Origin of the sequence: Halomonas sp. AOP7-E1-9, assembly GCF_052376035.1 — a bacterium.
GTDB lineage: Bacteria > Pseudomonadota > Gammaproteobacteria > Pseudomonadales > Halomonadaceae > Vreelandella > Vreelandella citrativorans.
The window spans coordinates 1-114,673 of sequence record NZ_JBQSVC010000009.1; the positions used below are offsets into that span (position 1 = coordinate 1).

The following is a 114,673-nucleotide window of genomic DNA, read 5'->3' on the forward strand; positions in this document are numbered from 1 at the left end:
TTATGGCAAAACTGAGACAAGCCGCTGGTATTGAGTAAGACCCAAGGCCCGCGTTTAGTGGGCCTTTCTCTTTGGAGTAAAGTGATGCCAATACAAGAAAAGGAAAAAGACTTTTCCCCTGCGGATGAAAGCCATCAGGTAAGCCAGGTGGCAGAAGTGACTGCCGTGCCAAACTTTCCTGTTAGCCCACTCTATTCAGTTTTTTTAAAGTGTGAAGCCGCTTATGCAATGCTTCTCAAAAGTTCGCTGGCAATATTTAGCATTCTTTTGGGTGGCTTGATGTTTGGTCAAGTGCTAATGCGCTACGTCTTTAACTCCCCATTTCTAGGCATTGAAGAGATTGCGCTGCTGCTAGGAGCATGGATTTATTTTCCGGCTATTGCCTATACCACTAGAGAGGGCGAGCATATACGCGGCGGCATATTAGATCTTATTGTTAAATCTCGTAGCAAGACCCAAATCATCAATCTCTGCATGTCCCTACTGAGCATAGCTGTCTGCGTGGTGTTTGGTTACTTTGCCATTAAGTACGCCATGTTTGATTTCGATCGAGGTCGCTTGAGCTCCTATATGCGCTGGCCTAGGTGGTTGTGGTCTGCCTCATTAGTAGTGGGCTTTTTAGGCACTATATTAGCGTTGCTCATGCAAACGATTAACCAGTTCCTTGACCTTCGTCGCATACAAAAAGAAGAGAGGCAACGATGCTGATTTTTTCCCTAGCTCTCGGGATTATTGTAGCTTTATTACTCTTGGGAATGCCGATAGCCTTCGCCTTTGGTCTTGGTGCTCTTGTCTATTTGCTCAGCACTGGTGCTGATATCTCATTCCTTATTCCTTATGCATTTCAAACGACAACCAGTTTTGCGTTATTAGCGCTACCTCTTTTCGTATTAGCGGGCGTGGTAATGGCCCAAGCGGGGATATCCACACACTTACTCAACTTCATCAATGCCTTCGTAGGAAGAGTTAAGGGCGGCCTGGGAGCTGTTACCGTTATAACGTGTGCTCTTTTTGGAGCCATTTCTGGCTCATCTTCTGCCGCCATCGCAGCGATTGGCCAGATTATGATTCCGCGAATGGTTCGAGAGGGCTATCCTGTTGGCCATGCAACCGCCTTGGTAGCATGCTCTTCGGTACTTGCACTGCTCATCCCACCTTCGGTACCGATGATCATCTTCGCGATAACGGGTGGGCTTTCCGTTAGCGCTGCCTTTCTTTCCACCGTCATTCCCGGCGTATTACTGATGATTATCTACGTCGGGTTGAATTTCTTTTTCCTGCGCAACAACCCCAACATACAAGTTGATGAAAAACTGCCTGTACGACAGGCTGGCATTAAGATCCTGAAAAGCGGTAAAAGCGCAATTTGGGCACTTCTAATGCCTATCATCATCCTGGGCACCATTTATGGAGGCATAGCGACGCCTACTGAGGCAGCAGCCATAGCCTTCGTATACGCCACCTTTGCTGGATTTGTGCTCTACCGCACTCTTAGCGTCAAGGCATTCTGGAATGGCTTGATTCAAGCCACATTGACGATTGGGTCAATCATTGCCGTGCTTTTCTTTCTCTTCATGATGAGCCGCGCCATGATCCTTCAACAGGTGCCGAGCCAAGTGACAGGCTTTCTACTGGGACTATCAGACAGCCCACTCGTCATTCTATTGCTTATAAATCTCGTTCTGCTTTTAATCGGCATGATTGTCGATGACATTTCCGGCAGCATCTTAGCTGCAGTTGTGCTGCTGCCATTAGCCACTGCTATTGGCGTACATCCTATTCATTTTGCCGCTATTGTTGGCGTCAATTTAGGGTTAGGTAATGTCTCACCACCATGCGCACCTATGCTTTATATGGCTGCAGGCGTTAGTAAAATATCTCTCGATAAGTACTTTGGGGTCACAATGAAGTTTTTGCTCTTTGGCCACCTTCCAATGGTACTGATAGTGACCTTCATACCTGAGTTATCACTGGCCCTACCTAGGTTTATTTTGGGCATTACCTAACAGGTATGCCCTATCGAGTGAGATAAGACGTAAGCTTACTTTTAGTAAAATATGATTCACCGAAACTAAACGTTACCGACCCGGGTCGGGGCAGATCAACAAGATGAAAAGTGGTCTTGTTTCGATCCAGTGCCAAATAGGCTGCAAGAAAAGAGCTAATCACTGCCAAGAAGGTTGTCCCAATTGTTGTGCCAGACTATGCCAAAACCGACGCGCGTTTACAAATGGTCATAGACAAAACAAAAGGGCTTACGAATAAACGTAAGCCCTTGATATGTCTGGCGCGCCCGGCAGGATTTGAACCTGCGACCCTCGGCTTCGGAGGACTAAACTCTTTAACTTCAACATATCCCAATAGACAATAAAAACCCCATAAAACAAGGCATCTAGCATTTTTTATTGTTAGCTCTTGTCTATTCACGTCTGTGGTTATAGACTCAAATTGCAGTTACCAGAGTGGTACTGAATAGGAGTTAGCCATGATAACCACAGATCGCCAGCTTCAGGCACTAAAGCCCAAAGGCACCGTTTATTGGGAAAGCGTGAAGTCACCTCATGGTGGCGGCTTGGCTATTCGTGTGCAGCCCACTGGATCAAAGGCGTGGTATTACCGCTACCGCTTCAATGGCAAGCAAGACACCTACAGCCTTGGCCGATACCCAAGCGTAGGCTTGCTGGATGCCAGGGAAAGCCACGGTGAAGCCGTAGCCTTACACGCTCAAGGCATTAACCCAAAGCACGCACAGCGCGATGAAAAGGCACGCAATGAGTCAGCCTGGACAATGGCCGAGCTGTTCGAGCGTTGGCTTCAGAGTTATGCAAAGACGCCTACGGTACGTACTAGGCGTACACCTTCACCGCTTGTTGTAGAGCAAGCGCGCTGGCGCTGGGGCCACTACCTAAAAGGGCGCGTAGGCTCATTGCTAGCTAACCGTATTGATGCCCGCACGGTAAAAAGCACTGTTAAAGAAATAGCCGAAAACCAGAGCCGCAACCAAGCAAGCAAGTGCTTAACTATGCTGCGGGCAATGCTGACTTATGCGGAAGGGCATGGTCAGATCGACGCCAACCCCGCTCAAGGCATCCAGCCAAGCCAACTAGGCGCAACTAAGTCAGCGCCGCGTGACCGTGTGCTAAGCCTTTCAGAGATCAAGCGCTTATGGGATGCGATAGAAAGCGCTCGCCTGGACACTAGCGCCGCCGCTGCACTCAAGCTGCTAATACTGACCGGGCAACGCCGGGGGGAGCTACTGCAAGCCAAGTGGGATCATATCGACCTAGATGGTGCCTGCTGGACACTGCCAGCCATAACCACCAAGTCACGCCGGGAGCATACCGTTTACCTTTCAAGCGCCGCTATTGACTTGTTAAGGGAGCAGCAAGCCGTAACGGGCAACCTGGAATACGTGTTTGAAAGCCAGCGTGCCAGCGGCCAACCGATTGGTGACGCCAGCCTAACCACTGCCATTGCGCGCTTACAGGGGCGCAAGCTGGCAAAGCAGGATATGAAAGCACCGCTTGCCGATATGCCGCGTTTCAGCCCTCACGACCTGAGACGGTCATTTGCTACGGGCTTGCTCAAACACTTCGGCACCGCGCCGCACGTTGTCGAGCAAATGCTGAACCACTCGCCAACGGATCGCTTAATTGAAACCTACCAGCGCCACGACTACGCCAAAGAGCAACGCTTGGCTTGGCAGGCATGGGGGCAGTTAATCACTGATGCAGAGGCAGCCGAGCAAACTAACGTGGTGCTTCTCAAAAAGAAAAAATCTTCATGAAAAATAAACATCTTCATGTATTTATTTGTGAGATTTGTTCATTTATTAGAGCGGAAATAAACAGCAAACAAGAGACAACATGAGACATTGGAAGACACTAGGAAACACTACGCATCACTGTGCAACATTGCCGAACCAGTAAGACAGAATTAAAAAGCTGTGAAACATATTTGTGAAACACATGCTTAGTTTGCATTGTTGTAAAATGCGGTTAGCATTACAGAGGAGATCACTGTTTGCCTATACAGACATAGACATACAGCGATTAAAGAAAAGGCCAGAACCCGGTGAAAGTTTGGCGACCCTACCCGTGGTTCTGGCCCTACACCCAAGCCAGTGAGACTGACAAGGGAAAAGCGGATGCTCAGCAACACGAAAACGCACCACTCCTTAATGCTTGACGCGCTAACGTCATGCGGAGTGGTGCGTGACCGTGTTAAAGAGCGAACCCGTTTAGCGTGGAGCTAAATGAGTGCCCTCATATTAGGACACATGAACCACACGTACAAGTTTTGCTTGTATCTGTGGTTATCGCTCCCCGCCTATTCCTGTTAGTCAAACTGGCCTTACTAAAGGTAAGTCCGTATGACTACTGCAATTCCGAAAAAGCTACTCACCGAACGCGAAGCCGCCGAGTACCTTGGCTATCGCCCCGCCTCGCTTCGCCAATCCCGCTGTATGGGGATATTGGCAGGAGCAAAACCACCCAAATCGACTAAATTAGGCCGTGGCATTCGCTACGACATTGCCGACCTAGACGCCTGGATCGAGCAAGTGACCAAGGGGGCAACGGCATGATAGTTACCCGTGATCAACTCGCCCGCCTAACGGCCATCCTTGCCCCCTACCGTGGGGAAAAACTATCACGCCCGATTGTTGAGCTTGCCCTGACGCTTGCCAAGGAGGCGCGCTCATGAGCAACGCAAAGCACCACATCGACACCCTTGAAAGCCGTATCGGCTTAATGGCCACCCTCGCCAACATGATCAACATCGACAGGATGCGTGATGGCAACGAAGGTGAAGCACCTATCTTCACTGACCACCACTATGGCGCGCTGGTAGAGGCCATCGAGATAGTAGCGGAGAGTTGCTATGGAGAGCTTGGTCAGCTTGATGACGCCTTCAAAAAGGAGGTGCGCAAATGATGCCCATAGCCATTAACTGCGACCTGCGTACCCGGATCATCCGCTTTCACTTCACCAATCCAGACCGCTTCTTAACAGCCGAGCAGGCGCTTGCCAGTGGGTTAGTCAATCACCTTGAGTTCAAGGAGATGCAGCGCGAAGCCCAGGCGTTTAGCAAGGAGACAGGTCTATGACTCCTCAAGATCAAACCTACCTGCTGAAAGCTGCCCTTACTGGAGACGTGCGCCAAATGGAGCAGGCGTCCAAAATCCTTGCAGGCGTGGCGATGCTGCTTAATGACCATGACCTTGATGGCCTGAAGCGTGAGGCACTGATTGAAACGCTGTGGCTGCTATCCAGCACCTTTGAGGAGCGCCGCGACTGGCTGCAAGAGGAGGGCTATGTATGCGAGGAGCAATAAAAACGCCCAGCCTTGGGGGGGCATGGGCGCTATCGAAGGTCGTTACCGAACAGATCGCCATAGAGAACAAACTGGCTGAAAGCATTGTCGCCTATTACGGCCTCAGTGTCAGCCCTATTGCTGATGGCGAGATTCACCGACACGACCATCCCGAAGGCCGCAAGGGCAACAACCGCCTTTGGTACGTGCTACACCATGATTTTGGTGTACATGGCGATTGGTCTACAGGGGAAAAGCACAACGTATTTGCTAGCGATACCCCAGACCCGAAGGTAGCCGAGAAGGCCAGAAAGGAGGCTGAGAAGCGTCGTTTAGAGCGGCAGGCAGAGCGTGAACGTGGTTATGCCCTGGTAGCCAGCCAAACGCGCCAAGAATGGCCGCTGCTAACGCCTGCAAGCCCTACCTATGCCTACCTAGCCGCCAAGGGAGTAAAACCCCACAACCTGCGCCAAATGCGCGGCCTGCTGGTAGTTCCGCTTACCGATGGGCAACGCCTGGTTAACTGGCAGACCATTGCGGCGGATGGGGCCAAATACTTCAAGACAGGCGGCAAGGTTAAAGGCTGCTATTCCCCAATGGGGAGTATTGAGCCGCACCAACCGCTTTTGATCGCTGAAGGATGGGCAACCGCTGCCACGCTACACGAAGCGACAGGCTACGCGGTGGCTGCTGCCATGAATGCAGGCAACCTGCTACCTGTGGCGAAAAGCCTACGCGAACGCTACCCCAGCCAACCCATTATCGTCTGCGCTGATAACGACCACGGCACACCGGGCAACCCTGGCGTAACCAAGGGCAAGGAGGCCGCCTCAGTTATTGGGGGCCGCTGTGTGTGGCCAGAGACTCAAGAGGGCGTCACCGACTTTAACGACCTGGCGCGGCTAGGTGGCGGGGTAACGCTATGACAGCAGCCACCGACCTTAGAAAAGTGACTGAAGCCGTGCAGGAAACGGTAAACGAAATGCGCCTGAACGCCGTTAGCTTAGCTGGTTTGATTGGCATGGAATTGCCAGAAAGAACCATGCTATTAGCCCCCTGGCTGCCATCCAGCGGCTTGGCGATGGTCTATGCGCCACGCGGGCTGGGCAAAACGTGGTTTGCGATGGGTGTTGCCTACGCTAGCGCTTCAGGCGGTGAGTTTCTTGGATGGGAAGCACCCGAGCCAATCCCGGTGCTTTATATCGACGGAGAGATGCCCGCTGTGGCGCTTCAGGAACGCTTTGTCAGTGTCGTGCAAAGCGCGCCCTACCAAGCCCCACCCGACAACCTGCAAATCCTCACGCCTGACCTACAGAAGCGCGGTATGCCTGACTTGGCCAGCATGGAAGGGCAGCTTGCAATAGAACCCTTCACCGATCCCGCCAAGCTGATTGTGGTGGATAACATAGCCACGTTATGCCGAAGCGGAAAAGAAAACGAAGGTGAATCATGGATGGGGGTTCAAGAATGGGCGCTGCGTATGCGTGCCCAGGGCAAAACTGTGCTGTTCGTTCACCATAGCGGCAAGGGAGGCCAGCAACGCGGCACCAGTCGCCGGGAGGACGTGCTCGATACCGTCATAGCCCTACGCTACCCCAAAGGAGAGGAGGATACCCAGGGGGCCAAGTTCGAGCTTCATTTTGAAAAGAACCGGGGCTTCTATGGTGACGATGCTCGAAGCCGTGAAATAGAGCTAGTGAGTGCCCCTGATGGCCGCATTTCTTGGGCTTACCAATCCCTGCAAGACAGCACTTATAAGCGCGTCGTGGCCTTGCTGAATGAAGGGCTTACTCAGGTCGAGATTGCACGCGAATTGGAAATTAACAAATCCAACGTTAACCGCCACGCGAAAAAAGCCGAGCGTGAAGGGCTATACACCAAGCCTAAAGCGCCTAAGCGGGAGGCTAAATAATGATGCCCAGCGAACCAAAGTTGCGCGTTGCACCCCCTAGGCAACGCAACCCGCAACTTTCACAGGATTGCAGCGCAACTTTTGAGGCATCCAGCGCAACCACTAACGCAACCAGTGATTTAAAATCGCTTGCAAACAACTACTTGCAGAGAAAAGAGCGCAACCAGCAACGCAACCACGACGCAACCGAAGCCCCAAAAACAGCGCAACTTTCAGGGGATATTCAAGGGGCAAAAGTTGCGCAAGTTGCGGACGGTTCTACCTACAGCGAGGAAGTACCCGATTGGCTGGAATGGATCGCCCAACGCTGCCCCCTGGTGCCGGAAGACCGCCGCCATGTGGCGACTGGCCTTCTAAGGCTTCACCTAAAAATGCAGCAACGCCTGGCTGAACGCTATGTGGAAACCTGGCAGGCGGCTGCTAACAAAGAGCCGAAGCCACACCGCAAAGATAATGCAGGCCGACGCGCTGCCAACCTGATTATCACACGACTAAAAGGAGACCCCCTCCATGTTTGAAGCAACGACCAACCCCAAAGAAAGGAACCACACCATGAGTAAGCGCACTATCAACGCCGCCTATAACGGCAACAGTAAGATTTTAGGAATTTGGAAAACCGACCACGATGGCTTGGCTTTTCAGATTGCCCAGGCTGCCGCTAACGAGCTAAACGGCATTTGGGTACGGCAAGGCATGATTGCCAGCAATCCGCGCCTCAGCGACCTAGCCAAAAAGGAAGACAGCGCCAAAACGTCAGCCCAGGCACTGCCGAAACTGGCTGGAATGCGCCGCCAGTTACAAATAGAGTCAGACAGGCTAAACGCACGAGCTGCCAGCCTTAAAGCTGTCACCCCATACCGTGATGGCGACCATTCAACCGTAGCGATTGACCTGGCTTTGGCGCAACGACTGCAAAGCATGACGCCCAGCCAGCGCGCCGCCGCCTTGAGCCAAGTAGGAGACTTACGGTTACGTGATGCCGTGTTGCGGCTACCTGCTGATTTAACGGGCGTACCTGTTGAGAAGTACGCCGAACTGGAACGACAAGCCATTGAGCAGAATCACCCGCAAGAAGCGGTAGAAATTGAGGAGCTTCGCCAAGCACTTCACGATGCCACTGAGGTAGTTAGTAACGCATGGGTAGAGGCGAGCGCAGGCGTTGAGCTTGATGACCGAGTGAAGGCGGCTGGCGATGCAGTAACCGCAGGATCACTTGAGAAAGCCATTGCTCCAGAAACAGCCGAGCGTATTCATGATCGTGTTTCCAAGGAGGAAGGCGAGGAGACCGAGGGGGAAAGCGACAATGAGCCGCGATAAGCAGGGACGCTTCGCCAAAGGGGCGTCTGGCAATCCTAATGGTCGGCCAGCCAAGTCAGATGAGCTACGCAGGCTCTTAGAGGGTAGTGCTGAAGAGGTAGCCAGCAAGGTGCTAGAGGCCGCTGCCGCTGGCGATATGGGTGCCGCTCGGTTGGTATTAGAACGCTGCGTTCCTACCCAACGCCCGGTTTACCCCGCCGTGATATTTGAGCTTGATCCAGATGCACCGCTGGCCGATCAAGCAAAGCAAGTGCTGGTTGCCGTCTCAAGGGGGGAGATTCCCCCCGATCAAGGCCGCGCCCTGCTGGATGGAATAGCGAGCCTTACCAGAGTCGTGGAGCTGGACGAAATCGCCCGGCGTCTGGCTGAGCTTGAGGAGAGAAGTAATGAAGCCCCTGCTTAAACGTATCGAGGCGCTGGAGAAGGAAGCCACCACACGCGCCGTTATCTGGATAGACCCGCCCGAGAACGGCCTGGCTGGCTGGCAGATCATCCCAATGTCCAAAGGCGGCAGCGTGGATATATGGAGGGAGGCTGACGAATCAGACGAGGCTTTGGAGGCCAGAGCGTCCGCCGCTGCCAATCAGCACCGGGGCGTGGTCGTTGCCTTCGGGATGGATGCTCAAGGGGGTACGCGATGAAGCGCACAGACAGCCGATTGGAGGCTTTGGAACGGCGGACAATAGAGACCGATAACAACGCCATTGTTGCTCAAATCAGCGCGATTATGGACGAGCTAAGTGCAAAAGCTGCCGGGGATGACTCGCCAAGGCCATCCGAGTCGCTTATTGACGTGCTCGAAGGGGGTGGCAATGCCTAGCCCAATGATGAAGCGCTTGGAAGCTATCGAGCACCGCCTGCGTCCAGATGAGGATATGCCGAGCTGCATACGCATTGCCCGATTAGATGCTGAAGGCAACCCGGCGCCCATCTTGGGATGGCGTGAAAACTCCACCAGAGAGCCTATCGAGGTATTTCGGCAGCCTAACGAAAGCGACGACGATCTAGCAGACCGTGCCTTGGCTGCCATGCAAGCGCGTCCGGGGAGAAGCCCTAGAAGCGTTGTCGTCATGGTGCAGATCACAGACGACTAGCCTGCATACAGGTGTAAAACAGGAACCGAAGCCCTGGCTAACGCTGGGGCTTTTTCATTTGAAACCGAGGTAGTGAAGGACGACCCCTTGGTTTTAAGGCCTCCTCTTATAGCCAGCCTAAAGGCCGGGATTCCGGCTTTTATTCAGTCTGAGGAAAAGCGCGGGAGTTTGTCGGTTTGAAACCGAGAAAAGAGGAGGATTCCCATCTTTTAATTCTGTCTCGGAGACAGGTTTTAATAAGTCAGGGAAAGTCACTTCCAGACGGTCGCGCTGACCTTCCCGGCGATATGCAGAATTGCACAGCGCTAATGGGCTTGGAACCTAGCCGATTGCACAGGCATTAACAGAGTAGTTTAAAGCTACTCACAAATCCCCCTATTACCGGGTACTACAAAAGTTTCGTAGTGCTAGCTTTCCCGCGCTTCCCCCAGCTTAAAAAAGGGGAGCGCAACAGCCAAGGCAACAAAACGCAACACCAAATAATGCCGACTCATAACACTTTGGGATTGCCGTTTGTGGTTACTAGCGTGGTTATAGCTGCTGACTGGCCAAAACAAAAGGGCTTACGCGTTAACGTAAGCCCTTGATATGTTTGGCGCGCCCGGCAGGATTTGAACCTGCGACCCTCGGCTTCGGAGGCCGATACTCTATCCAACTGAGCTACGGGCGCATTGGGTGCGTATCGTACCTGTGCGGGCGTGCTGTGTCTAGCCGCGCGGCGGCTTTACTGCTCGCTTAATTGACCGTTTTGCTTCGTGTGATGCATGCTTTGCAGGCACTTTCCTTTATTACACATCCGGAACCTATAAAAATGAAAACATTCGCACAACATACGCTGGCACTCTCTGTTTCCTTGGCGCTTTGCAGCTCAGCCTACGCGGCTAATTTTGACGATATGGACCCCGTGACTCTGCGCTTGGCGCACGTGGTCAACGAGCAGGATGGCTTTCATATCGCTGCTACCAAGTTTGAGGAGTTGGTGGAAGAGCGCACCGACGGCAAGGTGATCATTGATATCTACCCCAATGCTTCATTAGGCGATGAGCGTACGTTGTTGGAAGGCATGCAGATTGGCACCGTGGATATGGGATTGATTACCAATGGTCCGGTGGCCAACTTTGTCGAAGAGATGGCAGTGTTTGAGCTGCCCTTCCTGTTCCCGTCCCCTGAGGCGGCTTATGGGGTTTTGGACGGCGAAATCGGCCAGGAGCTTTTAGATAAGCTTTCCGACGTTAACCTGAAAGGCCTGGCCTACGCCGAACGCGGCTTTCGCAACCTGACCAATAGCGAGCGCGCAGTGAACACGCCGGCCGATATGGACGGCCTGCGCATTCGTGTGATGGAAAACCCCGTTTACACCGATACCTTCCGCGAGCTGGGCGCCAACGCCATTCCGATGGCCTGGACCGAAGCACTCACGGCGATGCAGCAGGGCACCATCGACGGTCAGGAAAACCCGGTAAACGTGGTCTACTCCTTTAAGCTGGGCGAAACGCAGAACTATATGACGCTCTCGCGCCATACCTATGCCCCGGCTATTTTTGTGATGGGCATGTCGGCCTGGAACCAACTGCCGGAAGAAGCACAGGCCGTTTTGGAAGAGGCGGCCCAGGAAGCCGCTGAGTACGAACGCCAGGTTAATGCCGATATGGAAGCCGAACAGCTAGCCGCTCTGCAGGAAGCCGGTATGGAGATTAATGACTCGCCTGATATTGAGGCCTTCCAAGCCGCGGTGGTGCCGGTGTACGAGAAGTACGGCCAGCAGTTTGGTGACTACCTGCCACGCATTCAAGAAGCACTGGCGGAGTAAGCCACGCCTCACCAATTGATTACTGATTAACCCAACAGGCCACCTCACGGTGGCCTGTTGGCTGCATGCGATGACTCACCAAGTGCTCAGGCCAGAATTTTTCCGGGGTTAAGCAGTCCTTTAGGGTCCATTGCCTGTTTCAGGCGCTTCATCAGGGCGATCTCTTCTGGTGAGCGTGAAAGTGTCAGGTAGTCGCGCTTTTCCAGGCCCACCCCGTGTTCAGCGGAGATCGAGCCGTTGTATTTCACCAGCGAGCCGTACACCAACTCTTCGACCTGACGCCGGGCATCCTGGCTGGCGTCACGCACCGTGACGATGATGTGCAGGTTGCCATCGCCCAAGTGGCCAAACACGACCAGCTCGCAGGTTTCTGGCCATTGCACCTTCAGCTTGCCTTCTAGCGCCGTTACGTACTCATCCATGTGGGTGATCGGCAGGCTAACGTCGTAGGAGAACATCGGGTCAAGCGCGTGCACCAGGGTTTCGATATCCTCGCGCACGGCCCAGATACCTTCGCGCTGGCTGCTGGAGCTGGCCAGCACGGCATCCGTGATCAGCTCTGCTTCGAGGGCTTTTTCCAGTACGTTTGCAAACGCTTCGGCATCTTTCTCATCGTCCGAGCCAAGCGTTTCAATAATGGCGTAGAACGGCGAGTCGTTGGCCAGCAATGCGGCGTGTTTGGTCGTCGCGGAAGTCATCAACGCGTAGTGATTGTTCCATAGCGCTTCGAAGGCACTCAGGCTGTTGGCAAGCTCTTTGGAGGCCATGTTTAACAGCGATGTCAGCGCGTCGAACGAGGGCACCGCGACGAACGCGGTCTGCTCGCTGGGCATATTCGGATGCAGGCGCAGCACGGCCCGGGTAACAATCCCCAGGGTGCCTTCGCTACCAATAAACATCTGCTTTAAATCATAACCGGCGTTGTTTTTCAGCATAGTGTTCATGGAACTGACCACGGTGCCATCGCTGAGAACCACTTCCAGCCCCAACACCTGCTGGCGCATCATGCCGTAGCGAATCACCCGAATGCCGCCCGCGTTAGTGGCGATGTTACCGCCAATGGTGCAGGAACCGCGCGCGCCCAGGTCCAGCGCAAACTGCATGTCGATCTCTTGGGCGGCTTCCTGAACGTGCTGAAGCGTCACGCCCGCCTGTACCTGCATCGTGGAACCCACGGCATCGATATGTTCGATCTGGTTCATTAGCTCCAGCGACACAACGAGTTCGTCAGGGCTGGCAACGGCGCCATGCACGACACCGGTCAAACCACCGTGGGTGACCACTGGCTGATTGGCCTCATAACAAAGCGTCATGACCTGGCTGAGCTGTTCAGTGGATTGCGGTCGAATAATTGCTTTTGCCTGACAAGGCGCTTTGGTGAACCAGTCGACACTGCGCTGGGCAACGTCATCACCCAGCAGTACGCCTGTTTTTCCTACGATGTCGGTAAGACTATTAATCAGCGTGTCCATTCTCTGTTCCTGTCAGGGCCGGTCGGTGCGCGGCGTGAAGCCTGGCTATGTATTTATGCGTAGGCAGAGAGGCTATCGCCAACCGTGTATTTGCTCAAGGCTACGATCTAAAACGTTTTTTATTGCCAGCGTGGTTTTCCGGCAGGCTCCACGACGAATGGCGGGATTACAATCAGTTATTTGTTCGCTAAAACCAATATGGTATAGATGACGCGCTGATTAAGGACACACCCCCTCTTACACTATAAAAAAACAGATCATTCCAAGGAGATAACGTGGATAACGCCCCCTCTTCCCGCACGCCCCGCCATTTACTTAAACGCGCTACACTGGCGATTGCCCACGTAATGAATAGCGACGACAGCTACCCAAGTGCGGCGGCGCACCCTCAAGAGCTACTTGGCGAACAGTTCAGTAACCACCTTCCTCGCATCCAGGAGGCACTGCAGTAACGTGGCCACTTTCTCTCAACCTTTATTGTCACTATTAAGAGGCATAGAGCGCGGCCTGGATACGGTCCTCCAGCCAGTGGTCTTTGCGGGCATGGCGGCCTTGATCGGCGTGATTACGCTGCAAATTGTCTCTCGAGTGTTTTTCACCGCCTTTGGCTGGACCGAAGAGGTCGCCCGTTTTCTGCTCATCTGGATTACCTTTCTAGCCAGTACACTAGCTTTTCAGCGCGGCCATCATATCGCCGTTACCTTTGCCGTCGACGCGCTTCCGGCTCGTTTACGCCAAATAGCGCGAATACTGGCTGTGATGGCGGTTATCGCTTTTATGATCACGCTGGTAGTGATCGGCTATCGCTACATGCAGGTACAGAGCTTTCAGAAATCCGCCTCGCTGCGCGTGCCGATGTCGTACGTGTATGCCGTGATGCCGATCAGTGCGGCCATCATGGCCTGGTATGCGTTGGTCGATCTGCTTGAACTGGTGCTTGAAGGCAAACCCTCGCAGCCCACGGGAGAACAGACACCATGACCATGCTGCTATTTGGCCTGTTTTTCCTGTTTATGCTGATGGGCGTGCCGATTGCCTTTGCGATTGGTGCCAGCACCCTGTATGCCCTGTATCAGTCGGGCGTGCCGCTGATGGTGGTGACCCAGCAGATGTTCCAGGGCATCAACTCCTTCGCGCTGGTGGCGATTCCCATGTTCATTCTGGCCGGTGACTTAATGGCCCAGGGCAAGGTGAGCGAGCGGTTGGTGAGTTTTGCCGATTCGCTGGTGGGCTTTATGCGCGGCGGGCTTTCGGTCGTATCGGTCATGGCGGGCATGTTCTTTGCCGCTATTTCGGGTTCGGGGGCGGCCACTACGGCGGCGGTCGGTTCAAGCCTGGTGCCGGAGCTTAAGCGAAAGGGCTACGACCCCGCCTCGGCGGCCAGCCTGATTGCCGCCAGTGGCACGATCGGCGTGGTCATTCCGCCCTCGGTGCCCATGATCATCTACGCGGTGATTGCCCAGCAGTCGGTATCCAAGCTGTTTTTAAGCGGCTTTTTGCCCGGTTTGGCCATGGGCTTGGGGCTGATGGCCATTGCTATCACCCAAGCCTATAAACGCCAGTACCCCAAGGGCACGCCGCTATCTCTGGCCACTATCTGGCGTACGTTGAAAGCCGCTAGCTGGGGGCTGATGACGCCGGTGATTATTCTGGGCGGCATCTTTTCAGGCATTTTCACGCCTTCCGAGGCGGCAGTGGTAGCCGTCAACTATGCGCTGCTGGTGTCGCTATTCATCTATCGTGATCTAACCCTGCCCCAGGTGTATCGGCTGCTGATCCGCTCAGCCATCACCACTGCAGTGATCATGCTAGTGATTGCCATGTCGGCGGTGCTGAGCTGGACGCTGTCTAGCTGGCAGGTGCCTGGTGCTATCGCGCAATCGGTGTTGTCGCTCTCCACCAACCCGCTGATTATCATGCTGCTGGTGGTCGCCGTCATCCTGCTGACCGGTGTGTTTATCGAAACGGCAAGCGCGCTGATTATCTTAACGCCGGTACTGCTACCGCTGGTGCTGCAGTTGGGGATCGATCCGATCCACTTCGGTCTGATTATTGTGGTAGGGCTCTCGATAGGCATGATCACACCACCCGTGGCGATCAACCTGTACGTTGCATCTTCAGTGACACAGCTACCGCTTGAGCGTATTACACGCGCCATCGTGCCTTATCTGCTGGGGCTAATCGGCGTACTGCTGCTAGTGGTCTATGTCCCCATATTCATGGGGTGGTCGGGAACTTAATATCGTCCAGATATGCTCTTCAAGGGAGCCTGCCCGGTTCCCTTTGAACCCCGTATTTATCAGTACGCCGCCATTCATGCACAAGGTCACAGGAAACGGCCACCCTTTTGAAACGACTTTCTAAACTGGCCAGGGGACACGCCAAACAGTTGATAAAAGCAGTTTCTAAAGTGCGAAACACTCACAAACCCTGTTGCTACGGTCACCTCTGCTATCGGTTTATTTGTTTGCTGCAATAGCTGCCGCGCCCGTGTTAAACGCAACTCCATGTAATACCGAGAAGGGCTAGCGACAATATAGTGACAGAACAATCGCTCTAGCTGGCGCCGTGAAATACCCACCCAATTGGCTATTTCAACAATAGATAACGGCTCTTCAATATTGTTTTTCATCAACTGAAGGGCTGTTTTAAGTGTTTCTGGTAACGTATGGTTTTGATCAACGTTAATCGTTGAAATGTCTGGCAGTTCTATTTCCTTGTCACAGCCGAGCATTTCCTCAACCGCACTGGCTACCTGGTCACCACAATCGGCTCTAACAACTTCTAGCATGAGACTTAGGGAGCTGCTCGCGCCCGCGCAGCTTAATCTCTTTCTATCCACAACGTAGCTTCGAGCAGAGATAGTAACGTCTTGAAACTCCTCAGCCATCATGGCGCGTCCGTCAGGATGGTACGCGCACTGATAGCCACTCAACAGACCTGCGTCTGCAAGAAAGTAGGCGCCATTCCATAAACCACCCAATACAACGCCGTGACTATCTGCCTTTCTTAGCTTATTACGCACAAGCGCTGAGGACTGCGCTTTAACTCTCAAGCCACCACACACTATCAATACATCTACTTTTTCGTTGGAAAGATCAAAATCCGCAAGAGATGCATCAGCGTTAATTTCAATCCCCAAGTCTGATTGCACAGCGGCGCTGCCATTACCGACAACCCTTATGTTGTAAGTGGTCGTTGCGTTCATCAAATTCGTTGTTACCAACGCATCAACAGCACCTGTAAATACCATCATGGAAAAATTTTCCATCAACAAAAAAACGACTGTTTTCACTTTTGCGGGCACTGCCAGCGTTTGTTCTGGTGGTAAATAGGCCATATTTTTATTTTTCAACAAGCTACAAAACTTATCTTTCATATATTCCCTCAACCTGACCACGACGACGGTGCAAAACGGGGCGTTTTCAAGATACCAACATAACCTGAAAGGTAATAAATCGGCATCGCATCACTGCTGGCCGGGATAAGTGTGCGAGGAATTGTTAGCTATCCTATGGTCGCACACCGCCGTTCATGAATATAAAACCGTGCATGAAGCATCAACAAGGGTGCTTTAAACATGCTTCTATCATGTTTGCCGCGATTGGCAGCTGATGATTGTTATCATTTATATCGTACCGGGTTGCTTCTTTGATGGCATAACACTACTGCTAATGACGCTGCCTATTACGTTTCCCATGATCACAAGCCTGGGGTTTGATCCCATCTGGTTTGGCATCATTTTATGGATTACCAGCTACTAAACGTTCCTCCATCCAACGCTCCAGGGTGAGCAAACGGCCCGCTCTTGCGTTGAGGGCGGGCTGTTGAGCTTATTATGCAGGGACTATAGGTTTGGGTTATTGATCGCTGGATAAGCTAAGTTCTGCTTTTCTGTCTCCTGGTGTTTAACAGAGCACTCATTTTTTTGCCGCGAGTACATCCTCGGGCCGCATCACCTCACCACACTGGCTTGGGCTATAACCCGGCAGGCGCTTGACCGCTTCCTGAAAGGGCTCACCCTGCAATGCCTTCAGAAAGGCACATAGCCGTGGTTCTTCTAACGAACGGTGATGGCAGGCCAAAAGATAGTCTTCGATAGCCAGCGGTAAAAAATCAAGCCCAAACTTTTGAGCGGCAGCCTCGACACCAAATCCGCAATCAGCCATGCCGGCGGCGACGTAAGCAGCTACCGCAGAGTGGGTAAACTCCTCTATTTCAAACCCACGAATCTTTTTGCTGGAAACCGCCGCCTCTTTTAACAGGCAGTCCAGCAGCGAGCGCGTGCCTGACGAGGCCTGGCGGTTGACGAACCGCACGGACTTATCCGCCAGCGATGCGACTCCCGTGATACCAAGCGGATTACCCGGCGCCACCATCAGCCCCTGAGTCCTGGCGATAAAGCCAATCACTCGGTGCTGACGCGGCTTTAAAAGCGCCTGGTAGGTATCGCGTACGCGCTCGCCGACCTTGCCACGCGGCAGATGAAAACCCGCCACATCGCAACTGCCCCGGTGAAGAGCCGTCAACGACTCTTGCGGGCTGCAGTACTGTAAGTCCAGGGGTGTTTCGTGCAGGTATTTGGGAAGTAGCTCGACAGCAAAACCATGGCTGGCGTGCAGCCGCAACACCGATAGCGCCCCTTGCTGCTGCTGTTGAATCGCCAGGTTCAGTTCAGACCCCAGGCTTTCCAGCTGCGGCCCCAGGCGGGCAATCGCACGCTGCTCGGCCCATAGCAACTTTTCACCTAGCAGTGAAAGCCGTGCGCCGCGCCCACGCTGCATCTCCACCAGCGGTACGCCAAAGAACTCCCCACCCTGGCGCAAAAGGTTCCAAGCGTGGCGATACGAGATGCCGACATCGCTTGCGGCGAGCGTGAGCTTTCCCCGTCGATAGACCGCTTCAAGCAAGCGAAGTAGGTGTATATCAAGTTGATTCCCCGCCTCATCACGAAAGCACCAAGAGGGGATAACGCTAATTTTTTGCATGGCTTTTTTCATAGGTATAATCTTTCATATTTTGTACTTATAGCGTTGATGCTAGCGTTGCACTGACCGTGGTGCACGCTCTTTTTAATACATCGCTTAAAATAGGCAGAGCTGTGCATGTTTACTAAATAATAAATCAGCACCAGGAGAGACATGATGAATGAGTCTCGAGAATGGTCGTCGCAGTCGATTCAGGCCGAGATCAATGCGCTACGCCACAAACCAGGCGCGTTGCTGCCGATTCTTCATGCCCTCCAGGACCGCTTCGGCTTTATTCCTCCGGATGCCGTGCCTCTCATCGCCGAGTCATTACAGCTGACCAGCGCTGAAGTACACGGGGTCATTAGCTTTTATCACCACTTTCGGACCGCACCGCCGGGTCGCCACGTGGTGCAGATCTGTCGCGCCGAGGCATGCCAGGCCGTCGGCGCGCGCCAGCTTGAGGCTCATGCCAAAGCGCGCCTGGGCATTGATTACCACCAGACCACCAGCGACCGCGACATCACCCTTGAGGCCGTTTACTGTCTGGGCAACTGCGCCTGTGGCCCCTCCGTTCGCGTGGATAATGGCGTGCGCGGTCGGGTAACGCCTGAAGCTTTCGATGCATTATTGGATGAGCTGCAAACCAGGCCGCTGGAGGTAATCGCATGAGCATTCGTGTTTTCGTACCCCGAGATACCACCGCGCTGGCGCTGGGCGCCGATGCCATCGCCAACCGGCTGGCACGAGAAGCCGCTGCCCGTGGTGAATCCATTACGCTGGTGCGCAACGGCTCACGCGGGCTGGCCTGGCTTGAGCCGCTGGTTGAGGTGGAAACACCCACCGGCCGCTTTGCCTATGGCCCGGTGGCACTTGCCGATATCCCCGCGCTGCTGGACAGCGGCATGCTGCAGGGCAGCGTCACCCATTCATTGGCCCTGGGGCCAACCGAAGAGATCGATTACCTCGCTCGCCAGCAGCGCCTGACATTCGCCCGCATCGGCATTACCGACCCACTCTCGATTGAAGATTACCGGTCGCATAGTGGGTTTCGCGGCCTGGAGGCAGCGCTGCAAAGCGCGCCACAGGACATTGTTGAGGAAGTAAAAGCCTCTGGGCTGCGCGGGCGCGGTGGGGCGGCGTTTCCTACGGGCATCAAGTGGCAGACGGTGCTGGATACACCGGCCGATCAAAAATATATCGTCTGCAACGCTGATGAAGGCGACTCCGGCACCTTCGCCGACCGGTTGGTGATGGAGTGCGACCCCTACCTGCTGATTGAAGGCATGACGATTGCCGGGCTTGCAGTAGGCGCAACCCAAGGCTACATCTACCTGCGTTCAGAATACCCGCTGGCCAAGGAGATTCTTGACGAGGCCATCGCCCATGCCGAACAGGCCGGTTATCTGGGTGAGAACCTGTGTGGCAGTGGCCGCGTTTTTCATTTGGAAGTGCGCTTGGGCGCTGGGGCATACATTTGCGGTGAAGAAACCTCGTTGCTCGAAAGTCTGGAAGGCAAGCGCGGCCTGGTACGCTTCAAACCACCGCTGCCCGCTATTGAAGGACTATTCGGCCTTCCTACCGTGGTTAACAACGTGCTCTCGCTGGCCGCCGTGCCGTTTATCCTCGCTGAAGGCGCTGAGGCTTACGCCTCGCATGGCATGGGCCGCTCGCGGGGCACCTTGGCACTTCAGCTGGCGGGTAATGTTCAGCGCGGCGGATTGGTGGAACTTGCCTTCGGCACCACGCTGCGCACCCTGATGGAGGAGTTCGGTGGCGGCACGTTAAGCGACAAACCGCTGCGTGCCGTGCAGGTGGGAGGCCCGCTGGGCGCCTACCTGCCGGAATCCCAATGGGACTTACCGCTGGACTACGAAGCCTTTGCCGCCGAGAGCGCGGTGCTGGGTCACGGCGGTGTGGTGATGTTTGATGAGAGCGTGGATATGGCCGAACAAGCGCGCTTCTCGATGGAATTCTGCAAGGTGGAGTCCTGCGGCAAGTGTACGCCATGCCGTATCGGCTCAACCCGTGGCGTGGAAGTGATTGATCGTATCCGCGCCGACCAAAACCGCGAGGCCAACCTCGCCCTGCTCCATGACCTCTGCGAAACGATGGTGGATGGTTCGCTCTGTGCCATGGGGGGCATGACCCCCTTCCCAGTGCAAAGCGCCCTGAACCACTTCCCTGACGATTTTCAGCGGGCCGCGAACGGAGACAGATCATGATCGGACACTTTGACCCCAAACAGTACGCCAGAAGCGCCGCCCACGATAAAGACCTGGGCACGCCTTTCCCAACGGGTACGGCGCTGGTGAACCTGGAAATTGATGGTATTACCATCACGGTGCCGGAAGGCACTTCGGTACTGCGTGCAGCGGCGCTGGCCGATATCAATATTCCCAAATTATGTGCCACCGACAGCCTGGAGCCGTTCGGCTCTTGCCGGTTATGCGCCGTACAGGTAGAGGGCCGCCGTGGGCTGCCAGCCTCCTGCACCACCCCCGTGGTGGAAGGCATGCAGGTGACCACCCAGAACGAGCGACTCGCCAAACTGCGCCGCAACGTGATGGAGCTGTACATCTCCGACCATCCGCTGGACTGTTTGACCTGCCCGGCCAATGGCGACTGCGAGCTACAAGACATGGCGGGCAGCGTTGGTCTTCGCGAAGTACGCTATGGGTTTGACGGTGAGAACCATCTTCAGGCCACCAAAGATACCTCCAACCCCTACTTCAGCTTCGACCCCAGCAAGTGCATCGTCTGCTCCCGCTGCGTGCGCGCCTGCGAGGAAGTGCAGGGCACCTTCGCCTTGACCATCGACGGTCGCGGGTTTGATTCCAAAGTGGCCGCGGGGCAAGACGAAGCGTTTATGGATTCAGACTGCGTTTCGTGTGGCGCCTGTGTACAGGCCTGCCCGACCGCCACGCTGATGGAAAACAGCGTCATTGATCACGGCGTGCCGGACCGCAGCGTAGTCACGACCTGCGCCTATTGTGGTGTGGGCTGCTCGTTTGAAGCGCAAATGAAAGGTGACAAGCTGGTGCGCATGGTGCCCTACAAGGGCGGCGACGCTAACCACGGCCACTCGTGTGTGAAGGGGCGCTTTGCGTTCGGCTACTCCTCTCACCCCGACCGCCTGACCACGCCGATGATCCGCGACAGCATCGACCAGCCCTGGCGCGAGGCCAGCTGGGAAGAAGCCATTGGGTTTGCCGCTAATCGCCTAAAAGCGATTCAGGCCGAGCATGGCCGCGAGAGCATTGGTGGTATCACCTCATCGCGCTGCACCAACGAAGAGACCTACCTGGTGCAGAAGCTGATTCGCGCAGCGTTTGGCAATAATAATACCGACACCTGTGCACGGGTCTGCCACTCGCCCACCGGCTACGGCCTGAAAACCACGCTGGGCGAATCTGCCGGCACCCAGACCTTTGACTCGGTAATGAAAGCCGACGCGATTATCGTGATTGGCGCCAACCCCACCGATGCCCACCCGGTATTTGGCTCGTTGATGCGCAAGCGCCTGCGACAGGGCGCGAAGCTAATCGTCGCTGACCCACGCTCTATCGATCTGCTCAAAACGCCTCACCTGAGCGACGCCCAGCATTTGCCGCTGCGCCCTGGTACCAACGTCGCGCTGATCAACGCGCTTGGGCATGTGGTGGTCACTGAAGGTCTTGAAGACAAGGCGTTCGTGGCTAGCCGCTGCGACACCGAAGCGTACCAAAGCTGGCGCACGTTTATCGCCGACCCGCGCCACTCTCCGGAAGCCAGCGAAGCGATTACCAGCGTGCCCGCCGAGGCTGTGCGACAGGCAGCGCGCACTTACGCCACTGCTGGCAACGGCGCCATTTACTACGGCTTGGGCGTGACCGAGCACAGCCAAGGCTCCACTATGGTGATGGGAATTGCCAACCTGGCCCTGGCCACCGGCAATATTGGCCGTGAAGGCGTGGGCGTGAACCCGCTGCGCGGCCAGAATAACGTGCAAGGCTCCTGCGATATGGGCTCCTTCCCGCATGAGCTGCCGGGCTACCAGCACGTGGCCGACCCGATTGCCCGTGGCCGCTTTGAAAGCGTCTGGGGCGTCAAGCTCGACGATGAACCGGGGCTGCGCATTCCCAACATGTTCGATGCCGCCATCGAAGGAACTTTCAAGGCGCTTTACGTGCAGGGCGAAGATATCGCCCAGTCTGACCCCAACACGCAGCACGTTGAGGCTGCGCTGCGTTCGCTGGACTGCCTGATTGTTCAGGATATCTTCTTGAACGAGACGGCCAAATTCGCCCATGTACTTCTACCGGGTTCCAGCTTTTTGGAGAAGAACGGCACCTTCACCAACGCCGAACGACGTATCAACCGAGTACGCAAGGTCATGCCACCGCTAGCCGGTAAGCAGGATTGGGAAATCACCCAGGACCTGGCCAACGCGCTGGGCTACCCGATGCGCTACGCGCATCCTTCTGAAATCATGGACGAGATCGCTCAACTAACGCCGAGCTTTGCCGGGGTGAGCTACGAAAAGCTGGAAGTCTATGGCAGCCTACAGTGGCCGTGTAATGCCGAGTATCCTGAGGGAATGCCGACCATGCACGAAATCAACTTCCCCATTGGCCTCGGGCGCTTTGCGATTACCGAATACGTGCCCACCGAGGAGCGCGCCACCCGCCGCTTCCCACTGCTGCTCACCACCGGGCGGATTCTTAGCCAATACAACGTGGGTGCCCAAACCCGTCGCACCGACAACCAACACTGGCACGATGAGGACATATTAGAGTTGCACCCAAGCGACGCCGAGCTACGTGGCGTGCGCGACGGCGACTGGCTCGGCATTACCAGCCGATCAGGCCATACGGTGCTCCGTGCGCGGCTGAGCGAGCGAATGCAGCCGGGGGTGGTCTACACTACGTTCCATCATCCCGGTAGTGGCGCCAACGTGATTACTACCGATAATTCGGACTGGGCCACCAACTGCCCCGAATACAAGGTTACCGCCGTGCAAGTAGAAAAAGTCAGCCAGCCCTCCGCTTGGCAGCAGCGTTTCTCCTCCTTTGACAAGGCCCAGCGTGGCCACTTGGCCAAGGCGCAGCAGGAGGCGTCATGAGTGCAGTGCGTGAACGCGACGCACCCGCGCAACCGGCTGACGCCTTGGCGCGCCAGTCGGTTGAAGTCCACAGTAGCGCGGCCAATTGGCGCGCTACTGTGCAGGAGGACGCGCTAGCGCTAGAAGTGCCGGTAGCGATGGTCTACAACGGCATTTCCCATGCGGTCATGATGGCAAGTCCTTCGCATCTTGAAGATCTGGCCCTGGGGTTCAGTCTTTCTGAAGGCATCCTGGCCCACTCTCACGAGTGCTACGACCTTGAGCTTCATGAAGAGGCTCAAGGCCTGGCGGTTCACCTAAGCATTGCCAGCCAGCGGCTGGCCGAACTTAAGCAGCGCCGCCGTAGCACAACCGGACGCACCGGCTGCGGGCTGTGTGGCACAGAAGCTTTGGAGCAGGCTATTCGGCCCATCCCTGAGGTGAGTGCGCCACACCTTGACGATACGGCCATTCAACTCGCGCTTCGCGAGCTGGACGACCATCAGCCACTAAAGGAAGCCACCGGGGCGGTGCATGGCGCCGCCTGGTGTGATCTGCAGGGGCGTATTCAAAGGCTGCGCGAAGACGTGGGTCGTCATAATGCGCTGGACAAACTGATTGGCTCGCTGGCGCATGATAACGTGCCGCTCCAGCAAGGCTTTGTGATGGTCTCCAGCCGAGCCAGCTATGAAATGGTACACAAGTGTGCAAGCGTTGGCATCGGCGCGCTGGTTGCCGTGTCGGCAGCCACCGCCCTGGCCGTTCAACAGGCGCAGGCAGCAGGCCTTCTGTTAGCAGGTTTTGCACGCCCAGGCCGTCATTTAATCTATCACCGCCCTGTCTCTGCAAAGGACTGAGCCCTTTACCGCGTTGAGGAGAGACCCTATGTCAAACAACAACGATGCCAATTTAGTCCGTATGACAAACCAAATCGCTACCAACCTGGGCAACGGCCGTGATGAAGAGGCAGCAGCAGCGGCTATCTGCCGTCACCTGGAAACCTTTTGGGCACGCTCAATGAAGCAGCGCCTTGTTGCCAGCCTGGCACTTGAGAGCGTGGAGTTTTCCCCCTTGGCACGCCGCGCTGCAACACTGCTGGCTACCCGGCTATCAGAACAGCAAGTCTCTCGTTAGCACATCACAATAAAAGCTCAATAACATTAGCTTTTAGTCTTGCCACAGCGACTTACACGAGAAGCTCAATGGTTTTAGCAAAAGTTAATAAAAATCATTATTTCCGTTAAAAATCGGACATTTCGAGTCTACTAGTTGCTATTTTAGAATATAAACCTGTTTCCATAACCCAAGTTAAGGTGTTTACCGAGCATAAGGTGCACTGTGTGGATGTGGTGGCCAAGGATGGCCCGTTTTTGGCAAAGATGCCGACCTACAGTTTAGCTGCCATGACCTTGTACCGCCTGGTCATGGCAGCTTTTTATTGCACTGCATTTTACTTTTTAACGTCACGTTACTTTGGCAGCCATGTCTCAATAGCGGCTGTCCCGCAGCGGATTTTCAACAGCGAACGTTCAAAGACAGCGTTTCAACCACTACGCCAGCGCTGCCTGAGGGCGCCGCTCATCCAGCATTCCTTTATCAAGAATAAAGCGAACAATCTCTTCAAGCCCTACGCCATCGTAAAGGTTGGTAAATACAAAGGGCCGCTCGCCGCGCATTTTCTTTGAATCACGCTCCATTACCTCTAACGACGCGTGCACCTGCTCGGCGATATCGATCTTGTTGATAATTAGTAGATCCGACTTGGTAATCCCCGGCCCACCCTTACGCGGAATTTTGTCTCCCGCCGAGACATCAATCACATAAAGCGTGAGGTCAGAAAGCTCGGGACTAAACGTCGCAGAAAGGTTATCTCCCCCAGACTCTACCAATACCAGCTCAAGCTTAGGATGGCGCGCCTGTAATTCATCGATAGCCGCCAGGTTCATCGAGGCGTCTTCACGAATCGCCGTATGCGGACACCCCCCGGTTTCGACGCCCAGAATGCGATCAGCGGCCAAGGCGTCATGCTTAAGCAAAAAGTCAGCATCTTCGCGGGTGTAGATATCGTTGGTCACCACAGCAATATCGTAATAGTCGCGCAGCGCCAGGCAGAGTTGCTTGAGTAGCGCCGTTTTCCCGGAGCCGACGGGGCCGCCTACACCAATACGTAAACAGTGAGTCATGGTAAGTATCTCCTAGCTTCTAAACAGTCGTGAATATTGGGTTTCATGCAGGGCACTGGCCAACGCAAGCCCAGGTAATACGGGGCCAAGCGCGTTATCTTCAAGCAGTAACGCTTTATCAACAGCGCTAACCAGTGCTGGTCGCAGCTGCTCTGTTATCCGCTGAGCAGCGGTATGGCCCAAAGGCAGGGCCTTACAGGCAACTGCCAGCTGGTTTTCAAGCCACGCCCAGCCAAATCCAAGTAACGCCTGGCGGCAAGGCACGCGCCGCATGTGCGCGGTAAAGGCAAAGAGCGTGACATAGCCTGCATGGGGCGGTAGTAAGCCATTTGGCAATAGCTCAAGACTTCCCAGCAAGCGCTTTAATGAAGCGCCCAGGCGGCTATCTTCAGCAGACAGCTCAGCGGTTTCTCGCGTAGCGGCCAGCCATTCATCCCACTGAGCTATCGCATCCCGGTCGGCGTGCTCAAAAGCATGGTACAAGCGGGCAATCAGCGGCAACTCACAAAGCGTCAGGCCATCTTCCAGTACGCCAGTGAGCCACTCCGCCAGGCTGGACTCGTCATTTACCCAGCCAAGTTCAAAGGCACTCTCAAGCCCTTGAGAGAATGCGAAGGCACCAATGGGCAGCGCCGGACTAACCAGCTGCAACAAGCCCAACAGCGCCAAGTCTCCCGTTGCAGCCTGCTCAGTGAGCATGATGATGCTCGTGCGGATGGTCGTGATCGTGAGCATGAGAATGCGAGTGGCCATGTCCGCCTATCTGATTATAGGCGCCCGGCTCTGGATCAAACGTGGCTTCGTGGTGTTCAAGCGTCGCGCCCAGCAACACAGCCAGTTCCTCCAATACGTGATCAGGTGGGAAGCGTACCCAACCGCCGCGCTCGTCTTCACCCAGCGCCAGCTGCACATGGCGGTTGCCCAAATGGTAGGCAAGCCGCGCCAAGGGTAAGCCATTCCTTATTCGTGCGGTCACCACCGGCTCAATAGCAGCGCACACGCGAATAACTTCGCCGCTTTCCGCTTTTAAGCCTTCGCCACTTCGCAGTACCGGGCCACGATCCAAAAACAGCCCCAGCGCCTGGCCATTGTCGCTTTCCGCTTTTAGGCGCCCGCGGGTGCGAAGTTCAAAGGGTAACGTAAGCGTATCGCTGGCTGCGCTTTCATCCACCGGGCCTAAACGTTCTATCAGTTTCAGCATAATTAACCTCTTGATCGACCAATGAGTTGAGCCTTTGCAATGAGCCTACGCCCCCGCAGGAGCAGCTCACACACCCCCTGTAGGAGTAGCTCTTGCACCCCCTGTAGGAGCAGCTTCAGCTAGCGATGCCGTGCGCAGCGCTGCCGGGGTTGGTGGCTAACACCATGCACCGCGCTCCGCCACCGAAGGGCGGCTGCGCCGCCATCGCCGAGTGAACTCAGCTCCTACCAGTTAAAGTGCATGCATCCCCCGCCGGAGTAGCTCACGCCCCCCCCCCTGTAGGAGTAGCTTCAGCTAGCGACGCAGTGCGCAGCACTGCCGGGGTTGGTGGCTAACACCATGCACCGCGCCCCGCCACCCAAGGGCGGCTGCGCCGCCATCGCCGAGTGAACTCAGCTCCTACCGGTTAAAGTGCATGCATCCCCTGTAGGAGCAGCTTCAGCTAGCGATGCAGTGCGCAGCGCTGCCGGGGTTGGTGGCTAACACCATGCACCGCGCCCCGCCACCCAAGGGCGGCTACGCCGCCATCGCCGAGTGAACTCAGCTCCTACCGGTTAAAGTGCATGCACCCCCCGCCGGAGTAGCTCACACACCCCCTGTAGGAGTAGCTTCAGCTAGCGATGCAGTGCGCAGCACTGCCGGGGTTGCATCTAAAACAGGTGATAGCGCTGGGCCAGCGGCAGCTCGGTGGCGGGCTCGCAGGTCAAAAGCTCGCCGTCGCAGCGCACTTCATAGGTCTGCGGGTCCACGGTCAGCTCGGGGCAGGCGTCGTTGAGCTTCATATCCTTCTTGCGCACCCCACGGACGTTCTTGCACGCGGCAAGCGCACTCTGAAGTCCCAAGCGCTCCTTGAGGCCTGCATCAATCGCCGCCTGGCTGACAAAATTGAGCCGAGTTTGGCTGGCCGCGCGGCCAAAAGCGCCGAACATGCGCCGATAATGCACCGGCTGGGGCGTGGGGATTGAGGCGTTGGGATCGCCCATGGGGGCAGCAGCAATCATCCCGCCTTTCAATATCAACGAGGGCTTCACACCGAAAAACGCCGGCTTCCAGAGCACTAAATCCGCCAGTTTACCCACTTCAATAGAGCCCACCTCATGAGCGATACCGTGAGTAATTGCCGGGTTGATGGTGTATTTGGCGATATAGCGCTTGGCACGCAGGTTATCGGCACCCAAGGCTTCGTCTTCAGGTAGCAAGCCACGCTGTACTTTCATCTTGTGCGCGGTTTGCCAAGTGCGGCAGACCACTTCGCCTACCCGTCCCATTGCCTGAGAGTCGGAGGCGATCATCGAGATCACGCCCAAATCGTGCAGGATATCTTCGGCGGCAATCGTTTCACGGCGAATGCGTGAGTCGGCAAATGCCACGTCTTCGGGAATGTTGGGGTCCAAGTGGTGGCAGACCATGAGCATATCCAGATGCTCATCAATAGTATTCACCGTGTAGGGCCGCGTGGGGTTAGTGGATGACGGCAGCACGTACTCTTTGGAACACGCAGTGAGGATATCCGGCGCGTGCCCGCCGCCCGCGCCTTCAGTGTGGTAGGTGTGAATGCCGCGCTCTTTAAACGCCGCCAAAGTGTCTTCCACAAAGCCCGATTCGTTAAGCGTGTCGGTGTGAATGGCTATCTGCACGTCATAACGCTCGGCCACGCTCAGGCAGGTATCAATCGAGGCGGGCGTCGTGCCCCAGTCTTCGTGAAGCTTGAGGCCCATGGCGCCTGCTTCCAGCTGGGCTTCCAAAGCTTCCGGCAGGCTGGCATTACCTTTACCCAGCAGGCCGATGTTCATGGGCAGGTCATCCACTGCCTGAAGCATTTTGCCAAGGTGCCACGCGCCCGGCGTACAGGTGGTGGCATTCGACCCGGTGGCCGGACCGGTGCCGCCGCCCAGCATGGTAGTGACACCGCTCATCAGCGCTTCGTCTACCTGCTGGGGACAGATAAAGTGGATATGCGCGTCGATGCCACCTGCGGTCAGGATCTTGCCTTCGCCCGAGATAATTTCAGTGCCGGGGCCAATCACGATATCTACATCGGGCTGCACGTCAGGGTTGCCCGCTTTGCCAATCGCAGCAATACGTCCGTTCTGTAGCCCCACATCGGCTTTGACGATGCCCCACCAGTCGAGAATCAGCGCGTTAGTGATGACGGTGTCCATGACGGTTTCATCGTTACGTTGGCTCTGACCCATGCCATCGCGGATCACCTTGCCGCCGCCGAATTTGACCTCGTCGCCATAGTGGGTGGCATCTTTTTCAACCTCGATCCACAGCTCGGTATCGCCCAGGCGCACCCGGTCGCCTACCGTGGGGCCGTACATATCGGCGTAGGCCTGCCGACTAATCTTGTTACCCGGTTTCATTGTTTATCTCCGTCCAGCGGTCCCATTACCTCGCCACGAAAGCCATAGATTTCCCGCTTACCCACAAACGGAATCAGCGTGACTTCACGGGTCTGGCCAGGTTCAAAGCGGATCGCGGTACCTGCGGCGACATCAAGGCGAAAACCGCGGGTCTTGTCGCGATCAAACACGAGCGCCGGGTTGGCCTCGGCAAAGTGGTAGTGGGAGCCGAGCTGAATCGGTCGGTCGCCGGTGTTCGCCACGTCTACCGTGATGCGCTCGCGGCCTACGCACAGCTCGATATCACCCTCTTTTAACTGATACTGTCCTGGAATCATTGGGCCGGGAATCATGGCAGCCTCCTGATGGCTGATTGCTGGTTGCTGATAACTAGTTGATAGGCGTATGAACAGTCACGAGTTTCGTACCATCCGGGAAAGTGGCTTCGACCTGAACTTCGTCGACCATTTCAGCCACGCCTTCCATCACGTCATCACGGCCAAGAATCTCGCGCCCGTAGCTCATCAAATCAGCCACACTGCGACCATCCCGGGCACCTTCGATAATCTCGAAACTGATCAGCGCGACCGCTTCGGGATAATTGAGCTTTAATCCTCGCGCTTTGCGCCGCTCGGCAAGCTGGGCGGCGGAAAACAGCAACAGCTTGTCTTTATCTCTTGGGGTTAATTCCATAGAGCGTCTCCAACAGAGTCGATTAAGTTAACCAAATACGCGGAATATGGGCCTCACGCTCAATCCAGCGCGGGCGCAGCAATTTCCAGGCCTGTTCGCACAACGCCCAGGCTTCATTTCGCGAGTTACCCAGATAGCGCAGCAATAAAACGCCCTGGCGCACCGTTACCGCCCAGCGTGGATTATCCGGCAGGGCATTACGCAACTCCTCAATCGCCGCTGGCGCATCACTCATTCCCACCGCCCAAAGCGTGGCCTGCACCGTAGCGCCGCCCTGCCCCCAGCGTCCCGTAAAGCGCGGGTGTAACGGGTCTAACGGCTGGCGTTCTAGCCATAGCGGCTTGCCATCCAGCGTCAAACGAAAAAACTGTTCAATGCGCCCTGACAAGTACGGCAACTCGCTCGCGGGGCGACCCAAGGCCATGACTTCCCAGCCTAAACAGCGAGCACTACCATGAAGATCAATATGCGTACGCTGTTCACCTTTAGAGCCATCAAAGGCAATGGTTTCCTGAGGTAGCCACTCAAGCGTTGCGCTATCGGCGACCTCAAGCTCGGTACACTGGCTCCAGGCAACCCCCTGGCTGTCAGCCTTATAAAGCTTATTCGCCGCGGGGGTAGTCAGCAGGGCATGTGCGCCTTGCTCGACGTGCGCCTTGATGGTGAGCGCATCGCCGCTGACCAATCCTCCGGGTGGGTGCAGCACGTAGATATGGCACGCCTCCTGGCGGCCTTCAGGATAAAACGGCCGCTGGACCCGAAGTGGCCCCTGGTGACGTGCCTGGATTAACCGCGTAGCGCCATCGCGCTTGGCAAAACGCAGCGCCAGTGAGGCCGCCCAGTGGCGTTCCTGATCAAAGCGGTGGCCGGACGGTGTAGCGAGTTCGCGCAAGGTCATGGAAGACGATCGCATCCTTTTGAATAGGTCATAGCCTTTCAAATGCAAGGAATGCGCCAAAATGGTGAAAAGTGGACTTTTACTATCGCTGCAAAGTTTTAGCCGTCATAACCCATCAGCACTAACGGCTTTTTGCACCAAAAAAGATCATTAAAAGGGTCGGCCGCACCAAAAAGAACAAGTAGTTAACCGCCCCTTGTGTGTCAAAAGACCACACGCCCAACACTTCTTATTTGGGAACTTTCCGATACTATTGGGCCATCCTCCGTCAACAGCTTGTCTGTTGCCCACCAAGGTAGATGGCTTCGTGCAGTTACAATGCTCAGCAAACAAGCTCTGGTATCGCATTGCGCTTTGTATGGCGTTTGTGGCGATGCAGCTGCTGTTAGTTGGGCCGCTGATTTCACAGTATCAGTCCGATGGGCAACATCACGCACATCACGAAGCTAGTCATCACTCTAACCATCAAGGCGGCGGTCATCATCAACATACTGCCCCTCAAGCAAACCACCACCATGCGGGCCATGCTGATGAAGTAGAACCGATATTTAACTGGTTCCACCAATGTGGTTACTGTGCCATCTGGCAACAGTTCCCAACGGCGCATACCTCTCTCCCTCCGATCAGCTTACAAGCGTTTATTACGCATAATAAGCTGCTGACGCAACCGACGCAGGCTATAAAGTCCTGTGATAACTACCCCCACGCGCTAACGCGCGCTCCGCCCTTTTTTCGGATCGTGTAACGCCACATCGTCAGCCTTTTTAGCCTGAAGTTTGCTTCTGGCTGGCGTCTGTCTACACCCAAAAAAGGGATCATCATGCCGCATCTAACTATTGGGCATGGCGTCGTTACGCCTGCCCGCTTAAAAAAACGTTTTCAACGACACGTACTGACATTAAGCGTCGCTGCCGCATCGAGCGTTGTTGCTCAAGGCGTATGGGCACAGGCGACTGCCGCTCACCACGAGCATCATCATGCGTTAAACACGATGGTCGTGACCGCTGTACCGCTAAGCTCACCGCTCACGGTGGAAACCGACCCGCGTATACCGCGGCAACCGGCCCCTGCCAGCGACGGCGCCGACTATCTTCAGACCATCCCTGGGTTCTCTGCCATTCGCAATGGCGGCACCAACGGTGACCCGGTGTTCCGTGGCATGTTTGGCTCACGTCTTCGCGTGCTGACCAATGGCAGCCAAATGCTAGGCGCCTGCCCGGCAAGAATGGATGCGCCTACGTCTTATATCTCACCTGAAAATTACGACAGCCTCACCGTCACCAAAGGGCCGCAGTCCGTTCTGTGGGGCCCCGGCGCTTCAGCGGCAACGGTGCGCTTTGACCGCGGCCCGGAGGAGTTCGATGAAGCCGGTGTGCGAGTGGATGGCAGCGTCATGCTGGGTACCTATGGGCGCTTTGATCGCCGCATTGATGCCGCTTTAGGCAATAAAGACGGCTACCTGCGCATTACCGGCAATCAATCCGAAGCTAATGACTATCAGGATGGCGATGGCAACGCCGTGCCCTCGTTATGGGATAAGTGGAACGGTGACATAGCGCTTGGATGGACACCCGACAACGATACCTGGCTTGAAGTCACCGCAGGCCGAGGAGACGGCGAAGCGCGCTATGCCGGGCGAGGTATGGATGGCAGCAAATTTCTGCGCGAAACCGTGGGCATCCGTTTTCAGCGCGAGAATTTAGGTGAACACTGGAAACGTCTGGAAATGCAGGCCAACTATGCCTATGCCGACCATATTATGGATAACTTCACGCTGCGCTCACCGGGCAGCATGGACATGGGTGGTGGCATGGACATGGGCAGCGGCATGGACATGGGTGGTGGCATGGACATGGGCGGCGGCATGGACATGGGTGGTGGCATGGACATGGGCAGCGGCATGGATATGGATGGCGGTATGGACATGAGTGACGGCATGGCCATGCGGCTAGACCGTCGCACCCGCAGCGCGCGCGTCGCATCAACGTGGGAGTGGGAAAACACCACGTGGACGGCCGGTGTCGATGTCGAGCATCAGGTACATCGCAATCTGGATGGCGAACACTGGCAGCCCGACTACGAGCAGACCCAGTTTGGCGCCTTCAGCGAAGTCACCCGTTTTATCGATGAACGTGACCGTCTTATTGGCGGCGCCCGCGTAGACCGCTATCGCGTCAGTGACGAAAGCCTGGACACAGCTACCGCAGGCCTCACCCGCCGCGACACTCTGCCCAGCGCTTTTATCCGCTATGAGCAGGATTTAGCCTCAGCACCGGTCACCTGGTATGCCGGGGTCGGGCATGTGGAACGCTTTCCCGATTACTGGGAATTGAGCTCTAGTCAGGCAGGTCCGGCCGGTAGTTTGAATGCCTTTGGCGGTGTTCAACCCGAAAAAACTACCCAGCTGGATATCGGCGCGCAGTACAACGACCAGCGCTTAAGCGCATGGGTGTCCGGGTATGCAGGATACGTTCACGATTTCATCTTGTTTGATTACAACACCGCGGGCATGAGCGGTACTCAAATCGATAACATTGATGCTCAGATTGCGGGTGCCGAAGTGGGCGCTAGCTATCAACTAACCGACAACTGGGTAAGCAATGCCTCGCTGGCCTATGCCTGGGGGCGAAATGCCAACGACGATGAGGCATTACCACAGATCCCACCGCTGGAAGCCAAGGTCGGCCTGTCCTATGCACACGATGACTACTCTGTGGGTGGCCTATGGCGTGGTGTTGCGGCACAAAACCGTATTGCGCTCGAAAAAGGCAATGTCGTCGGCCAGGATCTGGAATCGTCGTCAGGCTTCGGGGTGTTCTCGCTTAACGGCGCCTATCAAGCAAGCAACCACCTAACGCTAAGTGTGGGGGTGGATAACGTTTTCGATACCACCTACACCGAACACTTGAATCTAGCGGGTAATGCGGCCTTTGGCTATCCCGCTGATTTGGATCGCGGCATTAATGAGCCTGGCCGCATGGTGTGGGCACGGGCCGACTTCAGTTTCTGATTCACTCAGGTGCTCAGTAGAGCACCTGTTTACCCTTACCGCTTAAACCACCAGGCTAGATGCTTGGTGGTCTGGAGAGACTTCATGTCGACCACGTCACCCCCACAAGAAGGTCAACGCAAGACCTTCGACCTTTATCGCGCCGTTTGGCGCTGGCACTTTTACGCAGGCTTACTGGTTCTGCCGTTCATGATCACCCTGGCAATTACTGGGGGCCTTTATCTTTTCAAGGACGAACTGGATGCACTCATACACGCTGATGTGAAGCGCGTAGCCGTTCAAGAGGCGACGCTCCCTCCCTCTACGCTGGTAAGCGCAGCCCTTACGGCTCACCCTGGCACTGCCGTAAAATTCACCGACCCCGCCACGCCGAAAAGCTCGGCGGAGATCACAGTGAATACTGCCTCGGGCGAGCGGTTAGCCGTTTACGTCAATCCGTATACTGCCAATGTGCTGGGGGCGCTGGATGACCGCGGCACGGTGATGTGGACCGTTCGCTATCTGCACAGTTTGAAATACTTTGGACCTACAGCGCGCAAACTGATTGAAATAGCCGGCGGCTGGGCAACCCTGCTAGTGCTCACCGGCATTTACCTCTGGTGGCCACGGCGTAAAGGCAAAGGCGGCGTGATTAGCGTGCGCGGCAAGCCAAAAAGCCGCGTGTTCTGGCGTGATCTGCATGCCGTGCTGGGTATTTTTGTCGGTGGGTTTATCGTCTTTCTGGCGATCACCGGAATGCCTTGGTCGGGCGTGTGGGGCGCGCAGGTTAATCAGTGGGCTAACGGTAACAATTTCGGCTACCCCTCTGGTGTGCGCGTTGAAGTGCCCATGTCGGAAGCGCGTTTAAACGCGCAAAGCCCGACAAACTGGTCACTCGAACAGGCACAAATTCCAGAATCCACACAGGGACCAGGCCAGGCAACGAGCATTGGCCTTGACGGCGCTGTCGCCATCTTCGATGAGCTGGGATTGCATCATGGCTATGCGGTCAGCCTGCCCACCACAGAGACCGGCGTGTACACCGGATCAGTCTATCCTAATGACCTTAGCCAACAGCGCGTGGTGCATCTTGATCAGTACAGCGGCGAGCGCTTGATCGACATGAGCTACTCCGATTACGGGCCCCTGGGTCGCTGGTTGGAATTTGGTATCAACGTGCATATGGGCCAGCAGTTTGGTCTGGCCAACCAACTGCTCTTTTTGACCGTGTGCGTGGCGATTATCCTGCTGGCGGTATCGGCCGCAGTAATGTGGTGGAAGCGCCGCCCCTCACGCGCAATGGGCGTACCGCCACTACCGGCAGACAAACGCGTTTTCCGGGGTCTGATTGCCATTCTGGCGATAGGCGGATTGATTTTCCCGCTGGTAGGCGCGTCGTTGATCGTCATGCTGCTGCTTGATTGGCTGATTGTGCGCCCGCTCCAGGAGCGGAGGCTGGTTAACCAGCCAAGGTAACACCTCAGTTTCTATCACTCCCTCTTTCTGGCCCCCTTGGGGCCAGAAGCTCAGGTTTATCTAAATCTCAATTTACGCCTCTCGCTCTATCTTTCCCGCTACTCACACGCGCCACAGAATAGCCACTATCGGTATGCCTTCAAGTATCGAACGATGCCAGCGCAAGACCCGTTGATGCCTTGGCCAACTAAAGCGATACATTAATAGCGCATTTGCGCTTATTGCCTCATAAACTCATGCCTATTTCAGTCTACCTCAGCACGTTTATCCGCTTGACATTAAATTATTTGCGCCACAAACTTAGCCGAGGCTATACTTGTTTCCACAGCGCAAAATGATTACACGGAGTAACACTGCTTCGTCTACTATCTACCTCATGTCGAGTCTGGAGCTTAATAATGGCAACAAAACATGCTGTGATTCTATTGGGAATGCTGCCTTTCAGTACCTTGGCAGCGGCTGATGAAACGCCCCTCAACGTGGTGGCAACCATTGGCATGATTGCCGATGTGGCACAGGAGGTAGGCGGCGAATGCGTTAGCGTCCAGGCCATGATGGGCCCCGGGATCGACCCGCATCTTTTCCAGGCCAGCGCCAGCGATGTTTCGCTGTTGCGCGGCGCCGAACAGATTCTTTACTCGGGCTACGCCCTGGAAGGCCAGCTGGGTTCGGTGCTGGAAAATTTCTCTTCGCGCACCCCGACGCTTGCTGTCGCGCCCTCTTCGATCGACCCTTCATCGCTGATTACCGCGCAGGATATCTACGGCATCGATCCGCACCTGTGGATGGATGTTTCGCTTTGGGCGCAAACGCTGCCGACGCTAAGCGATACCTTTATTGGAGCGCGCCCCGACTGCGCGGATACTATTGAAGCCAACACCGAGCGCTACCAGACCGAACTGTTGGCGCTCCACAAGTGGGTCAAGGAGAGTATCGCGACCATTCCCGAGAGTCAGCGCGTGCTGGTGACCGCCCACGATGCGTTTAGCTACTATGGGCGCGCCTACGATATCGACGTTGAAGGTATTCAAGGCATCAGCACCGAAACCGAAACCGGCATTGCCGATATCCGCAACATGGCGACGAGTGTGGTAGAGCGCGACGTACCGGCGGTGTTCGTTGAAAGCACCATCAATCCGCGCACCGTCCAGGCGGTGATCGACGCGGCCAAGCAGCGTGGCCATGACGTTGTGGTTGGCGGCGAGCTTTATTCCGACGCCATGGGCGATGACGGTACCGTCGACGGCACCTATATGGGTATGATCTACCGCAATACCCAGCATATCGTTAACGCACTCGGCGGCACACTTTCCCCACTGCCCGATGAGCTCAATGACTGGGCAAGCGAGTGGCAGCTCGACCAACAGGGATAGAAGGGCATACTCTCGATGGTAACATCTGCAAGTGCCGAGCCCGCTCTCAGCATCAACAATTTGACCGTGAGCTATCATAATCAGCCCGTGCTTTGGGATATCAATCTCGATATCCCGGCGGGCGTGATGGCGGGAATTGTCGGCCCCAACGGCGCAGGCAAAAGCACGCTGATCAAAAGCCTTTTAGGGCTGGTGCCATCGCTTTCCGGCGAGGTGCTGGTGCACGGCAAGCCTTATGCCGCCCAGCGCAAGCGGGTGGGCTACGTGCCCCAGCGCTCGAGCGTGGATTGGGACTTTCCCACCACCGCGCTCGATGTGGTGACCATGGGCCTTTACGGGCGCCTTGGCTGGTTCAAGCGCCCCGGGCGCCGAGAACGTAAAGAGGCGATGGACGCGCTCGACATGGTCAGCATGAGCGAGCTTGCCCACCGCCAGATCAGCCAGCTTTCCGGCGGCCAGCAACAACGCGTGTTTCTGGCCCGCGCACTGGTGCAACAGGCCGACGTTTACTTTCTGGACGAACCCATGGCCGGGGTCGATGCCACCACCGAACGGGCGATCATCGATATACTGCGCCGCCTGCGTGATGCGGGAAAGACGCTTATCGTCGTCCACCACGATCTGCAAACTGTCGGTACCTACTTCGACTGGCTATTGCTACTGAACGTGCGCGTGATTGCCAGTGGCGACGCCAAAGACGTTTTCAAGATCGACAACCTCCGCCAGGCCTACGGCGGCCAGATCGCGCTGCTGGGTGACCACGAGTCATTAACGTTTCCCGCCTCAAAAGTGACCTGACCCATGCAGTGGCTCGAACTTCTATCGGATTATACCTTTCAAAACGTGGTGATCGGCGCCTCGCTTCTGGGCCTGATCAGCGGCCCCTTGGGCTGCTTTGCGGTGCTGCGCCGTCAAAGCCTGCTGGGCGACGCCATCTCCCACGCGGCTCTTCCGGGAATATGCCTGAGCTTCATCATTACCGGCAGCCGCGATATTGGCGGCATCATGATCGGCTCGCTTGCTACCGGCTCTCTTGCAGCGCTGATCATGCTGCTGCTCACCCGCAAAAGCCGCCTGAAAACCGATGCGGGGCTAGGCGTTTGCCTGAGCCTCTTCTTTGCCGTTGGTATCGTGCTGCTCACCTACATTCAAGGCACCAGCAACGCCGCCCAGGGCGGGCTCGAGGCCTTTTTATTCGGCCAGGCCGCCGCCACGCTGCGCTCGGATCTGTGGGTGATGGGTGGCGTGACGCTGGTAACGCTTTCGCTGCTCGCCGCCTTCTGGAAGCAGGCCAAGCTGGTCACGTTCGACGCCGAGTACGCCCGAACGCTTGGCATGCCCGCCACGGCCATCGAGGCGACACTGACCGCCATGGTCGCACTGGCGGTGGTGGTCGGCTTGCAGATGGTCGGCGTCATTTTGATGGCGGCGATGATCGTTGCCCCGGCGGCGGCCGCGCGCCAGTGGAGCCGCCACCTGGGCACCATGCTTGCCATCGCGGCGGGCGTGGGTATCGTCAGCGGAGTCTCCGGCGCGACGATCAGCACGCTGTCGCGCGGGCTTGCTACCGGCCCGCTGATCGTACTAACCGCCACGGCCATCGTGCTGCTGTCGCTGGCGCTGGCGCCAGGGCGCGGGCTTTTATGGGGCATCATGAAACACTACCGCCAGAAAGCCGAGCTTCAAAAACGCCAGCTTCTCTACACGCTATATAAACACCCGGCCCGGCCTGCATCACGGCGTTTATCGCTGAGCGCACGGCTCACCCTTGCCCTGTTAAAACGCCAAGGCTACCTGACCCGCTCACAAGGTGAAGCGGACTGGGGGCTGACGACAACAGGGCAGGCAAAAGCGCGCCAGGTGGTCGCCACGTTCGAGGAGGTCGCGCCATGATCGCAGAGCTTCTCAACAGTACCGCGCTTCCCATCATTCTGGTCGGCGCCATGGTGGGTATCGCCTCATCAGCGGTGGGCACGTTTTTGGTGCTGCGCGGCAACAGCATGCTGTCGGATGCCATCAGCCATTCGATCGTGTTCGGCATCGTGATCGTCTGGATACTGACCAAGCAGCAGAGCGGGCCGGTGCAGCTCATCGGCGCCGCGCTGACCGGGCTTTTGACAGTATTTCTCACCGAGGCGCTGGCCAATACCAAGCGGGTGAAGCAGGACGCCGCCATCGGACTGGTGTTCCCAGCACTCTTCTCCATTGGCGTGTTACTACTCAATATCTACGCCCACGACGTGCATATCGACACCCACACCGTGCTGTTGGGTGAAATCGGGTTTGTCTGGCTGGATACCGTCGAGCTTTTCGGCCTGCCGATTCCCCAGGCGCTGGTCTCGATGAGCGTAATGACGCTGCTCAACTACGCGTTTATCGGGCTCTTCTATAAAGAGCTGAAGCTCGCCACCTTCGATCCCGCGCTGGCCAAAACCTTTGGCTTCATGCCGACGATCCTGTTCTATGTACTTTTGATGCTGACCAGCTCCACCGCCGTGGCGGCCTTCGACGCCGTGGGGGCGGTGCTGTTCATCGCCTTTGCCATTGTTCCCGCCTCCGCCGCCTATTTGCTGACTGACCGCCTGTGGATGATGTTCATTTTCGGCGCGCTGATCTCGATCGCCTCGAGCATTTCCGGCTATTTCCTCGCGGTGCATTTCAACGTCTCCATCGGTGGCATGATGGCGGTAATGACCGGCGTATTTCTGATACTGGCCTTTTTGGGCGGGCCGCGCTACGGGCTGATTACCCAAATGCTGAAGCGCCGCCGGGCGCGGCAGGCGCCGATGGAGCCGCCTTCATTGTTTTGAAAGGCTAAACGCCAGACCAGGGCGCCACTTGCAACGACGAAGACGCACGCTTTTATAAAGGCCCTATCCACGTGAGCGCTCGTTCAGTATTACTAGCGCACCAGTAATAAGCGCTCGCATACCTTCCTCTAATTCCGCCTCCATTTCGGCCTCCTCCAGGCCGCGGCTCGCCCCCTCGACAGGCTCTTTCCCCACTACCGAATAAATCGTATCGGCGACGGAAAAGCATTGAAAAGCTATGGTCGCCAGAAGCCAGCGAGCTTGCTCCTGGGAGATATCATAAACCTCAGCAATATGGTTTTGATGTGCACGATTTTTTTCAATCATGGGCTGAGTGGCAGCCAAGCGACGGATCACATAGGGCGTTAATCCTGGGTGAGCTTTGACAAACTCGCTTATCGATGCGGCAAAAGTGGATAGATACTCTTTCAATTCCCCGGGCGCATCATTGGAAGCTCGTGGAATATTCCAACGTTGAAATATTTCTTCGGCCACTAAGCATTTCAGCGCCTTTAAATTGGGCACATGCTTATAAAGCGCCATATGGCTGATGCCTAGCGCGCTGGCCACCCCGACAAAGGTGATGTTGGGTAGGCCGATTTCGATACCCGCATTCGCAATACGCTCAAGCGTGATGGTAGGCGGCCGCCCGCGTGCTTTAACTGGCTGTTGCGTGGTCATATTGCATCCTTAATCGCTGACGTTCCTTATCTAGCCACTCACTCACTTTAGGGTCAATTAGTTGATTGGCATGCAATTATATTAATTAGTTTATTGCCATGAAACTAATTATCTATTAGCCTATTTAAACGCGACTAATTCTCGTTACAAACTACTGCTATGCAGGTTCGATAATCCCCTATGGCCGAGTCATAACGCTTCATGAGCACGCACGATACATCGAGATCCCAAGGTAAGAGCCCCATCAGCCAAGTGTTGGCCCCTATACGCACACGGCTTTTTGCCGCGGCAATGCTGGCGGGCATCGGCACGATATTAACGATGGTGCCGCTTGCCGGTATGGCACATATCGCCAAGATTCTTGTGTCTGATCCAGGCGCCGCCTGGGAGTTATCAACCGCCAGCATGCGTGAAATTGGCTGGGTGGTAGCAGCCAGCATCGTGAGCCTCTTTGTCGGCATGGGGTGCATGTTTCTCGGCGAGCTGGTAGCGCACCTGGCGGATAACAAACTCACCTACCAGCTACGCTTGGCTGTTATGCGACGCTTGTCCCAAGCACCGCTTGGCTGGTTTACCAGCCGCGCATCCGGCGACGTAAAACAGGCGATGCAAGACGATATTGCGACGCTGCACAGCCTGACCGCGCACTTTTACACGGCGGTAGGACGCGCGTTTGGCGCCTTACTGATCTCGGTGGTCTACCTGATCATGCTGGATTGGAAAATCGCCGTTATTACGTTACTGCCTCTTCCCGGTTTCTTTCTTTTCCTGCGCCGACTCATGCAAGCCAGCAAAGCCAATATGGGTGAGTTTATTGCCCAGCTTGAGCGCATGAATAACGCCATTAATGAATTTGTCTGCGGCATTCCCGTCGTCAAGGCCTTCGGTACGACCGGACAAGCCTATCGTGGCTACCAAGCAGCAGTGGATAGCTTTGCCCATGCATTTGAGCAATTTACCCGCCCTCTGGTCGCTTCTATGGCACATGTTCATGCGATGGTGACAACGGTGACGATATTGGGACTGGCGCTCACGGTTGGCATATTTTGCGTCGCCAACGGCTGGTCAGAACCGGTCGATCTGTTGCCATTCATTCTAGTAGCCCCCGGTATCTGTGCTCCGTTACTGCTGCTGCATACCTTGCTGCACGACTTAGGCAGTGCCGTTGGCGCCGCCCAACGCGTCATGGCACTGCTTGAAACGCCGGTATTGCCATCAATCCCCTCCAGTGAGTGCCAGCTCCCCAACGATCATGAAGTTCGCTTTGAAAATGTCAGTTACGTCTATAACAATGCCCAAAACGGGCTATCGAACCTGCACTTTACTCTTGCACCTGGCAGCGTTACGGCGATTGTTGGCCCTTCGGGGGCAGGCAAATCCACCCTGGCACGCCTGATGCTGCGCTTTTTTGACCCCACCCATGGGCGCATTACGTTAGGCGGGGTGGATCTGCGCCATCTTGAGATGTCAACGCTCTACCAGCGGATTGGTTTTGTTCTGCAGGACGTGCGTCTGATCCATGCCAGCATTCGAGACAACATTGCGTTGGGCCGCCCTTCGGCCAGCCAACAGGAAATCGAGGATGCCGCTCGCGCGGCGAATATTCACGAACGTATCGCCGCACTCCCTAACGGCTATCGATCGATGGTTGGCGAGGATATTCAACTGTCAGGTGGCGAGCAACAGCGCGTCAGTATTGCCCGCGCCATGTTACTTGATCCGCCTCTATTGGTGCTGGACGAGCCGACAGCAGCGGTTGACGCCAGCAATGAGCTGGCCATCCAGCAGGCTCTGTCGCGTTTAACCCGGGGGCGGACGCTTGTGATTATTTCGCATCACCTAAAGTCGATCATCCACGCCGACCATATTCTGGTACTCGATGGCGGCACGGTTGCTGAGCAAGGCAATCACGACCAGCTACTGGCCAGCAATGACCTTTATGCTCGCCTTTGGGCACTGGAAGAGAAAACAAACTCACTGGAATCGAAGGTGGCAGCGTGCTGAAAATGCTCAATCAACTGCTTGGCGAAGACACCGCGCTCTTGCGTCGCTATCTCGGTCTGGTCACTGTCTATGGTGTGCTAAGCGGTCTGACCATCTTGGCCCTTATCCCTCTTCTCTATTACCTCCTGATTGGCCAACTCAGTGTGGCCACCACATGGCTAGTAGTGCTGCTTTTCGGCATCCTAATCTGTTGGGGAGTGCGATGGCACGTGGAGCAGGCAGGCGTCCGTGTCGGCGTCGCCATCTTGCAGTCGGGCCGCCATCGCCTTGGCGAACACGTGATCCATCTGCCGGTTGGCTGGTTTACCGCGACAAATACCGCGCGCCTTAGCCATGTAACCACGCAGGGTATGATGGCGGTGGCCCAGCTTCCTGCTCACGTCTTTACACCGGTGATCAGCGGGCTTGTCACGCCTATCGTTCTCCTTGCCGCGCTATTGGTGTTGCATGCACCGCTGGGCATTGCGGCGCTGGTCGCGCTGCCGCTACTTTTGGGGGTTTTATTACTCACCGCCAAGCTTGCCCAGCATGCCGACAGGGCCTTCCAGCAACACTTTTCTGATACCAGTCAGCGCATGGTCGAGTTCGCCAGTGCCCAGACAGTCTTACGCGCCTTTAGTGGGAACAACCACAGCACACGCTTCTTAGAACAGGCCATGGAACAACAGCACCGCTCGGGAACAAGGCTGGCTTGCCTATCGGCACTTTCGGCGCTGCTCAATGCCTGGGCAGTGCAGACAGTCTTTGCCGTGCTGCTGATCGTCACAACCCTGTGGATCAATACGCTTTTGGAAGGATCACTGACGGCAGCGAGCATTATAAGCGTCATCATTGCGCTGGTACTGGTAAGCCGGTTCGTCGAACCGCTGCTGGACATCGCTCAACACAGCGACATTTTGCGTAGTGCAAGGGGGCAACTCGAAGAGATCCAGGCGATTTTCGACGCTGCCCCCCTAACCGAGCCAACGGTCCCTCAGCCACCGCGCGATGCCTCCATCGAATTGAGAGCCGTCCGCTTTCGCTATGCGCCGCATGAGCCCGACGTGCTCAACGGGGTTAGCCTATCTATCACGCCCGGTAGCATGACCGCATTGATCGGTGAGTCAGGTTCAGGCAAGACCACTCTGGCGCGCCTGGTCGCGAGATTTTTCGATGCAGATCACGGTAGTGTGCTCGTCGGCGGCGTGGACGTCCGCGATATGTCTAGTACCCAGCTGGCGGATCACGTCAGCCAGATCTTCCAGGAGAGCTACCTGTTTGCCGGCAGCATTGCTGACAATATTCGCTTTGGCCATCCCGACGCCAGCGATGCCGACCTGATGGACGCCGTGCGTCTGGCCGGTGTCATCGAGATCGTCGAACGCCTGCCCCAAGGATTGGACACACCAGTGGGCGAGGGAGGCGCCCGCCTTTCCGGCGGCGAACGGCAGCGTATCGCCATCGCCCGAGCACTCATTAAGAATGCGCCCATTCTGCTGGTGGATGAAGCGACTGCCGCACTGGATGCGGAAAATCAAGCCATCATTACCCAGGCGCTGGTGCGACTGAGAGGCCAACGTACGCTATTGGTGATCGCCCACCAACTCTCTACGGTGAGCATGGCTGATCAGATCATCGTGCTAGATGACGGACGCATCATTGAGCAAGGCGCGCCCGATGAACTGCTCGCTCAGCAGGGGCGATACGCCACGTTTCTTGACCAACGCCAAACCACCAAAGGGTGGCGCATCACCCCGGATAAAACGGGAGAAACCTCACAGTGATGCGCGTGTATCTGCCTCTCCTGTTTGTATTGCTGTGCGGGATGTCATTACTGACAGGCGCGCGGCAGATAAGCGGGTACCAACTTATCACCCTGTCAGATGATGCTTGGTTGACGTTGACGGCCAGCCGACTGCCGCGCCTGATCACGGTGTCCTTGACCGGAGTGGGCCTCGCGATTTGCGGTGTGATTTTGCAGCATATCGTGCGCAATAAGTTCGTGGAGCCCGCCACCTCGGGTGGGCTTGATGCCGCCAAACTGGGCATTCTCGTATCGCTGTCTCTAATGCCTACGGCTGGCGCTGGATCACGAATGCTTGCAGCCCTGCTCTTCTGCTTCGCTGCGAATGTTGTCTTTATCGCTATCGTTCGCCGCATCAAGTTCACCAACACGGTACTGGTTCCCGTCATCGGTTTGATGTACGGCGGCGTGCTAAGCGCCCTAGCCGAGTTCTACGCCTACCGCCATAACATCCTGCAAAGCATGCAGGGCTGGCTGCTGGGAGATTTTTCAAAGATCGTCCAGGGCCATTACGAAATCATCTACCTAATCCTGCCGGTCGTTGTGCTCGCCTACGTCTACGCTCATCGCTTCACGGTGCTGGGCATGGGCGAAGACATGGCGACGAGTTTAGGCGTGAACTATCTCGTCACCTCCGCCATTGGGCTGATGCTGGTGGCCATTACTGTCTCGGTCACGGTCATCGCGGTGGGCGCCATCCCCTTTGTCGGATTAGTGGTTCCCAATCTGGTAGCGCTCTACTACGGCGATAACCTGGCTCGCACCCTACCCGCCGTAGCACTGTCGGGGGCAACACTGCTGCTGGTCTGCGACATTGCGGGACGCCTGCTGATCTATCCCTTTGAAGTGCCCATCGGCTTAACGTCGGCTTGTGTCGGAGGCGTGCTGTTTCTGATCCTGATTGTCAGGAGGGCACAGTGATGACTATCAAAGCTCGCCACACCGTTTGGGCGGCCGTGATCGCTCTTGCGCTCGCTTTTGTCTTTGTACGCTCCGGTTTCGACTTCGAGTATGTGATACCGAAACGACTTGAGCGCTTGGCCACCATGGTGATCGGTGGCATTTGTGTCGCCTGGTCCGCCATTACGTTTCAGAGCCTTACCGGTAACCGGATATTAACGCCTGCCATCATGGGCTATGAGGCCGTCTATCTGCTGTTTCAGGCCCTGTTGATGCTGGTGCTGGGCACCCACAGTCTGATGGTGCTCGGCGAGCATGGCAACGCCGCACTCTCGGTCCTGCTGATGCTTGGCTACTCCTGGACGCTGCATCGATGGCTGTTTAGAGACGGCAGAGACAATGTCTATTTCCTGCTGCTGGTAGGACTGGTACTGACAATGGTCATTACCACTTTCACACAGTTCGTTCAGCTCAAAATGAGTCCAGGCGAGTTTTCCATTCTGATGGGTTACAGCCAAGCCGCTTTCGGTAACGCCAGCACCACACAACTGCTATACGCCACACTGATCGTGGCCGCGATTTGTCTGGTGGGACTGAAAAGCCTCCCAATGCTAGATGTGCTCTTGCTGGGCAGAGAGCAGGCCATGTCACTTGGCATCGATTATCGACGCTGCGTGCAACACCAGCTCTTTCTGATCGCCTCGCTGGTGGCTGTATCGACCAGCCTGCTTGGCCCCACGGCGTTCATGGGCATTTTCGTGGCCAATACGGCCTATGCGCTTGCAGGCACTTACCGTCATCGGGTCACGCTACCGGTGGGTTGTGCCCTCGCCATCGCCCTTTTCATCCTCGCCCAACTGCTGGTCGAACATCTCTTCAACTACACAACCACCGTCGGCATCCTCGTCAACCTCGTATGTGGGGCTTACTTCCTGTCGCTGATGGTGCGTACGCGAGGCGCAGCATGATCACGGTTCAAGACCTTCATAAAACCTACGGCGACCGTTCGGTGCTATCGGCGATCAATCTCTGCTTTCCATCAGGTCAGTTGACGTCCCTGGTGGGCCCCAACGGCGCGGGTAAGACGACGCTTCTGATGATGCTCGCGAGACTACTTAAGCCCTCTCGGGGGGATATTCGACTCGACGGCTCCCAGGTAACGCGCATTCCCATCAGCGAGTATGCCAGGCAGGTGGCCACGCTACGCCAGACGCCTGAGTTCAACCTACGCCTGACCGTCGAGGAGTTGGTCGCCTTTGGCCGCTTTCCCTATAGCCGTGGCACACTCACTCGGCACGACCATCGTGTGATTGACGACGCCCTGTCGTTTCTATCGCTGACGGCACTACGCGGTGCTTATCTGAACGAGCTCAGCGGCGGCCAACGCCAGATGGCGTTCCTGGCCATGACCATTGCACAGCAAACCGATTACCTGCTGCTCGACGAGCCACTGAATAACCTCGATATCAAACATGCCGTTCAGATCATGCAGGCTCTTCGCCGTCTCTGCGACGAGCATGGACGAACGGTCATCCTGGTCGTTCATGACATCAACTTTGCCGCCAACTACTCCGATTACATCGTCGCCATGAAGGATGGGGAAGTGCACTGCGATGGCAACGTCACCGACGTCATCACCGAACGGCGCTTGAGTGAGCTTTACGGACTGAAGTTCGACATCGCCCATAACGAACGCGGTTATCTATGTAATTACTTCAAGCCCTCAGGAAACCTGGAATGAAACGATCTCTAAACAACCGCTTGGCACGCCTTCTCCCACTCGCCTTGGTGGCGTTGCTACAAGGGTGCGATCAGCCCTCAGCCAACAATATGTCCGCACAGGAGGCCATAACACCGATCACGATTCACCACGCGCTGGGAAGCACCGTGATCGATCACCGTCCACACCGGGTAGCGGCATTAGACATGAATGAAGTCGATTTTCTGGATCAGTTGGACGTTCCGGTGGTGGGCATGCCAAAGGACTTTATTCCCCATTTTCTGGAGAAGTATCGAGACGACCCGACGATTGAAGATCTGGGCGCTATCGTACGCCCTAACCTTGAGCGAGTGCATCGCGCTAACCCTGACCTCATTCTTATGACGTCGTTACAGGCCAACGACTATAACGAGCTGACTCAGATCGCACCCACGCTGCACTTTGACGTGGATTACCGCAACAGTCAGACCAACCACATTGACGTTGTCATGGATCATCTCATGGATCTTGGGCAGATCTTTGGCAAACAGAAATTGGCCCGTCAGCGGGCAGCCGAGCTGGTTCATACCGTCGAGGAGGTCCGGCGTGTTACCCAAGGCCGCCCTGAGAAAGCCCTTATCCTGCTGCATAATAATGGGGCCTTCCACTCCTTTGGCGTGCAGTCACGCTACGGCTTCATCTTCACTGAATTCGGCGTTGCCCCCGCCGCTCCCGACATCGATACCGGCCTGCACGGCCAGCCGGTTTCTAGCGAATTCATCCAGCAGGCCGACCCCGACATCATCTATGTCGTGGATCGTACTGCCGTAATGGAGCACCGGCCCACCATGAGTACCGACAGCCTGGCCAACCCCCTATTACGCCAAACTAACGCCTGGCGAAATGACCGGGTGGTCTTTGTCGACCCCGAAGCCTGGTATGTCACCGCCGCCAGCGTCAGCGCTCTGGCGATCATCGCGGATGACATTATCGACGGCTACCGGCACTAGCAGACCATAGCACTAAAGCACTAAAGCACCTAAAAAAACGCTTTCATCGACTGCTTCAATGCGCCTTTTAACAGGCGCTCAATTGAAGCGGTGTAGTTCCTCTGTGTTTAAAAATGGAGATCGACATGCCCTTACATTGCCACCACCGTCCCCTACAGCCGACGAGAGCACTACATTGCGCCTCTTGCTCAAACCCTTTATCGCTCGTCAGGAGCGCATTTCTGCTCGCTCTGAGCGCGAGTGCTGTCATGCTGCTGTCTTCACAAGCTCTCGCACAGGCCCAGGAGACCGAGACCCGCAGTACTACTGCCCTAGCACCCATCACCGTACACGGAGAAGCGACATCCGTTAACGATACGTATGCCGGCGGCCAAGTCACCTACAGCAACCGGGCGGGCTTCCTGGGGAAAAGAGACTTCATGGAGACGCCTTTCAATGCCATCAGCTATACGGATCGCTTTATCCAGGATCAACAAGCTCAGAGTATTACCGATGTAATTGCAGCGACGGATCCGAGTGTCTTCAGCAACGGCGTCACCAGTGCCTGGAGCGAAACCTATTCGATCCGTGGTTTTGACGCCAGCACACGTGACGTCACGTTCGGTGGTCTGGCCGGGATGGCCCCCTACTACCGTACGTCTCCAGAAATGTTCGAGCGTATCGAGGTGCTCAAGGGGCCTTCGGCACTACTCAACGGGATGCCGCCAGGTGGCTCCGTTGGCGGTGCCATTAACCTGGTTCCCAAACGGGCTGGCGATGAACCGTTGACGCGTTTCACCACCACGTATATGTCCGACGCCCAGATTGGCGGGCACCTTGATGTCGGCCGACGCCTGGGTGACGACCAGCAGTTTGGCGTTCGCGTTAACGGCGTATACCGCGACGGCGAGGGGGCTGTGGATAACCAGACACCAAAGGTTCAAATGGGCTCTCTGGGGTTGGACTGGCGCGGTGATCACGCTCGACTATCAGCCGACTTGTACAGTGCGGACGACCATATTGATGGACCCGCTCGAGGTATCAACCTGGCCCCCGGCCTGGCAGTTCCGACGCCTCCCGCCCCCGATACACTGATCAACCCGGACTGGGCCTTTGCCGACACGCGCGACAAGGGGGCCATATTGCGTGGCGAATTCGACTTTACCGACGAGATCATGGGGTACGCGTCAATAGGTCAAAGCGAAACCAATTACACCTACAACGGTGCCATGTCAGCCCAGGTGCTTGATGATCAAGGCAACTATCGCACAAGCGTTGGTCAGCTTGCCTTCGATGTCGAAAAAACATCGGCGGAAGTCGGGGTTCGCGGTCACTTCCAGACCGGCGCTGTCAGTCACGACATCAGCGTCAATGCCACCCATTATGAGCACGAGCAGCACGATTACGGGCGCAGAAGCGTTCCCGATGCGGACTGGATCACCAACCTATACAATCCGCAATGGGGCCCCGCCGCTGATTTCATTACACCGCACATCATGCATACAGAGCTACGCTTGAACAGCTACGGTTTGGCAGACACGCTCTCGTTTGCCGATGATCGCATACAGCTGACGCTCGGCGCCCGACGCCAGGAAGTGGTGAGCGACACCTACAGCGTGATGACCGGCACACGTATCTCCCGCTATGATGAAAGCGCGGTCACACCCGCCGCAGCACTACTTTTCAAAGCGACCGACCAGGTATCGCTCTACGCCAACTATATCGAGGGGCTCAGCCAGGGGGCCACGGCACCTATGACTGCCGCCAACGCTGGTGAGGTGTTCGAGCCTTACAAGACCAAACAGAGCGAGGTTGGCGTGAAACTTGATCTGGGTGATTTTTCACACACGCTTAGCCTGTATGAAATAAAGCGGCCCAGCAGCTACACCGACCTGGCAACCAATATCTTCTCGGTTGGGGGCGAGCAGCGGAACCGAGGAGTGGAGTGGAGTTTCTTCGGCAGTCCTCTCAGCAACCTGCGCCTGATGGGGGGCATCGCTTATGTAAACCCAGAAATCACGCGCGCCGCGAGCGATGAAGAACAAGGCAATCAGGCAACCGGCGTACCAGACCTGCAAGCCAAGCTAGGCACTGAATGGGATCTATCCGTAGCACCAGGGCTGACACTGACCGCTAATGCCACCGCGATGTCAGAGCAGTACATTAATAGTGACAACTCCCTATCAGTACCCGGACACACTATTTATGACGTTGGAGCACGCTACGCCTCTAACCTTTCCGGCTATCCACTCACACTGCGTGCCACTGTTAACAATGTGACCGATAAAACGTACTGGGCAATGCCACAACTCTCAAGCCTCGCATTAGGCGCCCCCCGCACCTTTATGTTTTCGGCCTCACTGGACTTCTAGACGACTGTAACAAGCGGTGCTAATGCCATAACACCGAATATTTTTCACTACTAACTCCGTAAAACCTCCCCACCTACGCTCGCCGAGCGGGCGTAGGTGTGGATAACTTAAACCGTTAGGTGCTGCTTGATCAGCTCGTTGGAAAGCTCGCTGATATCACCTTTGGCCACCGGGCGGCCGCGGTCCATTATCACAAAGCGGTCGGCGTATTTGCGCGCAAAGGGCAGCTTCTGCTCGACCAGCAGCACCGTTAGGGCGTCTTCGGCAATCAGCTGGCGAATCACCTGGCCAATTTGCGCGACGATATTGGGCTGAATGCCCTCCCCCGGCTCATCCAGAATCAAGAGTTTGGGCTCGATTACCAGCGCTCGGCCAATGGCAAGCTGCTGCTGTTGCCCGCCGGATAAGTCACCGCCGCGGCGGTGCTTCATCTCCTTGAGCACTGGAAACAGTTCATAGATACGCTCGGGGATTTTTTTTAGTCCGTCGCTGCGTGCGGCAAGGCCGGTACGCAGATTCTCTTCTACGGTGAGTAGCGGAAAAATCTGCCGCCCTTGCGGTACAAAGCCAATGCCCAGCCGCGAGCGCGCTTCCACGGCTTTTTGGGTTAGCTCAACCGCTTCGCTGCTCGCCTGGTAGCGCAACTGGCCACTTTTTACCGCCACTTCGCCCATGATGGCTTTCATCAGCGTGGTTTTACCCACTCCGTTGCGGCCCATCACGCAGGTGCACTGGCCAGCGGGTACGTCCAGGTCCAGATCCCATAGCGTATGGCTTTCCCCATAAAACTGGTTGAGCTTTTCAATTGCCAGCATCAGGCAGCCTCCTCGTCGTCAGCACCCAGGTACACTTCGACTACGTTGGGGTCGCTTGAGACCTGATCCATGCTGCCTTCGGCCAGCACACTTCCTTGGTGAAGCACGGTCACCTTGCGGGCAATTGAGCGCACAAAACCCATATCGTGTTCCACGACGACCACCGACTGCTTACCCGCCAAACCGGTCAGCAGTTCGGCTGTACGCTCCATTTCCTGCTCGGTCATCCCCGCGACCGGCTCATCCACCAGCAGCAAGCGAGGGCGCTGCATCAGCAGCATGCCAATTTCCAGCCACTGTTTTTGACCATGAGAGAGGATCCCGGCGGGCTGATAGCGCAGTGGCACCAAGCCGATGGTTTGCAGCACTTCGTCGATGCGGTCCTTGATTTCGCCGGTCATGCGCGCCGTTAGCGTGGGCAATATTCGTTTGTCAGTCGCCATGGCAAGCTCCAGGTTTTCAAACACGCTTAGCGCTTCAAACACCGTGGGCTTTTGAAACTTGCGCCCGATGCCGAGGCTCGCGATCTCCGGCTCGTTCATATGAAGCAAATTATGGCGGCTGCCGAACCAAACGCTGCCCTCGGTGGGCCGCGTCTTGCCGGTGATGATATCCATCATGGTGGTTTTACCCGCGCCATTGGGGCCGATAATGCAGCGCAGTTCGCCGTCATCGATGGTCAAGTTGAGGTTGTTGATCGCCTTGAAGCCATCAAAGCTTACCGTGACGTCTTCCATATACAGAATCGGGCCATGGCGAACATCAACTGGCGAGGCGTCTGGCGCCATAAAGTCAAACACCCGGTCGCGGGCTTTGAGTGATTGCAGCAAACTCATACGATAGCCTCCTGAGTACCCGCGCTGTCTGATGTAGCGGCACGGCGGCGCTTACGCAGAAGCCCCGCCACGCCTTTGGGTAGAAATACCGTCACGAGAACAAACATCGCGCCCAGGGCAAACAGCCAGGCATCGGGCATTACCCCGGTAAAGATGGTCTTGGCGTAGTTGACTAAAATCGCACCGATGACCGCGCCATACAGGGTGGCCCGCCCGCCAAGTGCAACCCAGAGTACGATTTCGATGGAGAACAGCGGGGAGAACTCGCTGGGGTTAATGATGCCCACCTGAGGCACGTAAAGCGCACCGGCCAGCCCCGCGATCATCGCGGAAACCACAAACACAAACAGCTGAAAGCGCTCCACCCGGTAGCCGATAAAGCGCGTACGCGCTTCAGCATCCCGTGTGGCCACACACACCCGGCCCAGCTTGCTGGAAACAATCGCCCGGCACAGGATATAGCTCAGCGCGAGTGCGACGCCGGTGGCCAGGAAAAGCCCCAGACGTGTGTCGTTGCTGCGTAGGTTAAAGCCTAAAATCTCGCGAAAATCGGTCAGGCCGTTGTTGCCGCCAAAGCCCATTTCGTTACGAAAGAACGCCAGCATCAGCGCAAAGGTAAGCGCCTGGGTAATAATTGAGAGATACACCCCGGTAACCCGCGAGCGAAACGCCAGAAAGCCGAACACCAGTGCCAGAAGCCCCGGCGCCAGCAGCACCATGGCAAACGAGAACCAGGCCATATCAAAGCCCTGCCAGTACCAGGGCAGGCTGTCCCAGCTCAGGAAAACCATGAAATCCGGCAGCTCCGGGTGGCCGTAGGTGCCCCGGTCACCAATCTGGCGCATCAGGTACATGCCCATGGCATAGCCTCCAATGGCAAAAAATGCGCCGTGGCCCAGGCTTAAAATGCCCAGATAACCCCACACCAGATCCACCGCAACGGCAAGCAGCGCATAGCTTAAGTACTTGCCGAACAGGTTAACCGTGTAGGCGTTAACGTGCAGCGGGCTACCTTGAGGCACCACGGTATGCAGCACCGTGACGAGCAGCAGCGCAGCCAACAACACGCCCAGGAAAATCTGCGTGGCGCGCTCGCCAAACGGGCGGGTGAGCCAAAACTGGCTTGATGGTGACGGGGTTGTTGAAAGTGACGGTTTTGAAAAAGATCGTGTCATCATGGGTTAGCCCTCCGCAGCCCGGCCCTTCTGCGGGAAGAGTCCACGCGGGCGTTTTTGAATAAACAGGATGATAAACACCAGTACGATAATCTTGGCCAGCACCGCGCCCGCCCAGGGCTCCAGCACCTGGTTGATCACGCCCAGCGACAGCCCGGCCACCAGCGTCCCCCACAGATTGCCCACACCGCCGAATACCACCACCATGAACGAATCGATGATGTAGTTCTGGCCGAGGTTCGGCCCCACGTTGGTGAGCTGGGAAAGCGCGACCCCGGCAAGCCCGGCAACCCCCGAACCCAGCGCAAACGTCATGATATCCACACGTGTCGCACGGATGCCCATGGAGCGTGCCATGGCGCGGTTCTGGGTCACGGCACGCACTTCAAGCCCCAGGCGCGTGCGGCGCATAATCAGCATCAACGCGGCGAAAACGACCAAGGCAAAGATGAGCACCACCATGCGGTTAATGGTTAGCGACAGCGCATCGTTGATCACCAGCGAGCCGCTCATCCACTCAGGGGTAATCACCGTGCGGTTAAGCGGTGAGATGCCGGTGCGTACCAGCTGCTGCAGAATCAGGCTGATACCGAAAGTGGCGAGCAGCGTTTCCAGCGGGCGGCCTTTCAGAAACTGAATAACGCTGCGCTCAATCGCGACACCCACGAGGGCGGCGACCAGAAAGCCGGCCGGGATGGATAGCACCAGCGCCAGCCCCGGCTGGCCGGGCAATAGCTGCTGCATCATCCAGGTAGTGTAAGCACCCAGCATCATCAGCTCGCCGTGGGCCATGTTGATCACACCCATCACGCCAAAGGTAATCGCCAGACCAATGGCGGCCAGTACCAGTACCGACCCCAGGCTCAAGCCAAAGTAGAGCGTTTCAACCCCACGGTTGATTTTCAGGTTCTGTTCCACGCTGACAAGCGCGGCGCGGGCGGCATCCGCAACTACCGGGTCGTCGCCATTGGCTGCGCGGTTCAGAGCCACCCGAGCACGGGGATGCAGGCTGCCGGTAAGCGCCTCGACGCCGGCCATTTCTCCCTGCTCGGCGCGATAAATCGCCACCGCCTGGCTTAGCCGGGTGCGCACCTGACTATCGTCTTCTTCCAGTATCAGTTCATTGATCGGTTCGACCAGCTCGCTGTCCACTTCGCCCAGCAGTCGAGCGGCGGAGGTGCGGCGGCGTTCCAGATTGGGCGAGTAGAGATCCACCACGGCAATCGCACTGCGCAGCTGGTTACGCAGGGCGTTATTGATGCCCACGCGGTCCAGATCGCGACGTGACATTTCACCCAGCGGTTCATTCGTCAAGGCGTCTGCCACCGGCCACTCGCGGCCACTGTTATCGAGTACGACAACAAATTGACCATCGTCGGCACGCTGCAAGCGGCCATCCAGCAGGGCCTGCAGCCAATCACGGGCGCGCTCGTCGTCGCTTTGTAAAATGGCGGTGATGGCCTCGCCTTTATCGCGGTAAGAATCAACATCCAGTGCGTCAAGAAGCGCAAGCGCAGCGGTATCATTAGGTGAGGAATTGGCGGTGTTTGTTTGTGCCTGCGCGGTGAGGGTGACCCCCAACAGCAGGCAGCAGAGCATCGCCAAGGAAAGGAAACGCCTCATAGGGTTCTTCCTTTGGTTATCCAGGTGAGAAGGTAGCGTGCTCCTTGCCGCGCCGGGGCGCGGCAAGGGAGATGTTTTAGCGCAGTTAATTACTCGGCGAGTGCCGCTTCGGCTTCTTCAGCGGCGGTGCTGCCACCGCACGAGCCGTTCACGACGTTAAAGTTGCCGCACTCCATGGGCTTGCGCCAATCGGCAATCAGATCACGCGAGCCGGGCAGGTAATCAGACCAGGCATCACCCGCTACCGTTGAGGGCGTTTGCCAAACGATGTCGAACTGGCCATTGTCCTGAATTTCACCAATCAGCACTGGCTTGGTGATGTGGTGGTTAGGCATCATCGCCGCATAGCCACCGGAAAGGTTGGGTACGGTCACACCGATGATGGCGTCTTTTACCGAATCGACATCGGTAGTACCCGCTTTACGCACCGCTTCGGCCCACATGTTGAAGCCAATGTAGTGCGCTTCCATGGGGTCATTGGTGACGGTTTCTTCGTCGCCGGTGTAATCGATCCAGGCGTCGATAAAGTCGTAGTTGTCATCGGTATCCACGCTCATGAAGTAGTTCCAGGCAGCCAGATGGCCAACGAGCGGCGCAGTGTCGATACCGGAAAGCTCCTGCTCACCTACCGAAAACGCAATCACTGGAATATCAGCGGCATCAATACCCTGGTTGGCAAGCTCGCGGTAGAACGGCACGTTGGCGTCGCCGTTGATGGTCGAGATCACCGCGGTAGACTTGCCCTCTTCACCGAAGCGACGAATCTCGGAGACGATGTTCTGCCAGTCGGAGTGGCCGAAGGGCGTGTAGTTGACCATGATGTCGTCGCCTGCCACGCCGTGCTCATCTTTCAGAAACGCTTCGAGAATGCGGTTGGTGGTGCGCGGATAGACATAGTCGGTACCCACCAGAGCAAAGCGCTCAATGCCGACTTCGTTAATCAAATACTCGACAGCGGGAATCGCCTGTTGGTTGGGCGCGGCACCGGTATAGAAGACGTTTGCAGACGACTCTTCTCCCTCGTACTGCACCGGGTAGAACAACAGACCATTGAGTTCTTCAAACACCGGCAGCACCGCTTTACGTGATACCGATGTCCAGTTGCCGAACACCACGTCTACCTCATACTGGGCCAGCAGCTCGCGGGCGCGTTCGGCAAACAGCGGCCAGTTGGAGGCCGGGTCCACTACCACGGCTTCCAGCTGACGACCCAGCAGACCACCGGCTTCGTTCTGCTGCTGGATCAGCATTTCAACAGTGTCTTTTAACGTCGACTCACTGATAGCCATGGTGCCAGAAAGGGAGTGAAGGATACCCACTTTGATAGGGTCATCATTGGCTGACGCATGAAACGATACCGAAAGGGCCAGTGCAGAAAGACCCAGCAGTGCCTGTTTTTTCAAGTTCATGTTTCGCATCCCCAAGCTGCAAGCGGGCAGCTAGATATTTGTCATTAATCAGGTGTACTCAATTGCCTGAAAGCGCCTGTAACTCGTCCTGCACATTGCACGATGCGTTCCACACTTTAAAAAAACATAAAAAATTCAACCATATAAAAAGTATACAAGTTGTTTTACAGGAGTTTTCCATCTTTGATTCAGGGTCTTAAAGCACTTCATTGGTGCTAAAGCGGTCTGATTCGCACGATAAAAGTGCATAAAAACTGTCCATTTTTATCCTTTTATCGCCAAGCTTCTGTTTTTAAAACATTTAGCATTTTCTTGGCCTGTGGTTTGCAAAATGACTTGTATACAAGACCATGGATAACCAAGGGCCAAACATGATGACCACACGCGGCTGGACACTCGAACAATGGCGGCAGGCATATAACGAGGGCGCAACCCCGGGAGCCTTACTCGGTGAATTGATCACGCAACTGGCCAAACTTGATAGTGCCGACAATGCCTGGATTTCACTTCTCGACCAGGAGGGGCTGGCTCATGCCCTGGCAGCACTTCAAACACGTCTGGACGAGGCAGACGGCAAGATAGACAAGTTGCCGCTTTACGGCATTCCGTTTGCGGCGAAAGACAACATTGATGCCACCGGGTTTGCCACCACGGCGGGCTGCCCGGCCTACGCCTATCAACCCACCCGTGACGCTGCTCTGATTGACAAGCTGCGCGCCGCGGGCGCAGTACTCATCGGCAAGACCAATCTGGATCAGTTTGCCACCGGCCTGGTGGGTACCCGCTCGCCGTTTGGTGCCGTGGCCAATAGCTTCAATCCTGAAGTGGTGAGCGGCGGCTCGAGTTCTGGGTCGGCGTCCGTGGTGGCACGCGGGCTAGTGCCATTCTCACTGGGTACCGACACGGCAGGCTCCGGTCGCGTGCCCGCTGGCTTAAATAACCTGGTCGGGCTTAAACCCACCAAAGGCCTGTTCAGCATTGATGGTGTAGTACCGGCGTGCCGCTCGCTGGACTGTGTCTCCATCTTCTCGTTGACTGTCAATGATGCCGGGCAGATCGCCGAGCTAATGGCCGGCTTCGAGCCTGCCGACGCTTTCTCACGCAAGGCGCCAAGCGCCCTCCCCCTGGATGCCCCGGCCATACGCCGTCCTGGCCCGCTAGCCAGGCTTGCCATTCCCCAGTCGCCCCAGTTCTTCGGCGACGTGGTGGCTGAAAAGGCATGGCAAACGGCCGTGGAAAAATGGCAAAAGCTTGAAGGGGTAACGCTCGTCGAACTTGATTTTGCCCCCATGCTTGAACTGGCCGCCCTGCTTTATGAAGGGCCGTGGGTAGCAGAGCGCCACGCCGCCGTGGAAACCTTCATGGCCGAACATGCCCAGAACATGAATGACGTGGTGCGCGGCATTATTAGTAACGCGGGTAAATACAGCGCCACCGATACGTTCAAGGCGCAATACCGCAAGGAAGAGCTGGTTAGGGTGATCGATAATCTTTTGGATGATATCGATGGCCTGTTAGTCCCCACCGCCCCTACCGCGCCCACTATCGAAGCGGTTAATGCTGACCCGTTAACGCTCAATAGCCAGCTCGGCACCTATACCAACTTCGTTAACCTGGCCGATTTTTGCGCATTGGCGGTACCCGCCGGGTTCCGCGACGATGGACTGCCTTTTGGCGTTACCCTGGTGAGCGGCGCCTGGAAGGATCGGGAACTGCAGACCCTGGCCAGCCGCTGGCTAAATGCCCACCCGACGCCGCTGGGTGCCACTGACCAGGCACGCCCGCCGGAAACCGTTCATACCACCCTTGCCGTCCCCACCGTTCAGGTCGCTGTGGTAGGCGCTCATCTTTCCGGCATGCCGCTGAATACCCAACTGACCGAGCGCCATGCCTGGCGCGTGGCGTCCACGACAACGTCCGCCAATTACCGCTTGTTTGCCCTGCCCAACACCGTACCGCCCAAGCCCGGCCTGCAGCGCGTTCACGAAAACGGTGCCGCCATCATTGTTGAAGTATGGGAAATGGCCGCGTCGGAATTTGGCTCGTTTGTCGACCTGATCCCCGCGCCGCTGGGTATCGGCAGTGTCGAGCTTGCCGACGGCCGCTGGATCAACGGCTTTATCTGCGAAGGGCATGGAACCACAGATGCTCAGGATGTCACCGAGTTTGGTGGCTGGCGTGCCTATATCAAGGCGCAAACCTCCCACGCATAACGAGGCTATGACTCATGTTCAACAAAGTATTGGTTGCCAACCGCGGTGAGATTGCCGTACGTACCAACCGCACGCTTAAGGCGCTCAGTGTCGGCAGCGTTGCTGTCTATTCCCATGAAGACCGCCACAGCCTGCATGTGGAAAGCGCCAGCGAAGCCGTGGCCCTTACAGGCAACGGCGCCAGTGAAACCTACCTGGACAAGCGCCAGATTCTTGATGCCGCCCGAAAGACCGGCGCGCAGGCTATTATTCCCGGGTACGGCTTTCTATCTGAAAACGCTGACTTTGCCGACACCTGTGAGCGTGAAGGTATCGTTTTTATCGGCCCCACGCCTACACAGATGCGCGAGTTCGGACTAAAGCACCGCGCCCGTGAGTTGGCCGAAGCGGCAGGCGTGCCGCTAGCCCCAGGCAGCGGCCTGCTTGACAGCGTAGAAGAGGCGCTTACCACCGCTGACCGCCTGGGCTACCCGGTAATGCTCAAAAGCACCGCGGGCGGCGGCGGGATTGGCCTGACGCGCTGCAATAGCGCCAAAGAGCTGCAAGACGCTTTTGAAACCGTTCAACGCCAGGGCAAAAATTTCTTTAACGACAGCGGCGTCTTTCTTGAGCGCTTTATCGCCCGTGCCCGCCACGTGGAAGTCCAGATTATCGGCGATGGCCACGGCAACGTAGTGGCATTAGGTGAGCGTGACTGCTCACTGCAACGCCGCAATCAGAAAGTCGTGGAAGAGACGCCGGCCCCCAGCCTGCCCGCGGCCACCCGTCAAAAGATGCTGGATGCGGCCGTGGCGCTGGGTGAATCGGTCAACTACCGTTCAGCGGGTACCGTTGAGTACATCTACGACGCCGAGCGTGATGAGTTCTACTTTCTGGAGGTCAACACCCGACTGCAGGTAGAACACCCAATCACCGAAGCCGTGACCGGCCTTGACCTGATCGAATGGATGCTCAAGATCGCCGCGGGCGACCACCTGGACCTGGCTAATGTTACGCTCAGCTTGAGCGGTGCGGCCATGGAAGTGCGCATCTATGCCGAAAACCCGTTAAAGGATTTTCAGCCCTCGCCCGGTGAATTAACCGACGTACACTGGCCCGGTGATGGCGTGCGTATCGACACCTGGGTCGAAAATGGCAGCCAGGTATCCGCTCACTACGACCCCATGATCGCCAAGCTGATCGTGCATGGTAACGACCGCGCGGATGCTCTGGCCAAGCTGCGTAAAGCACTGGATGAAACCCGCCTGATGGGTATTGCCACCAACCTTGACTACTTGCGTCAGGTGGTCGCCCAAGCGAGTTTTGCCGAAGGCAAGGTCTCGACCCGCGCTTTGGAAAGCTTTCACTTTCAACCCTGCGTTGCCGAGGTAGTCTATCCAGGTACTTACACCACGGTGCAAGACTTCCCGGGACGGGTCGGCTACTGGAACATCGGCGTGCCGCCCAGCGGCCCGATGGATGACTTCGCCTTTCGCATCGCCAACCGGATTGTCGGCAACCACCCAGAGGCTGCCGGGCTGGAAGCCACGCTGATAGGTCCAAGCCTTACGTTTCATCAGGCGACCGTCGTGGCGCTGACCGGCGCCGTCACCGACGCCACACTCGACGATACTCCGGTGGATTTCTGGACGCCTATCCACGTCACCGCCGGCCAAACGCTCGTGGTGGGCAAAGCCAACCGAGGGTGTCGCACTTACCTTGCTGTGCGTGGTGGATTTGATGTACCAGTGTATCTTGGCAGCCGCGCTACCTTTGCCCTTGGCCAGTTTGGCGGTCACGGCGGGCGACCGCTGCGCCCAGGCGATCTGCTCGGCATCAGCCAGCCGGGGTTACCTGCCTGCACCACGCCAGCGCCCACCCACGACCCTGCCCCCGTTGACCCGGCGCTCATCCCGAATTACCCGAGCCACTGGGAAATAGGCGTGCTCTACGGCCCGCACGGCGCGCCCGACTTCTTTACCGAAGACTCCATCGAGCACTTCTTTCAACAGGACTGGGAAGTCCATTACAACTCCAACCGGTTGGGCATTCGCCTGAATGGCCCTAAACCTGAATTCAGCCGGGCAGATGGCGGTGAAGCGGGGCTACACCCTTCAAATATTCATGACTGCGAATATGCGATCGGCTCGATTAACTTCACGGGTGATATGCCAGTTATTCTGACCCGAGATGGCCCCAGCTTGGGTGGGTTTGTCTGCCCGGTTACCATCGCCAAGGCCGAGCTGTGGAAAGTGGGTCAGGTCAAACCCGGCGATACTATCCGCTTTGTCGCCATCGACAACGCCACCGCCGTCAAGCTCGCAGAACGCCAGGAGCTGGCCGTCAAGTACCTGTCCGCGCCGCCTGCCGTGACCCTAAACAGCGCCGACCTGGCGCCGTTCAACGGCCTCTCGGCCACCGTGCTGGCTCATCTTGCAGCGACCCAAGAGCGTCCAGCCGTCACTTACCGTCAAGCAGGCGATCAATACATCCTGCTGGAGTACGGCCCTAACGTGCTGGACTTGGGCGCCCGAATGCGCCTCCACGCACTGATGGAGGCGATTGCCGATATCCAGCCGCGTGGTCTGCTTGAGCTTTCCCCCGGCGTGCGTTCGCTTCAACTGCGCTACGACCCGCTGACGCTGACCCAGCAGGCATTGATGACCTACCTGCTCGACCTGGAAGCCACCCTGCCACCGACCGACGAGCTGAAGGTGCGCAGCCGGGTGATTCATCTTCCCATGGCGTTTGAAGATAGCGCCACGCTCGAAGCGGTGGAAAAGTATCGTCAATCGGTGCGCGACACCGCCCCTTGGCTGCCCAACAACGTCGATTTCATGCAGCGCATCAATGGCCTCGCCAACCGTGACGAGGTCAAGGATGTGCTCTATTCGGCGCGTTATTTAGTGTTGGGGCTAGGCGATGTGTATTTGGGAGCGCCCTGCGCCGTGCCCCTGGACCCTCGACATCGGCTGCTGACCTCCAAATACAACCCGGCGCGCACCTATACCGCCGAAGGCACGGTCGGCATCGGCGGCATTTATATGTGTATTTATGGCATGGACTCGCCCGGTGGCTATCAGCTGGTGGGGCGCACTCTACCCATCTGGAACAAGCATCTAAAAAACAAACAGTTTTCAGAAGGCGCCCCCTGGCTACTGCGCTTTTTCGATCAGGTGTGCTACTACCCGGTCAGCGAGGATGAACTGGATAACCTGCGCGATCAGTTTAGGGCGGGTAAGCTAACCATCGAGATCGAGGAAGATACGTTTGACCTGAAATCACACCAGACATTTTTAGATGCCCACCAGCAGGCCATCGCCGAATTTCGCGCCCTTCAACAAGACGCCTACGCAAAAGAGGTTGCGCTATGGCGTGAAAGCGAAGAGAAGGCCCTGGACCGTTTGGCCAAAGCGCCGCCCCCCGCAGAGGCAGATGACCTGGCTGGCTATGGCGAGCTGATCAGTGCCGAGATTGCGGGCAATATCTGGAAGTGCCTTGTGCAACCCGGCGATAGCGTCATCAAAGGCGATCCGTTGGTGATTGTTGAAGCCATGAAGATGGAATTTGAAGTCATGGCGACACACTCTGGCACAATAAGCGCTCTGCACGTCACCCCGGGCCGAGCGGTAACGCTAGGGGAGCCGCTGCTGAGTATTGAAGTTTAAGGCATTCACATTGCTGCTGGCGTGCCGTCGCATCATGCGGCGGCCTCTCTCAATAAGGCCTATTGCCATGGCGTTGCGTAAATCATCCATCGCTGACCGTGTCTACGATGCGTTGAAAGACGATATTTTCGAGTTTCGCCTTCTTCCCGGCGATAAATTTAGCGAAGGCGATATCGGTGACCGGCTGGAGGCAAGCCGAACCCCGGTGCGCCAAGCGCTTTTTCAGCTCCAGCGAGAGGGGTATGTCGATGTGTTCTTTCGCAGCGGCTGGCAGGTGAAGCCGCTGGACTTCCAGAAGATCGCTGAACTCTACGACCTACGCATTACTCTGGAACAGGCGGCCGTTCACAAGCTTTGTGCCCTGCCTGAAAAGCCGCTGGTGCTGCGAACTTTACGCGATATCTGGAATCCCGCCAGCCACGCTGATCGGGCGGTGGGCAGTACGGTTCGTGCACTGGATGAAAGTTTCCATGGCGATTTAGTGGTGGCCGCTGGCAATCAGGAGATGAGCCGTATTCATCGTGAAATTACCGAGCGCCTGCGCGTCATTCGACGCCTGGACTTCACCCGCGATGATCGGGTTGATGCCACCTATCGCGAACACGCCGCCATTCTGACGGCTCTTGACGAAAACGATGCTCAGCTCGCCGCCCAACGCCTGGGGTCGCATATCCGAAGCAGCCATGGCGCCGTTCAGGAAATCACTATGGAGCGCCTTCGTGAAGCTGCCGAAGAGCAGCGCTAGCGCTTAAAAAAGCGCCCTGGGTTAACCCAGGGCGCTTATCAGCCACGCGTCCAATGTTGAGACAATACCGTCTACTCGGCAATAGCGCGTTTACGACGCTTCTTCAGCAGCGGTAAGCCAAGTGACAGTAATGCAATTACCAGCAGCGAGAGTGAAATGGGCTTATCAATAAACGTCATCCAGTCACCGCCGGAGATCTGCAGCGCACGGCGCATGGATTCTTCCATGATATTGCCCAGAATCAACGCCAGGATCAGCGGCGCCGCCGGGAAGCCAAACAGACGCATGCCCAAGCCCAACAGACCAAAGCCCAACAGCAGCAACAGGTCAAACACGCTAAAGCTCATGCCATACACGCCGATCATGCAGAAAATCAGAATCAGCGAGAGCAGCAGCGGCTTGGGCAGGTCGAGTATTTTGGCAATCAGCGGGATCAGCGGCAGGTTCAAGACCAGCAGGAAGATGTTACCGATATACATACTGGCTACCACGCCCCAGAACACATCCGGGCGTTGCTCAAGCATCATCGGGCCGGGTGTAACGCCCATCACCAGTAGCGCGCCCAGCAGTACCGCCGTGGTGCCCGAGCCCGGTACACCCAAGGTTAAAAGCGGTACAAACGAGCCGGTACACGCCGCGTTGTTGGCTGCTTCCGGCGCCGCAACGCCTTTAATATTACCCTTACCGAAGGTGTCACCGTCTTTGGCAAGACGCTTTTCCATGCTGTAGCCCAGAAACGAGCCAATCGTCGCCCCCGCGCCCGGCAGTACGCCAGTAAAGAACCCAAGTACAGAGCTACGGCTGACAGGGCCTGCAATCTCTTTTACTTCACTTCGAGTGAGTTTTAACGAACCAATGGCATTACGCGGGGCTTCTTTACCGCCACCGCCGCGCAGCAGCATGTAGAACACTTCGGCTAACGCAAAGATACCCAATGCCACGACCAGGAAGTCGATGCCATCCAGCAGTTGAATAGAGCCAAAGGTAAAGCGCTCGGTACCGGTTTGCAGGTCGATGCCCACAATCGAGATGATCACCCCAACCACAGCGGCAATGAGGCCTTTGATCAGCGACTTATCCGACAATGAGACCACGGCGGTTAAGCCCAGCACCATTAATGCAAAGTACTCAGCAGGGCCAAAGCTTACCGCTACCTTGGAGAGCAAGGGCGCGACCAACATCAAGAAGATAACCGAGACGGTCCCACCCACAAACGAGGAGTAGGCGGCAATGGCCAGCGCTTTACCCGCCATGCCTTTCTTGGCCATTGGGTAGCCATCAAAAGACGTGGCGACCGTACCTGCAACGCCCGGGGCATTGAGCAGGATAGAGGAGGTGGAGCCACCAAAAATAGCGCCATAATACACCCCTGCCATTAGGATCAAGCCGGATGACGGCTCCATGGCAAAGGTGATGGGAATCATTAAAGCCAGCGCGCTGATCGGCCCAAGGCCGGGCAGCATGCCGATGATCGTACCGGCAAACACACCGGCAAAAACGTAAGCGATATTGATAGGCTCAAGCGCGATGCCGAAGCCGTACATCAAATTATTTAAGGCATCCATGGGATCTACTCTCTTAAAAACTAGCTTAAAAACCAGCTTAAAAACCAGCCCAGAAACGGCGCAGGAGGCATTAGCAAGTCGGCGTTAGAAAGGGATAACACCGGTCGGCAAGTAAACGTCCATCACCTGTGTCATCGTCAGATACAGCGCCAGCACCACCCCTAGCGATGTCACCAGATTGACCACATGACGACGATAGCCGTAGTAAGCCGTTAACCCCGTGCACAAAAGCGTTGAGGCCAGTACAAACCCCAATGGCACCAGAAGTAGCGCATACGCGGCAATGGCCAGTGACGTAACAATCACACGTCCCCATGGCGTCATCAGCAGCGGGCCTTGTTGCGCGTCGTGATCAATCTCATCGGCACCGGCAAGCGGTGAGGGTTTCTCGAAAAACAGAAACACAGAGAGAATCAGCAGCGAAAAGCCGAGTACTTTAGGGAACAGGTCAGAGTCGACCGGTCGCGGCAAGGGAAAGGTGGGGATTTGCCATGCCATGGCGATATACGCAGCCGCCACTAATGCCAACACCAGCGCTAACCACTGATTGGTATTTAATTTCGTCATTGGAGTTTCTCCGAGGAGCACGTACCTAATCGTCACGAACAGGCATTCCCGGCGGCACAAAGAGGCCACCGGGATAACACGCTATAGCACTATAGGTTATTTATTGACGCAGTAGACCCAGATCGCTTAACACGCCGCTGAACTGCTCTTGCTGCTCATCAAGGAAGACACCGAACTCTTCACTGTTCTGGTAGGCATCGATCCAACCCAACTGATCGCGGGCTTCTTGCCAGCCATCGGTTTCGAGCATTTCGGCAAACAGGTCCTGATAGTAGGTCACTGCTTCTTCCGGCATATCCGGGGTGCCCATTATGCCGCGCCAAATATCGAAGGTGTAATCCACACCCTGCTCTTGATAGGTCGGCACATCGGCCAGACCGCCACCCAGGCGCTCAGGTGAAGAGACACCTAGCGCACGGATCTGGCTGCCTTCACCCAGTTGCCCCACCGACTCACCCGCACCGGTAATTACCGCTTCGATATGACCGCCCATCAGGTTAGTCATGGCATCGCCGCCGCCGGAGAACGGAATGTAATTGACACTTGAAGCCTCAAGGCCCGCTGCGGATGCCAGACCCGCAATAGAGATATGGTCCATGGAGCCAGGCGCACTGCCGCCGCCTACACTTAAGCCAGGATTTTCCTTGAGTGCATCAAACAGGTCGTTGATCGTCTCGTACTCAGAGTCTGCCGACACCAGTACAATGGAGTAGTCAGTAATCAGGCGAGCAACCGGCGTGAAATCAGTGTGGTCATAGCGTGAGGCACCGGCCAGAGGCACCAGAATGATCGGCGGGCTGGTGGCAAACAGCTTGTGCGGATTGCCGCTATCACGAGCGATTTGCGCCCAAGCCACGGCACCGCCGCCGCCTGGTACGTTGATAGCAGCATAGTTCTCGTCAGCAAGCCCTTCTTGCTGAATAACGCGCGATACAGTGCGTACCAGCGTATCCCAGCCGCCACCCGGATTGGCGGGTGCCACGAACTCAACCGATTTGCTCGGTGTCCACTCTTGTGCCTGAACGGAGGTCGTCATGCCTGCCAGGGCAGCCATCGGTAGAGCGATCACGGCTAAGCGCTTCAAGGAAAGTACGGTCATTTGGCGTTCTCCACATATAAATGTTGTTGTGTGGTCCACTGTTATTATGTCGTGGTTACGCCGCGAACGTTAGAAGCGCTGGGCCTTTACGACAAGCTTGTGAACATAAAAAACAAAATGTTCTTTGTGGGCATTTTGTTCATTTTGTTCACAGGCACGTGAACCAGCCAACCTAAAGCGACTTAAGCCAGCTATGGGCTGCCTCAAGCAGCTGATAGCGCCGCTCTGGCCGACCCACATCACCGTAGCCAAGTTCGGCACTGACTCTTTGTTCAGCCACCAGAAACTCCAGGTAGCGTCGAGCGGTTGAGCGGCTAGCCCCCATAATGCGGGCAACCTGCATGGCAGTCAGCGGCGTCGCCTCAGCGGCCATGGCCTCCCCCACTCGGCGCAGCGTTAGCCGGTCGATGCCTTTGGGCAGCGCACTGGGCGTCGGGCGCGGCGCCTCGCCTGGCTGCAGTCTTTTAAACACGTGATCCAGCTCGTCCTGGTTCATCTCGTTACGCCCTGAAAGCACTTCGCGCTCACGACGAAAACGAGCCAGCATCTGCTCCATGCGGGCAGCTTCAATCGGTTTGATCAGATAATCAAATACGCCTCCACGCAGCGCCTCGCTGATGGTTTCTACCTCGCGGGCGGCGGTGACCATCACAATATCCACATGGGTGTAGTCACGCCTGATCGCCCATAGAAGCTCCAACCCTTCTACATCAGGCAGATAGGCGTCCAGCAATACCAGGTGGATAGCGGCAGCCTGTTCCGCCATTAACGCCTTGGCTTCGCTGCCGTTACGAGCAACGCCTGCGATATAAAAGCCTTCGTCCTGTTCAATAAACGCTTTATGAATATCGGCAATGCGAAAATCATCTTCGACAATCAGAATGCCGTATTGAGCTGCAGACATGCTCACTCCTCTTACGGTCGTCATTATTATGGTGAGTAGTGCGTATCAGGTTCAGCGCATAGCGAGCGGTCCAGCACCGCAATAAAGCAGGCTCCGCCCAGTTCGCTCTCCTCAAGCGTGATGGCTCCGCCATGCTGGCGACACAACCTTGCCACCAGCGCCAAGCCGATACCGCAGTGCTTGCCCGTTTTGGTGGAAAAGCCCTCCTCGAATATCGATTCAGCATGTTCGGGGAGCACGCCTGGGCCATTATCCTCTACTTCGAGCAGCAATTGTTCCCCCAGGTCGGTGAAAAACAGCCGCACGCTGGGCATGCTGCTATTGGGGCCATTAAGCGCGGCATGGCAAGCATTATCCAGTAGATTACCGACCACGCTCATCATGACTTCTTGCCCAGTGGGCGTTAGTGGGCAGGAGAGCGAGCTCTGCTCGTCGATCTCAAGCGTTACGCCCAGCTCGCGCGCCCGGGTAAGCTTACCCAGCAACGTACCACTGAGCACCGTGTCGGCAACATGGCGCATCAAAAAACTCATTTGAGCTTGAGCCCGCTCGGTTTCCTGATGAATCAGCGCCAGCGCTTCATCGATGCGTTCAAGCTGGAGGAGCCCTGAAATGGTATAGAGCTTATTGGAGAACTCATGCGCCTGGGCACGCAGCATATCCACATCGCGGCTTGCCTGGGTAAGCGCTTGGGAAAGATCAACAATTTCGCGGCGGCTACGGAACGTGGCCACGGCGCCTTCGATTTCACCATCATGCAGAATGGGCACCCGATTGACGATGGCCGGGTGATCGCCCAGCCACATCTGCTGGTCAAACTCCTGCTCACCGTGCTTCAGCACTTCCAGTAAACGAGTGTTAGGCACCACGTCCTGAATCGGCAGCCCCAGTATGACGTGCTCATCGGGCAGGTTAAGAAAGCGTTTGGCCTGCTGGTTGACCAGCGTGATGTGGCCATCCCGGTTGACGGCCAGAATCCCCTCGTGAATGGATTGCAGGATCGCTTCTTTTTCCATCGCTAAGCGGGCGATTTCATAAGGTTCCAGACCCAGAATGACCTTTTTAAGGTGCTGGGAAAGCCAGTATGCCCCGGCAAACCCCAGCACAATCATCAGCCCGACCAGTACCCAACCAAAGCTTGTATAACGGGCAACATCCATTTCGACCCGATCCATCATAAAGCCGACGGAAACGAGTCCGATAATATTGCCCTCTTCATCCCAAACGGGCGTTTTTCCGCGCATGGCGGTGCCTAACGTACCGGTCGCCTCGGACACGTAGGACTGCCCATAAATCAGCGCCTGGTCGTTATCGCCGCCCACCATCGCCTCGCCAAGGCGCTCAGGCACGGGGTGTGAATAGCGGATCGACTGCGCATTGCCCACGACCACATAGCGCGCTCCGGTTTCTATACGCACCCGCTCTGCCAGCGGCTGAATAATCATCGCCGGGTCAGGCGTGTCAAAGGCGCTAACGAGCTGTGGCATGCCTGCCACTGTTTTCGCCACCGCCAACGCCCTCTCGCCCATTTGATGACTGATGATATCGGCCTTACGATGATTGAGATATGCCCCCTGAGCCAGTAGCATGCCGGCCAGCAGTAACCCCACCAGCAACATCACTTGCAAACGAAAACTGCGTTTATACCAACGCCGCTTAGTACGCGTACGGCGCCAGCGCTGTAATTCAGCTAAGGTACGGGGGCGGGAATTAGTCATGGTGGAACTCAAAGTGCGCGACAGCGTCATTATGACATGCGCGGTAAGGGGGCGTTAATCGCCATCTTTTCTGTCATTAAGGGAAGCGTTGGGTGTTCAGTATATTTAACCACGTTATTTCGGCGAGCTATTGCCTGTTTGTCAGCGCTACTTTTTTCAGCCTTGTGCTTATCAGTCCTGCGGTCGCTAATCCTTTTTATGCACCTCCGCCGCCTACCGACGACGCGCCGATTTTTAGCGGCGACGCTGAACTTGGCTTTACGCACCTTTCTGGCAACACCAATAGCCAGACACTGATTGGCAAAACCCGCCTGACTTGGCTAACCGGCAATTTTATTCACTCGCTGCGCGGCGAGGTGCGGAACGTGAGTAAGGATGGCGAAACCAGCGCCGAGCAATATTTGCTCGCTGCCCGCGAGCGCTACGATTTTAAAGGCCCGCACTATGTATTTGGATTTGCCCGCTGGGAGAAAGATCGCTTTGCGGGCTACGACCAGCAACTTTCCGTGATTGGCGGGTATGGGCGCCAGCTGTTAGAAGGCTCGCGCCATTCACTCTCGCTTGAGGCAGGCCCAGGTTACCGTAATGACCGCCTGCGCGACGATGATAACGAACAGCTCGCGGTTGCCTATACCGCTCTGGTCTATCATTGGGGATTTTCGGACTACGCCGATATTGATCAAGAAATGTCGGTGGAATATACCGATAAAAACACGACAGGAAGGTCGCTAACGGCGCTCACCGCACGGCTCAACGCTCGTATGTCGTTACGCTTGTCGCATGAGGTTAAGCACAACTCTCAACCGCCGGATGATGCCAGCGAACGTACCGATAACACCACCAGTGCCTCGTTGCTGTACCACTGGTAGCAAAAGCGACGATAGGTGTGACTGGCCCGCCAATAGAAGCACCGTCGCTGTTTTTGCAGTGCTTCAATGGGGGCATTGGCCTGTTTTCCAGCCCTCATTTTAAGCCTCCCCTTTAATCGCGTTCGACTTTGGTCTAGTGGCACGATATACTAGCGCCAGTTTCCTGTCCTCGCGCCATTCAATGAATGGCGCTTTTTTTTTGCTGCGCTTTCCGCATTTGCGCTGTTTCCTCATGTTCCACCCAAGGTGTTCTTATTGATGAACCAACCAACCTCCGGTGCTGAAAGCCATAAGCATCCATCGCTTGGCGACCCCATCGTACTCACGCTAAGCATAGGATTTATCGTGCTTTTTCTAGCACTTTCCTTTTACGACCTAGACCTTGTCGCCGACTCGATCAGCCAGGGTTTTGCCTGGAGCGCGCTGACCTTCGGCACCTACTTCCAGTTTCTGATGCTGTTGACGTTCTTTATCGCCATCGGACTTGTGCTGACCCCGGCCGGCAACGCCAAGATCGGCAACCTGGATAAACCGGAGCTGAGTACCTTCAAGTGGCTTTCGATCATCCTGTGTACGCTACTGGGCGGTGGGGGCGTCTTTTTTGCCGCCGGTGAGCCGATCTATCACTTCGTGAACGTGCCGCCTACCTTCGACACCGACCCGGGCGTGGCCGCCGCGGTGCCCGGGGCACTGGCGCAATCGTTCACTCACTGGGGCTTCGTCGGCTGGGCGATACTGGGGTCGCTCACCGCGATTGTGCTGGCCCACGCCCACTACGTGAAAGGCCAGCCGCTGCAACCGCGCACCCTGCTCTACCCGTTATTCGGCGAGCGCGTGATGCGTGGTCCGCTGGGTGGCGTGGTGGATACCTGCTGCGTATTGGCGGTAGTAGCGGGCACCGTCGGGCCGGTCGGTTTTCTGGCCACCCAGGTCAGCCATGGCCTTGAGGTGCTGTTCGGGCTTCCCAACACCTTCGTTACCCGGCTTTTGGTTCTGGCGACCCTGGGCATGGTGTACGTGCTTTCCGCGGTCAGCGGTGTGCACAAGGGCATGCAGCTCTTGAGCCGCTTCAATGTCATGCTGGCGCTGGGCATCGGCGCGGTCATCTTTTTGTTCGGGCCGACACTGTTTCTGTTCAACAGCTACTTTGCCGGCATGGGCACGTATCTGGACGACTTCTTCAAGATGGTCACCACCACCGCGGAAACCGCACCGGCGGATTGGATGCAGTGGTGGATCGTGTTTTTCTACGCTTGGTTCATCGCTTTTGCGCCCTTGATGGCGATCTTCGTGGCGCGTATCTCCCGCGGGCGCACCATTCGCGAGATGATTCTGGCCGTGGCGGTCATCGCCCCCATCGCCACCACGGTCTGGTTCACGCTGCTGGGCGGCTCGGGTATTTACTACCAGCTGACCGGCGTGATCGATCTGACCGATGCGCTGACGAACTTTCAGTTCGACATCGCCACGCTCGCCTTGGCCCAGGCATTGCCCGGCGGCACCTGGATGGCGCTGGCGATCCTGCTGCTGACGACCATCTTCGTGGCCACCACCGGCGACTCCATGAGTTACTCCATTGCCATGGTCGGTGCTGGCCACGACGAGCCCAGCCCCTTTCTACGCGCCTTCTGGGGCGTGATCATGACAATCATGGCTGCGGTGCTGCTGGCCATGCGTGAAGGACAGATCGCTGCGCTGCAGCAGTTTATCGTGATTACCGCCGTGCCGGTATCGCTGATTCTGCTGCCCTCACTCTGGGATGGCCCCAAGGCAGCGTTTGCCATGGCGCGTGAGCAGGGGATTATTGACTAACCGCTAGCCCAGCACCTGCTGCGTATGAGGCGAATCTGATCGCCTCATACGCTATGATCACCATGATGAACAGGTGATCAGGAGCATCCCCTTTGGCCTCACGCAACCTTCCTTCAACCGCCGCTATGCAGTGCTTTGAGGCGGCAGCGCGCCATATGAGTTTTACCCGGGCGGCCGATGAGCTAAGCCTGACCCAAAGTGCCGTCAGCAAGCAGGTCGCCCACCTTGAATCAGCGTTGCAACATAAGCTGTTTCGCCGCGTAAGACGCACGCTTGTGCTCACGCCAGAGGGCGCCATCTTTTTAAGCGACGTGCGCAAGGTACTCGCCCAGATTGAGATGTCGACCCACACCATCATGACTTATAGCGGCAACAGTGAAGTACTTAAAGTAGCCACTCTGCCAAGCTTTGGCAGCCGCTGGCTAGCGGACAAGCTTCCCCCCTTTTTAGCCGCCAATCCGGGCATTAGTCTGGAGTTTCACGACCGGGTGGAAGACTTTGATCTTGAGCAACAGGATATTGATATTGCGTTGTTTTACGGTCACGGTAGTTGGCCTAACCTTGCCTGCCATAAGCTGGTGAATGAGGAGATGGTCGCGGTTGCCGCCCCATCGCTTCTGGCTCGGCACCCCATCCATACTGCGAGCGACTTGGCCCAGTTGCCACTACTTCACCTATCTACCCGCCCGGATGCCTGGCACCACTGGTTTGCAGGTCAAAAGATCACCACTGATCGCAGCTACCACGGTACCCGCTTTGAAACCTTTCCCATGCTAGTACGCACCGCCATGGCCGGCGGCGGCGTTGCCTTAGTGCCTCATTTTACCGTGGATGAAGAGCTGGCCGCCGAACGCCTTGTGCTCGCATGGCCGCATCGGTTGTACAGCGAAAGTGCGTATTATCTTGTCTACCCTGAGCACCTGGGCGAGCTGGGCAAAGTACGTCGGTTTGTGGCGCATATAACGGCGAGTGCCGAATGCCGCGTATAAACAACTCAGGCTGCCTGCTAGGCAGCCTGAGTATCAACCGCATGCTGGAAAGTGGATTAAACCGCTAATGACGCCAGCACACGCTGCTTAGAAGCCTGCTCCCTTTCGGCATAAAGCGCCAACTCATCAGTCACCGGGGCGCCGAGCGCCTCTTCAAACGCTTCACGATTGGCATTGCCCGCATAGGCTTCGTTTTCGCCGCCGCCTAGGTTTGACTGAAAGATACCCGCCGCACTGACCGGCAAGAAGTCTTCATAGGTAATCGGCTGTGCTTCCACCAGGCCTTTGGCAATTAGGGCGTCCATATCGGTACTGGCATCGCCTGTAGCAACTTTTCCGGCTTCTGTGAGGTGATAGTGGAAGTAGGCCAGACCTTCGCGGCGCATTGCCTCATCGCTGTCCGGCATGGTGGTAAAGACCTTATCCATAACGGCTTGGTGAGCGTTGTTATCAAGTCCCGCCGTTTGTTGACGACCTTCATTCAGCAGTTGGTCATAAAGCGCGCGTCCTTTCGGCGTTAGCGCCATGCCACGCTGCTCAATTTCGCCAAAGCGAGCAGTGTGCGTGCCTTGGTTATCGCCTGCAAAGCGGATCGACTCCTCTAACGCTTTAAAGCTTGTCTGACGCAGCAAAATGGGCGCTTCACGGCGCGGCGGGCCTTCGATGACAGCCTTCGGGTTCATACCGACGCTTGGCATGCGGCGCTGCACTTCATCGATATCCAACGTGCGCGGCGTTAAATGGTTGATATGCGGTCCACGAAAACACACCACATCGGCGATCAGGCGGTGTTCATCGCTCAGCGCTTGATAAGTATCCAGATCGACCGTGGCATCCTGGTGCCAACGAAACGTTTCCAAGGCCTCTGTAACAAACTGACCTGCTTCCTCTGAGGTTAACCCGCCTTGTGACTCAAAGCGTTCAATCAGCTCACGCACTTTGGGGGTAAAAATATTTCGTTGGGCGAGGATTTCCTCAGCACGCTGGCGCAGCAGCGCACTATCGATAAGTTCCAGGCGCAGCAGCGAGGTAAAAATACGGAACGGGTTACAGGCCAGCGCATCATCCTCAATAGGGCGAAACGCGGTGGAGTGAACCGGCACCCCAGCTTCAGAAAGATCGTAATAGCCCACCGGATACATGCCCATCACGGCAAACAGGCGGCGCAGCGTGGATAGCTCTGCGGCTGAACCCACGCGAATCGCTCCGTGGCGCTCTACGCTCAGGCGCGCAAGCTCGCCCTGAGCCTCCAGGCGACGGCGTAACTCTGGCTGCTGGCGAAGCGTCTCCTGATTGACCTGCTCAACCAACGTTAGCAGCGTGCCGTATTGAGGGACTTCCGTTTGGTACATCGCCGACATGGCGCTGGAGAAGCGATCACGAATAACATTGGTGGCTAAAAACGAAGACTGAGTCATTTTACAGCTCTCTGTGACATCCAATTCAGTATGGACCCCATGGCCGACAAGGGAAGGTTCATTGCCATTATTTTCCTGCCGTTCAGGGGTGAATGGCGTTATCAAAGCAAATTACCAGACAAGACCACAAACGAAAAAAAACGCTTAACGCATGCCAAATTGGAATGCATAAGCAGAGAAGCACGCACTCTAAACCGTCATATCGAAAGGCAGGTCAAAAAAAGGAATGGATAACAGTTATGAAATAGCAGAGCAACGCTACAGGATCTCCAGCAAACGCAGGATCATCTGCGGCTGCTGGTTGGCTTGGGCAAGAATCGCCATGCCCGCCTGCTGGAGAATTTGTGCGCGGATCAAGTTGGAAACTTCCCGGGCGTAATCCGCATCCTGGATGCGCGACTGGGCCGCTGATAGATTGACGATATTGTTGTTGAGCCCGTCGATGACGCTTTCAAAGCGGTTTTGCATCGCGCCAAAGTAACTACGCTGCCCGGCGACTTGCCAATAACAACGTCAGTGACGTATTTATCGGCCTGAACGGGTAAAGCATTAATTATTTTTACCGCTCATGCTTTATTGTTAATGAGCGCCCACTAGCGGCCAACACTTCATCGATAGGGAGCCTGACGTAATCATACTCAAGGTATCCCTGATCCATTAACTCGCCATTCCACGCCACAATATCCAGATCCATGGTTCGTGGGCCTGATTTATTCAGACCTCGTACGCGACCCAAGCGGTTCTCGACCGCTTTTAAATACAGCCGAAATGCTGCATAGGGAAGCGGCGTGCGCACCAATAGCGCGGCATTGAGAAAATCGGCCTGCTGTAAAAAGCCAACAGGGGAGGTACGGATTGGCTGAGAGTGCGTGACCAGGTCGCATTCGCTGTTTAAAAGAGACAACGCTCGTGTGACATTCATCTCAGGTTCAATATTCGAGCCTATCGAGATGAGGCATTCATGCAGCCGTGTATCTCGCCCGGCTCGTAACGCCGTTGTTGACATAACGATTACTCAACTAGAGAGAAGTCGAAATATTCTTAATCACTGTAATGATCATACCTCAGACTAGCGCTATGCTCTAAGTGTGCAAGCAACCAAACAACTAATAACAAACGCAAGATAAACGAAGCACGCCATATAATGATTAAAGACAGGGATAACAATGACGACTAAAGCAGCATTAGTGACCGGGGGCGCTACCCGTTTGGGACGGCATTTTTCAGAAGCGTTAGCAGATGCAGGTTATGATATTGCACTCCACGTTAATAGCTCACGAGATGAAGCTGAAGAGGTAGCATGCACTATCCGCAACAAAGGGCGCGAGTGCGAAATACTGCCCTGTGATTTTTTGCACGATCCGCTGGATACACTGATTGAAGCCGCCATACGGCGCTTTCCGCATTTAGATGTGCTGGTTAATAGCGCCTCCACTTACCAAGCCGCACCCATTGCTCAAACGGACATGGCACTCCTGGAGACGCAGTTTCGCGTCAACCTATTTACCCCGCTGTTGTTAATTCAACATTTTGCTAACGCGGTGTCTAACGGCTGTGTGGTGAATATCATTGACAATAAAGTGGCCTATCATCAATACCCTTATGCGGCGTATTTGTTGTCTAAAAAGGGGCTGAAAGAGATGACCCAAATGGCCGCACTCGAATTCGCACCGCGTATCCGGGTCAATGGTATTTCTCCCGGCGTAGTACTGCCCACTTCCCAGCGTAGCCACGACTATATTGCATGGCGTCTGGAAGGCATCCCCCTTAACCGGCAGGGAACGCCCGCCCACTTAACAAAGGCGCTGTACTACCTGCTGGAAAACGATTTTGTTACCGGCCAAGTGTTATGTGTCGATGGAGGTGAGTCGATCTACCTGGAAGGCAGGCATTCGGAGAACTATCTAGAGTAACAACCAAATTAACAGCCGTTCCAAGAACATTTCTAACAACGTAGAACGCAGTGGGGCCGCCCAAAGGCGGCCCCAAAACGCAAAGTAGGTGTGCTAACGCCTAAGCATTAGACATCGTCACCCGTGGGTAGATTTTGCTCAGTCGTCTCACTAGACTTATCTTTCCGGCGAGGTGAAAAACGGTCATCTACCTCACTTTCACCTGCCTTTGGCTGCCCAGCAGGGCTACCATCGATAGTGAAGTCCTGCTGCATAATGCGCAGGTTGGCAGGCGGCGCTGAACCGGACTTGTCCTGACCGAAGTACATCGTGGTATGCGGGAACGGTATCTCAATGCCCGCCTGATCAAAGCGCAGCTTGACCAGACGATTATACGCCCGACCAACACCCCACTGATCGCCCGGCGTGGTTTTGATAACCACACGAATATTGACGGCGCTGTCGCCCAGGCTTATAACACCGGCGACCGTCAGATCAGCAAGGATCTTATAGCCATACTCTTCGCTGGCTTTCAGATCATTAAAGGCAAGCTGGAGCTGCTCAATCGCATCATCAATGCTCTCACGATAAGCAATGCCGTACTCACCGACATGGTTACCGTAGTCGCGCATGTAGTTAGAAACGGTGTCAACGCTTGAGAAGGGAATGATGTGATAGGTGCCCGAAAGATCCCGAATGCCTACCGAACGAATGCTTAATCGTTCTGCAGTCCCGGTGATGCCACCCAGCGTTACCACATCGCCTGTATTCATGGCATTCTCGATCTGAATGAAGACCCCGGTAATAACATCCTGTACCAGCCTCTGCGCACCGAAACCAATAGCTAAACCCAGTACCCCGGCACCGGCAATCAGCGGGCCGATGTTAATGCCGATTTCGGACAGTAGGATCATCCCGGTAATCGTGAGCATGGCGATAGCCAGCGCGTTGCGGAACAGGCTCAATAGCGTTTTAGCTCGAGGAGAGGGCTCACCACCGCCGGTTTCCGGATTGAGCTTATGCTCAATCAGGCTCGCAAGTCCTAACCACACGCCCAGCGCAACAATCAGAATCAAGACAATGCTGACCAGTCGCCCTACCAGCATCGTTCCGCGTTCAGAAGCGTACCAATTGGCTAGATTGAACGCACCCCAGGCATCCAGCACCACCATGATAACGACGACCAGGATGATGGTGCGTAGCACACGCAGCGCGTTGGGAACGTAGCTGTTAAGACGCGGCTCAAGCAGCGGCAACTTACGACGCAAATCGTCCGACAGGCGAATGCGATGCCCAATCGTTTGGGTCAGGAAGGTCGATACCAGAAGCCCTATAACCACCGCAGCCAATGTTTTCAGTGTTGCAAAAAGCACGAAAGGCAGTGCATCGCCAGGGCGCGTCAGTATCAAAACGAAGACCATTAAGAAGTAGATCAGCGCAAAAAAGTGCCAGGTACGTGCAAAGAGCTGAAGCGATACACGGCTTGCCACCATCGACGTATTGGCCGCCGCATCATTCAAGTGCCCTCGGATGCGAATACGGTTCTTGAGCACCACACTGACCGCATAAACAAAGGCCACAATCATAATTAATGTGCCAACCGCTTGGCCTACGCTGGCAGCCAGGTAGAAATTGATCAGCGGCACGGCAACCATTAGTCCGTAACCGACCATGCCGATAAGACGTGCTATCCAACGGTTCCAGTAGGAGGCTTCACCGGTTGAAATTGGCAACAATCGCAGGCCTTCGTAGTGTGAGGAAAACAGCATCCGCATCACTGCTTTCATCAACTCAATGACCAGGAAAGCATTGAGAAACAGCGAGGCCCGTGTGGAAAGCTCGCCCGTTTCACCAATCGCGAACGTGGCCACCAGGTTACCGCCCACGTACGCAAGTCCCACCAATATAAAGTCAATAAGTGCCGCAATAATGACGCAGCAAATCAAGCGCAGCACTGGCGTCATTCCGGTGCCATTGAGCGACCATTTGCTCACCCGGGTAAAGGCAGACTTGGCCATCCGACGCAGTGCGAAGAAAATCACGAAGGTCGCAACGATCACGAGGCCCAGATTAATCGCGGCCTGGACGAAAGCTGACGAATCAAAAGCACTCGCGCCTTGCCCGGTAAACAGGTTACCCATGATGGAAAAAGCTTGCTCAATCTGCAGGCCAATATTACTGACAACATCGCTTGTCAGCTCCGCCAACTGGCGCGGCAATGAGACATCCTCTGGAGCCAAATCGCTTCCTTGAGCGGCGGCTTCAGGGGATAACTCAGCCTCTAAACCGGCGGGCAACGCGGATGCCTGTTGACGTAATACATCAATTAGCTCTTGGCGCGACTGCTCATTTTCGAGGAGATCAGCAAGTGCTTCGTAAGAAGCGGGCACTTCCGCTGGAGGCGATGCACGATCACTTTCGACCGTCGTCGTTTGGGCTAATACCGGCGTGGCAAAAAACACAAGCAGTGTCATTAGCCAAATACCTAGCCAGGGAAATATACGTATTGACGTCACGCCTGTACCTCCGTTAGAGAAATGCTTTCTTAAATTTAATTGCTAGCCTGCTTTATGCAACTACAAATGCACGCACCAAGCAGGCTGATAACGTATAAAGCGTACAGCGTAACATGGGAACATAATAAGGTCTGGCCGTTAACTTGACGCAACTAACCCGTGATCGCGTGACGCTCAATTCTGACAAAGCGGTAACAGCCACTGATTTGCAAGGCCCAGCACCACGCCATAGCGTACGCCCTTGGCAACCACAATCCACAAAAAAGCACGCCACCAGGGAAGCCGAAACAATCCGGCCAGTACCGTCAGTGGGTCGCCCACCACCGGCAGCCAGGAAAGCAGTAGGCTGGCCTCGCCAAGCTTGTGATACCAGCGCTCGGCCTGGGCAAGGCGTTTGGGCGATGCAGGGAACCACCGGCGATCCTGAAACTGACGTGCATAGCGGCCCATCGCCACATTGACCAGACTGCCCAGCGTATTACCCGCCGTTGCTACCGCCCAGAGTAAAATAGCCGGCTCCCCCAAACACCAAAGTCTGGCAAGCCAAACTTCAGAGCCGCCAGGCAGCAGGGTCGCACTAACAAACGCAACAAGGAAAAGACTCAGCATGCAACGGGTGGCCGAACGTTACTGCGGCACCTGGCCCCCAAGTTGAGCGGTAATTTCATCGGCGACCTGGCGCACCAGCTTACCCAGCGCCAGCAGGCGTGCTTCAGGGATACGCGCCATGGGGCCTGAAACAGAAATAGCCGCCAGCGGCGTGGCGTGCTCGTCGAAGATACAGGCCGCGACGCAATGCAGGCCAATGGCGTGCTCCTCGCGGTCACAGGCAAAACCTTGATCACACACCTGGTGCATTTCGGCGGTCAGTGCGTCTGGACTGCACAGTGTATTGTCGGTAACACGGGTGAGTTCACGGTTATCCAAAAAGCGAGCGCGTTCGTCAGTGGGCATCCATGCCAACAGCGCTTTACCCACGCCAGAGGCATGCAGCGGGGCGCGTGAGCCCAAGCGGGTAATCATGCGCATCATTTGGGGCGACTCGTGCTGGGCCAGAAAAACGGCTGTGTCGCCATCGCGGATACCCAAATTGGCGGTCTCGCCGGTTTCAGCGGTTAAGCGGCGTAGAAAGGGCCGGCTTGATGCCACCACATCGCGAGCTTCTAAAAAGCTGTTACCGATACGGAAGGTTTTGACGTCAATACGCCATAACCCCTGCTCGTTCTCCTGGCTAACAAACCCCTGGCTTTGCAGAGCCTGGAGCAAGCGGTGGGTGGTAGAAGGGGCTAACTCGGCTTTTTCAGCCACGTCTGACAGCGCAAGCCCTAGTGGGCTTGCCGCTAAAAACTCCAGTAACGTTAAGCCGCGTACCAGCGACTGGCTATGCCCGCCACTCGCTTTAGCGGCATTTGCCGGACGCCCGACCGTCCTACGCTTGGCTTCACTCACCCTGCTCTCTCCTAAAGGCGTAAAGAGTAACAGGATAACGTGCCGCAAAGGCCGCTGTCGCGTTTACGGAAACGAATTCCACTAATGGAGGAAGCTAGCGAATGGCAGAACATCGCTATAGATAGAAAACGGCCACAGGCGTGGCCGCCGACATTACGCCACTCCTTGGCGCCGCTATCAGGCCTTCTCGCGATGGTTATAACCCAGCGGATGCGGCTGGCCACGCGCTTTGGCAAGATCAATTTGGCGCTGACGTTCACGGGCCGCGGCGCGCGTTTTCTCGGGCAGTGAATCGATGCAATTAGGACAGCTAATCCCAGGCTCGTAGGCTGACGACTGCATGTCGTCTTCGGAAATCGGCATACGACAGGCGTGGCACTGCTCGAACAGGCCTTCACTCAAGTCGTGACGCACGGTGACGCGGTTATCGAACACAAAGCATTCGCCACGCCATAACGACTGCTCTTCCGGGACTTTCTCCAGGTAGTTCAAAACGCCACCCTTGAGGTGGTAGACCTCGTCAAACCCCTCTTTGAGCATAAAGCTGGAGGCTTTTTCACAGCGAATACCGCCGGTGCAGAACATGGCGACTTTTTTATGCTTCTCTGGGTCGTAATGCTCACGCACGTAGTCGGGAAACTCACGGAACGTGGTGGTTTTTGGGTCAACCGCGCCTTCGAAGCTGCCAATCGCCACTTCGTAATCATTGCGAGTGTCGATCACCAGCACTTCGGGGTCTGAAATCACCTCGTTCCAGTTTTCAGGCTCAACATAGGTACCAACGGTGTTGTTAGGATCAATGCCTGGTACGCCCAGCGTCACGATCTCTTTTTTGAGCTTAACCTTGGTGCGATAGAACGGGGTTTCGTCGCAGTAAGACTCTTTATGGTCGATATCGGTCAAGCGCGGGTCAGCGGTCAGCCAGCCAAGCAGTGCATCAATACCTTCGCGAGTCCCCGCGACGGTGCCATTGATGCCCTCTTTAGCGAGCAGCAGCGTGCCTTTAACATCATGATCGACCATGGCTTGGCGCAGCGGCTCACGCAGCGCTTCAAAGTCATTTAACGTAACGAATTTATACAATGCTGCCACGACAATACGCGGCATATCGCCAGCTTCAGAAACAGGTGCAGACATAACAAGCTCCAGTAGTCACCCTCGTAAAGGGCGGACCGGGTTAATAAACGCGCATAGTCTAGCGCAAACGGCGCAGCGCTTGAATCCTGCCAGATTGACGCAGGTCACTCGCGGTTTAAAAATTCGTCGATTTAATCGACGTTATCGTGCAGAAACCTTCACCCCACGCCGTGCGGTTTCAGGCGTATATTGAGCGCATTCCTTCAACAGCTACTCCTTCAACACAACTGGGAGCACACCATGAAAATTCGTCGCGCGGATGAGCGGGGCTATGCAGACCACGGCTGGCTGCGTTCGTACCATACGTTCTCGTTTGCCAATTACCATGACCCCAAGCATATGGGCTTTCGCGCCCTACGGGTGATCAACGAAGACCGCGTCGCCGGTGGTCATGGCTTTGGTGCCCACCCGCACCGGGACATGGAGATTATTTCCTACGTGCTGGAAGGCGAAATGGAGCACAAGGACAACATGGGCAATGGCGAGGTCATGCGCCCGGGCGATGTACAGCGCATGTCAGCGGGCACCGGCGTTGTGCACAGCGAGTTTAATCACTCCAAAGAGAACGGACTGCACTTCCTGCAGATCTGGATTGAGCCCAAAGCGCTTGGCATTAAGCCCAGCTACGAGCAGAAAGCATTTCCAGCCGCAGGCCGCCAAAACCAGTGGCGCCTGGTAGCATCACAGCAGGGCCGTGAAGGCTCAGTGAGCCTGAACCAGGACGTTAATCTTTATGCAGGCTCATTTGATGCAGGCGACAGCGTCAAGACACCGGCTACGCGCTATGCCTGGCTGCACGTGGTAAAGGGCGCGGTCGAGGTCAATGGTGAACAGCTCAGTACCGGCGATGCCGCTGCGTTTGAGCCTGGCGATGCGATCAGCGTGACCGGCCAGGATACAAGCGAAGTACTGCTGTTTGATCTTGCTTAGCCCTTTTACTCAGTGCTACCCGCCTTAACAACCCAAACGGCCCCCTTTCGGGAGCCGTTTTTTTACGCCATCAGCCCAGTGTTTTGCGTTGTCACCAAGCCTCGCAGCTGCCAATCAATCCTAGCTATTGTGCGCTGAGTAAAGTGCACGGATTTTCAGCGTGTGCTCTACCTGTCTCAATGCTTCCAGCGCTTGCGGACCGTAAGCTTTGTCGACATCAATGACCACATAGCCGACCTTATCGTTGGTCTGCAGGTACTGGCCCGAGATGTTAATGCCGTTTTCGGACAGCACGCGGTTAATTTCCGACAGTACGCCCGGCACGTTGTCATGAATATGCAGCAAGCGGTGCTTATCGGGGTGGGCAGGCAGCGCCACTTCGGGGAAGTTGACCGAGGTGATCGTGGTGCCGTTATCCGAGTAGGTCGTCAGCTTTTCGGCCACTTCAATACCGATATTTTCCTGGGCTTCGAGCGTAGAGCCACCCACATGCGGGGTCAGGATCACATTTTCCAAACCACGTAACGGGCTTTCAAACTCTTCATCGTTGCCCTTGGGCTCCACCGGGAACACATCCACCGCAGCGCCATTGAGATGGCCTGCTTTGATGGCATCCGCCAAGGGTTCAATTTCCACGACACTGCCGCGTGAGGCATTGATGAAGATGGCACCTGGTTTCATCGCAGCAATCTCTTTCGCGCCCATCATCCAGCGGGTAGAGGGCAAGTCCGGTACGTGCAAGCTCACCACATCCGAGCGGTTTAACAGCTCTTCAAGGCTGGTGACCTGGCTTGCATTACCCATGCCGAGTTTGGTGATGATATCGTAGTAGATAACGTTAAAGCCCAGCGACTCGGCCAGCACAGAAAGCTGCGCGCCGATGCTGCCGTAGCCAACAATACCCAGCGTTTTACCGCGTGCTTCGTGCGAGTTTTTGGCTGATTTCAGCCAGCCGCCCTGATGAGCACGGGCATTTTTTTCAGGGATGCCACGCAACAGCATGATCGCTTCTGCCAATACCAGCTCAGCGACCGAACGGGTGTTGGAGTAAGGCGCGTTGAACACGGCAATACCACGCTTTAGCGCCGCATTCAGGTCCACCTGGTTGGTTCCGATACAGAAGCAGCCAACGCCGACCAGCTTCTCTGCCGCTGCAAATACGCGCTCATTAAGCTGGGTACGCGAGCGAATACCGATGAAATGTACATCACGGATCTTTTCGATCAACGATGCTTCATCTAGCGATGTCGGCAGATGCTCGATATTTTCATATCCGGCATTTTGAAAATTGTCCACCGCACTTTGGTGGACGCCCTCGAGTAGCAGGATCTTGATCTTGCTCTTTTCCAGGGACGTTTTAGCCATGGCTGAATCAACCTCTATGGTCGGCGGCGTGCGCCGTGTATCGGTTCACGAAAAGGCCGTATAGTAGCATACCGCACGCCCATCAGGCCGATACGAACTGATGAAATGTGTGCGTTATCAAGATGAAAACAGTGCAAGTCATACGCACAAAGCGGCCTGGGGCAGACGCCACCCCCTGCCCTCGGTGTATACTGTGCGTTTGTCATGGCAGGCACACGCGCAGCCTTTTTGATGGGGCGCCAGAAAACAGTAGGCATTGACCAATGAGCGATACCACACCTTCACCGCAGGATTTTGCGGCCACGGTTGACCAGCTGGAAACCATCGTAGAACGCCTGGAGTCAGGCGAGCTGTCATTGGAAGATGCGCTGGGCGCCTTTGAGCAGGGCGTCCGGTTGACGCGCGACGCCCAGCAACGCCTGGACAGTGCCGAGCTAAAAGTCCGCGCGCTGAGCGAAGATAGCGAAGGCCGTTTAAACGTCACGCCGTTTGCTGATAGTGAATCGCCCAAGGATGCCACTGACGAGGGTAAGGAGACGCCCCCATGGTAGCGACCAACGCCCCCTCATTGACCGCCTTACGTCAGGCCAGCAATGCCCGGGTAGATGCCACGCTAAACGCGCTTTTTGACGAGCGCGCCGTGGTACCGCGGCTTGATAACGCCATGCGCCACGGTCTTTTAGTCGGCGGCAAGCGCTTGCGCCCGCTGCTTGTTTATCTTGCTGGGCAGGCGCTGGGGGCACGCGATGAAGACCTCGACGCCCCGGCCGCCGCCATTGAGCTCATCCACGCCTACTCATTGATTCATGACGACTTGCCCGCCATGGATGACGATGATCTGCGCCGAGGCCAGCCCACCGTGCATATCGCCTATGACGAAGCGACCGCGATTCTGGCAGGCGACGCGCTACAAACCCTGGCCTTTGACGTGCTGGCACGCACCGCTCACCCGCGGCTTGGCAGCCTGATCACGACGCTTACCACGGCGTCTGGCCGTGAGGGCATGGTGGCAGGCCAAGCACTGGACTTGGCGGCTATCGGCGGCCACCCTGACGTGGACGCCCTGGCGCACATGCACGCTCATAAAACCGGTGCGCTGATTGTGGCGGCGGTGCGTATGGGCGGGCTGATTGCCGTTGACGAGAGCGACCCGCGTATAAATGCCCTGACTCGCTACGCGCGCGCCATTGGTCTAGCCTTCCAGATTCATGATGATGTCCTTGATGTGACGGGTGACACCATGACACTCGGCAAAATATCCGGCGCTGACGCTGCACGCGCCAAGCCGACGTATCCCAGCCTGTTGGGGCTGGAAGGCGCGCAACAAAAAGCGCGCACCCTGATTGACGAGGCCATTGCCGCTCTCGCCCCATTAGGCGAGCAAGCCGCCCCCTTGGCCGAATTAGCCCACTATATGATCGAGCGCGACCACTAGATGCCCATGAAGCTGTTCGACGAGATTCCCCGCGAGCGTCCGGCAACGCCGCTGCTCGACTCTTTTGATCATCCCGCTGCGCTGCGGGCCATGAATACCCAGCAGCTTGCCCAACTGGCTGACGAGCTGCGTGCCTACCTGCTTTATAGCGTGGGCGTTTCCGGCGGCCACTTTGGCGCAGGCTTGGGGGTAGTAGAGCTGAGCGTGGCCCTGCACCACGCCTTTCATACGCCCAAGGATCGCCTGGTGTGGGACGTAGGCCATCAGGCCTATCCACACAAGATTCTCACCGGCCGCCGTGAAGCGATGCTCAGCATTCGCCAGCACGGCGGCCTGGCGGCATTTCCGCGCCGCGCTGAATCCGAATACGACACCTTTGGCGTGGGCCACTCGAGCACCTCGATTTCCGCAGCGCTCGGCATGGCGTTGGCTGCTCAGGCCAAAGGCGATAATCGCCGCGTCTGTGCGATTATTGGTGATGGCGCGCTCACGGCGGGCATGGCTTTTGAAGCGCTGGCCCATGCCGGCCACGTCAACGCCAACATGCTGGTCGTGCTCAACGACAACGAGATGTCGATCTCGGAAAACGTCGGTGGCCTGGCGACGTACCTCGCCCGGATGATGTCGAGCAAACCCTATCTAAAAATGCGCGAAGAGGGCAAAAAAGTACTTTCTCATCTGCCAGGCGCATTGGAAATTGCCAAGCGCACCGAAGAGCACATGAAAGGCATGGTCAGCCCCGCCACGCTGTTCGAGGAAATGGGTTTTCACTACATCGGCCCGATTGACGGGCACGACCTTGAGGCACTGACCGAGACGCTGCGTAACCTGCGCGAGCTGGACGGCCCGCAGTTTCTGCATATCAAAACCTGCAAAGGCAAAGGCTTTTTACCCGCCGAGGCGGACCAGATTGGCTACCACGCCATCACCAAACTTGAGAAAGCCAGCGTGGCGCCCGCCCCACCCTTCAAAGCGCCATCCGCCCCCAAGAGAAAGTACTGCAACGTATTCGGCGACTGGCTGTGCGATATGGCCGCAAGCGATTCACGCCTGATAGGGATTACTCCCGCCATGCGCGAAGGCTCCGACCTGATTCGTTTCTCCAAAGAGTACCCAGCGCGCTACTTTGATGTAGCCATTGCCGAACAGCACGCCGTGACGCTCGCGGCGGGCATGGCCTGCGAAGGCATGAAGCCGGTGGTGGCCATCTACTCAACATTTTTGCAGCGCGGCTATGACCAGCTCATTCATGACGTAGCGGTGCAGGAGCTGGACGTCACCTTTGCCATCGACCGGGCAGGGCTTGTGGGTGAAGACGGCCCCACTCACCACGGCAGCATGGATTTGTCCTTTTTACGCTGCGTACCCGGCATGGTCATCCTGGCACCTGCCGATGAAGCCGAGTGTCGCGCCATGTTGAGTGCGGCCTATCATCATCCCGGCCCTGCGGCAGTGCGTTACCCGCGCGGCACTGGCCCCGGCGTGGAAATCCCTGAGCACCTGGAATCGCTTCCGATTGGCAAGGCGGAGGTACGCCGTCAGTCACAAAGCGATGGCGTGCGCATTGCGCTACTCGCGTTTGGTAGCCTGAACACCGCAGCCGCTGAAGTTGCCGAAAAGCTCAACACCACGCATATCAACATGCGCTCTATCAAGCCGCTGGACCGCGACACGGTCCTCCACGCGGCCGACGAGCATGAGCTTCTAATAACGCTTGAAGAGAACGTCGTTGCGGGTGGCGCGGGAAGCGCTGTTAACGAACTGCTCAACGCTGAAGGTGTGCAGGTAGAAGTGCTCAATCTCGGCCTGCCCGACGCATTTGTAGAGCACGGCACGCCGGATGAATTGCTGCGGGACTGTGGTCTGGACGCAGAGGGCATCGAAGCCGCCATTCGCCAGCGGCTGCCTTCACTCTCAAGTTAAAAGCAACACCGTGACTGATCGACAAGCACCCTCATTAGCGAGATAAGCGCCGCCCTATTACGGGCGGCCATCGCAAAGCAAGTGCCAGACAATGGGCGCCAAGCCACCGGGAAAGAGATGCTGGTTTAAAAACCGAGTTCATCCAGCAAATCATCTACCTGGTCCTGCCCTGACACGGCATCTACCTTGCCTTCACTTACCTGCGGGCCATTGCGCAGTTTGGCATGCTCATCGCGATTATCATCAATGTTCACCCCATCGGTGACGTTAGGAACATTGTCGACCAACACTTGAACAAGCTGCTCTTCAATTAGCTGGATGACCTCCATCATCTTCTTGATCACCTGGCCGGTTAGATCCTGGAAGTCCTGAGCCATCATGATTTCAAGCAGCTCTTTCTGCGTAGACCCCGTGGCGGTCGGAAGCGAATCACTCAAATAGAGCTGCGTGTCCTTGATAAGCGATGGGTCGCTTTCTACAACGGCTAGAGCCGCCGCTGCCTGCCAGCGCGTATTAAGCGCGGCGCCCTCCTCCTCAAGCTTGTCTTGCACGGGTTGCGCACGTTCAACGGCATTCAGTGCCCGCTCAGCCGCCTGTTCCGTCATTGAGGCCACATAGTTGAGCCGGTCATTGGCATCGGGTATGGCCTGCGCTGCCTGGCTGATCTGCTGATCCAGGCCCAGCTCCTTCATGCTATCCCGCAGCAGGCGGGTCAAGTGGCCTATACGATGCACCATCTCATCATTACTGTCTTTTTTACCCAGCACCGACGGCATGGTCGTGTCGTGGGCGTTGTTAACAGTGCTCATGACAATCCTCTTGTGGAAAAAACTTGTTGAATGTCGCTGTTGATGATCTGGTCACCATCAATATACGTATCCGCTATGGTTTTCAGACAGACAAGCGTTAAAGCCCGTTAACTATCTTCGGCGTACCCTCCTAAAACTTGAGCGTTTGCTTTATTTGAAAGCCCTTGTCTGGCGCTTTTAGACCTATTCAACGGATGGGATCACTCACGCAGCGCTAGCACGCGCCACCCAGCTTGGGAAAGAAGTAGTGCGAGGTGATCCCATGGCTGCCGTTATGCAGCATCTCAAGCGGCTTTTACCCCGTTCTCGAAGATCTCAAACCAGGAGTTATATATCAGGGTCGCCCTATGTGCAGCCGGGGCAATCGAACCCATCGGGCTGATTGAGTTTAAACAGTGAACGGGCACGGGCGTTGGCCGCCTGCCGGGTTGTGATACTCAAAAACCCTGAGATCGTGTACCGTAGAGTTTTTTTGGGGCACTCGGGTGGAACGAGGGCATTGCGCTTCTCCAAACAAAAGGGCAGAAAGCCTGGCAACAAAAGTTAGCACGCTTTCTTTTACCGCCTTACGCAGCGAAAAACGCCGTTTGGTCAAGCGACAATAGCTGAAAATGCCGCCCTCAGCTGCAAACCCACGACTTCTGACGCTTAGAGAGAGCCATGTTACTACTGATTATATTTTTTGCCCTGGTGGGTTATGCCATCGGCGGCGCCACTGGCCTGTTAATTGGCGGTGTACTGGGCTGGTGGCTAGCACGACGCCTCGCCAAGCGGTTAAGAGAGGCGCGCATGCGCCTTCAGGAAGGCTTTTTAGAGTCGATTTTTTCCGTTATGGGCTGCCTTTGCCAGGCCGATGGCAAAGTGACCGAAGGCGAGCTTAGCGTTGCCGAAAAGCTGTTTGACCAGATGCATTTGCAGGGGGCGCAGCGGGCCAAGGCACGCGCTGCCTTTGAGCGAGGCCGTGCGGATAACTTTGATCTGGACGCTGAGCTTGCCAACGTCGGGCGCCTAACCCGCCATCAACCGGTTATGCGCCAGGTGTTTTTACAGGTTCAGCTGTCGGCTATCGCCGCTGACGGTGTCTTGCATCCTGAAGAGCATGAAATGATCGTGCGGGTAGCGCGGGGCATTGGCTGTAGTGAAGCAGAGGTACAGCAGATTGAAGCCATGCTGCATGGCGCAGCCGCCAACTCCCAAGGAGCCAGTGAAGAGGCACTTAAGGACGCCTACCGCGTGCTGGGTGTGAGTGAAGAGGCAAGCGATGCCGAGATCAAGAAAGCCTACCGTCGCTTAATGAGCCAAAACCATCCGGATAAGCTGGCCGGTAAAGGCTTGCCTGAAAGCATGCGTGAAGTGGCCCAGGCGCGCACCAGTGAAATCGGTAACGCCTACGAGCGCATTCGCAAGGCACGCGATAGCCAAGCGTAAGCCGCCGTATACGTTCAGGTGCGCGCCGAGCATGCGGCCTCGCAAAGGTCGCGTGCATTATCCTGGCAATATCGACATCCTGACACCAGGCCGCTAAATTGGAAGCGTCTTCTTTTCGCCAGCTTCGGCTGGCACCTTGTCAGGAGCACGCCATGATCACGCTATATACCTATCCCCGCTCACGCTCGCTACGTGCCGCCTGGACGCTTGAAGAGCTGGGCCTTGAATACCAGTGCCAGCATGTTGCGCTGGACAAAGGGGAAGGCCAAACCCCGGCATACCTGGCACGCCATCCGGACGGCAAAGTACCGGTGCTGGAGGATGGCGAGCTTACCCTGTTTGAATCGTCGGCCATTTGCCGCTACCTGGCCGAGCACTACGGTAACGGCAAACTGCTGCCGACTAACGCTGCCGAGCGTGCCCTGGTCGACCAGTGGTTAAGCTTTATTGTGACCGAAGTCGAACAGCCGCTCTGGACCCAAGCCAAGCACACCTTTGCGCTACCTGAAGAAAAACGCGTACCGGCCGTGATTCCTACCGCAGAGTGGGAGTTCCAGCGCGCGCTTGGCGCTCTTGAACGTCGTTTTCAGGGCCAGGAAACGCTGCTTGGCGGCGACTTCACCCTGGCCGACCTGTTTCTCACCCATACGCTCTCCTGGGCTATCGGCATGAAGCATCGCCTGCCCGAGCCGTTTCTGATCTACCACAAGCGTCATGCACAGCGTCCGAGCTTGGCAAAAGCCGGTGAGCGCGAGCAAGCTGCCACTCAGTAAGCCAGTTACACCGTATGAGGCAGTACCGCTGCCACTACTGCAAAGTAGTGGCAGACGCTTCCTCCCACCACAAAGAGGTGCCATATAGCGTGGTTATAGGGAATTGCACGCACAGCATAGAAAATCACGCCCACCGTATAAATGATGCCGCCTGCTGCCAGTAAGATGATGCCGGTTGCCGAGAGCTTCGCCGCCATTTCTTCTGATGCCAGTAAAATCATCCAGCCCATTAGTAAATAGATAACCACGCGAAAAATCGACAGCCGCTGTGGCCACAGCAGCTTGCAGGTAATACCAACCAGCGCCAGCGACCACACAGCGGCAAACAGTGCCCAGCCCGTTGGGCCGCGCATATTCACCAGCAAGAAAGGCGTATAGGTGCCCGCGATCAGCAGGTAAATCGCGCAGTGATCAAGCAGTTGAAAGCGCTGTTTCCACAGCCGATGCGGGATACCGTGATAAAGCGTAGAGGCGGTATATAGCAATATCAGCGTCATGCCGTACAAGCCCAAGCTTGCCAGCTTCCATGGGTCTACTTGAGCGGCAATGCTCGCCATGACCAGCAGTACTACTGCCCCAACGACGCTTAACAATGCGCCTACCGCGTGGCTGATGCTATGTAAGCGCTCTTCTAACGCGCTGAACTCTTCCGACCTGACGCTGGCTGTGTGGCTCATATCTCTCCACCCGGTCATGATTAGCAGCAAACGACGCGGCTAACCTGGATAATAGCGTTCTGAATGATAGCGCTGAAATATGACAAACCCCAAGCGCGGAAAATAGAGCAACTGGGGTTTGTATGCAGCGTGTCAAATAGGTGGATAGGACAGCGCGTTTTCAATCCCACGGGGCGCTTCAAATCCTGCGGCGGCGCCACGGGCGCTTTCCTCATGCCGACCGCTGTCAGTGCCCAACACACGTTGGCGCGCTTGGGATTATGCCGCTCCTGCAAGACGTAGGTGAGTGCGGCAAGGTCAAGCACGTCACCGCATTGCATGTTGGGAATAAAGTGGTCGTAGAGGTGCAAATCGGAGCCGCAAATAGCGCAGGCTTACATTGATGACTGCATCGCGGGGGTGTCCTATTTCAGGATCAGGAACCGTGTCATAACAAACGTCATTTTTGCCATGCCAGCAAAATGCCTTCATGGTTGCTCCTCCTTGCGCTTTTGCAGATAGTCAGCGTCCTGCCATGTATCAACATAGCCCAGACGCCGGTCAGAAAAGTTTAAGAAAAAGCAATTTTTGGCTGTTTTAGCCGCCCTACAGCATCATTATCAGCATTTCGTTCGATATCCACATCACTTTTCTAAGTGAGCGCAGTAGTCAAAGTAACTCTTCACTTAATGACTAATCATCCATGGGCGAGCGGAAGGGAAAAACTTGTTACCCTCAGCTGTATAAAAGACCTTAGGTTTGTGACGTTCTTGATGACAGCACCCGTTCTCGTGTTCACTATGCTGATTCCCATGCCTAGGCTCGTGTGCGGCTCTCTCATTGCGAGCAAAAGCATTACGTTTTGTGGCATCCATCATTAGCAGCTGAGGAGCAACCATCAGTACTCTAGGGGATAGCGTTCCGCACGTTGGGCAAGCGTGAGCATCACCCGACTCTCGTAGGGGGACCAACTCGTGAAATAAGCCATGGGCAGCACATTTATAGTCGTAGAGGGGCATACCACTTTCTCCTTAATAGTTCCTGTTTCAAATAGGCAGCGATGTTAAGATGTCGCCGCCTATCTAAATGCTATTAATGCTTGGAAGCCTCTATTTATCTTTTGAGAGTGGTAAGTCAGCCCCCTGAGCGACTTGGGCACCAGGTCCATTGGCATTGGGTTTCACATCAATTTCAAAGATATCCGTTGGCAACCAAAGCGTTGCGCAAGCATTGGGGATATCCACGACGCCACTAATATGCCCTTGCACAGGCGCGCACCCTAGCAGAGAGTAAGCTTGAGCACCGGTATACCCAAACTTTTTGAGATACTCGATGGCATTGAGGACAGCCTGACGATAGGCCACATGCACATCCAGGTAGTGCTGCTTGCCTTGCTCGTCTACCGATACTCCTTCAAAAATCAAATAATCATCGTATTTTGGCGTTATAGGGCTTGGCTTAAAAATAGGGTTCTTGATGGCGTACTTCTCCATCCCCCCTTTGATCAGATTAACCCGCAAGTGGATCCAACCGGCCATCTCAATGGCACCACAAAAAGTGATTTCACCATCACCTTGGCTAAAGTGCAGGTCGCCTACTGATAAGCCGCCATCCTTAACGTAAACTGGGAAATAAATCGTCGATCCCCGTGATAAGTCTTTGATATCACAGTTACCACCATGTTCACGCGGAGGCACTGTGCGTGCGCCTTCAGCGGCAGCCTGCTGCTTGGCAGTGCCTGACAATTTGCCCATATGCGCCGTATCGGCGTAGGGCAGCGCAGCTAACTGGGGGATACGATCCGGCTCGGTATCGTAAAGTGCTTTTTCTCGCTTGTTCCACTCATCCAACATCTCTTTTGAAGGCAGACAGCCAATCAAACCTGGATGAATCAGGCCTGCAAACTCTACACCGGGAATATGTCGAGATTTAGTAAACATGCCATTAAAGTCCCAGATCGACTTTTGCGCTTCTGGGAAGTGCTCAGTTAAAAAACCACCACCATTTTGCTTAGAAAAGAAGCCATTGAAGCCCCATTGGCTCTCGTCAAAAGTGCCAATATCGAGAATATCGACAACCAGCAAATCACCAGGTTCTGCGCCTTCAATACCAACTGGACCTGATAAAAAATGCACCTGAGTTAAATCCACATCACGAACATCGTCAGCACTGTCATTATTATGGATTTGTCCGCCAGTCCAATCATGGCACTCAATGATAAAGTCGTCGCCAGGTTTAACCATGCTGGCCATAGGTATATCTGGATGCCAGCGGTTATGGACCTGCTCATTCTCGTAAGGAGACTGATTAAGGTCAATTTTAATGATTGTTTCAGCCATGACACATACCTCTTTTACGTAACGTCGGATATTGGTTATAGAGAAATCCATTTTTTCTCTGTACCACTATGTAAAATCGTTACTCAGGCGACCATAAGCTAATACACCACGGTCACTACGTTATATGACGTATCAAAACTATTGAATGGCGATGGGAAGAACGCTAAGCAAATGTTTTTCGTTGATGCTGACTTGGAATAACTGCCTATCAGGATGCGTCAGCAAAGCACTGGCCAGCGCAGGCTCTAGCGTCACACGCAGCCTTCGTGCTAAATCACGAGCGCCAAATGTTGGGTCACGTTTCTCACACAACCAGTTTCGAGCATCCTCAGTTAGCTGCAGTGTTATTTGCTGTTTAGCGAGGCGTTTATCAAGTTTCGTTAGCTCGATATCCAGCAAGGACGACCACCAAGTCTCATCCAGCTTCTCGAAAGGCAATATACGGTCTATACGATTAAGAAACTCAGGGTCGAAATGGCGCTGCAACGCCTGTGCTTGCACGAGGGTTTCTTTGCTTGGCTTCAGTCCTAACCAGTGGCGCCACCCCTGCTCAAACCGGTGACGATAAGCCACCACGTCAGTCGCACCGATATTGCTGGTCATAAAGATAAGTGTGTTACGAAAATCAATCCTCCGTGTACCGCCCGACAGTACTAACTGGCCACTGTCCATTACGTTAAGCAGGCTACGCACCACTTCCTTCGAGGCCTTCTCCAGCTCATCGAACAGCACGATACCGGGTTTACTGTAACTGCCTTGAATGGCATCGACATCAAAGAGCGTATGGCCCTCTTTGCTACCCACATAGCCCGGCGGGGCGCCCGTCAGTGCCGCCGCATAGTGCTCTTGAGCAAGCGTGTTCATATCGATACGGCACAGCGCATCTGCACGGCCAACAATAGCCTCTGCCAGCAAACGTACCGTTTCGGTCTTGCCCACCCGGTGGGCCCCAGGAAAAGATTGACGGCTAGCGGGCGTTCCTCGGCACCGATATCGGCCTTGACCACGTGCAGCATCGCCTCCATGGCATTGAGTATGCCTTCCTGACCGACAATACGTTCGCGCAAACGCTGCATCACCAGTGCTGGGTCAAACCGGAAACGTGAAGACCTTTCCTTGGCCTTCTCTTCGTATCCAAGATCAGCGCTCTCTCGGCTCTTCTCAAGGCGATCATTAATGAAGGGCATTTACAACTCTCCAGGGCCTTTAAGCATCCAAGTCTCAGTCACGCTCTGCACCTCGCTCCTTGCCCTCGACAGGTAGCTCGCCCACAGGACATTCGGCAACGCCAATCGTTTTGCGCGTTAGCGCCTCAACGTTTTCTTGCGCCTTCTGGGCATCCATGACCCAGGTACGGTAGAAATCGAAAGGGCAATCGGCAATGCCCTTATCACCGTCGCCCGAGGTATGAACACCTGAGTACCCTCGGTGCAATAGCTTGAACAGATGGTTTTGCGACTGGTCATTGGCGCGGGCATCGCGAATCTGACTGATCGAAAGCTGGGCAAACTGGATCCCCATCTCCTCTTCACCACACTCACCGAGCGTGCGACCGTCGAAGCCAATAATCGCCGAATGACCAAAGTAGGAATAAACCCCGTCAAAGCCGCTGGCGTTCGCCACCGCCACATAACAGTTGTTGGCCCAGGCCATCGATTTAGACATCAACACCTGTTGCTCTTTAGCGGGGTACATATAGCCTTGGCAACGCACGATCAGCTCTGCCCCCTTCATGGCGCAGTCGCGCCAGACTTCCGGATAGTTGCCGTCATCACAGATGATCAGGCTAAGTTTCATGCCCTTCGGGCCTTCAGTGACGTAGGTAGTGTCGCCGGGATACCACCCTTCGATAGGACACCAGGGAATGCACTTGCGATACCGCTGTACTATCTCGCCTTGGTTATCGATCAATATCAGGGTGTTGTAGGGCGCTTTGTGGGGATGATCCTCATGCCGTTCTCCGGTGAGTGAAAACACACCCCAGGTGTTGGCTTCCCGGCAGGCGGCTGAAAAAATCGCCGTCTCGTCGCCAGGGATAGTCGCGGCGGTGGCCATCATTTCCTCGTTGTCATACATGATGCCCATAGTGCTATATTCAGGAAACACCACCAGATCCATTCCCGGAAAACCCACTTTCATACCTTTGATCATTTTTGCGATGCGACGGGCGTTGTCTAACACCTCTTCACGGGTATGCAGGCGCGGCATTTTATAGTTGACCACCGCCACACCAACGGTATCGGCACTGCTGGAAATATCGCCATGGCGCATAAGATTCACCCCTGTGCTTGTTGAACACTGATAAAAATGATTGATTAAAAAGCAGGATTAAACTGACAGATAACTAGCGATCTTGGCTTGATCGGCGGTGGCGCGTGTTTCTTCGTGAATAAGCTCGCCCCGCTCGATGACCGTGAGCCGGTCGGCGATCTCCATGGTAAAACTAAGCACTTGTTCGGAAACCAAAATGGCGATCTTTTTCATCTCGCGAATGTCATTAAGTGTCCGCGCAATCTCTTTGATAATTGAAGGCTGAATACCTTCAGTGGGTTCATCAAGCAGCAATACCTTGGGCTCGGTGACCAATGCCCGAGCAATGGCGAGCTGTTGCTGCTGGCCACCAGAAAGGTTGCCCCCCTTGCGGTTGCGCATATCCAGCAATACGGGGAAAAGGTCAAATATCTCCCCGGGTACTTTGCGGCTTTTTGCCGTCTCAAGACCGGATTCAATATTCTCCATCACGGTGAGATTGGGAAAGATCATGCGCCCTTGGGGGACGTAGGCTAAACCTGCGGCGACGCGCTTATGGGCGGGCAGACCGATCAGTTCTTTACCTTCCAAGCGGATGCTCCCCGCCCCGCTTGGCAGCACCCCAATCAAGGCTTTGAATAGGGTGGTCTTGCCCATGCCATTACGGCCCATGACTGCCAATGTTTCGTTCTGATTCATGGCGAAATTGATGCCGTGGATCACTTCACTTTGGCCATAGCTAACGCGTAAATCGTTGACTTCAAGCATGGTGGTGCTCTCCTTTTAATGGCCTAGATAAACATCAATGACGCGCTTATCTTGCTTGAGTGCCATCATGTCGCCCTCGGCCAGAATTTTGCCTTGATGAAGCACCGTCACTTTGCCGCCCAGCGAGGCTACAAACTCCATGTCATGCTCGATTACGATGACGGAACGCCCCCTGGAAATCTTACGCAACAGCTTTGCCGTTTCTTCGCGCTCGCTTACACTCATCCCCGCTACCGGCTCATCCAGCATTAATAGTTCTGGATCCTGAATGAGCAGCATACCGATCTCCAACCACTGCTTTTGTCCATGGCTAAGCAAGCCTGCTTGGTCATTAAGACGGTTTTCCAGCTGGATCTCATTGGCCACTTCCTGGATACGCTGGAGCACTTCTTCGTCACGCTTAAATGCCAGCGCGCCGAATACGCTCCGCCCCCTCGGATAAGAGGCTTCAAGGTTGTCAAAGACGCTCAACTCCTCGTAGATAGAAGGGGTCTGAAACTTACGCCCTACGCCCTCCCAGACAATGCGATGCTCACGCATTCGGGTAAGCTCTTTCCCTCTGAATTTGATTGATCCTTCACTGGCACGGGTTTTGCCACAAATCATATCCAGCAGCGTGGTTTTACCTGCGCCGTTGGGCCCGATAATCACCCTTAGCTCACTCTCATCCATATAGAAATTCAGATCTTCAATGGCTTTGAAGCCATCAAAAGAGACCGTCAAGTTTTCGATGGCGAGTAGAAAATTAGTGTTTGAACTCATGGCCTTTTCTCCTGCAGCGTCTCTGGCAGCGGCGCTTGAAAACCGTCTCCTAAATCGGAAGAGTGAGACTTTCTTTCACCGAACCAGCGTTCATAAGGTTCGCGCAGTCGGTGGCCAAAGCGACCATAAATACTGGCCAATCCGTAGGGCAGTACCAGCACCACTAGGATAAAGACGGCACCAACCAAGAACTGCCAGAGTTGCGGGTAGGCTTCGGCAAACATGGTTTTGGCAAAGCTCACCAATAGCGCTCCATAGACGCCACCTACCAGTGATAAGCGCCCACCTATCGCAGCAAAAATCACAAACTCAATGGAGGGCACGATGCCGATGAAGGAGGGCGACATAAAGCCCACCTGAAGGGTGAACATCGCGCCGCCGATGCCAGAAATAAACGCCGCCAAGCAAAAGATAAATACTTTAAAGTTGGCCACGTCGTAGCCGGAAAAGCGCACCCGATCCTCCTTGTCACGCAAGGCGGTCAGAATGCGGCCATATTTGCAGTTGAGTACCCAGCGGCCAATCAGCAGGCACCCTATTAACAAAACGGCATTAAGGTAATACAGCAGATAGCGGGCGCTATCATCGCGAATATCCCACCCCATCAAGGTACGCAGATCGGTGATGCCATTAATGCCTCCGGTATAGCCCTGCTGGCCGATAATCAGGATAGTCAGCACCACCGCTAGGGCCTGAGTGATAATGGCAAAGTAAACGCCACTGACACGCCGTTTGAACATGGCGAAACCAATCAAAAAGGCAAAAGCCGCAGGCAGCACCAACACAGCAATGATGGTAAACGTCAGGCTATTGAACGGAACCCAGAACCACGGCAACTCAGTAATACGATTCCAGTCCATAAAGTCGGGTATCCCCGGCGTGGTCTGAATACTGGTGCTTTCAGGGTCTGAGGACTCAATCTTCAAAAACATCGCCATGGCATAACCGCCAATGCCAAAGAAGATACCTTGCCCAAGGCTAAGAATCCCGCCATACCCCCAGCACAACACCAGCCCGAGCGCTACAAAGGCATAGGTCAGGTAACGACCTGCCAAGTTCAGGCGGTAGATATCAAACACAAGCGGCATAACTACCATCAGGACGACCGCTAGCAGTAAAATGCTGCCTAAACCAGCGTGACGCCCCTGAAAGAAACGAAAAAGTGTGTTCATTAGATAGGACTCCTTAGCGGCGGACCTTGCTAGCCACGAGCCCTTCCGGGCGCAGTAGTAAGATGCCAATCACCGTTAGCAGCGTGAGTACCTTGGCCATAGAGGAACCCAGGAAGAATTCCATAAGCGACTGGGCCTGGGCGATGGAAAAGGCCGACGCGATAGTACCTATCAGGCTGCCAGCTCCGCCAAATACCACTACCAGGAAGGTATCAACGATATACAGCGAACCGCTGGTGGGGCCGGTGGAAGAAATTGTGGTGAAAGCAGCGCCAGCAATACCTGCAATGCCGCAACCCAGCGCAAAGGTGACACGGTCAACACGCTTAGTGTTAATGCCCACCGCGCCGCTCATATCTCGATTGGTCGTGGTGCAGCGCACTCGCAGCCCCCAACGGGAGCGGAAGAGAAACCACCACACGCCTACTGTTACCAGCAGGGTCAGTACTAGAATGGCGATACCATTGAGTGGAATATCAATCATCATGGTGGGCCGGTAAGAGCCACGTAGCCAGTCCGGCACTAGTACGCTCACCTCTCGAGCCCCAAAAGCAGACCGAAACCCTTGCTGCATGATCAAGGCCAAGCCCCAAGTCGCCAGCAAGGTATCCAAGGGGCGGTGATACAGGTGCCGGATAAGCACTATCTCGACCACATAGCCGACTAGAAACGCACAGCCAAAGGCGGCAGGGATAGCGAAGAAAAGATAGTAGTCAGCCATCCCTGGCAAGGCCCCAAGAGTGATCGAACAGAGGTAAGTAGCGTAGGCGCCTATCACCATAAATTCACCGTGCGCCATATTGATCACGCGCATCTGACCATAGATGATGGCCAGACCTAAGGCCATCAGTAGCAAAACACTAAAAAAGCTCACGCCAGCAAAGCCTTGCATTGCAAAGATTGCTAGTAGCTCTTGATTACTAAATCCACTCATTGCGGCCTCCCCCTGTTAAAAAATCAATATGCGGCAACAACATCACAGCGGCTTGCACCGCCGTGATGTGAAACGAAGCTTATTGATAACCTTCTGGGAAAGGGTCGGGTTCGACGAGGTCAGACTCCCACACAACGGTAGCTTGACCATCTTCGTTCCAGCGACCTATGCGTGTTTTGCTCCATAAGTGGCGGTTGGGATGCACTTGGACGTAACCTTCCGGCGCTGTAGTCAACTCGATGTCGGCCATAGCGGCGGAAACCGCGTCTACGTCAAAACTGCCCGCTTTCTCGACACCGGCCTTCCATAACCATGGTCCGAGATAAGCGGCTTGTGAAACGTCTCCAATAACACTATCTTCACCCCAACGCTCCTTGAACGCTTCCACGAATGCAGCGTTATTTTCGTTATCTAGGCTCTGAAAATATTTCATGGAAGAGTAGAAGCCTTCGACATTCTCACCACCAATGCCGAGAACTTCATCTTCAGTGACCGAAATGGTCAACAACGTTTGATTGTCGGCATTAATTCCTGCGGCACTAAGCTGGCGAAACCAAGCAACGTTACTTCCGCCGACTACCGCTGCAAAAATGACATCAGGTTTGCGAAGGCGAATGCGGTTGATGTTGGAGCCGAAGGAAGTGTGACCCAATGGGGCGTAATCCTCGCCCAAAACCTCACCACCAAGCACTTCTTCAATATGGATGCGGGCAATCTTCATTGAGGTACGCGGCCAAATATAATCCGACCCAATAAGATAGAACGTTCGTGCTCCTTGTTCATTCCATGCCCAGTTGATGCCTGCCAATATCTGCTGAGTAGCCTCCTGCCCGGTATAGATAACGTTTGGCGACTCTTCGAGTCCCTCGTAGAATGTTGGGTAGTAAAGCAGACCGTTCTCACGCTCCAGTACAGGCAACATTGCCTTACGTGAGGCCGACGTCCAGGCACCGAAGATGGCCGGAACGTTATCCTGAGTAAGCAACTTCCGCGTTCGATCAGCGAAGGTCGGCCAGTCACTAGCACCATCTTCGATAATCGGTACGATTTGTCGGCCAAGCACTCCGCCTTGAGCGTTGATTTGCTCGATGGCTAACTGCTCAGCTTCAACCGATCCGGTCTCGCTAATAGCCATGGTGCCGGTCAGCGAGTGTAAAATCCCCACGTTTACCGTATCGTCGGTAACCGCTAACCCTGTTGTGTTAACCTCATCGGTAGGCGGTGTTGCCAGCACGTGAGACGACATAGCTAAGGCAACAGGCAGCGCCACCATTCCTGTTATTAATAAGCGCCGCAACTGCGACAGCATGGAATGTTTTTTCATCATCATGGTGAGTCCCCAAGTCAGCGAAACAGGTCTGAAAACCTGTGGAATCTTGTTGGATTCCTCGCTATTGAGTATGGGGAGGGCGCAGTGGAGCGACTATGCGGGGAATACTCCAGGCAGCTACGTCATTTGACCCATACCTGCCACTCAGGCCCGCCTTTAGACTCACATGAGCCCTTGAGACATGGACGTTGTATGATTTGGTAATGAAGTTTGCGTTACAACGAGGTCATCCCATCCTGCTGGCCGAGATTTATTGGCCGACACAAGGTCTGTCATGACGACCACCAAGCAACGAATCTTTCCGGTTAGGCGCAACTATAATCAATGGGTCGCCAACCAAACATTAGAAGATTTTGCGTTACGTTTTACCGCTAAGTCCGCACGACGCTGGAGCGCTAAACGCGTTGCACTGACCGCCCTAGGAACGATTTCGTTTCTGGCATTAGAGGCTATCGGGGGAGTAATCACCCTCAACTATGGCATAACCAATGCCATTGCTGCCATTGTCGCCGTCACCATTGTCATATTTCTTCTCGGGATTCCTATTAGTTACTACGCAGCACGCTACGGAGTAGATATAGACCTGCTTACCCGCGGGGCAGGCTTTGGGTACCTTGGTTCAACGCTGACATCTCTCATCTACGCTACCTTCACGTTCATCTTCTTTGCGTTAGAAGCGGCCATCATGGCAATGGCGCTTGAGGTGTTATTCAGCGTTCCCCTCACCTTTGGCTATATCATCAGCTCGCTGGTGGTCATTCCCATCGTTACCCATGGTTTCACCTACATTAGCCGTTTCCAGGTATGGACACAGCCCCTATGGATTGCTCTTCAGCTAGCCCCCTTTGTCTTCATACTGCTGCAGGATCCCCACTCGTTAGAGCGCTGGGTTGAATTCGATAATCACATGGTAGGTGGCCAAGGGTTCGACTTGCTGCTGTTCGGCGCGGCAACCACTGTCATGTTTGCCCTGGTCGCCCAGATCGGAGAGCAAGTTGACTACTTGCGGTTTCTCCCCGAAGCACCGCGAGGGAAACGCTTGCGTTGGTGGGCCGCCATGCTGGCGGGCGGTCCCGGTTGGATCATCATTGGTGCCATCAAGGCATTAGCGGGGTCATTTCTGGCAGTGCTCGCCCTGCATCATGGCCTTGAGATCACGCTCGCCCAAGAACCCATGCATATGTATTTGGTGGGTTTCAGCTATGTCACCGCCCACCCAGCCACCTTAATGGCGCTCGCCGGTATCTTTGTGGTGCTTTCGCAGCTCAAAATCAATGTTACCAACGCCTATGCTGGCTCCATTGCCTGGTCGAACTTCTTCTCGCGACTCACGCATAGCCACCCAGGGCGAGTAGTTTGGCTGGTGTTTAATGTCATGATCGCATTAGTGCTCATGGAGATAGGCATCTACCGCGCTTTTGAAGTCATTCTGGCCAACTACGCTATGGTGGCAATGGCCTGGATCGGCGCCTTAGTAGCTGATCTGGTGATCAACAAACCGCTAGGGCTTAGCCCTAGGTATATTGAGTTCAAACGTGCCTACCTGTACGACATCAACCCCGTTGGCTTCGGCGCGATGCTATTGGCGACGGCGGTCGCCCTCACCGCCCGAGCGGGGTTATGGGGAGAGACGGCAGCGGCGCTGGCTTCTTTCTTAGCGCTCTTAACTGCGTTCGTCAGCGCTCCCTCTATCGCCTGGCTCACCAAAGGGCGCTATTACATTGCCCGCACACCAGAATCAGCAGCGGCCGTTAAAGGCCAAGCCTGCATTATCTGTGAGCTTCATTTCGATAGCGAAGATATGGCCTTCTGCCCTGCCTATAACGCCCCCATCTGCTCGCTTTGCTGTTCACTGGACGCCCGTTGCAATGATGCCTGTAAGCAGCACGCTACCTTTCAGGAGCAGTTAATGGCCTGCATGGGTGCCCTCCTCCCCAAACGAATGCTTAAGCATTTCAACTCTCGCATGGGCCACTTTGCCAGCCTTTTACTACTTGTCACGCTGGTCATTGCTGGATTTTTGGTGCTGGTTTATTACCAACTTCCCGACCTATCGCCTGCAGTGGAAGAACTGATGGCAACAACCCTGGCTAAAATATTCGCCATTTTAGTCATTGTTAGCGGCGTAGTTGCGTGGCTTTTTGTGTTGGCAAGCGAGAGCAGAGTAGTCGCTCATGAAGAGTCTCATCGCCAGACCCGCATGTTACTCGACGAAATTGATGCTCATGAGAAAACTGATCGGGAGCTTCAAAAAGCCAAGGAGCTTGCCGAAGCGGCTAACCAAGCGAAAAGTCGTTATCTGACCAGTTTAAGCCATGAGCTGCGGTCTCCTCTTAATGCCGCTTTCGGCTATGCGCAGTTGCTTGAGCATGACACTAGCATCCCTCCTGACCGTCGCAAAGCCGTGGCCACCATCCGTCGTAGTACCGAGCATCTTTCTGACTTAATTGAAGGTTTGCTGGAAATCTCCAAGATTGAAGCGGGCCGACTGGAGCTTTATCGCAATCAGGTAAGAATCAGCGCATTGGTCGATGAACTGGTTGCCATGTTTCGGCTGCAGGCCCAGGAAAAAAATATCGACTTCACCTTTGATAGCCAAGGGCGCATTCCTGAATGGGTCATCACCGATGAAAAGCGCCTGCGCCAGATACTGATTAATTTGTTATCAAATGCTATCAAATTCACCAACCATGGCAAGGTATCACTGAACTTCCGCTATCGGAATCAGGTAGCAGAATTCACCATTCGTGATACTGGGGTGGGAATTGACAAAGAAGATATTCAACGTATCTTCAAACCTTTTGAGCGCGTACGAAAACCAGGGGTTCCCGTAGTACACGGCACGGGGCTAGGGCTAACGATCACCAAACTTTTAACTGACATTATGGGAGGTGATTTACAGGTCAGCAGCTCACCCGGTTGTGGTAGCGAATTTCGCCTGTCGGTAATGCTTTCCAGTATCGTTCCCATTGAGATGGATCGAGGAATAAATCAAGTGGTCAAGGGCTATATTGGCGAACGTCGCACCCTGCTGGTGGTTGATGATGACCCCTCACATCGCGGCCTGATCAGCGACATGCTGACACCTCTAGGGTTTACTATATTGGAAGCACCGGATGGTGTAGCGAGCCTAACGTTAGCGAAAAGCGCACAGCCTGACTTAATTTTAATGGATATCGCTATGCCTGGATTGGACGGATGGCAAACCGCTCGCCAACTTCGCCAGGATGGATTTCATGGTTCCCTGGTTATGCTTTCCGCCAATGTCAGAGAGAGCCAAGCTGATGTGCTTTTTGAAGGTTTGCACAATGATTACTTGATCAAGCCCTTCAAGCTAGGAGCGTTGCTTGACACGTTATCAAGACACCTTCAACTGAAATGGAATCATTATACCGCAGCGCTTCGTGAGATCGATCATGCCCGTTTAACAGCGCCAGCCACGATGGAAAGGGCCTTGCGGGAAGAGTTAGTGGCATTGGCTGAAATCGGGCATTTAAGTGGACTACGTTCCCGCCTAGCTCAAGCCATGGATGACGACCGGATTCACACTTCGCTAGCAGAGGCATTAGAAAGCGCTTTGGATCGATTTGATTTCCACCAAGTAGTACGCCTATTGGAGGAATCCTCATGACTCTGAGTCAACGTAAAGACCTCATATTAGTCGTTGATGACTCTGTCGACTCCCTTAGTATGATCCATCATGCATTGGAGCAGGCAGGTCTAACCGCCCTAGTCGCCATGGAGGGTGCCCAAGCAATCTCCATTGCGGAGAAGATGATTCCCGACTTAATACTGATGGATGCTGTCATGCCCACCCTGGATGGCTTTGAGACTTGCCGTCGCCTAAAGCTGCATCCCGAGCTCGCCACTGTGCCGATAATATTTATGACGGGCCTCACTGATGCAGAGGATGTAGTGCGGGGGCTTGAAGCTGGTGGCGTAGATTACGTTACTAAACCTGTTCGGCCAAAGGAACTGGTAGCAAGGATCCGCGTCCACCTCAGCAATGCCCGCCTCGCTCTAAGCGCTCATACAGCTCTTGATCGATTGGGACAAGCGTCTTTCTCCACCGATGCAAAGGGAGAGTGGCTATGGGGCACCCCCCAAGCAGAACAATGGATTAGTATCACTGAAGAGAAAAGAGCATCTCCCCGTAAAGACTTGGCCACGCAAATCCAATGTTGGTTAGCGCGGGTTCCGCAAAGCGGCGATCAGTTAGCTCTAAATTTGCCCTGCACCGCTTTGAGATTACGCTACTTAGGTGAGTTCACCACTGATGAGCACTTATTTCGATTGTTACATCAAGATGAGGACAGCGAGGGATTACTATTACAAAACCAGTTGCGACTTACTCGCCGCGAATCACAGGTGCTATTGTGGATTGCACAGGGCAAAACCAATCGTGAAATTGGGCAAATTCTTGAACTCAGCCCACGTACGGTTAATAAACACTTAGAGCAAGTATTTCGAAAGCTTGGCGTTGAAAACCGTACATCCGCTGCTGCCATGGCATTCCAGTGTTTAACAAGAACTTAACTCAACATTCTCTCAAGATATGGAGTCTCCGGTAAAGCCGGAGCGTTTCAATCACCCTTTTCGCTCAATATCGACATCGCTTGCCTGAGTGAAATCACCCAGCGCCATCATATGGCCAAGCTTACCCGCCTTGGTGGCAAGGTACTGCTCATTGTGCGGGTTTAAACCGGTGGTGATGGGCAGTCGTTCAACCACATTAACGCCATCCCGGGTCAGCGCATCCACTTTACGCGGATTATTGGTCATTAGCTTAAGCGCGGTGACGCCCAAGTGGTTGAGCATCGGTACGCACAGGTCATAGCGGCGCATATCGGCGCCAAACCCGAGCTGTTCGTTGGCTTCTACCGTATCCGCCCCTTGGTCTTGTAGGTGGTAGGCGCGAATCTTGTTGAGCAGCCCGATGCCGCGGCCTTCCTGGCGCAGGTAAAGCAGTACGCCGCGGCCCTCTTCGGCGATACGCTTAAGCGCTTCCTGCAGTTGATAGCCACAGTCGCAACGCATGGAGAACAGCGCATCACCGGTCAGGCATTCGGAATGAACACGCCCCAGTACCGGCGCGTCACCCGTGAGGTCGCCCAGCGTCAAGGCGATATGATCCTTACCGGTCGCGTTGTCTTCGAAACCGTGCATGGTGAACGTGGCCCAGGGAGTGGGCAGTTGGGAAGCAGCAATGAAGCGAATGGTCACAGGTTACCTCGCAGATTAACCAAACCAGTTAACCACAACAGTATGAGCAAAGTGGGCGGGTAGTTTATCAGGAAGCGAGCCATGCCTCACGGCTGTTACTCGCTAAAATTAAAGCAGAGAAGAGTGAGCGTGGTTCACCCTGTTCTAGCATATACATTTACCGCGCGTGGATTAAGATAGTACTACTCCCCAGACAGACCATTTACCCGCAGCGTGATAACCGCTGAGACACCAGAATCTTCACCATCTGACGGAACATTATGCTGCTACTTATACTCATCAACGCGCCTTTTATCGCCAGCATAATGGCCGCATTAATGCCCGCCAATGCGCGTAACCGCGAAGCATGGCTGGCGGGTGGCGTAACGCTTTTGGGGCTGCTGATTACCGGTTTTCTTTATACCCAGGTAGGCGCCGGGGAGGTTGTGCGGAGTGAGTTTGGCTGGCTACCCAGTGTCGGCCTAAACGTCGTATTGCGTATGGATGGCCTGGCCTGGTTATTTGCCATGCTGATCCAGGGCATAGGATTGCTGGTGATTATCTATGCCCGCTACTACATGTCGCCTGCTGATCCTGTGCCTCGTTTTTTTTCGTTTCTGCTCGCGTTTATGGGTTCAATGCTGGGGGTGGTGCTATCGGGCAATCTCATACAGCTGGTGCTGTTCTGGGAGTTAACCAGCATTACCTCGTTTTTGTTGATTGGCTATTGGCATCATCGCGCCGACGCTCGCCGCGGCGCACGCATGGCGTTCACCGTGACAGCAACCGGGGGGCTTTGTCTGCTGGTCGGTGTCTTGATGCTTGGCCATATGGTAGGCAGCTACTCGCTTGATGTTGTGTTGGCCTCGGGTGACCTCATCCGTAATCACGCGCTTTATCGGCCCATGCTGCTATTGGTCGCGTTAGGGGCGCTGACCAAAAGCGCGCAGTTCCCTTTTCACTTCTGGTTGCCGCATGCCATGGCAGCGCCAACACCGGTATCGGCGTTTTTGCACTCCGCCACCATGGTCAAGGCGGGCCTTTTTTTGCTCATGCGGCTTTGGCCGTCGCTGTCGGGAACGCCTGAGTGGAGCTGGATCATCATGGGGGCTGGCGTGTGCACCATGTTGATAGGTGCCTTCACCGCTATTTTCCAACACGATTTGAAAGGCCTGCTGGCCTACTCAACCATCAGCCATCTGGGGTTGATTACCGTACTGCTGGGCATTGGCACCCCCTTGGCACTGGTAGCCGCGATTTTCCATACCGTTAACCATGCCACGTTTAAAGCCTCGCTTTTCATGGCCGCAGGCATTATTGACCATGAGACGGGCACCCGAGATATGCGCCACCTGCGCGGCCTTTATAAAGCGCTACCCTACACGTCCACGCTGGCAATCGTCGCCAGTGCGGCGATGGCCGGCGTCCCGTTTCTTAACGGGTTTATTTCCAAGGAGATGTTCTTTGCCGAAGCGCTAAGCGTTGGCTCCGCACAAAACTGGGGGATGTCCATTGCGGCGGTGTTGATGGGGGTCTTTGGCGTTACGTATTCGCTTCGTTTTACCTACGTCTTTTTCGGCAAGCTGCCTGATGACTTGCCTCGCCAACCGCATGAGCCACCACGCTGGATGCGCTTTCCTGTTGAGTTTTTAGTGCTTTGCTGCCTGGTGGTGGGCATTATTCCAGGCCTGAGTATCGGCCCCTTCTTGCACGCTGCCGTCACCTCGGTATTAGGCGAGGCAACGCCCTACTACAGTCTCGCCGTTTGGCACGGTTTCAACCTGCCTTTGGCAATGAGTTTCGTCGCGTTAATCGGCGGTGTGGCGTTGTATATTTGGCTGCGTGTCCGCTATGGGCTAATTCAAGCCACCCATGTGCCGTTGCTGGGGCGCTTTAACGGCAAGCAAGCCTACGAAAACACCATGCTGCGGATCTCATCCATCGCCTCGTTGCTGGAAAAAATACTCAGCACGCGGCGCTTGCAGCCTCAGCTCTTGCTTATGGTGGTGATGCTTCTGGCGGCGCCCATTTTGCTGATACGCCCCATCTCGCTGCTTGCTCTGCCTGCCAATGGGGAATTTTCCTGGCTCTTTGCCGGGCTATGGCTGATGGGGGCGATTTGCGCTGTCGCGGCGGCCTGGCAGGCAAAATACCATCGCTTGGCAGCGCTTAGCCTGGTGGGCGGTGTGGGCATTATTACCAGCCTGTCGTTTTTGTGGCTATCGGCGCCCGACCTGGCGCTTACCCAACTAATGGTGGAAACCATTACCACGGTGCTTATCCTGCTGGGACTACGCTGGCTTCCCCCGCGTATCACGCCGCGAGAATTGAACATTACCGCCACTAAACGCGCACTATTTCGTCGCTCACGCGATATCGTTATTGCGGTGTGCGCGGGGTTGGCCATGGCGTTGGTCAGCTATACAGCGCTACTACGCACGCCCTCTGAAGGCGGAATTTCTGACTTTTTCCTTACCCATGCCTTAAGTGAAGGCGGGGGAAGTAACGTGGTCAATGTGCTGCTGGTCGACTTCCGTAATTTCGATACGCTGGGCGAAATTGCGGTGCTGGCCATTGTCGCCTTGACCGTTTACGCACTGCTGCGGCGCTTCCGACCCGCGCCTGAAAGCCTGCCCATTCCCGCTCAGCAGACCAACAGCGTTGATCCTGCGGCAGGACAAACACCTATCCAGCAAGTGACAACAGGTTACCTCAAAATCCCCAGCGTTTATTTACGCTTGTTGCTGCCCGTGATGGGCGTCATCGCGGCCTACTTCTTTATTCGGGGCCATAACCTGCCCGGCGGCGGTTTCGTTGCCGGTTTGATCTTTGCGGTTGCGATTATTGTTCAATACATGCTGGCCGGTACGCAGTGGGTGGAAACGCATCTACGCCTTCGCCCTCACCGCTGGATTGCATTTGGCCTACTGACGGCCTGCGCAACGGGCCTGGGCGCGTGGCTGCTGGGTTATCCTTTCCTGACCACCCACACCGCACACTTCACGCTTCCTGTGCTTGGCGAGGTGCACCTGCCGAGTGCATTCCTGTTTGATTTAGGCGTCTTTGGCGTGGTCGTTGGCTCCTCGATACTGATGCTTGTGGCGCTGGCACACCAGTCTGTACGCAGCCACCGCTTACCTGCTACCACGGCGCCAGCGCCCCTTAACCCTCAACAGGAGAGCCGCTAATGGAAGCTGTTATGGCCATGGCAATGGGCATCATGTTTGGCTCCGGGGTGTGGCTGCTGCTGCGTCCACGTACCTTTCAGGTCATTACGGGCTTATTGCTTATTTCGTATGCCGTTAATCTATTTATCTTCATCATGGGACGTCTCTCCATCAACCAGCCCCCCTTAACGCTTGCCGAGGGCACTATTGACCCCGCTTTGTACGCCGACCCAATGCCTCAGGCGCTGGTCTTAACGGCTATCGTGATCGGCTTTGCCACCACAGCCCTTTATCTGGTGGTGATGATTGGTGCTCGCGGGCTTACCGGCACCGACCACGTTGATGGCAAGGAGCCCCATTGATGAGTCTTCCTTGGCTGCACCATTTAATGCTGGCACCTGTTTTACTGCCCTTGATATTCGGGGCGGGGCTGATCCTGGTAAACGAACGTCATCACCAAAAAAAGTTTTTTATTAACCTGGCCAGCACGCTGGCGATGCTGGCGACCTCGGTCGCACTGCTTTTGCTGGCAGATAACGAATACTGGCCCGATGGCATTGGCCTTTACCTCTCGGCTAACTGGACAGCCCCCTTTGGCATTGTCTTGTTGGTTGACCGGCTAACGGCGGTGATGCTGCTGCTTGCATCAATATTGGCGAGCGCTTCTCTGATCTTTGCCATGATCCGCTGGAGCCGCATTGGTGTGCACTTTCACTCGTTATTCCAGTTTTTGTTAATGGGCATTAACGGGGCCTTTCTTACCAATGACCTGTTCAATCTGTTTGTGTTCTTCGAGGTCATGTTGGCGGCCTCGTATGGCTTGATACTGCATGGCTATAACAGCGTGCGTATAAGAGCAGGCATGCAGTACATTGTGGTGAATTTGTTAGCGTCGTTTTTTTTCCTGATTGGCGTGGCCCTGATTTACGCGACGACCGGCACGCTAAACATGACCGACCTGGCAATGCGCTTGAGCATGCTATCGCCGGAAGACCTCACGTTGTTAAAAATTGGCGTGGTTATTCTGGCGTTAGCCTTTCTCACCAAGAGCGCCATGTGGCCACTGGGTTTCTGGCTGCCCACAACCTACTCGGCGGCTTCCCCTCCAGTGGCTGCCATGATGGTGCTAATGACCAAAGTTGGCGTGTACGTGTTGATTCGGCTGTGGCTACTGTTGTTCTCGGAAGGTCCTGCCGCTGGTTTCGGCTTTGACCTGCTGCTCTGGGGAGGCCTTGTCACGCTTGCTTTCGGCACCATCGGGATTCTTGCAAGCCAGGAACCTGGCCGTATGGCAGGCTATGCGGCGGTCATCTCATCAGGCACGCTGCTGGCCGCCGTGGGTTACGGCCAACCGGCACTTATCAACGTGGCGCTGTTTTACTTGATCAGTTCGACACTGGCGGTTGCCGCGTTTTTGCTGCTGATAGAGTTAATTGAACGTATCCGCACACCGGGAGCCGCGATGCTGGCATTAACCATGGAGGCTTTCGCGGTGGAGGATAAGCCCGAAGAGCCCGTCGGCAAGGCGATTCCAGGCGCGCTGGCCTTTTTGGGGCTGGCCTTCGCCTGCTGCGCCCTGATTATTACCGGGTTGCCGCCGCTGTCAGGGTTTATCGCCAAGTTCAGTCTTTTTCATAGCCTGTTGAATCCTACCGACATGCTGATTGAGCGGGGAATCGTCACTTGGGTCATCATTGCGCTGGTCGTGCTTTCCGGGTTGGCAGGGATTATTTCGTTAATGCGTTTTGGGGTACGGACCTTCTGGGCCGTCCAGAATCCGGTCGCGCCTCATCTGCAACGCTCCGAAGTCATGCCTGTCATCACCCTGTTACTGGCCTGCCTGCTGCTTACCGTTCAAGCAGGCCCGACGATGGCGTACCTGGAGCGCAGCACAGAAGCGCTCAACCAGCCTGAGGTCTATTTGAACCGTTTAGGCTCAACCGCTGCGGTAGGTGGTACGTTCGGGGAGTCGGACCAATGACACTGCGCTGGCTTCCCTCTCCTGCCTTATCGGGCGCCTTGTTAATCATGTGGCTGCTGTTGAATCAAAGCATTGCGCCTGCGCAAATGCTACTGGGCAGCGCCCTGGCCATTGCCGCACCGCTGCTTGCCAAGCCACTGCGTCCGCTTGCCCCGGCGCCACTGCGTAAACCGCGGGTGTTGGCACGCCTGCTGTTGATGTCGATGATCGAAATCGTGCGTTCTTGCTTTAACGTCAGCCGCATCATCCTGTTCAATGCCAAGGGGGTAAAATCGCAGTTCATCCGTGTGCCGCTGGATATTAAAGACCCGTACGGCCTGGCGTTGCTTTCGTGCCTGATCAACTCAACCCCCGGTACCGTGTGGGTAGAACAGTTGCCAGACTCCAATGATTTGGCGCTGCATGTGTTTGACCTTCACGATGAGCAGTGGTGGATCGACACGATTAAAACGCGCTATGAACAGCCATTAATCGAGATATTTGAACATGAATAAAGGGCGCTCAGTATGACCACACTGCTCTCTCTGGCAATCAATATCACGCTACTTAGCGTCTTGTTAGCCATGCTGCTGTGTACGGTGCGCTTACTGCGTGGCCCCACCGCACAAGACCGTGTACTGGCGCTTGATACACTCTGGATGTGTGCCATGCTGTTTGCCCTGGCGTTGGGCATCCGGTTTGGCAGCGTGATCTATTTTGAGGCCGCGATGCTGATTGCCCTGACGGGCTTTGTATCAACCATCGCGCTTACCAAATTTCTTATGCGTGGCGAGGTAATTGAATGAACCCACAGCTGGAGTCACTACCGCTATGGGCCAGCCTGCCCATTACCCTGCTATTGCTACTTGGAAGCGCGATTGTACTGATCGGTGCATTGGGCCTTGTTAGACTGCCGCACTTCTTCCAGCGCATTCACGGCCCCGCCATTACGATCACGCTAGGCACCGGCTCTATTCTGATTGCCTCCATGATCTACTTCTCGGCGCTACAGTCACGGCTAGTGATTCATGAGCTATTGATCACTGCCTTTGTGATGCTCACTGCACCGGTGGTGGCCATGCTGCTGATGCGCACCGCTGTTTATCGTGACCTGCGTGCTCGTGACCGCCGCCCAACCGTTAGCGCGAACGAGAGCAAGACAACGACCGAGGTTTATCCCTTTTCCGCGAAGGAAGAGCCGTAGCTTCGTGCCACGCCGGCCTCTGCGTAGCGGATAGGTTTGGGCACGTTTTACACGTCGGCATGCCGCTTAGTTGGGCGTTCTCAAGTACACTCTCACCTCTGCCTTAAGGTTTAGAGACCCGAGCCAAGCGCCTTTTCAATCATGTTTCAAGTAAAGTATCAGCACTGGTTTGTATACCCTTTAAAATACACTACAGGTAAATTTCCCAAGGGCACGTGTTTATGACTTCCACACCGTTGCAAAATGATCGTTTTCTCCGCGCCCTAGCGCGCCAGCCCGTTGACCGCACGCCGGTATGGATGATGCGTCAGGCAGGCCGCTATCTGCCTGAGTATCGTGAGCGCCGCGCCGATGCGGGCAGTTTTATGGACCTGTGTCGCAACCAGGACCTGGCCTGCGAAGTAACACTTCAGCCGCTGGAGCGTTACCCGCTGGATGCGGCGATTCTGTTTTCAGATATTTTGACGATCCCCGATGCCATGGGTCTGGGGCTCTATTTTGAAACCGGTGAAGGCCCCAAGTTTCGCAAGACCGTGCGCACCCCGGAAGAAGTAGCGGCGCTAAGCGTGCCCAACGCCGAGCGCGACCTGGACTACGTCATGCGTGCGGTATCGACCATTCGCCGCGAGCTGAACGGGCGTATGCCGCTGATCGGCTTCTCGGGAAGCCCCTGGACGCTGGCAACCTACATGGTGGAGGGCGGTTCCAGCAAAGACTTCCGTCATCTGAAAACCATGCTTTACGATACGCCAGACACCATGCATCAACTGCTGGATACCTTGGCGCAGTCGGTGACCGATTACCTGAACGCGCAGATCCGCGCAGGCGCCCAGGCGGTGCAGATCTTCGATACCTGGGGCGGAGCGCTTTCCACCCCCGCGTACCTGGAGTTCTCGCTACGCTATATGGAGCAAATTGTTTCCGGGCTGATCCGCGAGCACGACGGACGCCGCGTACCGGTAATTCTATTCACCAAAAACGGCGGCCAGTGGCTTGAAGACATCGCCTGCGCTGGTGCTGATGCACTGGGTATCGACTGGTCGACCGAGCTCTCCAGCGCCCGCGCCCGTGTGGGCCACAAGGTTGCGCTTCAGGGCAACCTCGACCCCAACGTGCTGTTTGCACGCCCGTCGGCGATTCGTGCCGAAGTCGCCCGCGTGCTGGAAAGCTACGGCCACGGTCCGGGGCATGTTTTCAACCTGGGCCACGGCATCAGCCAGTTTACCAACCCGGATAACGTCACCGCCTTTATGGAAGCGCTGCACGAGTTAAGCCCGCAGTATCACCAAGGCACTCCTACCCACTCCGACACCCCTTCCTCAGGAGCCAATTGATGAGCGAATTACGCGACGACCAGTGGTTTACCGAAGTGTTTGATAGCCACGGCAGCGCCTTCTCGCTGAAGATCTCTGAAAAGCTGTTGGATGTGCAGAGTGAGTACCAGCACTTGGAAGTATACGCTACCGAGACCTACGGCAACCTGATGGTGCTGGACGGCTGCGTGATGCTCACCGACCGCGACAACTTCCTGTATCACGAAATGATCGCCCACCCGGCACTGTTTACTCATCCGGCGCCCAAGCGCGTGGTGATTATCGGCGGCGGCGACTGCGGCACACTGAAAGAAGTGCTGCGTCACCCGGGCGTTGAAAAAGTCACCCAGATCGATATCGATGAAGAAGTCACCAAGGCCTCCGAGCGTTTCTTCCCGGCACTGGTGGAAGCCAACGACGACCCACGCGCCGAGCTGCTGTTCGCCGACGGTGTGAAGTGGGTAGATGACGCTGCCGATGAAAGCATCGACGTGCTGATTATCGACTCTACCGACCCGGTCGGCCCCGCCGAAGGGTTGTTCAAGACTGACTTCCTTAAGCGCTGCCACCGCATTCTGAAAGCCGATGGCGTGATGGTGCAGCAGAGCGAATCACCGCTTTATCACAGTGGCTCGATTATTCGTGAGCTGCGCCATGACATGCGCGAAGCGGGCTTTGCCAGTGTCGCCACGTTGCCCTTCCCCCAGCCGGTTTATCCTTCCGGCTGGTGGAGCGTGACGCTTGCCGGTAAAGGCACCAACGTGGAAACCTTCCGCGAAGAGGCTGCCGCTAGTCACGAAATGCCGCTACAGTACTACACAGTGGATGCCCACCGGGGCGCCCTGGCGTTGCCACCGTTCATGCGTAAAGCGTTCAGCTGACGTTTATTTGAATAGCACGCCAGCAAGCGATGAGGCCGGGCACTGCTCGGCCTTTTTTGTGTCACCACGTTAAGGAACCAACAATGAAAACCCTTAAATGGATAAGCATTGGCGCGTGCGCCCTGGTCCCGACGGTTGCCTTGGGCACCACATTAGAAACCGTTCAATCCCGCGATAGCGTACGCTGCGGGGTGAACGCCGCCCAGCCCGGCTTCTCCTCACTGGACGATAACGATACGTATCGCGGCCTGGATACCGATGTCTGCCGCGCGATTGCCGCGGCGGCATTAGGCGATGCCAGCAAGGTTGATTTCGTACCGCTCGATTCGGTGGAGCGTTTTACCGCCCTGCAATCCGGCGAAGTGGATCTGCTCTCCCGCACGACGACCTGGAGCTCTAGCCGCGATACCACCCAAGGTATGCACTTTACCGGGGTGAGCTATTACGATGGCCAAGCATTCATGGTCGCAAGCGACCTGGGCGTGCAAAGTGCCGAAGACCTGGACGGCGCGGCGGTGTGCACGCAGTCAGGCACGACCAGCGAGCTGAACCTTTCAGACTATTTCCGTGTTAACGACATGCACTATGACGCAGTGGTGTTTGATTCTCCCGAACAGTCGATTGCCGGTTTTGAAGCCGGGCGCTGCGACGTCTTAAGCTCCGATGCTTCTCAGTTGTATGCCCAACGCATGCAGCTTGCCAACCCCGACATGGCGGTAGTGCTGCCCGAGATTATTTCCAAGGAACCGCTTGGCCCCGCCGTACGCCAGGGCGATGACCAGTGGTTCAATATCGTAAAATGGTCGCTGTTTGCCATGCTCAACGCTGAAGAACTGGGCGTTAGCCAGGCGAACGTAGACGAACAGCTCGGCTCAGAAAACCCCGACATAATGCGCCTGCTAGGACGCGACGGTGATTTTGGCGACGCCATGGGCATTGAGGCCGACTGGGCGTACCAAATCGTCAAACAGGTGGGCAACTATGCCGATATTTATGACCGTAACGTAGGAACCGAGTCAGACTTCAACATAGCCCGCGGCTTAAACGCCCTATGGAATGATGGCGGTATTCAGTACGCGCCGCCGATTCGTTGACATTCTCTGGCATTGATCGCCCTATGGGCGACCAATGCAAAAGGTCATCCTCCGAAAAATAACGGTGCGCTTGGAATTTGAGGCAGCCCACTCTCTATGAGAAACCTTATGCATAGACACTTAATAAGAAACCTTACATAAAGATACAAAATATTCTTAACATTTTGGGTCAAACTGCCGATAGTAACTTTAATCGTTAATAAGCACATTGGGCTTCTACATAGTGCATCTACACACGTAATGGCTATTAAGCAAGGTCACAAGGAGGTATCACAATGGCAATCGGTATTGGTCCATCTACCCCAGCGACGTCGCAAACGACGTCTGGTAACCGCACTCAGGACGTATCAGCCAAGGGAACTGAACAAGGAGGAAGCACAACGCCTACTTCTGGTTCATCGAAGCCAACAAGCCAGCTTTCCACGTTGGCTCAGCAGTTAAGTGACAGCGCCCTGCGTGCCGAAGAGCGTGATGCCAGCCTGGATCGTAAAGCGTTAGGGCAAAAAGCCGATGCACTGCTCCAGCCAATCGTTCGGGACTTTCATCTTCACCGCGCAAAATATGACGCTGAAGTCCCCAATACAGACGACCCCGAACTATTGGAGCGGGCTAAACAGGCTACCTCCTTTGCCAATGGCAGGGGCAGCAACCCCTTTAGCGGCCTATCCCAAGATCAGCTAGCACTGATTATTTATGACGATAGCGGCACATTTACGGCCAATGAGCGGCACGCAGCTTGGCGAGAAGATTATGATCAGCGGGAGGCATGGAATCAAGCCGTCGTAGCTCGAGGTAAATTGGAGTACAGCCAAACCGGCAAGATGACCAACTTCTTCAAAGAAGTGCTGGGGAATTACAATAATCTGCCACCTATTATGCAGGCGCAGTATCCCGATTTCTATGCACCACGCCTTGAACACCTGATCGAGATGGATTTCAACTTTATGACCCACCGCGCCGAAGGCAAAGGGGCACCTGAAGATATTTTTGACATACTAATGTCAAGTGAAGACTTCGCTAACCTTGGTAAACGCTTTGCAAACTCAAAAGTTTAATCAGAGTCTACTGAAGACTTTAATCGTATAAATAACGAAAACGCTGCTAAGCGGAGCTTTTTATCAACATATCAAAAAATAGTAGCCAACAAGCCCCTCTTATCGTAACTCGATAAAAATAAAATAATTCGTAGCAAAAACTTTTTATGTTAAAAATGCAC

At 55.5% G+C, this 114,673-nt stretch carries 105 protein-coding genes, 1 tRNA gene and 2 pseudogenes; 64 read left to right on the plus strand and 44 right to left on the minus strand.

What is annotated here, in order from left to right:
• Positions 1-84 precede the first annotated feature (84 nt).
• The 16 genes from ACT3R4_RS07170 to ACT3R4_RS07245 all read left to right on the plus strand — a co-directional run bounded on the left by ACT3R4_RS07170 (position 85) and on the right by ACT3R4_RS07245 (position 9,636).
• Complete coding sequence (locus ACT3R4_RS07170) at positions 85-708, plus strand: TRAP transporter small permease (protein ID WP_087110760.1); 624 nt, start codon at positions 85-87, stop codon at positions 706-708.
• Complete coding sequence (locus ACT3R4_RS07175) at positions 702-2,006, plus strand: TRAP transporter large permease (protein WP_193056627.1); 1,305 nt, start codon at positions 702-704, stop codon at positions 2,004-2,006. Before ACT3R4_RS07170 ends, ACT3R4_RS07175 begins: the two co-directional genes overlap by 7 nt.
• 479 nt (positions 2,007-2,485) lie before the next feature.
• Positions 2,486-3,787 (plus strand): tyrosine-type recombinase/integrase, encoded by a 1,302-nt coding sequence (locus ACT3R4_RS07180; RefSeq protein ID WP_441679751.1) that lies wholly within the window; start codon positions 2,486-2,488, stop codon positions 3,785-3,787.
• Positions 3,788-4,372: 585 nt separating this feature from the next.
• Positions 4,373-4,585 (plus strand): helix-turn-helix transcriptional regulator, encoded by a 213-nt coding sequence (locus tag ACT3R4_RS07185; protein ID WP_441679750.1) that lies wholly within the window; start codon positions 4,373-4,375, stop codon positions 4,583-4,585.
• Complete coding sequence (locus ACT3R4_RS07190; protein ID WP_441679749.1) at positions 4,582-4,704, plus strand: hypothetical protein; 123 nt, start codon at positions 4,582-4,584, stop codon at positions 4,702-4,704. The genes ACT3R4_RS07185 and ACT3R4_RS07190 overlap by 4 nt, the downstream gene beginning before the upstream one ends.
• Positions 4,701-4,934 (plus strand): hypothetical protein, encoded by a 234-nt coding sequence (locus tag ACT3R4_RS07195; protein ID WP_441679747.1) that lies wholly within the window; start codon positions 4,701-4,703, stop codon positions 4,932-4,934. Before ACT3R4_RS07190 ends, ACT3R4_RS07195 begins: the two co-directional genes overlap by 4 nt.
• Positions 4,931-5,107, plus strand: a complete 177-nt coding sequence (locus tag ACT3R4_RS07200; RefSeq protein ID WP_441679745.1) for a hypothetical protein — start codon at positions 4,931-4,933, stop codon at positions 5,105-5,107. The genes ACT3R4_RS07195 and ACT3R4_RS07200 overlap by 4 nt, the downstream gene beginning before the upstream one ends.
• Positions 5,104-5,334: a hypothetical protein gene (locus ACT3R4_RS07205; RefSeq protein WP_441679743.1), complete on the plus strand. Its 231-nt coding sequence runs from the start codon at positions 5,104-5,106 to the stop codon at positions 5,332-5,334. Before ACT3R4_RS07200 ends, ACT3R4_RS07205 begins: the two co-directional genes overlap by 4 nt.
• Positions 5,319-6,239, plus strand: a complete 921-nt coding sequence (locus ACT3R4_RS07210) for a toprim domain-containing protein (RefSeq protein WP_441679741.1) — start codon at positions 5,319-5,321, stop codon at positions 6,237-6,239. The genes ACT3R4_RS07205 and ACT3R4_RS07210 overlap by 16 nt, the downstream gene beginning before the upstream one ends.
• A complete protein-coding gene (locus ACT3R4_RS07215) occupies positions 6,236-7,225 on the plus strand; it encodes an AAA family ATPase (RefSeq protein WP_441679739.1) in 990 nt (329 codons plus the stop codon). Before ACT3R4_RS07210 ends, ACT3R4_RS07215 begins: the two co-directional genes overlap by 4 nt.
• Positions 7,225-7,743, plus strand: coding sequence for a hypothetical protein (locus ACT3R4_RS07220; protein ID WP_441679738.1), 519 nt, complete (start codon positions 7,225-7,227; stop codon positions 7,741-7,743). Before ACT3R4_RS07215 ends, ACT3R4_RS07220 begins: the two co-directional genes overlap by 1 nt.
• Before the next feature lie 34 nt (positions 7,744-7,777).
• The gene (locus ACT3R4_RS07225) at positions 7,778-8,542 is read left to right on the plus strand and encodes a hypothetical protein (protein ID WP_441679736.1); all 765 of its coding nucleotides are present in this window, start codon (positions 7,778-7,780) and stop codon (positions 8,540-8,542) included.
• Positions 8,529-8,945 carry a DUF5681 domain-containing protein gene (locus ACT3R4_RS07230; protein ID WP_441679734.1) on the plus strand — a complete coding sequence of 139 codons (417 nt, stop codon included), beginning with the start codon at positions 8,529-8,531 and terminating at the stop codon, positions 8,943-8,945. Before ACT3R4_RS07225 ends, ACT3R4_RS07230 begins: the two co-directional genes overlap by 14 nt.
• On the plus strand, positions 8,929-9,183 hold the full coding sequence (locus ACT3R4_RS07235; protein ID WP_441679732.1) for a hypothetical protein: 255 nt from the start codon (positions 8,929-8,931) through the stop codon (positions 9,181-9,183). The genes ACT3R4_RS07230 and ACT3R4_RS07235 overlap by 17 nt, the downstream gene beginning before the upstream one ends.
• Positions 9,180-9,362 carry a hypothetical protein gene (locus ACT3R4_RS07240; protein WP_441679730.1) on the plus strand — a complete coding sequence of 61 codons (183 nt, stop codon included), beginning with the start codon at positions 9,180-9,182 and terminating at the stop codon, positions 9,360-9,362. Before ACT3R4_RS07235 ends, ACT3R4_RS07240 begins: the two co-directional genes overlap by 4 nt.
• Positions 9,355-9,636 carry a hypothetical protein gene (locus ACT3R4_RS07245; RefSeq protein ID WP_441679728.1) on the plus strand — a complete coding sequence of 94 codons (282 nt, stop codon included), beginning with the start codon at positions 9,355-9,357 and terminating at the stop codon, positions 9,634-9,636. The genes ACT3R4_RS07240 and ACT3R4_RS07245 overlap by 8 nt, the downstream gene beginning before the upstream one ends.
• A gap of 593 nt (positions 9,637-10,229) precedes the next feature.
• Here the strand turns inward: ACT3R4_RS07245 and ACT3R4_RS07250 are convergent.
• A tRNA-Arg gene (locus tag ACT3R4_RS07250) sits at positions 10,230-10,306 on the minus strand.
• Positions 10,307-10,447: 141 nt separating this feature from the next.
• Between ACT3R4_RS07250 and ACT3R4_RS07255 the strand changes: the two genes are divergently transcribed.
• Complete coding sequence (locus ACT3R4_RS07255) at positions 10,448-11,446, plus strand: TRAP transporter substrate-binding protein (RefSeq protein WP_441679727.1); 999 nt, start codon at positions 10,448-10,450, stop codon at positions 11,444-11,446.
• 86 nt (positions 11,447-11,532) lie between these two features.
• Here the strand turns inward: ACT3R4_RS07255 and ACT3R4_RS07260 are convergent, their stop codons facing one another.
• Positions 11,533-12,918: an FAD-binding oxidoreductase gene (locus ACT3R4_RS07260; protein WP_193056626.1), complete on the minus strand. Its 1,386-nt coding sequence runs from the start codon at positions 12,916-12,918 to the stop codon at positions 11,533-11,535.
• 275 nt (positions 12,919-13,193) lie between these two features.
• Here ACT3R4_RS07260 and ACT3R4_RS07265 point away from each other — a divergent pair, with 275 nt between their 5' ends.
• Genes ACT3R4_RS07265 through ACT3R4_RS07275 form a run of 3 tightly spaced genes read left to right on the plus strand, consistent with a single transcriptional unit; the run spans position 13,194 to position 15,158 of the window.
• Positions 13,194-13,370, plus strand: coding sequence for a hypothetical protein (locus ACT3R4_RS07265; RefSeq protein WP_193056625.1), 177 nt, complete (start codon positions 13,194-13,196; stop codon positions 13,368-13,370).
• 1 nt (position 13,371) lies between these two features.
• Positions 13,372-13,899: a TRAP transporter small permease gene (locus ACT3R4_RS07270; protein ID WP_193056624.1), complete on the plus strand. Its 528-nt coding sequence runs from the start codon at positions 13,372-13,374 to the stop codon at positions 13,897-13,899.
• Positions 13,896-15,158: a TRAP transporter large permease gene (locus ACT3R4_RS07275; RefSeq protein WP_193056623.1), complete on the plus strand. Its 1,263-nt coding sequence runs from the start codon at positions 13,896-13,898 to the stop codon at positions 15,156-15,158. The genes ACT3R4_RS07270 and ACT3R4_RS07275 overlap by 4 nt, the downstream gene beginning before the upstream one ends.
• A gap of 86 nt (positions 15,159-15,244) precedes the next feature.
• Here ACT3R4_RS07275 and ACT3R4_RS07280 read toward each other — a convergent pair whose 3' ends face one another.
• A complete protein-coding gene (locus ACT3R4_RS07280) occupies positions 15,245-16,297 on the minus strand; it encodes a GlxA family transcriptional regulator (RefSeq protein ID WP_193056622.1) in 1,053 nt (350 codons plus the stop codon).
• Positions 16,298-16,529: 232 nt separating this feature from the next.
• Between ACT3R4_RS07280 and ACT3R4_RS07285 the strand changes: the two are divergent.
• Positions 16,530-16,664: pseudogene (locus ACT3R4_RS07285) on the plus strand (TRAP transporter large permease subunit); the annotation flags it as partial.
• 174 nt (positions 16,665-16,838) lie between these two features.
• Here ACT3R4_RS07285 and ACT3R4_RS07290 read toward each other — a convergent pair.
• On the minus strand, positions 16,839-17,906 hold the full coding sequence (locus ACT3R4_RS07290) for a substrate-binding domain-containing protein (protein WP_193056720.1): 1,068 nt from the start codon (positions 17,904-17,906) through the stop codon (positions 16,839-16,841).
• Positions 17,907-18,062: 156 nt separating this feature from the next.
• Between ACT3R4_RS07290 and ACT3R4_RS07295 the strand changes: the two genes are divergently transcribed.
• From ACT3R4_RS07295 to ACT3R4_RS07315, 5 genes are read left to right on the plus strand one after another with little or no spacing between them, the layout of a single operon-like run.
• A complete protein-coding gene (locus tag ACT3R4_RS07295; RefSeq protein WP_087110744.1) occupies positions 18,063-18,557 on the plus strand; it encodes a formate dehydrogenase subunit gamma in 495 nt (164 codons plus the stop codon).
• The gene (locus ACT3R4_RS07300) at positions 18,554-20,110 is read left to right on the plus strand and encodes a formate dehydrogenase beta subunit (RefSeq protein ID WP_193056621.1); all 1,557 of its coding nucleotides are present in this window, start codon (positions 18,554-18,556) and stop codon (positions 20,108-20,110) included. Before ACT3R4_RS07295 ends, ACT3R4_RS07300 begins: the two co-directional genes overlap by 4 nt.
• The gene (fdhF, locus tag ACT3R4_RS07305; RefSeq protein WP_087110740.1) at positions 20,107-22,989 is read left to right on the plus strand and encodes a formate dehydrogenase subunit alpha; all 2,883 of its coding nucleotides are present in this window, start codon (positions 20,107-20,109) and stop codon (positions 22,987-22,989) included. Before ACT3R4_RS07300 ends, fdhF begins: the two co-directional genes overlap by 4 nt.
• Positions 22,986-23,825, plus strand: coding sequence for a formate dehydrogenase accessory sulfurtransferase FdhD (gene fdhD / locus ACT3R4_RS07310; RefSeq protein WP_193056620.1), 840 nt, complete (start codon positions 22,986-22,988; stop codon positions 23,823-23,825). The genes fdhF and fdhD overlap by 4 nt, the downstream gene beginning before the upstream one ends.
• Before the next feature lie 28 nt (positions 23,826-23,853).
• A complete protein-coding gene (locus tag ACT3R4_RS07315) occupies positions 23,854-24,102 on the plus strand; it encodes a formate dehydrogenase subunit delta (protein WP_193056619.1) in 249 nt (82 codons plus the stop codon).
• Positions 24,103-24,518: 416 nt separating this feature from the next.
• Here the strand turns inward: ACT3R4_RS07315 and ureG are convergent, their stop codons facing one another.
• The 8 genes from ureG to ACT3R4_RS07355 all read right to left on the minus strand — a co-directional run bounded on the left by ureG (position 24,519) and on the right by ACT3R4_RS07355 (position 30,895).
• Entirely contained in the window at positions 24,519-25,151 is a 633-nt protein-coding gene (gene ureG, locus ACT3R4_RS07320; RefSeq protein WP_087110734.1) for an urease accessory protein UreG, read from the minus strand.
• A gap of 12 nt (positions 25,152-25,163) precedes the next feature.
• The gene (locus ACT3R4_RS07325) at positions 25,164-25,850 is read right to left on the minus strand and encodes an urease accessory protein UreF (RefSeq protein ID WP_193056618.1); all 687 of its coding nucleotides are present in this window, start codon (positions 25,848-25,850) and stop codon (positions 25,164-25,166) included.
• Positions 25,840-26,352 (minus strand): urease accessory protein UreE, encoded by a 513-nt coding sequence (ureE, locus tag ACT3R4_RS07330; RefSeq protein WP_172116961.1) that lies wholly within the window; start codon positions 26,350-26,352, stop codon positions 25,840-25,842. The genes ACT3R4_RS07325 and ureE overlap by 11 nt, the downstream gene beginning before the upstream one ends.
• A 650-nt stretch (positions 26,353-27,002) precedes the next feature.
• Entirely contained in the window at positions 27,003-28,718 is a 1,716-nt protein-coding gene (gene ureC, locus ACT3R4_RS07335) for an urease subunit alpha (protein WP_192538639.1), read from the minus strand.
• Positions 28,715-29,035, minus strand: coding sequence for an urease subunit beta (locus ACT3R4_RS07340; RefSeq protein WP_172117035.1), 321 nt, complete (start codon positions 29,033-29,035; stop codon positions 28,715-28,717). Before ACT3R4_RS07340 ends, ureC begins: the two co-directional genes overlap by 4 nt.
• Before the next feature lie 52 nt (positions 29,036-29,087).
• Positions 29,088-29,390: an urease subunit gamma gene (locus tag ACT3R4_RS07345; protein ID WP_172116959.1), complete on the minus strand. Its 303-nt coding sequence runs from the start codon at positions 29,388-29,390 to the stop codon at positions 29,088-29,090.
• 22 nt (positions 29,391-29,412) lie between these two features.
• Positions 29,413-30,288 (minus strand): urease accessory protein UreD, encoded by an 876-nt coding sequence (locus tag ACT3R4_RS07350; RefSeq protein ID WP_192538640.1) that lies wholly within the window; start codon positions 30,286-30,288, stop codon positions 29,413-29,415.
• Positions 30,289-30,691: 403 nt separating this feature from the next.
• Entirely contained in the window at positions 30,692-30,895 is a 204-nt protein-coding gene (locus ACT3R4_RS07355; RefSeq protein ID WP_253926969.1) for a hypothetical protein, read from the minus strand.
• A 213-nt stretch (positions 30,896-31,108) separates the two neighbouring features.
• Between ACT3R4_RS07355 and ACT3R4_RS07360 the strand changes: the two genes are divergently transcribed.
• The 6 genes from ACT3R4_RS07360 to ACT3R4_RS07385 all read left to right on the plus strand — a co-directional run bounded on the left by ACT3R4_RS07360 (position 31,109) and on the right by ACT3R4_RS07385 (position 38,936).
• Positions 31,109-33,298, plus strand: coding sequence for a TonB-dependent receptor domain-containing protein (locus ACT3R4_RS07360; RefSeq protein WP_193057258.1), 2,190 nt, complete (start codon positions 31,109-31,111; stop codon positions 33,296-33,298).
• Positions 33,299-33,382: 84 nt separating this feature from the next.
• On the plus strand, positions 33,383-34,753 hold the full coding sequence (locus ACT3R4_RS07365; protein WP_192538642.1) for a PepSY-associated TM helix domain-containing protein: 1,371 nt from the start codon (positions 33,383-33,385) through the stop codon (positions 34,751-34,753).
• 398 nt (positions 34,754-35,151) lie between these two features.
• Positions 35,152-36,126 carry a metal ABC transporter solute-binding protein, Zn/Mn family gene (locus ACT3R4_RS07370; protein ID WP_192538643.1) on the plus strand — a complete coding sequence of 325 codons (975 nt, stop codon included), beginning with the start codon at positions 35,152-35,154 and terminating at the stop codon, positions 36,124-36,126.
• Between the two features lie 15 nt (positions 36,127-36,141).
• Positions 36,142-36,924: a metal ABC transporter ATP-binding protein gene (locus ACT3R4_RS07375; RefSeq protein ID WP_087110711.1), complete on the plus strand. Its 783-nt coding sequence runs from the start codon at positions 36,142-36,144 to the stop codon at positions 36,922-36,924.
• Positions 36,925-36,927: 3 nt separating this feature from the next.
• Complete coding sequence (locus ACT3R4_RS07380) at positions 36,928-38,019, plus strand: metal ABC transporter permease (protein WP_192538644.1); 1,092 nt, start codon at positions 36,928-36,930, stop codon at positions 38,017-38,019.
• On the plus strand, positions 38,016-38,936 hold the full coding sequence (locus ACT3R4_RS07385; protein WP_087110707.1) for a metal ABC transporter permease: 921 nt from the start codon (positions 38,016-38,018) through the stop codon (positions 38,934-38,936). Before ACT3R4_RS07380 ends, ACT3R4_RS07385 begins: the two co-directional genes overlap by 4 nt.
• Positions 38,937-38,999: 63 nt before the next feature.
• Here ACT3R4_RS07385 and ACT3R4_RS07390 read toward each other — a convergent pair whose 3' ends face one another.
• A complete protein-coding gene (locus ACT3R4_RS07390) occupies positions 39,000-39,617 on the minus strand; it encodes a TetR/AcrR family transcriptional regulator (protein WP_192538645.1) in 618 nt (205 codons plus the stop codon).
• A gap of 201 nt (positions 39,618-39,818) precedes the next feature.
• On the opposite strand from ACT3R4_RS07390, the gene ACT3R4_RS07395 reads away from it, so the two are divergent.
• The 7 genes from ACT3R4_RS07395 (at position 39,819) to ACT3R4_RS07425 (ending at position 49,364) form a co-directional block, all read left to right on the plus strand.
• On the plus strand, positions 39,819-41,621 hold the full coding sequence (locus tag ACT3R4_RS07395) for an ABC transporter ATP-binding protein (RefSeq protein ID WP_087110703.1): 1,803 nt from the start codon (positions 39,819-39,821) through the stop codon (positions 41,619-41,621).
• 2 nt (positions 41,622-41,623) lie between these two features.
• Positions 41,624-43,384, plus strand: coding sequence for an ABC transporter ATP-binding protein (locus ACT3R4_RS07400; RefSeq protein ID WP_225733845.1), 1,761 nt, complete (start codon positions 41,624-41,626; stop codon positions 43,382-43,384).
• Positions 43,384-44,325, plus strand: a complete 942-nt coding sequence (locus ACT3R4_RS07405; protein WP_087110699.1) for an ABC transporter permease — start codon at positions 43,384-43,386, stop codon at positions 44,323-44,325. The genes ACT3R4_RS07400 and ACT3R4_RS07405 overlap by 1 nt, the downstream gene beginning before the upstream one ends.
• A complete protein-coding gene (locus ACT3R4_RS07410; protein WP_087110697.1) occupies positions 44,325-45,272 on the plus strand; it encodes an iron chelate uptake ABC transporter family permease subunit in 948 nt (315 codons plus the stop codon). Before ACT3R4_RS07405 ends, ACT3R4_RS07410 begins: the two co-directional genes overlap by 1 nt.
• Positions 45,269-46,045, plus strand: a complete 777-nt coding sequence (locus ACT3R4_RS07415; RefSeq protein WP_087110694.1) for an iron ABC transporter ATP-binding protein — start codon at positions 45,269-45,271, stop codon at positions 46,043-46,045. Before ACT3R4_RS07410 ends, ACT3R4_RS07415 begins: the two co-directional genes overlap by 4 nt.
• The gene (locus ACT3R4_RS07420; RefSeq protein ID WP_172116955.1) at positions 46,042-47,013 is read left to right on the plus strand and encodes a siderophore ABC transporter substrate-binding protein; all 972 of its coding nucleotides are present in this window, start codon (positions 46,042-46,044) and stop codon (positions 47,011-47,013) included. The genes ACT3R4_RS07415 and ACT3R4_RS07420 overlap by 4 nt, the downstream gene beginning before the upstream one ends.
• A gap of 248 nt (positions 47,014-47,261) precedes the next feature.
• Complete coding sequence (locus ACT3R4_RS07425) at positions 47,262-49,364, plus strand: TonB-dependent receptor (RefSeq protein WP_303393867.1); 2,103 nt, start codon at positions 47,262-47,264, stop codon at positions 49,362-49,364.
• Positions 49,365-49,471: 107 nt separating this feature from the next.
• On the opposite strand, the gene urtE (ACT3R4_RS07430) is transcribed toward ACT3R4_RS07425, so the two are convergent.
• From urtE (ACT3R4_RS07430) to urtA (ACT3R4_RS07450), 5 genes are all read right to left on the minus strand, one after another.
• Positions 49,472-50,179: an urea ABC transporter ATP-binding subunit UrtE gene (gene urtE, locus ACT3R4_RS07430; RefSeq protein ID WP_192538647.1), complete on the minus strand. Its 708-nt coding sequence runs from the start codon at positions 50,177-50,179 to the stop codon at positions 49,472-49,474.
• Positions 50,179-51,015: an urea ABC transporter ATP-binding protein UrtD gene (urtD, locus tag ACT3R4_RS07435; protein WP_192538648.1), complete on the minus strand. Its 837-nt coding sequence runs from the start codon at positions 51,013-51,015 to the stop codon at positions 50,179-50,181. The genes urtE (ACT3R4_RS07430) and urtD (ACT3R4_RS07435) overlap by 1 nt, the downstream gene beginning before the upstream one ends.
• Positions 51,012-52,190 carry an urea ABC transporter permease subunit UrtC gene (urtC, locus tag ACT3R4_RS07440; RefSeq protein WP_192538662.1) on the minus strand — a complete coding sequence of 393 codons (1,179 nt, stop codon included), beginning with the start codon at positions 52,188-52,190 and terminating at the stop codon, positions 51,012-51,014. Before urtC (ACT3R4_RS07440) ends, urtD (ACT3R4_RS07435) begins: the two co-directional genes overlap by 4 nt.
• A gap of 6 nt (positions 52,191-52,196) precedes the next feature.
• Positions 52,197-53,813: an urea ABC transporter permease subunit UrtB gene (gene urtB / locus ACT3R4_RS07445; protein WP_192538649.1), complete on the minus strand. Its 1,617-nt coding sequence runs from the start codon at positions 53,811-53,813 to the stop codon at positions 52,197-52,199.
• An 89-nt stretch (positions 53,814-53,902) separates the two neighbouring features.
• Positions 53,903-55,222, minus strand: coding sequence for an urea ABC transporter substrate-binding protein (gene urtA, locus ACT3R4_RS07450; RefSeq protein ID WP_441678033.1), 1,320 nt, complete (start codon positions 55,220-55,222; stop codon positions 53,903-53,905).
• Positions 55,223-55,593: 371 nt separating this feature from the next.
• Here urtA (ACT3R4_RS07450) and atzF point away from each other — a divergent pair, with 371 nt between their 5' ends.
• From atzF to ACT3R4_RS07465, 3 genes are all read left to right on the plus strand, one after another.
• Positions 55,594-57,435: an allophanate hydrolase gene (gene atzF / locus ACT3R4_RS07455; RefSeq protein WP_441678035.1), complete on the plus strand. Its 1,842-nt coding sequence runs from the start codon at positions 55,594-55,596 to the stop codon at positions 57,433-57,435.
• A 14-nt stretch (positions 57,436-57,449) separates the two neighbouring features.
• Entirely contained in the window at positions 57,450-61,082 is a 3,633-nt protein-coding gene (gene uca, locus ACT3R4_RS07460) for an urea carboxylase (protein ID WP_441678037.1), read from the plus strand.
• 67 nt (positions 61,083-61,149) lie between these two features.
• A complete protein-coding gene (locus ACT3R4_RS07465) occupies positions 61,150-61,827 on the plus strand; it encodes a GntR family transcriptional regulator (RefSeq protein ID WP_441678039.1) in 678 nt (225 codons plus the stop codon).
• Between the two features lie 71 nt (positions 61,828-61,898).
• Here ACT3R4_RS07465 and ACT3R4_RS07470 read toward each other — a convergent pair whose 3' ends face one another.
• From ACT3R4_RS07470 to ACT3R4_RS07490, 5 genes are all read right to left on the minus strand, one after another.
• Positions 61,899-63,392, minus strand: a complete 1,494-nt coding sequence (locus ACT3R4_RS07470) for a tripartite tricarboxylate transporter permease (RefSeq protein WP_441678041.1) — start codon at positions 63,390-63,392, stop codon at positions 61,899-61,901.
• 84 nt (positions 63,393-63,476) lie between these two features.
• Positions 63,477-63,959 (minus strand): tripartite tricarboxylate transporter TctB family protein, encoded by a 483-nt coding sequence (locus tag ACT3R4_RS07475; protein WP_087110671.1) that lies wholly within the window; start codon positions 63,957-63,959, stop codon positions 63,477-63,479.
• A gap of 100 nt (positions 63,960-64,059) precedes the next feature.
• Positions 64,060-65,058: a Bug family tripartite tricarboxylate transporter substrate binding protein gene (locus ACT3R4_RS07480; RefSeq protein WP_172116948.1), complete on the minus strand. Its 999-nt coding sequence runs from the start codon at positions 65,056-65,058 to the stop codon at positions 64,060-64,062.
• A 172-nt stretch (positions 65,059-65,230) separates the two neighbouring features.
• Complete coding sequence (locus ACT3R4_RS07485; RefSeq protein WP_172116947.1) at positions 65,231-65,962, minus strand: response regulator; 732 nt, start codon at positions 65,960-65,962, stop codon at positions 65,231-65,233.
• Positions 65,963-65,988: 26 nt separating this feature from the next.
• Entirely contained in the window at positions 65,989-67,680 is a 1,692-nt protein-coding gene (locus tag ACT3R4_RS07490; protein WP_172116946.1) for an ATP-binding protein, read from the minus strand.
• Positions 67,681-67,814: 134 nt separating this feature from the next.
• Between ACT3R4_RS07490 and ACT3R4_RS07495 the strand changes: the two genes are divergently transcribed.
• The 3 genes from ACT3R4_RS07495 (at position 67,815) to ACT3R4_RS07505 (ending at position 71,350) form a co-directional block, all read left to right on the plus strand.
• Complete coding sequence (locus ACT3R4_RS07495) at positions 67,815-68,549, plus strand: DUF481 domain-containing protein (RefSeq protein WP_216657993.1); 735 nt, start codon at positions 67,815-67,817, stop codon at positions 68,547-68,549.
• 258 nt (positions 68,550-68,807) lie between these two features.
• Complete coding sequence (locus ACT3R4_RS07500; RefSeq protein WP_441678044.1) at positions 68,808-70,361, plus strand: BCCT family transporter; 1,554 nt, start codon at positions 68,808-68,810, stop codon at positions 70,359-70,361.
• A gap of 92 nt (positions 70,362-70,453) precedes the next feature.
• On the plus strand, positions 70,454-71,350 hold the full coding sequence (locus ACT3R4_RS07505; protein ID WP_441678046.1) for a LysR substrate-binding domain-containing protein: 897 nt from the start codon (positions 70,454-70,456) through the stop codon (positions 71,348-71,350).
• Between the two features lie 56 nt (positions 71,351-71,406).
• Here the strand turns inward: ACT3R4_RS07505 and hglS are convergent, their stop codons facing one another.
• The 3 genes and pseudogenes from hglS to folK all read right to left on the minus strand — a co-directional run bounded on the left by hglS (position 71,407) and on the right by folK (position 73,774).
• Positions 71,407-72,768: a 2-oxoadipate dioxygenase/decarboxylase HglS gene (hglS, locus tag ACT3R4_RS07510; RefSeq protein ID WP_192527755.1), complete on the minus strand. Its 1,362-nt coding sequence runs from the start codon at positions 72,766-72,768 to the stop codon at positions 71,407-71,409.
• A 258-nt stretch (positions 72,769-73,026) separates the two neighbouring features.
• Positions 73,027-73,257 (minus strand): annotated as a pseudogene (locus ACT3R4_RS07515) (flagellin); the annotation flags it as partial.
• A 70-nt stretch (positions 73,258-73,327) separates the two neighbouring features.
• Positions 73,328-73,774, minus strand: a complete 447-nt coding sequence (gene folK / locus ACT3R4_RS07520) for a 2-amino-4-hydroxy-6-hydroxymethyldihydropteridine diphosphokinase (RefSeq protein WP_192527756.1) — start codon at positions 73,772-73,774, stop codon at positions 73,328-73,330.
• Between the two features lie 160 nt (positions 73,775-73,934).
• On the opposite strand from folK, the gene ACT3R4_RS07525 reads away from it, so the two are divergent.
• A complete protein-coding gene (locus ACT3R4_RS07525) occupies positions 73,935-74,681 on the plus strand; it encodes an SDR family oxidoreductase (RefSeq protein WP_192527757.1) in 747 nt (248 codons plus the stop codon).
• 107 nt (positions 74,682-74,788) lie between these two features.
• On the opposite strand, the gene ybiO is transcribed toward ACT3R4_RS07525, so the two are convergent.
• The 4 genes from ybiO to trhO all read right to left on the minus strand — a co-directional run bounded on the left by ybiO (position 74,789) and on the right by trhO (position 79,762).
• Positions 74,789-77,134, minus strand: coding sequence for a mechanosensitive channel protein (gene ybiO / locus ACT3R4_RS07530; protein ID WP_441678126.1), 2,346 nt, complete (start codon positions 77,132-77,134; stop codon positions 74,789-74,791).
• 216 nt (positions 77,135-77,350) lie between these two features.
• A complete protein-coding gene (locus ACT3R4_RS07535) occupies positions 77,351-77,785 on the minus strand; it encodes a YqaA family protein (RefSeq protein WP_172116931.1) in 435 nt (144 codons plus the stop codon).
• A gap of 18 nt (positions 77,786-77,803) precedes the next feature.
• Entirely contained in the window at positions 77,804-78,625 is an 822-nt protein-coding gene (locus ACT3R4_RS07540) for an IclR family transcriptional regulator (RefSeq protein WP_172116930.1), read from the minus strand.
• Between the two features lie 177 nt (positions 78,626-78,802).
• A complete protein-coding gene (gene trhO / locus ACT3R4_RS07545; RefSeq protein WP_441678049.1) occupies positions 78,803-79,762 on the minus strand; it encodes an oxygen-dependent tRNA uridine(34) hydroxylase TrhO in 960 nt (319 codons plus the stop codon).
• A 240-nt stretch (positions 79,763-80,002) separates the two neighbouring features.
• Here trhO and ACT3R4_RS07550 point away from each other — a divergent pair, with 240 nt between their 5' ends.
• The gene (locus tag ACT3R4_RS07550) at positions 80,003-80,692 is read left to right on the plus strand and encodes a pirin family protein (protein ID WP_172116928.1); all 690 of its coding nucleotides are present in this window, start codon (positions 80,003-80,005) and stop codon (positions 80,690-80,692) included.
• A gap of 120 nt (positions 80,693-80,812) precedes the next feature.
• Here ACT3R4_RS07550 and serA read toward each other — a convergent pair whose 3' ends face one another.
• Positions 80,813-82,057: a phosphoglycerate dehydrogenase gene (gene serA / locus ACT3R4_RS07555; protein WP_441678051.1), complete on the minus strand. Its 1,245-nt coding sequence runs from the start codon at positions 82,055-82,057 to the stop codon at positions 80,813-80,815.
• A gap of 263 nt (positions 82,058-82,320) precedes the next feature.
• On the opposite strand from serA, the gene ACT3R4_RS07560 reads away from it, so the two are divergent.
• From ACT3R4_RS07560 to dxs, 3 genes are read left to right on the plus strand one after another with little or no spacing between them, the layout of a single operon-like run.
• Positions 82,321-82,608, plus strand: coding sequence for an exodeoxyribonuclease VII small subunit (locus ACT3R4_RS07560; RefSeq protein WP_172116926.1), 288 nt, complete (start codon positions 82,321-82,323; stop codon positions 82,606-82,608).
• Positions 82,602-83,492 carry a (2E,6E)-farnesyl diphosphate synthase gene (ispA, locus tag ACT3R4_RS07565; protein WP_441678053.1) on the plus strand — a complete coding sequence of 297 codons (891 nt, stop codon included), beginning with the start codon at positions 82,602-82,604 and terminating at the stop codon, positions 83,490-83,492. The genes ACT3R4_RS07560 and ispA overlap by 7 nt, the downstream gene beginning before the upstream one ends.
• Entirely contained in the window at positions 83,493-85,415 is a 1,923-nt protein-coding gene (gene dxs / locus ACT3R4_RS07570) for a 1-deoxy-D-xylulose-5-phosphate synthase (RefSeq protein ID WP_172116924.1), read from the plus strand.
• A gap of 125 nt (positions 85,416-85,540) precedes the next feature.
• On the opposite strand, the gene cheZ is transcribed toward dxs, so the two are convergent.
• The gene (cheZ, locus tag ACT3R4_RS07575; protein ID WP_192527760.1) at positions 85,541-86,224 is read right to left on the minus strand and encodes a protein phosphatase CheZ; all 684 of its coding nucleotides are present in this window, start codon (positions 86,222-86,224) and stop codon (positions 85,541-85,543) included.
• Positions 86,225-86,884: 660 nt separating this feature from the next.
• Here cheZ and djlA point away from each other — a divergent pair.
• Complete coding sequence (gene djlA, locus ACT3R4_RS07580) at positions 86,885-87,652, plus strand: co-chaperone DjlA (protein WP_441678055.1); 768 nt, start codon at positions 86,885-86,887, stop codon at positions 87,650-87,652.
• 152 nt (positions 87,653-87,804) lie between these two features.
• Complete coding sequence (locus ACT3R4_RS07585) at positions 87,805-88,425, plus strand: glutathione S-transferase family protein (RefSeq protein ID WP_441678057.1); 621 nt, start codon at positions 87,805-87,807, stop codon at positions 88,423-88,425.
• 5 nt (positions 88,426-88,430) lie between these two features.
• Here ACT3R4_RS07585 and trhA read toward each other — a convergent pair whose 3' ends face one another.
• The 11 genes from trhA to urtA (ACT3R4_RS07640) form a co-directional block, all read right to left on the minus strand.
• Positions 88,431-89,102, minus strand: a complete 672-nt coding sequence (gene trhA / locus ACT3R4_RS07590) for a PAQR family membrane homeostasis protein TrhA (protein WP_441678059.1) — start codon at positions 89,100-89,102, stop codon at positions 88,431-88,433.
• A gap of 665 nt (positions 89,103-89,767) precedes the next feature.
• On the minus strand, positions 89,768-90,100 hold the full coding sequence (locus tag ACT3R4_RS07595; RefSeq protein WP_441678061.1) for an FmdB family zinc ribbon protein: 333 nt from the start codon (positions 90,098-90,100) through the stop codon (positions 89,768-89,770).
• Between the two features lie 90 nt (positions 90,101-90,190).
• A complete protein-coding gene (gene fmdA, locus ACT3R4_RS07600) occupies positions 90,191-91,420 on the minus strand; it encodes a formamidase (RefSeq protein WP_441678063.1) in 1,230 nt (409 codons plus the stop codon).
• A gap of 138 nt (positions 91,421-91,558) precedes the next feature.
• A complete protein-coding gene (locus ACT3R4_RS07605; RefSeq protein ID WP_441678064.1) occupies positions 91,559-92,359 on the minus strand; it encodes an AAA family ATPase in 801 nt (266 codons plus the stop codon).
• Positions 92,281-92,607, minus strand: coding sequence for a P-loop NTPase family protein (locus ACT3R4_RS07610; protein ID WP_441678065.1), 327 nt, complete (start codon positions 92,605-92,607; stop codon positions 92,281-92,283). Before ACT3R4_RS07610 ends, ACT3R4_RS07605 begins: the two co-directional genes overlap by 79 nt.
• A 34-nt stretch (positions 92,608-92,641) precedes the next feature.
• Positions 92,642-93,691: an aliphatic amidase gene (locus ACT3R4_RS07615; protein WP_441678067.1), complete on the minus strand. Its 1,050-nt coding sequence runs from the start codon at positions 93,689-93,691 to the stop codon at positions 92,642-92,644.
• Between the two features lie 57 nt (positions 93,692-93,748).
• Entirely contained in the window at positions 93,749-94,438 is a 690-nt protein-coding gene (urtE, locus tag ACT3R4_RS07620; RefSeq protein ID WP_441678069.1) for an urea ABC transporter ATP-binding subunit UrtE, read from the minus strand.
• 15 nt (positions 94,439-94,453) lie between these two features.
• Positions 94,454-95,200 carry an urea ABC transporter ATP-binding protein UrtD gene (gene urtD / locus ACT3R4_RS07625; RefSeq protein ID WP_441678071.1) on the minus strand — a complete coding sequence of 249 codons (747 nt, stop codon included), beginning with the start codon at positions 95,198-95,200 and terminating at the stop codon, positions 94,454-94,456.
• Entirely contained in the window at positions 95,197-96,372 is a 1,176-nt protein-coding gene (urtC, locus tag ACT3R4_RS07630; protein WP_441678073.1) for an urea ABC transporter permease subunit UrtC, read from the minus strand. Before urtC (ACT3R4_RS07630) ends, urtD (ACT3R4_RS07625) begins: the two co-directional genes overlap by 4 nt.
• A 13-nt stretch (positions 96,373-96,385) precedes the next feature.
• Positions 96,386-97,306: an urea ABC transporter permease subunit UrtB gene (gene urtB / locus ACT3R4_RS07635; protein ID WP_441678075.1), complete on the minus strand. Its 921-nt coding sequence runs from the start codon at positions 97,304-97,306 to the stop codon at positions 96,386-96,388.
• A gap of 79 nt (positions 97,307-97,385) precedes the next feature.
• Positions 97,386-98,633: an urea ABC transporter substrate-binding protein gene (gene urtA / locus ACT3R4_RS07640; protein WP_496201208.1), complete on the minus strand. Its 1,248-nt coding sequence runs from the start codon at positions 98,631-98,633 to the stop codon at positions 97,386-97,388.
• A gap of 277 nt (positions 98,634-98,910) precedes the next feature.
• Here urtA (ACT3R4_RS07640) and ACT3R4_RS07645 point away from each other — a divergent pair, with 277 nt between their 5' ends.
• A complete protein-coding gene (locus ACT3R4_RS07645) occupies positions 98,911-102,267 on the plus strand; it encodes a hybrid sensor histidine kinase/response regulator (RefSeq protein WP_441678078.1) in 3,357 nt (1,118 codons plus the stop codon).
• On the plus strand, positions 102,264-103,172 hold the full coding sequence (locus ACT3R4_RS07650; protein WP_441678080.1) for a response regulator: 909 nt from the start codon (positions 102,264-102,266) through the stop codon (positions 103,170-103,172). Before ACT3R4_RS07645 ends, ACT3R4_RS07650 begins: the two co-directional genes overlap by 4 nt.
• 51 nt (positions 103,173-103,223) lie before the next feature.
• Here the strand turns inward: ACT3R4_RS07650 and ribA are convergent, their stop codons facing one another.
• Positions 103,224-103,859 carry a GTP cyclohydrolase II gene (gene ribA, locus ACT3R4_RS07655; RefSeq protein WP_172116919.1) on the minus strand — a complete coding sequence of 212 codons (636 nt, stop codon included), beginning with the start codon at positions 103,857-103,859 and terminating at the stop codon, positions 103,224-103,226.
• 260 nt (positions 103,860-104,119) lie between these two features.
• Between ribA and ACT3R4_RS07660 the strand changes: the two genes are divergently transcribed.
• The 10 genes from ACT3R4_RS07660 (at position 104,120) to ACT3R4_RS07705 (ending at position 114,512) form a co-directional block, all read left to right on the plus strand.
• Positions 104,120-107,026 carry a monovalent cation/H+ antiporter subunit A gene (locus ACT3R4_RS07660; RefSeq protein ID WP_441678082.1) on the plus strand — a complete coding sequence of 969 codons (2,907 nt, stop codon included), beginning with the start codon at positions 104,120-104,122 and terminating at the stop codon, positions 107,024-107,026.
• Complete coding sequence (locus ACT3R4_RS07665) at positions 107,026-107,367, plus strand: Na+/H+ antiporter subunit C (RefSeq protein ID WP_172116917.1); 342 nt, start codon at positions 107,026-107,028, stop codon at positions 107,365-107,367. The genes ACT3R4_RS07660 and ACT3R4_RS07665 overlap by 1 nt, the downstream gene beginning before the upstream one ends.
• On the plus strand, positions 107,367-108,986 hold the full coding sequence (locus tag ACT3R4_RS07670; RefSeq protein ID WP_441678084.1) for a monovalent cation/H+ antiporter subunit D: 1,620 nt from the start codon (positions 107,367-107,369) through the stop codon (positions 108,984-108,986). Before ACT3R4_RS07665 ends, ACT3R4_RS07670 begins: the two co-directional genes overlap by 1 nt.
• Positions 108,983-109,480, plus strand: a complete 498-nt coding sequence (locus tag ACT3R4_RS07675; RefSeq protein ID WP_441678086.1) for a Na+/H+ antiporter subunit E — start codon at positions 108,983-108,985, stop codon at positions 109,478-109,480. Before ACT3R4_RS07670 ends, ACT3R4_RS07675 begins: the two co-directional genes overlap by 4 nt.
• A gap of 12 nt (positions 109,481-109,492) precedes the next feature.
• Positions 109,493-109,771 carry a K+/H+ antiporter subunit F gene (locus ACT3R4_RS07680; protein ID WP_087110601.1) on the plus strand — a complete coding sequence of 93 codons (279 nt, stop codon included), beginning with the start codon at positions 109,493-109,495 and terminating at the stop codon, positions 109,769-109,771.
• Positions 109,768-110,169 carry a monovalent cation/H(+) antiporter subunit G gene (mnhG, locus tag ACT3R4_RS07685; RefSeq protein ID WP_193057131.1) on the plus strand — a complete coding sequence of 134 codons (402 nt, stop codon included), beginning with the start codon at positions 109,768-109,770 and terminating at the stop codon, positions 110,167-110,169. The genes ACT3R4_RS07680 and mnhG overlap by 4 nt, the downstream gene beginning before the upstream one ends.
• 221 nt (positions 110,170-110,390) lie before the next feature.
• Positions 110,391-111,503 carry a uroporphyrinogen decarboxylase gene (gene hemE / locus ACT3R4_RS07690; RefSeq protein ID WP_193057132.1) on the plus strand — a complete coding sequence of 371 codons (1,113 nt, stop codon included), beginning with the start codon at positions 110,391-110,393 and terminating at the stop codon, positions 111,501-111,503.
• Complete coding sequence (speE, locus tag ACT3R4_RS07695; protein WP_172116912.1) at positions 111,503-112,363, plus strand: polyamine aminopropyltransferase; 861 nt, start codon at positions 111,503-111,505, stop codon at positions 112,361-112,363. The genes hemE and speE overlap by 1 nt, the downstream gene beginning before the upstream one ends.
• 83 nt (positions 112,364-112,446) lie before the next feature.
• A complete protein-coding gene (locus ACT3R4_RS07700; protein WP_441678087.1) occupies positions 112,447-113,457 on the plus strand; it encodes an amino acid ABC transporter substrate-binding protein in 1,011 nt (336 codons plus the stop codon).
• A 275-nt stretch (positions 113,458-113,732) separates the two neighbouring features.
• Positions 113,733-114,512 (plus strand): hypothetical protein, encoded by a 780-nt coding sequence (locus tag ACT3R4_RS07705; RefSeq protein ID WP_496201860.1) that lies wholly within the window; start codon positions 113,733-113,735, stop codon positions 114,510-114,512.
• The last annotated feature ends 161 nt before the right edge of the window (positions 114,513-114,673 follow it).

Excerpts from the sequence above, each read along its gene's own strand:
- ACT3R4_RS07350 (WP_192538640.1), bottom strand. The coding sequence starts at position 30,288 with ATGACCTTGCGCGAACTCGCTACACCGTCCGGCCACCGCTTTGATCAG.
- ACT3R4_RS07405 (WP_087110699.1), top strand. The coding sequence starts at position 43,384 with ATGCGCGTGTATCTGCCTCTCCTGTTTGTATTGCTGTGCGGGATGTCA.
- ACT3R4_RS07485 (WP_172116947.1), bottom strand. The coding sequence starts at position 65,962 with ATGTCTGCAGCTCAATACGGCATTCTGATTGTCGAAGATGATTTTCGC.
- ACT3R4_RS07200 (WP_441679745.1), top strand. The coding sequence starts at position 4,931 with ATGATGCCCATAGCCATTAACTGCGACCTGCGTACCCGGATCATCCGC.
- ACT3R4_RS07500 (WP_441678044.1), top strand. The coding sequence starts at position 68,808 with ATGAACCAACCAACCTCCGGTGCTGAAAGCCATAAGCATCCATCGCTT.
- ACT3R4_RS07170 (WP_087110760.1), top strand. The coding sequence starts at position 85 with ATGCCAATACAAGAAAAGGAAAAAGACTTTTCCCCTGCGGATGAAAGC.
- urtB (WP_192538649.1), bottom strand. The coding sequence starts at position 53,813 with ATGAGGCGTTTCCTTTCCTTGGCGATGCTCTGCTGCCTGCTGTTGGGG.
- hemE (WP_193057132.1), top strand. The coding sequence starts at position 110,391 with ATGACTTCCACACCGTTGCAAAATGATCGTTTTCTCCGCGCCCTAGCG.
- fdhD (WP_193056620.1), top strand. The coding sequence starts at position 22,986 with ATGAGTGCAGTGCGTGAACGCGACGCACCCGCGCAACCGGCTGACGCC.
- ACT3R4_RS07595 (WP_441678061.1), bottom strand. The coding sequence starts at position 90,100 with ATGCCCCTCTACGACTATAAATGTGCTGCCCATGGCTTATTTCACGAG.
- urtD (WP_192538648.1), bottom strand. The coding sequence starts at position 51,015 with ATGAGTTTGCTGCAATCACTCAAAGCCCGCGACCGGGTGTTTGACTTT.
- ACT3R4_RS07385 (WP_087110707.1), top strand. The coding sequence starts at position 38,016 with ATGATCGCAGAGCTTCTCAACAGTACCGCGCTTCCCATCATTCTGGTC.
- uca (WP_441678037.1), top strand. The coding sequence starts at position 57,450 with ATGTTCAACAAAGTATTGGTTGCCAACCGCGGTGAGATTGCCGTACGT.
- ACT3R4_RS07615 (WP_441678067.1), bottom strand. The coding sequence starts at position 93,691 with ATGCGCCATGGCGATATTTCCAGCAGTGCCGATACCGTTGGTGTGGCG.
- ACT3R4_RS07415 (WP_087110694.1), top strand. The coding sequence starts at position 45,269 with ATGATCACGGTTCAAGACCTTCATAAAACCTACGGCGACCGTTCGGTG.
- ACT3R4_RS07675 (WP_441678086.1), top strand. The coding sequence starts at position 108,983 with ATGACACTGCGCTGGCTTCCCTCTCCTGCCTTATCGGGCGCCTTGTTA.
- ACT3R4_RS07210 (WP_441679741.1), top strand. The coding sequence starts at position 5,319 with ATGCGAGGAGCAATAAAAACGCCCAGCCTTGGGGGGGCATGGGCGCTA.
- speE (WP_172116912.1), top strand. The coding sequence starts at position 111,503 with ATGAGCGAATTACGCGACGACCAGTGGTTTACCGAAGTGTTTGATAGC.
- ACT3R4_RS07220 (WP_441679738.1), top strand. The coding sequence starts at position 7,225 with ATGATGCCCAGCGAACCAAAGTTGCGCGTTGCACCCCCTAGGCAACGC.
- cheZ (WP_192527760.1), bottom strand. The coding sequence starts at position 86,224 with ATGAGCACTGTTAACAACGCCCACGACACGACCATGCCGTCGGTGCTG.
- ureC (WP_192538639.1), bottom strand. The coding sequence starts at position 28,718 with ATGAAACCGGGTAACAAGATTAGTCGGCAGGCCTACGCCGATATGTAC.
- ACT3R4_RS07560 (WP_172116926.1), top strand. The coding sequence starts at position 82,321 with ATGAGCGATACCACACCTTCACCGCAGGATTTTGCGGCCACGGTTGAC.
- ACT3R4_RS07300 (WP_193056621.1), top strand. The coding sequence starts at position 18,554 with ATGAGCATTCGTGTTTTCGTACCCCGAGATACCACCGCGCTGGCGCTG.
- djlA (WP_441678055.1), top strand. The coding sequence starts at position 86,885 with ATGTTACTACTGATTATATTTTTTGCCCTGGTGGGTTATGCCATCGGC.
- ACT3R4_RS07195 (WP_441679747.1), top strand. The coding sequence starts at position 4,701 with ATGAGCAACGCAAAGCACCACATCGACACCCTTGAAAGCCGTATCGGC.
- ACT3R4_RS07325 (WP_193056618.1), bottom strand. The coding sequence starts at position 25,850 with ATGCTCACTGAGCAGGCTGCAACGGGAGACTTGGCGCTGTTGGGCTTG.
- ACT3R4_RS07190 (WP_441679749.1), top strand. The coding sequence starts at position 4,582 with ATGATAGTTACCCGTGATCAACTCGCCCGCCTAACGGCCATCCTTGCC.
- urtA (WP_441678033.1), bottom strand. The coding sequence starts at position 55,222 with ATGAACTTGAAAAAACAGGCACTGCTGGGTCTTTCTGCACTGGCCCTT.
- urtD (WP_441678071.1), bottom strand. The coding sequence starts at position 95,200 with ATGAGTTCAAACACTAATTTTCTACTCGCCATCGAAAACTTGACGGTC.
- ACT3R4_RS07650 (WP_441678080.1), top strand. The coding sequence starts at position 102,264 with ATGACTCTGAGTCAACGTAAAGACCTCATATTAGTCGTTGATGACTCT.
- ACT3R4_RS07340 (WP_172117035.1), bottom strand. The coding sequence starts at position 29,035 with ATGATTCCAGGACAGTATCAGTTAAAAGAGGGTGATATCGAGCTGTGC.
- ACT3R4_RS07255 (WP_441679727.1), top strand. The coding sequence starts at position 10,448 with ATGAAAACATTCGCACAACATACGCTGGCACTCTCTGTTTCCTTGGCG.
- ACT3R4_RS07355 (WP_253926969.1), bottom strand. The coding sequence starts at position 30,895 with ATGCGCCGTTGGGAACTGTTGCCAGATGGCACAGTAACCACATTGGTG.
- ACT3R4_RS07420 (WP_172116955.1), top strand. The coding sequence starts at position 46,042 with ATGAAACGATCTCTAAACAACCGCTTGGCACGCCTTCTCCCACTCGCC.
- urtC (WP_441678073.1), bottom strand. The coding sequence starts at position 96,372 with ATGAACACACTTTTTCGTTTCTTTCAGGGGCGTCACGCTGGTTTAGGC.
- ACT3R4_RS07525 (WP_192527757.1), top strand. The coding sequence starts at position 73,935 with ATGACGACTAAAGCAGCATTAGTGACCGGGGGCGCTACCCGTTTGGGA.
- urtB (WP_441678075.1), bottom strand. The coding sequence starts at position 97,306 with ATGAGTGGATTTAGTAATCAAGAGCTACTAGCAATCTTTGCAATGCAA.
- ACT3R4_RS07260 (WP_193056626.1), bottom strand. The coding sequence starts at position 12,918 with ATGGACACGCTGATTAATAGTCTTACCGACATCGTAGGAAAAACAGGC.
- ACT3R4_RS07235 (WP_441679732.1), top strand. The coding sequence starts at position 8,929 with ATGAAGCCCCTGCTTAAACGTATCGAGGCGCTGGAGAAGGAAGCCACC.
- ACT3R4_RS07610 (WP_441678065.1), bottom strand. The coding sequence starts at position 92,607 with ATGCCCTTCATTAATGATCGCCTTGAGAAGAGCCGAGAGAGCGCTGAT.
- ACT3R4_RS07375 (WP_087110711.1), top strand. The coding sequence starts at position 36,142 with ATGGTAACATCTGCAAGTGCCGAGCCCGCTCTCAGCATCAACAATTTG.
- ACT3R4_RS07175 (WP_193056627.1), top strand. The coding sequence starts at position 702 with ATGCTGATTTTTTCCCTAGCTCTCGGGATTATTGTAGCTTTATTACTC.
- urtE (WP_192538647.1), bottom strand. The coding sequence starts at position 50,179 with ATGCTGGCAATTGAAAAGCTCAACCAGTTTTATGGGGAAAGCCATACG.
- ACT3R4_RS07480 (WP_172116948.1), bottom strand. The coding sequence starts at position 65,058 with ATGACCGTACTTTCCTTGAAGCGCTTAGCCGTGATCGCTCTACCGATG.
- ureE (WP_172116961.1), bottom strand. The coding sequence starts at position 26,352 with ATGCTGAAACTGATAGAACGTTTAGGCCCGGTGGATGAAAGCGCAGCC.
- mnhG (WP_193057131.1), top strand. The coding sequence starts at position 109,768 with ATGAACCCACAGCTGGAGTCACTACCGCTATGGGCCAGCCTGCCCATT.
- urtE (WP_441678069.1), bottom strand. The coding sequence starts at position 94,438 with ATGCTTGAAGTCAACGATTTACGCGTTAGCTATGGCCAAAGTGAAGTG.
- ACT3R4_RS07660 (WP_441678082.1), top strand. The coding sequence starts at position 104,120 with ATGCTGCTACTTATACTCATCAACGCGCCTTTTATCGCCAGCATAATG.
- ACT3R4_RS07245 (WP_441679728.1), top strand. The coding sequence starts at position 9,355 with ATGCCTAGCCCAATGATGAAGCGCTTGGAAGCTATCGAGCACCGCCTG.
- ACT3R4_RS07475 (WP_087110671.1), bottom strand. The coding sequence starts at position 63,959 with ATGACGAAATTAAATACCAATCAGTGGTTAGCGCTGGTGTTGGCATTA.
- ACT3R4_RS07645 (WP_441678078.1), top strand. The coding sequence starts at position 98,911 with ATGACGACCACCAAGCAACGAATCTTTCCGGTTAGGCGCAACTATAAT.
- ACT3R4_RS07550 (WP_172116928.1), top strand. The coding sequence starts at position 80,003 with ATGAAAATTCGTCGCGCGGATGAGCGGGGCTATGCAGACCACGGCTGG.
- ACT3R4_RS07215 (WP_441679739.1), top strand. The coding sequence starts at position 6,236 with ATGACAGCAGCCACCGACCTTAGAAAAGTGACTGAAGCCGTGCAGGAA.
- dxs (WP_172116924.1), top strand. The coding sequence starts at position 83,493 with ATGCCCATGAAGCTGTTCGACGAGATTCCCCGCGAGCGTCCGGCAACG.
- ACT3R4_RS07535 (WP_172116931.1), bottom strand. The coding sequence starts at position 77,785 with ATGCTGAGTCTTTTCCTTGTTGCGTTTGTTAGTGCGACCCTGCTGCCT.
- ACT3R4_RS07345 (WP_172116959.1), bottom strand. The coding sequence starts at position 29,390 with ATGGAATTAACCCCAAGAGATAAAGACAAGCTGTTGCTGTTTTCCGCC.
- urtA (WP_496201208.1), bottom strand. The coding sequence starts at position 98,633 with ATGATGAAAAAACATTCCATGCTGTCGCAGTTGCGGCGCTTATTAATA.
- fmdA (WP_441678063.1), bottom strand. The coding sequence starts at position 91,420 with ATGGCTGAAACAATCATTAAAATTGACCTTAATCAGTCTCCTTACGAG.
- ACT3R4_RS07395 (WP_087110703.1), top strand. The coding sequence starts at position 39,819 with ATGAGCACGCACGATACATCGAGATCCCAAGGTAAGAGCCCCATCAGC.
- serA (WP_441678051.1), bottom strand. The coding sequence starts at position 82,057 with ATGGCTAAAACGTCCCTGGAAAAGAGCAAGATCAAGATCCTGCTACTC.
- ACT3R4_RS07365 (WP_192538642.1), top strand. The coding sequence starts at position 33,383 with ATGTCGACCACGTCACCCCCACAAGAAGGTCAACGCAAGACCTTCGAC.
- fdhF (WP_087110740.1), top strand. The coding sequence starts at position 20,107 with ATGATCGGACACTTTGACCCCAAACAGTACGCCAGAAGCGCCGCCCAC.
- ACT3R4_RS07360 (WP_193057258.1), top strand. The coding sequence starts at position 31,109 with ATGCCGCATCTAACTATTGGGCATGGCGTCGTTACGCCTGCCCGCTTA.
- ACT3R4_RS07295 (WP_087110744.1), top strand. The coding sequence starts at position 18,063 with ATGAATGAGTCTCGAGAATGGTCGTCGCAGTCGATTCAGGCCGAGATC.
- ACT3R4_RS07380 (WP_192538644.1), top strand. The coding sequence starts at position 36,928 with ATGCAGTGGCTCGAACTTCTATCGGATTATACCTTTCAAAACGTGGTG.
- ACT3R4_RS07700 (WP_441678087.1), top strand. The coding sequence starts at position 112,447 with ATGAAAACCCTTAAATGGATAAGCATTGGCGCGTGCGCCCTGGTCCCG.
- ACT3R4_RS07370 (WP_192538643.1), top strand. The coding sequence starts at position 35,152 with ATGGCAACAAAACATGCTGTGATTCTATTGGGAATGCTGCCTTTCAGT.
- ybiO (WP_441678126.1), bottom strand. The coding sequence starts at position 77,134 with ATGACACTGCTTGTGTTTTTTGCCACGCCGGTATTAGCCCAAACGACG.
- trhA (WP_441678059.1), bottom strand. The coding sequence starts at position 89,102 with ATGAGCCACACAGCCAGCGTCAGGTCGGAAGAGTTCAGCGCGTTAGAA.
- ACT3R4_RS07670 (WP_441678084.1), top strand. The coding sequence starts at position 107,367 with ATGAGTCTTCCTTGGCTGCACCATTTAATGCTGGCACCTGTTTTACTG.
- ACT3R4_RS07180 (WP_441679751.1), top strand. The coding sequence starts at position 2,486 with ATGATAACCACAGATCGCCAGCTTCAGGCACTAAAGCCCAAAGGCACC.
- atzF (WP_441678035.1), top strand. The coding sequence starts at position 55,594 with ATGATGACCACACGCGGCTGGACACTCGAACAATGGCGGCAGGCATAT.
- ACT3R4_RS07230 (WP_441679734.1), top strand. The coding sequence starts at position 8,529 with ATGAGCCGCGATAAGCAGGGACGCTTCGCCAAAGGGGCGTCTGGCAAT.
- ACT3R4_RS07470 (WP_441678041.1), bottom strand. The coding sequence starts at position 63,392 with ATGGATGCCTTAAATAATTTGATGTACGGCTTCGGCATCGCGCTTGAG.
- ACT3R4_RS07665 (WP_172116917.1), top strand. The coding sequence starts at position 107,026 with ATGGAAGCTGTTATGGCCATGGCAATGGGCATCATGTTTGGCTCCGGG.
- ACT3R4_RS07315 (WP_193056619.1), top strand. The coding sequence starts at position 23,854 with ATGTCAAACAACAACGATGCCAATTTAGTCCGTATGACAAACCAAATC.
- ACT3R4_RS07390 (WP_192538645.1), bottom strand. The coding sequence starts at position 39,617 with ATGACCACGCAACAGCCAGTTAAAGCACGCGGGCGGCCGCCTACCATC.
- ACT3R4_RS07490 (WP_172116946.1), bottom strand. The coding sequence starts at position 67,680 with ATGACTAATTCCCGCCCCCGTACCTTAGCTGAATTACAGCGCTGGCGC.
- ACT3R4_RS07205 (WP_441679743.1), top strand. The coding sequence starts at position 5,104 with ATGACTCCTCAAGATCAAACCTACCTGCTGAAAGCTGCCCTTACTGGA.
- ACT3R4_RS07225 (WP_441679736.1), top strand. The coding sequence starts at position 7,778 with ATGAGTAAGCGCACTATCAACGCCGCCTATAACGGCAACAGTAAGATT.
- folK (WP_192527756.1), bottom strand. The coding sequence starts at position 73,774 with ATGTCAACAACGGCGTTACGAGCCGGGCGAGATACACGGCTGCATGAA.
- ACT3R4_RS07290 (WP_193056720.1), bottom strand. The coding sequence starts at position 17,906 with ATGCAAAAAATTAGCGTTATCCCCTCTTGGTGCTTTCGTGATGAGGCG.
- ispA (WP_441678053.1), top strand. The coding sequence starts at position 82,602 with ATGGTAGCGACCAACGCCCCCTCATTGACCGCCTTACGTCAGGCCAGC.
- ACT3R4_RS07465 (WP_441678039.1), top strand. The coding sequence starts at position 61,150 with ATGGCGTTGCGTAAATCATCCATCGCTGACCGTGTCTACGATGCGTTG.
- ACT3R4_RS07275 (WP_193056623.1), top strand. The coding sequence starts at position 13,896 with ATGACCATGCTGCTATTTGGCCTGTTTTTCCTGTTTATGCTGATGGGC.
- ureG (WP_087110734.1), bottom strand. The coding sequence starts at position 25,151 with ATGACTCACTGTTTACGTATTGGTGTAGGCGGCCCCGTCGGCTCCGGG.
- ACT3R4_RS07240 (WP_441679730.1), top strand. The coding sequence starts at position 9,180 with ATGAAGCGCACAGACAGCCGATTGGAGGCTTTGGAACGGCGGACAATA.
- ACT3R4_RS07400 (WP_225733845.1), top strand. The coding sequence starts at position 41,624 with ATGCTCAATCAACTGCTTGGCGAAGACACCGCGCTCTTGCGTCGCTAT.
- hglS (WP_192527755.1), bottom strand. The coding sequence starts at position 72,768 with ATGACTCAGTCTTCGTTTTTAGCCACCAATGTTATTCGTGATCGCTTC.
- ACT3R4_RS07585 (WP_441678057.1), top strand. The coding sequence starts at position 87,805 with ATGATCACGCTATATACCTATCCCCGCTCACGCTCGCTACGTGCCGCC.
- ACT3R4_RS07425 (WP_303393867.1), top strand. The coding sequence starts at position 47,262 with ATGCTGCTGTCTTCACAAGCTCTCGCACAGGCCCAGGAGACCGAGACC.
- ACT3R4_RS07410 (WP_087110697.1), top strand. The coding sequence starts at position 44,325 with ATGACTATCAAAGCTCGCCACACCGTTTGGGCGGCCGTGATCGCTCTT.
- ACT3R4_RS07185 (WP_441679750.1), top strand. The coding sequence starts at position 4,373 with ATGACTACTGCAATTCCGAAAAAGCTACTCACCGAACGCGAAGCCGCC.
- ACT3R4_RS07680 (WP_087110601.1), top strand. The coding sequence starts at position 109,493 with ATGACCACACTGCTCTCTCTGGCAATCAATATCACGCTACTTAGCGTC.
- ACT3R4_RS07705 (WP_496201860.1), top strand. The coding sequence starts at position 113,733 with ATGGCAATCGGTATTGGTCCATCTACCCCAGCGACGTCGCAAACGACG.
- urtC (WP_192538662.1), bottom strand. The coding sequence starts at position 52,190 with ATGACACGATCTTTTTCAAAACCGTCACTTTCAACAACCCCGTCACCA.
- trhO (WP_441678049.1), bottom strand. The coding sequence starts at position 79,762 with ATGTCTGCACCTGTTTCTGAAGCTGGCGATATGCCGCGTATTGTCGTG.
- ACT3R4_RS07280 (WP_193056622.1), bottom strand. The coding sequence starts at position 16,297 with ATGAAAGATAAGTTTTGTAGCTTGTTGAAAAATAAAAATATGGCCTAT.